At 71.3% G+C, this 114,116-nt stretch carries 99 protein-coding genes and 1 pseudogene (2 of these 100 cut by a window edge); 56 read left to right on the top strand and 44 right to left on the bottom strand.

Going from position 1 to position 114,116, the window contains the following annotated elements; translation table 11 throughout:
• Positions 1-20 carry the 3' end of a hypothetical protein gene (locus ACWD5F_RS16145; RefSeq protein ID WP_401715937.1) on the top strand. The gene continues 172 nt to the left of window position 1, outside the view, so the window shows 20 of its 192 coding nt (coding positions 173-192); the start codon falls outside the window, past its left edge; it ends in the stop codon at positions 18-20.
• 27 nt (positions 21-47) lie between these two features.
• Here the strand turns inward: ACWD5F_RS16145 and ACWD5F_RS16140 are convergent, their stop codons facing one another.
• On the bottom strand, positions 48-1,694 hold the full coding sequence (locus tag ACWD5F_RS16140; RefSeq protein ID WP_401716966.1) for a DNA repair helicase XPB: 1,647 nt from the start codon (positions 1,692-1,694) through the stop codon (positions 48-50).
• Between the two features lie 172 nt (positions 1,695-1,866).
• Between ACWD5F_RS16140 and ACWD5F_RS16135 the strand changes: the two genes are divergently transcribed.
• A complete protein-coding gene (locus ACWD5F_RS16135) occupies positions 1,867-2,394 on the top strand; it encodes a hypothetical protein (protein WP_451254781.1) in 528 nt (175 codons plus the stop codon).
• A gap of 19 nt (positions 2,395-2,413) precedes the next feature.
• On the opposite strand, the gene ACWD5F_RS16130 is transcribed toward ACWD5F_RS16135, so the two are convergent.
• Entirely contained in the window at positions 2,414-4,951 is a 2,538-nt protein-coding gene (locus tag ACWD5F_RS16130) for a helicase-associated domain-containing protein (RefSeq protein WP_451254779.1), read from the bottom strand.
• Positions 4,952-5,070: 119 nt separating this feature from the next.
• Between ACWD5F_RS16130 and ACWD5F_RS16125 the strand changes: the two genes are divergently transcribed.
• Both ACWD5F_RS16125 and ACWD5F_RS16120 read left to right on the top strand, forming a co-directional pair.
• The gene (locus tag ACWD5F_RS16125; RefSeq protein WP_451254777.1) at positions 5,071-6,042 is read left to right on the top strand and encodes a hypothetical protein; all 972 of its coding nucleotides are present in this window, start codon (positions 5,071-5,073) and stop codon (positions 6,040-6,042) included.
• A gap of 216 nt (positions 6,043-6,258) precedes the next feature.
• Positions 6,259-6,915 carry an HAD family hydrolase gene (locus tag ACWD5F_RS16120; protein ID WP_451254776.1) on the top strand — a complete coding sequence of 219 codons (657 nt, stop codon included), beginning with the start codon at positions 6,259-6,261 and terminating at the stop codon, positions 6,913-6,915.
• Here ACWD5F_RS16120 and ACWD5F_RS16115 read toward each other — a convergent pair.
• Entirely contained in the window at positions 6,894-7,142 is a 249-nt protein-coding gene (locus tag ACWD5F_RS16115; RefSeq protein ID WP_451254774.1) for a hypothetical protein, read from the bottom strand. The genes ACWD5F_RS16120 and ACWD5F_RS16115 overlap by 22 nt on opposite strands.
• A gap of 163 nt (positions 7,143-7,305) precedes the next feature.
• Here ACWD5F_RS16115 and ACWD5F_RS16110 point away from each other — a divergent pair, with 163 nt between their 5' ends.
• Positions 7,306-7,689: a cold-shock protein gene (locus ACWD5F_RS16110; RefSeq protein WP_124004059.1), complete on the top strand. Its 384-nt coding sequence runs from the start codon at positions 7,306-7,308 to the stop codon at positions 7,687-7,689.
• Between the two features lie 28 nt (positions 7,690-7,717).
• On the opposite strand, the gene ACWD5F_RS16105 is transcribed toward ACWD5F_RS16110, so the two are convergent.
• The 4 genes from ACWD5F_RS16105 to ACWD5F_RS16090 form a co-directional block, all read right to left on the bottom strand.
• Positions 7,718-8,581, bottom strand: a complete 864-nt coding sequence (locus ACWD5F_RS16105) for a 1,4-dihydroxy-6-naphthoate synthase (RefSeq protein WP_451254772.1) — start codon at positions 8,579-8,581, stop codon at positions 7,718-7,720.
• A complete protein-coding gene (locus ACWD5F_RS16100) occupies positions 8,559-9,308 on the bottom strand; it encodes a futalosine hydrolase (protein WP_451254770.1) in 750 nt (249 codons plus the stop codon). Before ACWD5F_RS16100 ends, ACWD5F_RS16105 begins: the two co-directional genes overlap by 23 nt.
• The gene (locus tag ACWD5F_RS16095; RefSeq protein WP_124004056.1) at positions 9,278-9,790 is read right to left on the bottom strand and encodes a DUF2771 domain-containing protein; all 513 of its coding nucleotides are present in this window, start codon (positions 9,788-9,790) and stop codon (positions 9,278-9,280) included. The genes ACWD5F_RS16100 and ACWD5F_RS16095 overlap by 31 nt, the downstream gene beginning before the upstream one ends.
• A 62-nt stretch (positions 9,791-9,852) precedes the next feature.
• The gene (locus ACWD5F_RS16090; RefSeq protein WP_451254768.1) at positions 9,853-11,277 is read right to left on the bottom strand and encodes an MFS transporter; all 1,425 of its coding nucleotides are present in this window, start codon (positions 11,275-11,277) and stop codon (positions 9,853-9,855) included.
• Positions 11,278-11,577: 300 nt separating this feature from the next.
• On the opposite strand from ACWD5F_RS16090, the gene ACWD5F_RS16085 reads away from it, so the two are divergent.
• The 3 genes from ACWD5F_RS16085 (at position 11,578) to ACWD5F_RS16075 (ending at position 16,836) form a co-directional block, all read left to right on the top strand.
• Positions 11,578-12,504, top strand: coding sequence for a DUF3027 domain-containing protein (locus ACWD5F_RS16085; RefSeq protein ID WP_451254766.1), 927 nt, complete (start codon positions 11,578-11,580; stop codon positions 12,502-12,504).
• 224 nt (positions 12,505-12,728) lie between these two features.
• Positions 12,729-13,580 carry an alpha/beta fold hydrolase gene (locus ACWD5F_RS16080; protein WP_451254764.1) on the top strand — a complete coding sequence of 284 codons (852 nt, stop codon included), beginning with the start codon at positions 12,729-12,731 and terminating at the stop codon, positions 13,578-13,580.
• A gap of 130 nt (positions 13,581-13,710) precedes the next feature.
• The gene (locus ACWD5F_RS16075; protein WP_451254763.1) at positions 13,711-16,836 is read left to right on the top strand and encodes a sacsin N-terminal ATP-binding-like domain-containing protein; all 3,126 of its coding nucleotides are present in this window, start codon (positions 13,711-13,713) and stop codon (positions 16,834-16,836) included.
• A gap of 64 nt (positions 16,837-16,900) precedes the next feature.
• Here the strand turns inward: ACWD5F_RS16075 and ACWD5F_RS16070 are convergent, their stop codons facing one another.
• The 3 genes from ACWD5F_RS16070 to ACWD5F_RS16060 are packed head-to-tail and all read right to left on the bottom strand — an operon-like array spanning position 16,901 to position 20,932.
• Complete coding sequence (locus ACWD5F_RS16070) at positions 16,901-17,290, bottom strand: hypothetical protein (RefSeq protein WP_451254761.1); 390 nt, start codon at positions 17,288-17,290, stop codon at positions 16,901-16,903.
• Positions 17,291-17,297: 7 nt separating this feature from the next.
• Positions 17,298-20,486 carry an ALF repeat-containing protein gene (locus ACWD5F_RS16065; protein WP_451254759.1) on the bottom strand — a complete coding sequence of 1,063 codons (3,189 nt, stop codon included), beginning with the start codon at positions 20,484-20,486 and terminating at the stop codon, positions 17,298-17,300.
• Complete coding sequence (locus tag ACWD5F_RS16060) at positions 20,402-20,932, bottom strand: ALF repeat-containing protein (RefSeq protein ID WP_451254757.1); 531 nt, start codon at positions 20,930-20,932, stop codon at positions 20,402-20,404. Before ACWD5F_RS16060 ends, ACWD5F_RS16065 begins: the two co-directional genes overlap by 85 nt.
• A 338-nt stretch (positions 20,933-21,270) precedes the next feature.
• Here ACWD5F_RS16060 and ACWD5F_RS16055 point away from each other — a divergent pair, with 338 nt between their 5' ends.
• The 3 genes from ACWD5F_RS16055 to ACWD5F_RS16045 all read left to right on the top strand — a co-directional run bounded on the left by ACWD5F_RS16055 (position 21,271) and on the right by ACWD5F_RS16045 (position 24,467).
• Positions 21,271-21,777, top strand: coding sequence for a hypothetical protein (locus ACWD5F_RS16055; RefSeq protein WP_451254755.1), 507 nt, complete (start codon positions 21,271-21,273; stop codon positions 21,775-21,777).
• A gap of 68 nt (positions 21,778-21,845) precedes the next feature.
• Positions 21,846-23,432 (top strand): FG-GAP-like repeat-containing protein, encoded by a 1,587-nt coding sequence (locus tag ACWD5F_RS16050; protein WP_451254753.1) that lies wholly within the window; start codon positions 21,846-21,848, stop codon positions 23,430-23,432.
• Between the two features lie 156 nt (positions 23,433-23,588).
• On the top strand, positions 23,589-24,467 hold the full coding sequence (locus tag ACWD5F_RS16045) for a hypothetical protein (protein ID WP_451254751.1): 879 nt from the start codon (positions 23,589-23,591) through the stop codon (positions 24,465-24,467).
• Between the two features lie 40 nt (positions 24,468-24,507).
• Here the strand turns inward: ACWD5F_RS16045 and ACWD5F_RS16040 are convergent, their stop codons facing one another.
• Positions 24,508-26,901 (bottom strand): HAD-IC family P-type ATPase, encoded by a 2,394-nt coding sequence (locus ACWD5F_RS16040; protein WP_451254750.1) that lies wholly within the window; start codon positions 26,899-26,901, stop codon positions 24,508-24,510.
• Between the two features lie 95 nt (positions 26,902-26,996).
• Positions 26,997-27,302, bottom strand: coding sequence for a DUF2530 domain-containing protein (locus tag ACWD5F_RS16035; RefSeq protein WP_451254748.1), 306 nt, complete (start codon positions 27,300-27,302; stop codon positions 26,997-26,999).
• Between the two features lie 112 nt (positions 27,303-27,414).
• Here ACWD5F_RS16035 and ACWD5F_RS16030 point away from each other — a divergent pair, with 112 nt between their 5' ends.
• On the top strand, positions 27,415-28,821 hold the full coding sequence (locus ACWD5F_RS16030; protein WP_451254746.1) for an NCS2 family permease: 1,407 nt from the start codon (positions 27,415-27,417) through the stop codon (positions 28,819-28,821).
• A 22-nt stretch (positions 28,822-28,843) separates the two neighbouring features.
• Here the strand turns inward: ACWD5F_RS16030 and ACWD5F_RS16025 are convergent, their stop codons facing one another.
• Complete coding sequence (locus ACWD5F_RS16025; protein ID WP_124004047.1) at positions 28,844-29,026, bottom strand: ribbon-helix-helix protein, CopG family; 183 nt, start codon at positions 29,024-29,026, stop codon at positions 28,844-28,846.
• Between the two features lie 153 nt (positions 29,027-29,179).
• Between ACWD5F_RS16025 and ACWD5F_RS16020 the strand changes: the two genes are divergently transcribed.
• Both ACWD5F_RS16020 and ACWD5F_RS16015 read left to right on the top strand, forming a co-directional pair.
• A complete protein-coding gene (locus ACWD5F_RS16020) occupies positions 29,180-29,617 on the top strand; it encodes a MarR family winged helix-turn-helix transcriptional regulator (protein WP_401715989.1) in 438 nt (145 codons plus the stop codon).
• 26 nt (positions 29,618-29,643) lie between these two features.
• Complete coding sequence (locus tag ACWD5F_RS16015; protein ID WP_451254743.1) at positions 29,644-31,044, top strand: MFS transporter; 1,401 nt, start codon at positions 29,644-29,646, stop codon at positions 31,042-31,044.
• A 27-nt stretch (positions 31,045-31,071) separates the two neighbouring features.
• On the opposite strand, the gene ACWD5F_RS16010 is transcribed toward ACWD5F_RS16015, so the two are convergent.
• Positions 31,072-31,590, bottom strand: a complete 519-nt coding sequence (locus tag ACWD5F_RS16010; RefSeq protein WP_451254741.1) for a GNAT family N-acetyltransferase — start codon at positions 31,588-31,590, stop codon at positions 31,072-31,074.
• A 68-nt stretch (positions 31,591-31,658) separates the two neighbouring features.
• On the opposite strand from ACWD5F_RS16010, the gene thpR reads away from it, so the two are divergent.
• Positions 31,659-32,228 (top strand): RNA 2',3'-cyclic phosphodiesterase, encoded by a 570-nt coding sequence (thpR, locus tag ACWD5F_RS16005; protein WP_451254739.1) that lies wholly within the window; start codon positions 31,659-31,661, stop codon positions 32,226-32,228.
• 230 nt (positions 32,229-32,458) lie between these two features.
• On the opposite strand, the gene ACWD5F_RS16000 is transcribed toward thpR, so the two are convergent.
• Entirely contained in the window at positions 32,459-33,451 is a 993-nt protein-coding gene (locus tag ACWD5F_RS16000) for an aldo/keto reductase (protein WP_401715999.1), read from the bottom strand.
• A gap of 288 nt (positions 33,452-33,739) precedes the next feature.
• Positions 33,740-34,483: an SGNH/GDSL hydrolase family protein gene (locus ACWD5F_RS15995; RefSeq protein ID WP_451254737.1), complete on the bottom strand. Its 744-nt coding sequence runs from the start codon at positions 34,481-34,483 to the stop codon at positions 33,740-33,742.
• 132 nt (positions 34,484-34,615) lie between these two features.
• Between ACWD5F_RS15995 and ACWD5F_RS15990 the strand changes: the two genes are divergently transcribed.
• On the top strand, positions 34,616-35,590 hold the full coding sequence (locus tag ACWD5F_RS15990) for a WD40 repeat domain-containing protein (RefSeq protein ID WP_451254735.1): 975 nt from the start codon (positions 34,616-34,618) through the stop codon (positions 35,588-35,590).
• Here the strand turns inward: ACWD5F_RS15990 and ACWD5F_RS15985 are convergent.
• Both ACWD5F_RS15985 and serC read right to left on the bottom strand, forming a co-directional pair.
• Positions 35,564-36,250, bottom strand: a complete 687-nt coding sequence (locus tag ACWD5F_RS15985) for a transmembrane-type terpene cyclase (RefSeq protein ID WP_451254733.1) — start codon at positions 36,248-36,250, stop codon at positions 35,564-35,566. The genes ACWD5F_RS15990 and ACWD5F_RS15985 overlap by 27 nt on opposite strands.
• A gap of 121 nt (positions 36,251-36,371) precedes the next feature.
• A complete protein-coding gene (gene serC / locus ACWD5F_RS15980; RefSeq protein WP_451254731.1) occupies positions 36,372-37,490 on the bottom strand; it encodes a phosphoserine transaminase in 1,119 nt (372 codons plus the stop codon).
• A 103-nt stretch (positions 37,491-37,593) separates the two neighbouring features.
• Here serC and ACWD5F_RS15975 point away from each other — a divergent pair, with 103 nt between their 5' ends.
• The gene (locus ACWD5F_RS15975) at positions 37,594-40,530 is read left to right on the top strand and encodes an FAD-binding and (Fe-S)-binding domain-containing protein (protein ID WP_451254729.1); all 2,937 of its coding nucleotides are present in this window, start codon (positions 37,594-37,596) and stop codon (positions 40,528-40,530) included.
• 65 nt (positions 40,531-40,595) lie between these two features.
• On the opposite strand, the gene ACWD5F_RS15970 is transcribed toward ACWD5F_RS15975, so the two are convergent.
• Positions 40,596-41,822, bottom strand: a complete 1,227-nt coding sequence (locus tag ACWD5F_RS15970) for a sensor histidine kinase (protein WP_451254727.1) — start codon at positions 41,820-41,822, stop codon at positions 40,596-40,598.
• Between the two features lie 328 nt (positions 41,823-42,150).
• Here ACWD5F_RS15970 and ACWD5F_RS15965 point away from each other — a divergent pair, with 328 nt between their 5' ends.
• The 5 genes from ACWD5F_RS15965 to ACWD5F_RS15945 all read left to right on the top strand — a co-directional run bounded on the left by ACWD5F_RS15965 (position 42,151) and on the right by ACWD5F_RS15945 (position 49,240).
• Positions 42,151-44,400, top strand: coding sequence for an MMPL family transporter (locus ACWD5F_RS15965; RefSeq protein ID WP_451254725.1), 2,250 nt, complete (start codon positions 42,151-42,153; stop codon positions 44,398-44,400).
• A gap of 183 nt (positions 44,401-44,583) precedes the next feature.
• The gene (locus ACWD5F_RS15960; protein WP_451254723.1) at positions 44,584-45,717 is read left to right on the top strand and encodes a lipid II:glycine glycyltransferase FemX; all 1,134 of its coding nucleotides are present in this window, start codon (positions 44,584-44,586) and stop codon (positions 45,715-45,717) included.
• 211 nt (positions 45,718-45,928) lie between these two features.
• A complete protein-coding gene (locus ACWD5F_RS15955) occupies positions 45,929-46,060 on the top strand; it encodes a hypothetical protein (protein WP_019057298.1) in 132 nt (43 codons plus the stop codon).
• A gap of 120 nt (positions 46,061-46,180) precedes the next feature.
• The gene (locus ACWD5F_RS15950) at positions 46,181-48,169 is read left to right on the top strand and encodes an ABC transporter ATP-binding protein (RefSeq protein WP_451254721.1); all 1,989 of its coding nucleotides are present in this window, start codon (positions 46,181-46,183) and stop codon (positions 48,167-48,169) included.
• A 135-nt stretch (positions 48,170-48,304) separates the two neighbouring features.
• The gene (locus ACWD5F_RS15945; RefSeq protein WP_451254718.1) at positions 48,305-49,240 is read left to right on the top strand and encodes an EamA family transporter; all 936 of its coding nucleotides are present in this window, start codon (positions 48,305-48,307) and stop codon (positions 49,238-49,240) included.
• A gap of 27 nt (positions 49,241-49,267) precedes the next feature.
• Here ACWD5F_RS15945 and ACWD5F_RS15940 read toward each other — a convergent pair whose 3' ends face one another.
• The 3 genes from ACWD5F_RS15940 to ACWD5F_RS15930 all read right to left on the bottom strand — a co-directional run bounded on the left by ACWD5F_RS15940 (position 49,268) and on the right by ACWD5F_RS15930 (position 51,197).
• Positions 49,268-50,011, bottom strand: a complete 744-nt coding sequence (locus ACWD5F_RS15940) for a class I SAM-dependent DNA methyltransferase (RefSeq protein WP_451254716.1) — start codon at positions 50,009-50,011, stop codon at positions 49,268-49,270.
• Between the two features lie 171 nt (positions 50,012-50,182).
• Entirely contained in the window at positions 50,183-50,389 is a 207-nt protein-coding gene (locus ACWD5F_RS15935; protein WP_451254715.1) for a DUF397 domain-containing protein, read from the bottom strand.
• On the bottom strand, positions 50,349-51,197 hold the full coding sequence (locus ACWD5F_RS15930; protein WP_451255113.1) for a helix-turn-helix domain-containing protein: 849 nt from the start codon (positions 51,195-51,197) through the stop codon (positions 50,349-50,351). Before ACWD5F_RS15930 ends, ACWD5F_RS15935 begins: the two co-directional genes overlap by 41 nt.
• 123 nt (positions 51,198-51,320) lie before the next feature.
• Between ACWD5F_RS15930 and ACWD5F_RS15925 the strand changes: the two genes are divergently transcribed.
• From ACWD5F_RS15925 to ACWD5F_RS15890, 8 genes are all read left to right on the top strand, one after another.
• The gene (locus ACWD5F_RS15925) at positions 51,321-52,115 is read left to right on the top strand and encodes a TIGR03084 family metal-binding protein (protein WP_451254713.1); all 795 of its coding nucleotides are present in this window, start codon (positions 51,321-51,323) and stop codon (positions 52,113-52,115) included.
• Entirely contained in the window at positions 52,112-53,815 is a 1,704-nt protein-coding gene (locus tag ACWD5F_RS15920) for an acyclic terpene utilization AtuA family protein (RefSeq protein ID WP_451254711.1), read from the top strand. The genes ACWD5F_RS15925 and ACWD5F_RS15920 overlap by 4 nt, the downstream gene beginning before the upstream one ends.
• On the top strand, positions 53,812-55,410 hold the full coding sequence (locus tag ACWD5F_RS15915) for an acyl-CoA carboxylase subunit beta (protein WP_451254709.1): 1,599 nt from the start codon (positions 53,812-53,814) through the stop codon (positions 55,408-55,410). The genes ACWD5F_RS15920 and ACWD5F_RS15915 overlap by 4 nt, the downstream gene beginning before the upstream one ends.
• A gap of 7 nt (positions 55,411-55,417) precedes the next feature.
• Entirely contained in the window at positions 55,418-57,274 is a 1,857-nt protein-coding gene (locus ACWD5F_RS15910) for an ATP-binding protein (protein WP_451254707.1), read from the top strand.
• 81 nt (positions 57,275-57,355) lie between these two features.
• Complete coding sequence (locus ACWD5F_RS15905; RefSeq protein ID WP_451254705.1) at positions 57,356-58,519, top strand: acyl-CoA dehydrogenase family protein; 1,164 nt, start codon at positions 57,356-57,358, stop codon at positions 58,517-58,519.
• Positions 58,520-58,548: 29 nt separating this feature from the next.
• A complete protein-coding gene (locus tag ACWD5F_RS15900) occupies positions 58,549-60,117 on the top strand; it encodes a 4-coumarate--CoA ligase family protein (protein WP_451254703.1) in 1,569 nt (522 codons plus the stop codon).
• Complete coding sequence (locus ACWD5F_RS15895) at positions 60,114-60,878, top strand: enoyl-CoA hydratase family protein (protein ID WP_451254701.1); 765 nt, start codon at positions 60,114-60,116, stop codon at positions 60,876-60,878. The genes ACWD5F_RS15900 and ACWD5F_RS15895 overlap by 4 nt, the downstream gene beginning before the upstream one ends.
• 7 nt (positions 60,879-60,885) lie before the next feature.
• Positions 60,886-61,491 carry a TetR/AcrR family transcriptional regulator gene (locus ACWD5F_RS15890; RefSeq protein ID WP_451254699.1) on the top strand — a complete coding sequence of 202 codons (606 nt, stop codon included), beginning with the start codon at positions 60,886-60,888 and terminating at the stop codon, positions 61,489-61,491.
• A gap of 57 nt (positions 61,492-61,548) precedes the next feature.
• Here ACWD5F_RS15890 and pdxH read toward each other — a convergent pair whose 3' ends face one another.
• A complete protein-coding gene (gene pdxH / locus ACWD5F_RS15885; RefSeq protein ID WP_451254697.1) occupies positions 61,549-62,217 on the bottom strand; it encodes a pyridoxamine 5'-phosphate oxidase in 669 nt (222 codons plus the stop codon).
• A gap of 297 nt (positions 62,218-62,514) precedes the next feature.
• Between pdxH and ACWD5F_RS15880 the strand changes: the two genes are divergently transcribed.
• Positions 62,515-63,627 carry a citrate synthase 2 gene (locus tag ACWD5F_RS15880; RefSeq protein ID WP_401716056.1) on the top strand — a complete coding sequence of 371 codons (1,113 nt, stop codon included), beginning with the start codon at positions 62,515-62,517 and terminating at the stop codon, positions 63,625-63,627.
• Positions 63,628-63,645: 18 nt separating this feature from the next.
• On the opposite strand, the gene ACWD5F_RS15875 is transcribed toward ACWD5F_RS15880, so the two are convergent.
• Positions 63,646-64,587 carry an isopenicillin N synthase family dioxygenase gene (locus ACWD5F_RS15875; RefSeq protein WP_451254695.1) on the bottom strand — a complete coding sequence of 314 codons (942 nt, stop codon included), beginning with the start codon at positions 64,585-64,587 and terminating at the stop codon, positions 63,646-63,648.
• Between the two features lie 490 nt (positions 64,588-65,077).
• On the opposite strand from ACWD5F_RS15875, the gene ACWD5F_RS15870 reads away from it, so the two are divergent.
• The 3 genes from ACWD5F_RS15870 (at position 65,078) to ACWD5F_RS15860 (ending at position 67,824) form a co-directional block, all read left to right on the top strand.
• Positions 65,078-65,845 carry a GNAT family N-acetyltransferase gene (locus tag ACWD5F_RS15870; protein ID WP_451254693.1) on the top strand — a complete coding sequence of 256 codons (768 nt, stop codon included), beginning with the start codon at positions 65,078-65,080 and terminating at the stop codon, positions 65,843-65,845.
• On the top strand, positions 65,838-66,278 hold the full coding sequence (locus ACWD5F_RS15865) for a GNAT family N-acetyltransferase (protein ID WP_451254691.1): 441 nt from the start codon (positions 65,838-65,840) through the stop codon (positions 66,276-66,278). The genes ACWD5F_RS15870 and ACWD5F_RS15865 overlap by 8 nt, the downstream gene beginning before the upstream one ends.
• A 139-nt stretch (positions 66,279-66,417) precedes the next feature.
• The gene (locus ACWD5F_RS15860; protein WP_451254689.1) at positions 66,418-67,824 is read left to right on the top strand and encodes a PAS domain-containing protein; all 1,407 of its coding nucleotides are present in this window, start codon (positions 66,418-66,420) and stop codon (positions 67,822-67,824) included.
• Positions 67,825-67,873: 49 nt separating this feature from the next.
• Here ACWD5F_RS15860 and ACWD5F_RS15855 read toward each other — a convergent pair whose 3' ends face one another.
• A complete protein-coding gene (locus ACWD5F_RS15855) occupies positions 67,874-68,626 on the bottom strand; it encodes an SIS domain-containing protein (protein WP_401716068.1) in 753 nt (250 codons plus the stop codon).
• A 294-nt stretch (positions 68,627-68,920) separates the two neighbouring features.
• Here ACWD5F_RS15855 and ACWD5F_RS15850 point away from each other — a divergent pair, with 294 nt between their 5' ends.
• The 4 genes from ACWD5F_RS15850 (at position 68,921) to ACWD5F_RS15835 (ending at position 72,652) form a co-directional block, all read left to right on the top strand.
• The gene (locus ACWD5F_RS15850; protein ID WP_124004016.1) at positions 68,921-69,613 is read left to right on the top strand and encodes a metal-dependent transcriptional regulator; all 693 of its coding nucleotides are present in this window, start codon (positions 68,921-68,923) and stop codon (positions 69,611-69,613) included.
• Positions 69,614-70,176: 563 nt separating this feature from the next.
• Positions 70,177-71,112 (top strand): alpha/beta fold hydrolase, encoded by a 936-nt coding sequence (locus ACWD5F_RS15845; protein WP_451254686.1) that lies wholly within the window; start codon positions 70,177-70,179, stop codon positions 71,110-71,112.
• A gap of 218 nt (positions 71,113-71,330) precedes the next feature.
• On the top strand, positions 71,331-71,891 hold the full coding sequence (locus tag ACWD5F_RS15840; RefSeq protein WP_451255111.1) for a VanZ family protein: 561 nt from the start codon (positions 71,331-71,333) through the stop codon (positions 71,889-71,891).
• A 62-nt stretch (positions 71,892-71,953) separates the two neighbouring features.
• Entirely contained in the window at positions 71,954-72,652 is a 699-nt protein-coding gene (locus ACWD5F_RS15835; protein WP_401716074.1) for a response regulator transcription factor, read from the top strand.
• A 24-nt stretch (positions 72,653-72,676) separates the two neighbouring features.
• On the opposite strand, the gene ACWD5F_RS15830 is transcribed toward ACWD5F_RS15835, so the two are convergent.
• The 3 genes from ACWD5F_RS15830 to ACWD5F_RS15820 all read right to left on the bottom strand — a co-directional run bounded on the left by ACWD5F_RS15830 (position 72,677) and on the right by ACWD5F_RS15820 (position 75,852).
• On the bottom strand, positions 72,677-74,314 hold the full coding sequence (locus tag ACWD5F_RS15830; RefSeq protein WP_451254684.1) for a transporter: 1,638 nt from the start codon (positions 74,312-74,314) through the stop codon (positions 72,677-72,679).
• Positions 74,311-75,081 (bottom strand): ABC transporter ATP-binding protein, encoded by a 771-nt coding sequence (locus ACWD5F_RS15825; protein WP_451254682.1) that lies wholly within the window; start codon positions 75,079-75,081, stop codon positions 74,311-74,313. Before ACWD5F_RS15825 ends, ACWD5F_RS15830 begins: the two co-directional genes overlap by 4 nt.
• A 108-nt stretch (positions 75,082-75,189) precedes the next feature.
• Entirely contained in the window at positions 75,190-75,852 is a 663-nt protein-coding gene (locus ACWD5F_RS15820; protein WP_451254680.1) for a bifunctional DNA primase/polymerase, read from the bottom strand.
• Positions 75,853-76,108: 256 nt separating this feature from the next.
• Between ACWD5F_RS15820 and ACWD5F_RS15815 the strand changes: the two genes are divergently transcribed.
• On the top strand, positions 76,109-77,494 hold the full coding sequence (locus ACWD5F_RS15815; protein ID WP_451254678.1) for a transcriptional regulator: 1,386 nt from the start codon (positions 76,109-76,111) through the stop codon (positions 77,492-77,494).
• Positions 77,495-77,715: 221 nt separating this feature from the next.
• Entirely contained in the window at positions 77,716-79,719 is a 2,004-nt protein-coding gene (locus tag ACWD5F_RS15810; protein WP_451254676.1) for a hypothetical protein, read from the top strand.
• A 20-nt stretch (positions 79,720-79,739) separates the two neighbouring features.
• Here the strand turns inward: ACWD5F_RS15810 and ACWD5F_RS15805 are convergent, their stop codons facing one another.
• Entirely contained in the window at positions 79,740-81,044 is a 1,305-nt protein-coding gene (locus ACWD5F_RS15805) for an ABC transporter substrate-binding protein (RefSeq protein WP_451254674.1), read from the bottom strand.
• A gap of 117 nt (positions 81,045-81,161) precedes the next feature.
• Here ACWD5F_RS15805 and ACWD5F_RS15800 point away from each other — a divergent pair, with 117 nt between their 5' ends.
• Positions 81,162-81,662 (top strand): SCO4402 family protein, encoded by a 501-nt coding sequence (locus tag ACWD5F_RS15800; RefSeq protein ID WP_124004006.1) that lies wholly within the window; start codon positions 81,162-81,164, stop codon positions 81,660-81,662.
• Between the two features lie 47 nt (positions 81,663-81,709).
• Positions 81,710-82,591, top strand: a complete 882-nt coding sequence (gene purU / locus ACWD5F_RS15795; RefSeq protein WP_451254672.1) for a formyltetrahydrofolate deformylase — start codon at positions 81,710-81,712, stop codon at positions 82,589-82,591.
• A 132-nt stretch (positions 82,592-82,723) separates the two neighbouring features.
• Here purU and ACWD5F_RS15790 read toward each other — a convergent pair whose 3' ends face one another.
• The gene (locus tag ACWD5F_RS15790) at positions 82,724-84,064 is read right to left on the bottom strand and encodes a zf-HC2 domain-containing protein (protein WP_451254670.1); all 1,341 of its coding nucleotides are present in this window, start codon (positions 84,062-84,064) and stop codon (positions 82,724-82,726) included.
• Positions 84,061-84,642, bottom strand: a complete 582-nt coding sequence (locus ACWD5F_RS15785; RefSeq protein ID WP_451254668.1) for a sigma-70 family RNA polymerase sigma factor — start codon at positions 84,640-84,642, stop codon at positions 84,061-84,063. Before ACWD5F_RS15785 ends, ACWD5F_RS15790 begins: the two co-directional genes overlap by 4 nt.
• A gap of 306 nt (positions 84,643-84,948) precedes the next feature.
• Here ACWD5F_RS15785 and ACWD5F_RS15780 point away from each other — a divergent pair, with 306 nt between their 5' ends.
• Both ACWD5F_RS15780 and ACWD5F_RS15775 read left to right on the top strand, forming a co-directional pair.
• Positions 84,949-85,329, top strand: a complete 381-nt coding sequence (locus ACWD5F_RS15780) for an STAS domain-containing protein (protein WP_451254666.1) — start codon at positions 84,949-84,951, stop codon at positions 85,327-85,329.
• Positions 85,330-85,484: 155 nt separating this feature from the next.
• Entirely contained in the window at positions 85,485-85,997 is a 513-nt protein-coding gene (locus tag ACWD5F_RS15775) for an EF-hand domain-containing protein (RefSeq protein WP_451254664.1), read from the top strand.
• Here the strand turns inward: ACWD5F_RS15775 and ACWD5F_RS15770 are convergent.
• Entirely contained in the window at positions 85,976-87,487 is a 1,512-nt protein-coding gene (locus tag ACWD5F_RS15770; RefSeq protein ID WP_451254662.1) for a class I adenylate-forming enzyme family protein, read from the bottom strand. The genes ACWD5F_RS15775 and ACWD5F_RS15770 overlap by 22 nt on opposite strands.
• Before the next feature lie 87 nt (positions 87,488-87,574).
• Here ACWD5F_RS15770 and ACWD5F_RS15765 point away from each other — a divergent pair, with 87 nt between their 5' ends.
• From ACWD5F_RS15765 to ACWD5F_RS15750, 4 genes are all read left to right on the top strand, one after another.
• On the top strand, positions 87,575-88,771 hold the full coding sequence (locus ACWD5F_RS15765) for an amidohydrolase family protein (protein WP_451254660.1): 1,197 nt from the start codon (positions 87,575-87,577) through the stop codon (positions 88,769-88,771).
• The gene (locus ACWD5F_RS15760) at positions 88,771-89,904 is read left to right on the top strand and encodes an acyl-CoA dehydrogenase family protein (protein ID WP_451254658.1); all 1,134 of its coding nucleotides are present in this window, start codon (positions 88,771-88,773) and stop codon (positions 89,902-89,904) included. The genes ACWD5F_RS15765 and ACWD5F_RS15760 overlap by 1 nt, the downstream gene beginning before the upstream one ends.
• A gap of 3 nt (positions 89,905-89,907) precedes the next feature.
• On the top strand, positions 89,908-90,813 hold the full coding sequence (locus ACWD5F_RS15755) for an acyl-CoA dehydrogenase family protein (protein ID WP_451255109.1): 906 nt from the start codon (positions 89,908-89,910) through the stop codon (positions 90,811-90,813).
• A 544-nt stretch (positions 90,814-91,357) separates the two neighbouring features.
• A complete protein-coding gene (locus tag ACWD5F_RS15750) occupies positions 91,358-91,819 on the top strand; it encodes an ATP-binding protein (protein ID WP_451255107.1) in 462 nt (153 codons plus the stop codon).
• 294 nt (positions 91,820-92,113) lie between these two features.
• Here the strand turns inward: ACWD5F_RS15750 and ACWD5F_RS15745 are convergent, their stop codons facing one another.
• Entirely contained in the window at positions 92,114-93,040 is a 927-nt protein-coding gene (locus ACWD5F_RS15745) for a cyclase family protein (protein ID WP_451254656.1), read from the bottom strand.
• 85 nt (positions 93,041-93,125) lie between these two features.
• Between ACWD5F_RS15745 and ACWD5F_RS15740 the strand changes: the two genes are divergently transcribed.
• From ACWD5F_RS15740 to ACWD5F_RS15725, 4 genes are all read left to right on the top strand, one after another.
• Entirely contained in the window at positions 93,126-94,034 is a 909-nt protein-coding gene (locus ACWD5F_RS15740; RefSeq protein WP_451254654.1) for an SDR family oxidoreductase, read from the top strand.
• A 110-nt stretch (positions 94,035-94,144) separates the two neighbouring features.
• Positions 94,145-95,296 carry an acyl-CoA dehydrogenase family protein gene (locus ACWD5F_RS15735; RefSeq protein WP_451254652.1) on the top strand — a complete coding sequence of 384 codons (1,152 nt, stop codon included), beginning with the start codon at positions 94,145-94,147 and terminating at the stop codon, positions 95,294-95,296.
• Entirely contained in the window at positions 95,296-96,345 is a 1,050-nt protein-coding gene (locus tag ACWD5F_RS15730) for a Zn-dependent alcohol dehydrogenase (RefSeq protein ID WP_451254650.1), read from the top strand. The genes ACWD5F_RS15735 and ACWD5F_RS15730 overlap by 1 nt, the downstream gene beginning before the upstream one ends.
• 230 nt (positions 96,346-96,575) lie before the next feature.
• Positions 96,576-97,718, top strand: coding sequence for a lactonase family protein (locus tag ACWD5F_RS15725; RefSeq protein ID WP_451254648.1), 1,143 nt, complete (start codon positions 96,576-96,578; stop codon positions 97,716-97,718).
• A gap of 57 nt (positions 97,719-97,775) precedes the next feature.
• On the opposite strand, the gene ACWD5F_RS15720 is transcribed toward ACWD5F_RS15725, so the two are convergent.
• On the bottom strand, positions 97,776-98,858 hold the full coding sequence (locus ACWD5F_RS15720; protein WP_451254646.1) for a GlxA family transcriptional regulator: 1,083 nt from the start codon (positions 98,856-98,858) through the stop codon (positions 97,776-97,778).
• 71 nt (positions 98,859-98,929) lie between these two features.
• Here ACWD5F_RS15720 and ACWD5F_RS15715 point away from each other — a divergent pair, with 71 nt between their 5' ends.
• On the top strand, positions 98,930-100,246 hold the full coding sequence (locus ACWD5F_RS15715; RefSeq protein WP_451254644.1) for an MFS transporter: 1,317 nt from the start codon (positions 98,930-98,932) through the stop codon (positions 100,244-100,246).
• A 10-nt stretch (positions 100,247-100,256) separates the two neighbouring features.
• On the opposite strand, the gene ACWD5F_RS15710 is transcribed toward ACWD5F_RS15715, so the two are convergent.
• From ACWD5F_RS15710 to ACWD5F_RS15700, 3 genes are read right to left on the bottom strand one after another with little or no spacing between them, the layout of a single operon-like run.
• A complete protein-coding gene (locus ACWD5F_RS15710; RefSeq protein ID WP_451254642.1) occupies positions 100,257-100,850 on the bottom strand; it encodes a flavin reductase family protein in 594 nt (197 codons plus the stop codon).
• Between the two features lie 53 nt (positions 100,851-100,903).
• Complete coding sequence (locus ACWD5F_RS15705) at positions 100,904-101,716, bottom strand: enoyl-CoA hydratase/isomerase family protein (protein ID WP_451254640.1); 813 nt, start codon at positions 101,714-101,716, stop codon at positions 100,904-100,906.
• Entirely contained in the window at positions 101,713-103,938 is a 2,226-nt protein-coding gene (locus ACWD5F_RS15700) for an acetate--CoA ligase family protein (protein ID WP_451254638.1), read from the bottom strand. Before ACWD5F_RS15700 ends, ACWD5F_RS15705 begins: the two co-directional genes overlap by 4 nt.
• Positions 103,939-104,065: 127 nt before the next feature.
• Between ACWD5F_RS15700 and ACWD5F_RS15695 the strand changes: the two are divergent.
• Positions 104,066-104,215: pseudogene (locus ACWD5F_RS15695) on the top strand (IS5/IS1182 family transposase); the annotation flags it as partial.
• 52 nt (positions 104,216-104,267) lie between these two features.
• Here the strand turns inward: ACWD5F_RS15695 and ACWD5F_RS15690 are convergent.
• Positions 104,268-105,440: a helix-turn-helix domain-containing protein gene (locus ACWD5F_RS15690; protein ID WP_451254636.1), complete on the bottom strand. Its 1,173-nt coding sequence runs from the start codon at positions 105,438-105,440 to the stop codon at positions 104,268-104,270.
• A gap of 167 nt (positions 105,441-105,607) precedes the next feature.
• Here ACWD5F_RS15690 and ACWD5F_RS15685 point away from each other — a divergent pair, with 167 nt between their 5' ends.
• The gene (locus ACWD5F_RS15685; protein WP_451254634.1) at positions 105,608-106,213 is read left to right on the top strand and encodes a hypothetical protein; all 606 of its coding nucleotides are present in this window, start codon (positions 105,608-105,610) and stop codon (positions 106,211-106,213) included.
• A gap of 235 nt (positions 106,214-106,448) precedes the next feature.
• Here ACWD5F_RS15685 and ACWD5F_RS15680 read toward each other — a convergent pair whose 3' ends face one another.
• From ACWD5F_RS15680 to ACWD5F_RS15660, 5 genes are all read right to left on the bottom strand, one after another.
• Positions 106,449-107,942, bottom strand: a complete 1,494-nt coding sequence (locus tag ACWD5F_RS15680; protein WP_451254632.1) for a flavin monoamine oxidase family protein — start codon at positions 107,940-107,942, stop codon at positions 106,449-106,451.
• 207 nt (positions 107,943-108,149) lie between these two features.
• On the bottom strand, positions 108,150-109,340 hold the full coding sequence (locus ACWD5F_RS15675; RefSeq protein ID WP_451254630.1) for a flavin-containing monooxygenase: 1,191 nt from the start codon (positions 109,338-109,340) through the stop codon (positions 108,150-108,152).
• Between the two features lie 123 nt (positions 109,341-109,463).
• The gene (locus ACWD5F_RS15670; protein WP_451254628.1) at positions 109,464-111,194 is read right to left on the bottom strand and encodes a caspase family protein; all 1,731 of its coding nucleotides are present in this window, start codon (positions 111,192-111,194) and stop codon (positions 109,464-109,466) included.
• A 14-nt stretch (positions 111,195-111,208) separates the two neighbouring features.
• A complete protein-coding gene (locus ACWD5F_RS15665) occupies positions 111,209-111,652 on the bottom strand; it encodes an effector-associated constant component EACC1 (RefSeq protein ID WP_451254626.1) in 444 nt (147 codons plus the stop codon).
• Positions 111,653-111,702: 50 nt separating this feature from the next.
• Entirely contained in the window at positions 111,703-112,281 is a 579-nt protein-coding gene (locus tag ACWD5F_RS15660; RefSeq protein ID WP_451254624.1) for a TetR/AcrR family transcriptional regulator, read from the bottom strand.
• Between the two features lie 112 nt (positions 112,282-112,393).
• Between ACWD5F_RS15660 and ACWD5F_RS15655 the strand changes: the two genes are divergently transcribed.
• Positions 112,394-112,840: an anthrone oxygenase family protein gene (locus ACWD5F_RS15655; RefSeq protein WP_451254622.1), complete on the top strand. Its 447-nt coding sequence runs from the start codon at positions 112,394-112,396 to the stop codon at positions 112,838-112,840.
• A gap of 10 nt (positions 112,841-112,850) precedes the next feature.
• Here the strand turns inward: ACWD5F_RS15655 and ACWD5F_RS15650 are convergent, their stop codons facing one another.
• Positions 112,851-114,116: the 3' portion of a subtype B tannase gene (locus ACWD5F_RS15650; RefSeq protein WP_451255105.1), read on the bottom strand. It continues 339 nt past the right edge of the window; 1,266 of the gene's 1,605 nt are visible here — the last part of the coding sequence; the start codon falls outside the window, past its right edge — the gene reads right to left on this strand; its stop codon occupies positions 112,851-112,853.

The following is a 114,116-nucleotide window of genomic DNA, read 5'->3' as shown; positions in this document are numbered from 1 at the left end:
CCGGCATCCGCCGCAAGTGACCCGGCGGCCCCTCCCGGACTGCTCCCTCAGCTCTCCTCCGCCAGCAGCTCGTCCGCGTCCATGATCCGGTACGCGTACCCCTGCTCCGCCAGGAACCGCTGCCGGTGGGCCGCGAAGTCCTGGTCGAGGGTGTCGCGGGCGACCACGGAGTAGAAGTGCGCCTGGTGGCCGTCGGCCTTGGGCCGGAGCACCCGGCCGAGCCGCTGCGCCTCCTCCTGCCGCGACCCGAAGGTCCCCGACACCTGGACGGCGACGGTCGCCTCCGGCAGGTCGATGGAGAAGTTGGCGACCTTCGAGACGACGAGCACGCTGATCTCGCCCTCACGGAAGGCGCCGAAGAGCTTCTCGCGCTGCGCGTTGGAGGTCTCGCCCTTGATGACGGGGGCGTTCAAGTGCTCGCCCAGTTCGTCGAGTTGGTCGATGTACTGGCCGATGACGAGGATCTGCTGACCCGCGAAGCGCCGCACGATCGCCTCGGTGACCTTGCGCTTGGTCTCCGTCGTCGCACAGAACCGGTACTTCTCCTCGGCCTCGGCCGTGGCGTAGGCGAGCCGTTCGGAGTCGGTGAGGTTGACCCGGACCTCGACGCAGTCGGCGGGCGCGATGTACCCCTGCGCCTCGATCTCCTTCCACGGTGCGTCGAACCGCTTCGGACCGATCAGCGAGAACACGTCCGACTCACGCCCGTCCTCACGGACCAGGGTCGCCGTCAGGCCGAGCCGGCGCCGCGCCTGGAGATCCGCCGTGAACTTGAAGACCGGCGCGGGCAGCAGGTGCACCTCGTCGTAGAGGATCAGACCCCAGTCACGGGAATCGAAGAGCTCGAGGTGCGGGTAGACGCCCTTCCGCTTCGTCGTCAGCACCTGGTACGTGGCGATGGTGACCGGGCGGATCTCCTTGCGGGTACCGCTGTACTCCCCGATCTCCTCCTCGGTCAGCGAGGTCCGCTTGATCAGCTCGTGCTTCCACTGCCGGGCGGAGACGGTGTTGGTGACGAGGATGAGGGTGGTCGACTTGGCCTGGGCCATCGCGCCCGCGCCGACGAGGGTCTTGCCCGCCCCACAGGGCAGGACGACGACACCGGACCCGCCGTGCCAGAAGTTCTCCACGGCCTGCTTCTGGTACGGCCGCAGCGCCCACCCGTTCTCGTCCAGCTCGATCGGGTGCGCCTCGCCGTCCACGTACCCGGCGAGGTCCTCGGCGGGCCAGCCCAGCTTCAGCAGCGCCTGCTTGATCTGGCCGCGCTCGGAGGGGTGCACGGCGACGGTGTCGGGGTCGATCCGGATGCCGACCAGCGGGGCGATCCGCTTGGAGCGCAGGATCTCCTCAAGCACCGGCCGGTCGGTGGTGGTGAGCACGAGCCCGTGGGCCGGGTCCTTGCTGAGGGTCAGCCGCCCGTAGCGGTCCATGGTCTCGGCGACGTCGACGAGCAGCGCGTGCGGCACGGGGTAGCGGCTGTACTGCACGAGGGCGTCCACGACCTGCTCGGCGTCGTGCCCGGCCGCCCGCGCGTTCCACAGCCCGAGCGGGGTGACGCGGTAGGTGTGGATGTGCTCGGGCGCCCGCTCCAGTTCCGCGAACGCCGCGATGGCCCGACGGCACTCGTCGGCCTGCTCGTGGTCGACCTCGAGGAGCAGCGTCTTGTCGGACTGGACGATCAGCGGACCGTTCACGTACGTACATCCCTTCGGCACGGGCCAAACGTCCAGTGTGCCTTACCGCCCCCTGTTCGGGGTGGGGCGCGGCTCACACCCGACATGCCCCCCGTGCAACCCCGAGCCCCCGCCAGCTGTCTTGACCGGCGGGACCCGCGTGCACGCGCGGGTCGGGGAGGAGCGTGGGGTGATGTCGGTACGCAGGTGGGGGACCGGCCTGGGAGCCACGGGTGTGCTGGTGGCGACGGGCGCGTGGGTGGTGCTGCCGGCGGACGTCGACGCGCGGTTGTGGGACGAGGTGCGGCCGGCGATCGAGGCCCGCCTGGTGGCCGACTCGGCGGGCACGGGGTACCCGTACCGGGGCGCGCGCTGGTTCTGCCGCGCCGAGCCCCTCGACCTCGCCGAGCACGACGGCGTCGTCCGGGCCGGGGTGAACACCCTGTGCCTCGAGTACGGCACCCGCGCGGGCGCCCTCCTGGAGTGCGCCGGCGCCGCAATCCCGCAGGTCGTCCGCCTGAAACGCGATTCCGACGGCACGTACCAGGTCACCTCCCGCGAGGAACCCCCGGACGGCGAGGGCTACGGCGACTGGCTGGCCGCCCACTTCAGCCTCGCGTCAGAGCCGACCACGACCGACTCCGTGCAGCACGCCCCCTTGGCAGCCGCAGCCCGCACCCACTTCAACCTCCCGACGAACGCCCCGATCAGGGACTGCTGAGCGCCCCGCCGGGCCCGGGCTACTCCCCGTCGTCCGCCAGTTCCGCCACTCCCGTCACCCGGTGCAGCGGGTACGTGCGTACCTCGTCGGCCGTGTGGTCGTAGGCCGTGACGAAGCCGCCCTCGACGCGGATGGGGGCGATGACGCGTTGGCTGGCGGCGCCCTCCGCGTTGACGTAGCCGATCCAGAGGGTCTCGCCGGTGAGGACGGCGGCCTGCATGGTGGCGAGGGTCTCGGCGGCGGTGGTGCGGGGGAGGGCGCCGCCGGAGACGGGGGCCGCGGACGGCTTGCGCGGGGTCGTGGAGGCCAGGTCGCCCGCGCGGATGGCGCGGATCGCCGCCGACAGGAGCGTGGCGTCCGGGGTGGGCGGACCGTCGGGGACCGGCTCGGGGGCCGTGCGCGGCGGGGTGCGGTGGGCGTCGGCGCGGGTGATCAGGACGTCGCCGTCGGCCGACTCGGCGGCCGGCGCGAAGCCCATCGCGCGCAGCCCGTCGAGCAGCGCCGCCGGATCGGCCTGGGTGGCCAGCACGGTCGGCGCGAGGCGGCGCAGCCGCAGTCCGGCGGCCCGCTTGTCGGCGAGGATCTCGTTCAGCACGGCGTCGTCGTCGCAGCGCACGTACGCCGAGGCCGCCCCCACCCGCAACCGGCCGTGTCTGCGGGCCACGTCGTCGATCAGATACGTCAGCGGCTGCGGCACCGGCGTCCGCGAGTGCGCGGCCAGGAACGCGTGCAGGTCGCCGGCCGCGCGCCCGGCGTCCAGGGCCCGTCGTACCGAACCCGGTGTGAAGCGGTACACCGTCGCCCCGCCCTTGGACTCCACGTCCGCGAGCACGTCCAGCATGTCCGCCAGCGGACGTTCCAGCGGTCCCGGCGCCACCGCGGTCAGGTCGGCCTGGAGCAGGACGTGGTCCAGCGGCTCGGGGAGGAGGGGGGCGAGGAGACGGATGGCGGCGGCCGAGGCGGTGGCCTGTTCGGCGGGGGTGAGGGGTTCCAGGGGAGGGCGCGAGGTCGGGGCCGCGGTGTGGTGGACGGGGAGTTTGTCGCCCGGGACCTCCGGCAGGGTCTGCGACGGCGAAGGAGCCGGCGCGCCGAGCAGCGCCCGGCCGTGTGCCGACAGCGCGCCCCTGCCCGTCACGCCCAGCATCTCCGCCTCCGACAGGGTCCACCCGGCGAGCCGGGCACGCAGGTCGTCGCCGGGCTGGGGGCCGCGCGGCGGGCGTTCCCAGCGCAGTCGGGCCAGCACGGAGTCGGCGGCCGGCGCGGCGCCCTCCGGCAACCCCGCGAGCAGGCTCAGCACCCGGTGCCGTACCTCCGGCGCGGCCGAGCGGTCGAGGCCGGGCCCGAGGGCCGCCAGTGAACGGTCCTTCGCGTCCCGCCCCCCGACCAGGCCGGACGTCCGCGTCGCCGTCAGCCACGCCTCCGCGAGCCGGGCCCACCGTTCGGCGGCCGGCCGCTCCAGCCACTCGTCGTAGGCCGGGGTCGCCGCGTACCGCTCGTCGGCCTCGCCGTCGGACGCCAACAGCCCGGCCGCGTAGGCGAGTTCGACCCAGAACGCGGCCACGGGCTCGGGCAGGTCGAGGGCGACGGCGGTCCGCTTGAGATCGCGCACGCTCAGTCCGCCCGCCCGCAGCACGGCGGGCCCGCCCTCGTGCCAGTCCTTCAGCAGCTCCGCCACGGTCGCGAGCGCGGTGTACGCCTGCCCGGCCGCCGCCGCGTCCACAACCTGTGGACGGTGCACGGCGGTCGGCTCCACCGCCGGCGGCACCGGCTCGGTGGTGCGATGCGCATGACCGCCACGCAGGTGGAGGGCCACCTCGCGGGGGAGTACGACCGTGCCGGGCGCCGTCGGCAGCAGCAGCCCGCGGTCGAGCAGCCACCGCAGCCGGGGCGCCGGATCCGCCGTGACCTGCCCGTACGGCGGCCCCCACACCAGTCGCGCCAGCACCTCCAGCGACTCCGCCGGCGCCTGCTCCAGCAGCGCCGCCATCCGCTTGCGGTCGCCGTACAGCCCGGTGAGCGCGGCCACCGCCGAGACCGCGTCGTGCGTCGAGGGCAGCCCGGCCGCGCCCACGATCTCCTGGATCCGCCCCGGCGACATCCCCGCCGTCGCCTCCGCGACCGTCGGCCCGAGCCCCGTCGGCGACGGATGCTGCGGCGAGGGCGCCAGCAGCTCACGGGCCGTGCGCACCAGCCGCAGCCGGTCGTCGCCGCCCCACACCAGGGCCTGTTCGCGCAGCGTGCCGAGGGCGCGGGGCAACGCTTCCACGACGGCCGCGTCCCGCTCGTCCCCGGCCATCAGCCCGAGCAACTCCGCGTACGACGCCGGTTCCGCCGCCACCGCCAGCGCCTCCGCGGTCTGGAGCGCGAACCGGTCGAGACGCTCCAGCGCGCGCACCACCGAGGCCCGCGTGCCGGCCCGGGTCGCGAGCTGCGTGAGGTCCGTGGGGACGGGCGTGATGAGATCGGGCCGGGCGCGCAGGAGCGCGCCGAGGGAGGCGTCGTCCCTGTGTCGGAGCGCCTCCGCGAGAGAACGGGGCGGTGTTGCCGGATCGCTCATCCGACCTACGGTAGGGCAATCCCGGTCGGTACGGCTCTTGCGGGCGAGGCGTGAACCCGTCCCCACGAGGTACCTTCGTCCAACGGGGATTCAACGGCGCCCATCCCGGAGGGACTTCGTTGGGCATCGAGAGCGACCAGGTCGTCTACGAGTATCTGAGCCGCGTCGGCGACGTCGCGCACCAGCGCCAGTTGCCGTCCGGCACGCGCATGCGGCTCGTCTCCGAGCTGCGCAACGAGATCGACCGCAGCCGGGCCAAGGTCACCGTCGACAGCCCCGCCGCCGTCCGCAAGATCATCGACCGGCTCGGCAGCCCCGACGAGGTCGTCACGGCCGCCGGCGGCACCGGCTCCACGGCACCCCAGGTGCCGAGCGCCCACGTGCCCGTGCAGCGCGACGACGAACCCGAGCAGCGCCCCAAGGGCCTGCGCCGCGTCGTACCGCGCCCCCGCCCCACCGAACCCGCCCCGCCCGAGCCCTCCGACGCCCCCGCCCCGCCCCACCTCGCCAGCGCGCAGGAACTCGGCGACAGCGCGCTGCGGCCCGACTGGTGGCGGGTGGGCAGCACGCCCCTCGACGACAGCGTGCCGGGGTTCGTCGGCGGCGTGGAGATCCCGGAACTGCTCAAGCCCCCGCCGCCGAAGGAGGAGGAGAAGCCGAAGGAACCGGTCCTGGAGAAGGCACCGGTCGTCGAGCAGGTCGTGGCGGAGCCCGCGCCGAAGGTTCGGCGCCGGCTGATCCCCCGCCCCGCGGTCGGCTGGAGCAACCCGCTGCTCCTGCTCGCCGCCGCCCTGCTCGTGGCCGGCGCGATCCTCGGCAACCTCTTCGCCCTGCTCCTCGGCTGGGTCATCGCCTACGCCTCCCGCCGCCTCACCCCGAACGAGTCCAAGTGGGCGGTCATCGGCATGCCCTCCCTCGCCCTCACCGCCGGCATCGTCTGGCTCTGGGGCCGCAACGAGGGCCGCTGGGGCGAGCCCATCGCCCAGGACCACATGAACGACGCGATCTCCGAGACCTGGCCGTGGGTGATCCGCGGCGCGGCGGTCCTGTCGGCCCTGTTCCTGGTCTGGCGCTCGCAGCGGAACCGGTAGCCGTCCGGCGGCGGAACGGTGGCGGGTACGCCCCGCCGGCATCGGTGGCTCCGTCACGCACGGCCCCGGTGGCCGGCGCGCATCCGCCGATGCGGCCGTCCCCGCGACGTGGCGCCCGCCGCTCCTCGACCGGCAGGCGCCGCCCGCGCGCCAACCAGATGTAGGTCACACCGGCCGGAGGTCTCCCCGCCCCCCTGCCTGGGCACAATGGCCGATATGGCCTCCACTAGCCCCACCCCCGAGCGCACCGCCGACTCCGCCCCCCTCACCGTCGGCTTCGACCTCGACATGACCCTCATCGACTCCCGGCCCGGCATCCGCGCGTGCTTCCTCGCGCTGGCCGAGCGGACGGGGACGTACATCGACGCCGACCTGACGATCACCCGGCTGGGACCGCCGCTCGCCCAGGAGTTGATCCACTGGTTCCCGGCGGAGCAGGTCGAGGCCATGGGGGATCTCTACCGTTCGATGTACCCGTCGTTCGCCATCGAGGCGACCCCCGCGATGCCCGGCGCCCGCGAGGCGATCGACGCCGTGCAGGCGGCCGGCGGGCGGGCGATCGTCGTCACCGCCAAGTACGAGCCCAACGCGAAGCTGCACCTGGAGCACCTCGGCCTGGCCCCCGACGAGGTCGTCGGAGACCTGTGGGCCGAGCAGAAGGCCCAGGCGCTGCGGGAGCACGACGCGGGCGTCTACGTCGGTGACCACGTCGGGGACGTCCGCGGGGCGCGCACGGCCGGTGCCCTGTCCGTGGCCGTGGCGACCGGGCCGTGCGACGCCGGGGAGTTGACGGCGGCCGGGGCGGACGTCGTCCTCACGGATCTGACGGAGTTCCCCGCGTGGCTGGCCAACTACCGTCCGGCGCCCGCCTGACGGCGGCCCGCCGCAATCGACTGGAGCACTCCGGCACCGGCGACGAGGAAGCCGACGCCCATGAGCATGCTCAGTCCGAACATGTACGTCGGAAATGGTTTCGCATGGAGGAAGAGCGGAGCCACTGTGACGAGTGTGGCCACCGCACCGATGAAGAACACGATGGCACCGGCACGGATCAGTCGGTCACCGGGCCCGGCGGAATTCGTTTGGGTTTTGTCACGCACCGGACCAGGGTAGTTCCCAGCCCGAAGGAACAACCCGGCGACGTCTTGTCACCGGCCTGAAGACCATTAGCCTTGGTACCGGCGGGTCCCGACGACCCGCCCCAGTGCTATCAAGAGCCGTTTCAGAAGCAGTTTTCCGACGAGTACGAGGACGAGGACAGACGTGCCCACCGGCAAAGTCAAGTGGTTCAACAGCGAGAAGGGCTTCGGCTTTCTCTCCCGCGACGACGGCGGTGACGTCTTCGTCCATTCCTCGGTCCTCCCCGCCGGAGTCGAGACGCTCAAGCCCGGTCAGCGGGTGGAGTTCGGAGTGGTCGCAGGCCAACGCGGCGACCAGGCCCTTTCGGTGACCGTTCTCGACCCGACCCCCTCCGTCGCGGCGGCGACCCGCAAGAAGCCCGACGAACTGGCCTCCATCGTGCAGGACTTGACGACGCTCCTGGAGAACATCACGCCGATGCTGGAGCGCGGTCGCTATCCGGACAAGCCGGCCGGCAAGAAGATCGCCGGTCTGCTGCGCGCGGTCGCCGACCAACTCGACGTATAAGCCACGTAAGTCACGGACAAGTCGTCCGTCACGGAAAATTCAGCGCGTCCGGGCCGAGGGGCGGAACCAGTCCCTCGGCCGCCGCACGCGTCAACAGGCCACGGATTGCCGCATAGCCGGCCTCGCCGAGGTCCGCGGTGAATTCGTTGACGTACAGACCGATGTGCTGGTCGGCGACGGACGGGTCCATTTCCTGGGCGTGTTCCATGACGTACGGGCGGGAGACCTCGGGGTCGGCCCACGCGGCCCGCACCGAGACGCGGATCGACTCGGCGAGCGTTTCCAGCCTTTCCGCGCCCAGTGAGCGCTTCGCGATGATCGCGCCCAACGGGATCGGCAGCCCCGTCGTGTTCTCCCAGTGCTCGCCCATGTCCGCGAGCTTGTGCAGCCCGTAGTTCTGGAACGTGAAGCGTGCCTCGTGGATGACGAGACCCGCGTCGACCTTCCCGTCCCGCACGGCCGGCATGATCTCGTGGAACGGCATGACGACGATCTCGCCGACCCCGCCCGGGATCGTGTCCGCGGCCCAGAGCCGGAACAGCAGATACGCCGTCGACCGCTCGCTGGGCACCGCGACCGTCCGGCCGGTGAGGTCGACGCCCGTCTCACGGGTGAGCACCAGCGGGCCGCAGCCCCGGCCCAGCGCGCCCCCGCACGGCAGCAGCGCGTACTCGTCCAGGACGTACGGCAGGACGGCGTACGACACTTTCAGGACATCCAACTCGCCGCGTTCGGCCATGCCGTTGGTGATGTCGATGTCCGCGAAGGTCACGTCGAGCGCGGGCGCGTCCGGCACGCGGCCGTGCGCGAGGGCGTCGAAGACGAAGGTGTCGTTGGGGCAGGGGGAGTACGCGATCTGCAGCCGCTGCTCACCGGTCGTGTGGGTCGTCATACGGGTTCCAACTCTCCAGGACGGGCGCGAACTTCCCGAAGCCCTCGGTCAGGGCCGCGAGGGCGTCGCCGATGCGCCAGGCGGCGCGGTCGCGCGGGCCCACGGGGTTGGAGACCGCGCGTACTTCCAGGACGGGCACGCCGTGCGAGGCGGCGGCCTCCGCGACCCCGAAGCCCTCCATCGCCTCGGCCAGCGCGCGGGGGTGGCGGGCGCGCAGTTCGGCGGCGCGCTCTGCGGTGCCGGTCACCGTGGAGACGGTCAGTACGGCTCCGGTGCGCGCGCCGGTCGCGGCCGTGAGATCTCGTACGAGTGATTCCGGGGGGCGGTGGGTGACGGTGCCGAAGCCGAGGTCGGTGACCGGGACGAAGCCGTCGGCGGTCTCGGCGCCCAGGTCGGCGGCGGTGATTTCGTCGGCGACGACGAGGGAGCCGACGGGCGCCTCGGGCTGGAAACCGCCGGCGATGCCCGCGGAGACGACCAGGGTGTAGGGGGCGCCTTCGAGGGCGGCGGTGGTGAGGGCCGTGGCCGTGGAGGCGGCGGCGAGGGCCGGGCCGACCCCGGCGGCGATGACGTCGACGCTCACGCCGGCCGTGCTGTCAGCCGTGGTGTGGGTCGTGAACGCCCGTGCCACCGCGTCCCGTTCGGCGGGGACGGCGGTGGCCACGAGGACGCGGAACGCGCGTGCGGCGGACGTGATCAGTCGTCCTTCTTCAGCTTGAACGACCACAGCCCGGTGACCGTGTCGCTGTTCTTCTTGCCGTCGGCGGCCTTGATGGAGACCAGGGTGGAGTTGCCCTGGGCGCCGTACTGGGCGTTGAAGAAGACGCTGCCCGGGATCGTGCGGTACGTCTTGTCGCTGTCCTCGGTGAGCGGCTGGCCGTTCATCAGGATCGTCCAGCGCTTGTCGGCGACGTCGGGGTCGACGCCGAAGCGGACCGTCTCGTCGGGGTCGACGCTGATGGACTTGATGTCGTCGTCCTTGAGGCACGCGGCGAGGTCCGCGGACTTCAGGGCCTTGCCCTCGCCGCCACAGGTGGCCTCTTCGCTGACCGAGGAGCGGCCGACCGTGATCGTCGACAGCGGCGTGGGCTTGTCGCAGGCCGAGAGGACGAGCAGTCCGGCGGATACCGCGCCGGCGGCGGCGACGGCGCGACGGCGTCGCACAGCGCGGAGCATGTCGGCGGCTTCGCCGCGAGGCATCGAGGTCATGGGGCGAAGGTTATCGGGCCGGTCCGGGCCGTCTCCCAAGTGGGGTGCGGCGTGCCCGTGCGTTACGCCACGCGGGGCTTGGAGGAGCCTCCGTGGCGGGCCGAGCCGAGGAGGCCGCGGGTCGTGGTCAGCCAGCCGAGGGCGAGGACGGCGGCGGCCACGCACAGGCCGAGGGTGCCGTTCAGGGGCATCACGATGCCGATCGCGCCGCCCAGGACCCAGGCCATCTGGAGCATGGTCTCGGAGCGGGCGAACGCCGAGGTGCGCACCGTCTCGGGCACGTCTCGCTGGATCAGCGCGTCCAGGGACAGCTTGGACAGCGCCTGCGAGAACCCGGCGACCGCGGCCAGACAGGCCACCAGGAACGCGCCGAAGAAGATCGCGGCGACCACCGCCGCGCCCAGCACGAACGCCAGCATCACCACGATGATGATCTCCGGTGCCCGGGATCTGAGCCAGGCCCCGAACGCCGTACCGAGCGCGTTGCCCACGCCCGCCGAGACGGCCACTATGCCCAGCGACACGGCCGCGCTGGACCCGGTCAGCGGATGCTCGCGCAGCAGGAACGCGAGGAAGAAGGTCAGGAAGCCCGACAGCCAGCGCAGGGCCGCGTTGGCGCCGAGCGCGTGGGTGACCGCGCGGCCGACCGTCCGCAGCCCCGGGCGCTTGACCGGCCGCAGGTGCGGTCCGTGCAGGTGCTCCTCGTCCGAGGCGAGCAGCGCCACGTCCTCGTCCTTCGCCGAGTCGACCTTGGGCGGCAGGGTGAAGGACAGGAACGTACCGGCGACGTAGATCACGAAGGCGCCGTACAGCGGCCAGCGCGGCCCGATCGCCTGCAACCCGGCCCCGATGGGCGCGGCCACACCGGTGGCGAGGAGCCCGCCCAGGGTCACCCGGGAATTGGCCTTCACCAGCGAGATGCGGGGTGGCAGCAGCCGGGGCACCACGGCGCTTCTGATCACGCCGTACGCCTTCGACGCGACCAGCACGCCGAGCGCGGCCGGATACAGCTCCAGACTGCCGGTGGCGACCGCGCCGGAGATGATCAGCGCGAGCAGGGCGCGGGCCAGCATGGAACCGGCCATCGCGGCCCGGCGGCCGTGCGGAAGGCGGTCAAGGAGCGGGCCGATCACGGGGGCGAGGACGGTGAAGGGCGCCATCGTGATGGCGAGGTAGAGGGCGACCCGGCCGCGGGCCTCGTCCGTCGGCACGGAGAAGAAGACCGTGGAGGCGAGGGCGACCGTGATCATCACATCGCCCGCGCCGTTCACACCGTGCAGTTCGATCAGTTTGCCGAGGCCCGATTCGCCGGCGCCGTGCGCGTGGGTCGCCTTCCTGATCCCCCGGGCCGTGCCGGTCACCGGGAAGTGCAGGGCACGACCGACCGCGCGGAAGGGTCCGCCGAACCGGCCCGATCCGCCACCTTGGCTCTTCCCCTTGACCCCACCGACACCGGTGGCTCCGTGGGGCGTCCTTGCTACTGCCACCCCGTCATAGTGCCCCGAGAAAGCTGTGGGTAGTGCGGTTACCGCGCGTATGAACGCTTATGAAGCGATGAACCATCACGTCGGTGTAGGCCGAGCGGTCGCGAGAAGGTAGCGTGCGTAGCGCGTCGTGGCGAACGTTCTCGGCCGCGCGCCTCTCTGTCATCCCGCAGAATGGACGATGAGGTGCGCCCGAGTGCGATCGGGCGTGGACGTCGACGCGGTCCTTCGGTCCGCTCCGTCCGCATCCGCCGCCTTCAGGCCGGCGCACCCGAGTGACGGCGTAGGAGAGAAGCGATACCTGTGAGCGCAGCGACCACGCGAAGCCGGACCACCGACCGCCTGTGCGCCGAGGCCGTCGACCTCGCCCGCGCCGCCGCCGAGGAGGCCGCCGCGCCCGGCGTGGTCGGCGAGCACTCGGGACTCCAGGCCGACGGCGACCGGGTCGTCACGCACTTCTTCGAGTGCAAGGAGCTCGGCTACCGGGGCTGGCGCTGGGCCGTGACGGTCGCCCGCGCCTCCCGCGCCAAGCTGGTCACGCTGGACGAGGTCGTCCTGCTCCCCGGCCCCGACGCACTGCTCGCCCCCGAGTGGGTGCCGTGGAGCGAGCGCCTGCGCCCCGGCGACATGGGCCCCGGCGACCTGCTGCCCACCGACGCCGAGGACCTGCGCCTGGAGCCCGGCTACACGGGCGTGGAGGACCCCGCGCCCGACTCCGCCGTCTCCGAGGAGATGGCCGAATTGGTCGACGCGGAGGACATCGAACTCACCGAGGGCGTCCCGGCCGACCTGCCCGTCGCGCCGACCCGCGGCTCGATCGCCGCCGTCGCCGAGGAACTCGGCATGCGCCGCGCCCGCGTCCTGTCGCGCTACGGACTGCACGTCGCCGCCGACCGCTGGGAGGAGTCGTTCGGCTCCGAGACCCCCATGGCCCAAGCCGCCCCCGCCGCCTGTGTCAGCTGCGGCTTCCTCCAGCCCATCGGCGGCTCCCTCGGCCAGGCCTTCGGCGTCTGCGCCAACGAGTTCTCCCCGGCGGACGGCCGCGTGGTGTCCTTCTCGTACGGCTGCGGCGGCCACTCCGAGGCCGCGGTCATGCCCAAACCGCCCCAGCCGGCCCTCCCGGTGATCGACGAGACCCAGGTGGACCCGTTCCCGCTGCGACCGGCGGCGGATTCGGGATCGGTGCCGGTCGTCTCCGACGAGGACGGCGCGGAGTTGGGTCACTCCTGACCGGGTGGGGGCACTCCTGACCGGGTGGGGTGCTCCTGGCGGGTCGGGGGCACTCCCGGCGGAGCCGGGCATTCCTGCTTCGGCTAGGTCATATAGCGGATGCCAGCGCGAAAGCGCTCCTCATAGGGTCCGTCTCAGGTCGCGCCGAGCGGGTCGTACCGAGCAGGTCACGGCGAGCGCGTCGCCCGTGTGCGGTCGAGCCCACCCCATGCCTGAGGAGTCCCATGAGTACCGAGGTTTCCCGCCGTCATGTACTGGCCGCCGGCGCGGCGCTGGCCGGCTCCGCGGCGCTGATCGCCGGTTCGGAAGGCACGGCCGGCGCCGCGACGGCCCCCGCCGGCACCGGTGCGGAGAAGTCCAAGGTGAAGCCCACGATCGTGCTGGTGCACGGCGGTTACGCCGACTCGTCCTGCTGGAACGCCACCATCGCGAAGCTTCAGGACAAGGGCTACACCACGATCTCCGCGGCCAACCCGCTGCGGGGCATCCCGACCGACGCCCCCTACGTCGCGAGCCTGCTGGACTCCATCAGCGGACCGGTCGTGCTGGTCGCGCACTCCATGGGCGGCACGGTCATCACGAACGCCGCCGCCGGGAAGGCGAACGTCAAGGCGCTGGTCTACATCGCGGCCTTCGTGCCCGACGTGGGCGAGACGCAGGGCGAGCTCATCACCAAGTTCCCCGGCAGCGAGGTCGAGCCGGTCAGCGTGCCGGTCCCGTACACGAAGGCCGACGGCACGACCGGAATCGATCTCTACCTCGGCAAGGACGGCCAGGCGGCCTTCGCGGCCGACATCTCCACCGCCGACTTCCGCGTCCTGCAGGCCACCCAGCGGCCGTTCGACGCCGACTCCTTTACCTTCCCGACCACGGCCGCCGCGTGGAAGACCATCCCGTCGTGGGGCCTGGTCGCCGGCCGGGACAAGGCGATCCCGCCGGCCTGCGAGCGCTGGATGTACAGCCGCGCGAACGCGCGCAAGATCGTCGAAGTACCCCGCTCGTCCCACGTCGTGATGCTCAGTCACCCCAAGGCCGTCGCCGACCTCATCACGGAGGCCGCACGGTCGGTCGGCTGACGCCCGTGCGGAGCGCCCCGGTCCCGGACCACGGACCGGGGCGCTCCGCACGCCCGGGGCCGACCACCGCTTTCCGTCGCCGTGCCGCACGGGCTGTACCTTCATCCTCACGTCGATGAGGAGAGTGAACGTGAGCAAGTTCGTGCGGCCGGCCCCCGAGGGAGCGGACCCCTTCGGCACCGCGCGCCTGCGGCGGGGCGTGCTCGACGCCTGGGCCACCAGCCCCGCCCGCTTCCGTGAGGACGCGAACGCCGAGGAGGACCTGGTCCTCGGCGGCTACCGCGACCGCCTCGTCGTCGAACTCGCCCAGAACGCCGCCGACGCGGCCGCCAGGGCAGGCGTTCCCGGCCGGCTCCGGCTCACCCTGCGCGACGGCGTTCTCGTCGCCGCCAACACCGGCGCCCACCTCGACGCGGCCGGCGTCGAATCGCTGTCCACGCTCCGCGCGAGCGCCAAGCGGGACACGCCCTCCGTCGGCCGCTTCGGCGTCGGATTCGCCTCCGTCCTCGCCGTCACCGACGAGCCCGCCGTCGTCGGGCGGCACGGCGGGGTGCGCTGGTCGCTCGCCGAGGCCCGCGAGCAGGCCGCCGAGACCGCCCGGCACAGTCCGGGGCTCGGGGACGAGGTCCGGCGCCGCGACGGCCATGTGCCGCTGCTGAGGCTCCCGTTCGCCGCCGAGGGCACCGCCCCCGACCCGTACGACACCGCCGTCATCCTGCCCCTGCGGGACGCGGCCGCCGCCGACCTCACCGAGCGGCTCCTGGCCGCCGTGGACGACGCCCTGCTCCTCGCCCTGCCGGGGCTCGCGGAGGTCGTCATCGAGACCGACACCGTCCGCACGCTGCGCCGCGGCAGCGACGAAGCCCTCACCGTCGTAGAGGATTCTCTTCACGGCACCACCCGTTGGCGGACCGCCGCCGCGAACGGGCCGCTCACACCCGATCTGCTCGCCGACCGGCCGGTGGAGGAGCGGTTGCGGCCGTTCTGGTCGGTGACGTGGGCGGTGCCGGTGGACGCCGAGGGCGCGCCCGAGCGGCCCCGGACCAGTCCGTACGTCCATGCCCCGACCCCCAGCGACGAGCCGCTCGGCGTGCCCGCGCTGCTCATCGCCTCCCTCCCGCTGGACACCACCCGCCGGCATGCCGCGCCCGGTCCGCTGACCGACTTCGTCGTGCAGCGGGCGGCGGACGCGTACGTCGAACTCCTCGCCGGCTGGCGGCCGGTGGGGGAGGGGATCATCGGCCTGGTACCCGGGCCGCTCGGGAAGGGGGAGCTGGACGGGACCCTGCGTGCGGCGATCCTGGAGCGGCTGCCGCGGACCGCGTTCCTGCCGCGCGCGCAACCGGCCGTTCTCCCTGTGCTCGACGAGCAGGACTCCGAGCTGCCGGAGGCGCTGCGCCCGCGGGACGCGGAGATCGTCGAGGGCGCCGGCGACGACACCGTGCGGGTCCTCGCCGAGGTCCTGCCGACCCTTCTCCCTGCCGGGCTCGAACGGCGCGTGGAACTGCGGACGTTGGGCGTGGCCCGGGTGCCGCTGACCGACGCGGTGGACCGGCTGGCCGGCCTGGAGAAGGAGCCCAGCTGGTGGCAGCGGCTGTACGACAGCCTCGCCGGGGTCGACCCCGACCGGCTCACCGGGCTGCCGGTACCGCTTGCCGACGGGCGTACGACCATCGGGCCCCGGCAGGTGCTGCTGCCCACGTCGGACGCGCTGACCGACCCCGAGGTGCTCGCGCGGCTCGGGCTCAAGGTCGCGCACCCGGACGCCGCCCACCCGCTGCTGGAGAAGCTGGGCGCGCTGCCCGCGACGCCCCGGGCCGTGCTCACCACGCCCCAGGTGCGGGCCGCCGTCGCCGCGTCCCTCGACGACGAGGGCGCCCTTGACTGGGAGCAGGAGGCGCCCGACGCCGAGGAGTTGGCCGACACGGTCCTCGCGCTGGTGCGGGACGCGGGTCTGGAGCCCGGTGACGAACCGTGGCTCGGCGCGCTCGCACTCCCCGACGAGGAGGGCGAGTTGGCGCCCGCCGGTGAACTCGTCTTCCCCGGCAGCCCCTTCGCGCAGGTCATCCGCGAGGACGAACTCGCCGCCGTCGACACCGAGTTGGCCGAGAAGTGGGGCCGGCAGCCGCTGGCCGCCTGCGGTGTCCTCGCCGACTTCGCGCTCGTGCGCGCCACGGACGTCGTCCTCGACCCCGATGAACTGGAGCCCCGGGACGGCGACTTCGCCGAGCCCGACGACGCCGGGCTGTTGGACGCGGTGGACGTATGGAGCGAGGACGTCCTGGACCGCTTCCCGGACTCGCCGGTCCCGCCCGTCGCCACGGAACTGATCGCCGTACGGGACCTGGACCTGGTGGACGACGACAAGTGGCCCCAGGCGCTGGCCATGCTGTCCCGCCCCCCGCTGCGCGACGCCCTGGTCCAGCCGGTCCGCATCCTCCTCCACGACGGCACCCACGAGCTGGTACGCCCGTACACGGCGTGGTGGCTGCGCGGAAACCCGGTCCTGGACGGCCGCCGCCCCGCGGGCCTGCTGGCGGCGGGCGGCGACCCGTTGCTCCGCGGGTTGTACGACGAGGCGGACGCGACGGGCTTCGACGACGAACAGGTACTGCGCGCGCTGGGTGTCCGCACGTCGGTGGCGGCGCTGCTGGACGAGCCGGGCGGCGCGGCGGAACTCCTGGACCGCCTAGCCGACCCCGACCGCCAGGTCACGGGCGCCCAACTGCACGCGCTCTACGGAGCGTTGGCGGACCTGGACCCGGACCAGGTCACGTTGCCGGACGAGCTACGGGCCGTAGTGGACGGCGAGGTGACCGTCGTCGACGCGACCGACGCGATGGTCGTCGACTCCCCGGACCTGCTCCCCTTCACGGAGGGCGTCCCCCTGCTGCCGGTCCGCCCGGCCCGCGCGGCCGAGCTGGCGGAACTGTTCCAGGTACGCCGCCTGAGCGAGTCCGTCACGGGCTCGGTGGACTCCGAGGGCACGGAACACGACGTACCGGAGTCGGTGCAGGTATTGCTGGGGGACCGCACCCCGACGACGTACGTCGAGCACGAGGAACTGGTCGTCGACGGCGTGGAGTTGGATTGGCGCCTCACGGCGGACGGGGTGCTGCACGCGTCCACGGTCGAGGGCGTGGCCGCGGGCCTGGCGTGGGCGTCCCGCCAGTGGCCCCGCCGCTTCGAGGTGGCGGCCCTGCTGGAGGACCCGTCCCGGACGGAGGAACTGGGGCGGGACCGCTGGTTCGACTGAGCTGCCTGAGTAGACAGGATGGCTCCCCACCCGTTCCAGTGGGGAGCCTCCGGCCGTTCCTGTTTCAGCCGATCGTGCGCGCGTACAGAGCTTCGTACTGCGTATACATCTGGGCGAGCTGCCGTGGGTCGTCTCGTACGTCCAGGAATTCGAGGACGAGGGAGAGCAGACTCTCGGTGGCCTCTCGATCCTGATCCGGGTGCAGAGGGCCCAAGTGTTTCCAGCCCCGGAACTCGAATTCGGGAAGGGCTCGTTGGAGGACGAGCACATGCCAGTGGAGACTGCTGCATTCGCCTCCGCGCACAACGAGCCACTCCGTGAAACCCCGCAGCAGCCCACCGGAGCTGGCCATGTCGAACCCCTCGAGGAACATGGCGGTCGGGTAGTAGCAGCCGTTCAGGCCGAACAAGCCCGGTCTGTCACGGATCCCCTCGACGAACTCCTTGTCGTTCACTTGCCTCCTAGAACCCAAAGTGGATCGCGTCGTGCCAAAGCCACTTGGATTTGAACTCCGAGACGGTCTCCCCGCCTCGCCCTGTCCAGGCGTCGTAGACCCGGTCGTTGTATACAACCACTACATGGTTGCGCCACCCCGACTCCTGGCCTCGGTAGGGGGGAAGATAGGCCGACATCGTCGGCAGGATGGTGAAGATCTCGCCGCCTCCGAGGCTGTCTCGAATCTCCCGAGCACAGACCTCACAACCAGAAGAACCGGGAATGTCCGACACGCTCCTGGGAAGCCCGGGAACGTTGTGGTCCGCGCAGGAAAGCCCTCCTTGTCCCGCGGCTTGGGTCACACTCGCGTGGGCCAACGAGGATCGTAGCGGCGCCTTGCCCGCGATCTTGCAGCCGCGCTTCAGCAGCTTCAGTTCGTCGTACACCCGTTCCAGGGACTTGAGCTTGGCGCTGAGGAGTGCGTCGATCGCTACGCCCTTGCAGTTGTCGAAGTCCTTTTTCTGGAGGCACTTCTCGAACTGGCTGAGGCCCAGCAACTCCTTCTCGGCGTTCCACAGTTGCTCCATGGCATCGCCGAACTCCTTGCCGTTCGCGACGATCTCGCAGGCGATCTCCGACTGCTGGCACCAACGGGCGAAGTCCTGCGGATCGCACGGGACCATGCCCTGCTGGCAGCGGTAGATCTCGGCGGCACGCTGGCCGTTGTCGTTCTTGGCCTTCTCCTTGGCCTCGACAGCCGCCTTGCGCCGGGCCTCCTCTTCCTCCCGGTACTTCTTGACCGTGACGATGAACGCGTCGGTCGCCGCCTTGAGCGCCGCATCCGCGTCCTTGCCCGCCGCGACCGCCGACTTGCGCGCGTCCTCGGCGTAGTACGCGGCGTTCGACGCGGCGGCCTGGGCGGTCTCCGAGGAGAGCGTGGCGTCGGCCGCGGACCGGGCCGCGTCGTGGGCCGAGACATCGGCACGGTTCGCGGCGTCCCGGGCCGTCTTCGCCGACGCGGCGGCCTGGGTGGCCGACGCCTCCGCGTCCTTGGCGTACTGGTCGGCCTGCGTGGCGTACTCGTTGGCCTTGGTCGCCGCGGCGTCGGCCTTCTTGGCCCATGCGGTGGCCTCGGCCGACGCCTTGCGGGCGGTGGCGGCGACCTTCTGGGCGGTCGCGGCGTTCTTCTGGGCGGTGGCCGCGACCTTCGCCGCGTCGGCTATCAGCTTCTGGACCTGCGCCACATGAGTGGCGGCCAGATAGTCCTTGCGCTGAGCCTTGTACTGGCCGGAGACGACGAACGCGTGCAACGCCTCCGGCGAGCCCTCCAGGGCGACCCGGGCCGCCGACTTCACCTCGGGGCTGCCGCTGTCGACGAGCTGCGCGGCCCTGACCCGCTCGTCCTGGGTCCGCGCGGTCCCCTGCGTGGTGACCAGGAACTCGCTGTACTTCTTCGGGTCGCCCGTGGCCAGCGCCTTGCGGCCGGCCTCGGTGACGATGGGCCCGGCGCCGGAGAGGGCCTGGGCGATGGCGACGCGCATACCCTCGGCAGCGGCCTGGTACTGCCCGTTGTCGACGAACGCGGTGATCGCGGCGGCGTCACCGTCGAGGGCGGTCTCGGCCGCGTCGCGGACGGCCTTGTCCTCGCTCTCCTCGGCGAGACGTTCCACGTAGGAGCGTTCGTCCTGCTGCTCCGCGGTCCTCCAGCCGTTGCGCAGGTAGTCGACGACCACCTCGTCGGGGCCCGACAGCGCGGCCTCGGCTGCGCCGCGACCCCAGGCCGTACCGCCCTTCATCGCCCGCACGGCCAGATCGCGGCCCTGCTGGGCGACGGACGCGAGGTCCGCGCCGGGTTCGGCGGCCTTGGCGACCAGCCGGTCCCGTTCGGTCCTGCGGTCCTTGACCTCCTTCTCCGACGAGGCCTGTGCGGTGGTGCGGGCGTCGTAGGCGGCCTTGTCGTCCTTGGCCAGTTCGATGCCCGCGTTGGTACGGCCCAGCAGTTCCTCGCCCTCGACCTCGCGGGCGAGCTTGTAGACACCCTGGGCGGTGATCACGGCGTCGGCGGCGACGTTCGCGGCCGTGGTGGCGGCGTTCGCGTGCTCGGTCGACTTGGCGGCTGCCTGCGCGGCGTCGCCGGCGTGGTCGGCCGCTTCCAAGGCTGCCTTGGCGGCGTTCTTGGCGTGCGTGGCCGCCGATCTGGCGGCGTCCCGGGCCTCGCGGGCCGCGGTGGCCGCCTTGCGGGCCAGGGCTTCGGCGGCGGCCGCGGCGCGGTTGGCCTCGGCCGCGTGACGCTTGGCGGTGGCCGCGGCGGCGCGGGCCTCGGCGGCGGCGGAGCTCGACGCGCCCGCGTAGTTGCCGGCCTCGATCGCCGCGTTGGCGGCGGCGGTGGCGTTGGTGCCGGCACTGGCCGCCGAGTGCGCGGCGTCGCCGGCCGCGTCGGCCGCCTTCGCGGCCTGGTCGGCGGCGTCGGCTGCCAGGTTGGCGCCTTCGGCGGCCTTCTCGGCGTCCTGGGCCGCGGTACGCGCGGCGCTCGCGTTCTTGGCGTCCACCGCGGCATCGGCGGCGGCGTTGCGGGCGCGGGAGGCGGCCTGGGAGGCACCGGCGGCGGCCGCGGCTGCCTGCGAGGCCGCGTTGGCGGCCACCCGGGCCGAGTTGTTCGCCGCGTTGGCCGCGTCGATCGCCCGCTGTGCGGAGGCCGCGGCCTGGGCCGCCGCGGTGGCGGCCCGCTTGGCGGCCCGGGCGGCCTTGGCGGTGTCGTCCTTGGCCGCCTTGGCCTCGGCCTCCGCCTCCTGAGCGGCTTCCTTGGCCAGCTGAGAGGCCTTGACCGCGTTGGCGGACTCGGTCTTGGCCGCGGCCGTCTGCTCGGCGGCCTGGCGTCCCGCTTCCTTCGCCTGCGCGGCGAGTTCGGCGATGGTGGCGTGTTCCTGGTCCTTCGCGCGGGCGACGAACTGGCCGATCTCCAGGAACTCCCGGATGTCCTCGGCGCTGCCGCTCAGCGCGATGCGTCCGGCCGCCCGGACGTTGGTGCCGCCCACGCTGACGATCTGGACGAGCTGCACCCGCTCGTCCTGCTCACGCTGGACGTACTGGCCCTTGGCCAGGAACTCGCGGATGTCGTCGGACGAGCCGTTCAGCGCGGCGCGTCCGGCGTCCTGCACGTTGGCGCCGGCGGTGTCGACGATCTGGGCGACCCGGACGCGGTTGTCCTGCTGCATCGGGCTTCCCAGCCCCAGCTCAGGAACGTCTCCAGCTCCTCGCGGGTGCCGGTCAGCGCGGTGCGTGCCGCGGTCAGCAGCTCCGATCCGCCGAGGGAGGCGAACTGCGCGGCGGTCACCCGCTCGTCCTGGAACGCCACGCCGTCGGCCGCGGCGAGGAAGGTCTGTACGTCGGTGTCGCTGCCGGTCAGGGCTGCCTCGGCGGCAGCCTTCACACCAGGACCGCCCGCTTTCCAGTAGTCCACGACCAGGCCGCGGTCCGCGGGGTCGACGGCGGACACGGCGGCGGGTATGCCGTCCGTCGGACCCGCGGCGGCCGTGGCGGGCGGTGCGCTCAGCAGGCCGACGGCGAGGGCGAGCGGCAGCAGACCCAGTGCGGCTCTACGGAGGACGCGTGGTCGTGTTCTTTTCCCGGCGCTATCGAACTGGTCGGTTCTTCGATTCACTGGGTACCCGTCTCGGTAATCGGCGACGACCCCCGATATGTGAGTCGCCGAATGGTCGGCGGGTAAGCATATCCCTGGCATGTTCCAAGGGTTTGATCCGGCTGACGAAAAATAACTGTTGACGTTGATCGTGACTATGCCTAAGGTATACCTCGACTTTGCTGTGGACATGACCGGCCTGACCAGCCGGAATCTCGTCCTGGCCTGAGGACTTCAGGGGGTTGAGGGGGACCGGCTGCGCTCGGCGCAGGCCGGATGATCAGGGCTTTTTTACTTTTTGACCGCATCCTGGCGCGACTCCGCGCGCTGCGAGGAGCCGCGCCGGAGGGGACTTTTTCGTGCCTTTCCGCGCCCGAAATCTTTTTATCTCCGGAACTGCTCTGGCGTTTGCCACGCTCGCCGGAATTTCTGTGGCTGCTGCCGACGATCCGCCGAAATCACCGTCGGCGGAAAATCCGCCTGCCTTGGTGGAGGACTATGTCTATCCCGGTGCCGATCGAATTTTGGCGGAAAAGGGAATCAAGCTGAAGAAGGGCGACGGCCGTATTCTGCTGGCCGACTGCGATGAGGCCGCCCAGCAGATCCGCGTGCTGGCCGTCGCGGACTCCTCCGCGAACCGCGCGGGTACGTACTGCTTCAAGGCCGTCGGGAAGGCCGGCTGGCTCACGCTCGAGCTCTCCAGGGTCTTCGCCGTGGAAGCCGCGGACCACCCGATCGTCGCCGACCTCACCGCGAACGGCACGACCACGTCGGTCCCCGTCGAGCAGGGCGGATGGGCCTCCGTCGGAGAGGGGACCGTCGGCGGCGCCAGGTCGGTCCTGGTCGAGCTGCGCGTCACCGGCTGATCCCCACCTTTCCGCACGCTTCGCGGGACCGCCGTCCCGTCGAGCCGAATTCCCCATGCGAGGCACACGTGAATGACGCCCGTCCGCGCAGAACGCGCACGGTGTGGGCCACCGGACTCGTGGCCGCGAGCCTGACGACAGGTCTGCTCGCCACCGCCCCACCCGCCCGGTCCGTCGTCGGCGACCAGGTCGCGGAGGGAGCCGACCAGTACGTGGTCAAGCTCCACATCGGGGGCAGCGTCGCCGGCCACCCCGACGACGAACGCAGTTGCTCCGGCACGCTGGTCGACCCGCAGTGGGTCCTCACCTCGGCGAGCTGCTTCGCCGCGAACCCGCAGCAGCCGACCGCACTCACCCGGGGCGCGCCGCCCCTGCCCACCGTGGTGACCGCCGACGGCAACAAGCCCACGGCGAGTGCCGAGCTGAAGCAGAAGGTGCGCGAGATCGTGCCGTACCAGGGCCGCGACCTGGTCATGGCCCGGCTGGACGACCCGACGACCGCCGCCGACAAACTGGACGGCCCGTTCCCCGACATCGGCATCGCTCAGCTCTCCGGCGCCGCACCGGTCCAGGGCGGTCAGCTGCGAGCCGTCGGCTACGGCCGTACCAGAGTCGAATGGACCCCCGAGCGCGCCCACACCGGTTCCTACGGTGTGGACCTCGTCAATCCGACGACCCTCGCGATCTCACCCGCCGCGAGCGGCGGTGCCCTGTGCAAGGGAGACGCCGGCGCTCCCGTGCTCAACTCCGGCGGCAGGGTCGTGGGAGTGGTCAGCGCGGCTTGGGAGGGCGGGTGCTTCAACTCGGAGGAGACCCGCAACGGAGCCGTCGCCACCCGGGTCGACGACATGGCGGACTGGGTCCAGCAGGTGCGGCTCTCCGGTCAGCAGCAGGAGATCACCGACGTCATGACGGCGGCCGACTTCGACGGTGACGGCCGTACGGACATCGTCTCGCTGATGAAGCCCGGCAGGGCGCACATGTTCCAGGGCCGGTCGGACGGGACGTTGCAGTTCGGGGGCTACCTGACTCCCGTCGGGCGCGTCACCCAGAAGCGGCTCGTCGCGGGAGACTTCGACGACACGCACGGAATCGAACTGATTTCGGCCGACAGCGACGGAGAGCTCGTTCTGCACAGCCAGCGTGCCTGGCCGTTGTCGCGGTACGACAGAACCCCGCTGTGGACCGATGCCACGTGGAAGGACGGTCTGCCCGCCGCCGCCCTGCGGATCGGGAAGGAAGCCCGGCAGACCCTGCTCTTCCAGTGGCCCGACGGCTCCCTGTACACCTACAAGCGGGACACCGCGGGCAACCTGGTCAACCAGAAGAAGTCGATGTGGCCGGACAAGACGTGGAAGAAGAAGCTCATCGCCACCGCCGACTTCACCGGTGACGGCTGGGAAGACATCGCCGCCGTCGCCACCGACGGATCGCTGAGCCTCTACCCGGGCGCGGCGGACGGAACATTCGGAAAGGCCCGTTCGATGTCGCCCGACAAGACCTGGAGCGCACTGCGCACCCTGGTCGGCGGTGACTTCGACGGTGACGGCAAGGCGGACCTGGCCGCACTGGCGTCCAACGGCGACCTGCGCTGGTACGCGGGCGACGGCCAGGGCGGACTCGCGGCCGGCAGGAGCATGTGGCCGACGCTCTGAGCACCTTCGTGGCGGCCGCGTTCGCCAGTGCGTGCAAGGCCTTCGCAATGCTCGAACAAAAATCCGTCGGACCGTACAACCATTCACAAGCGCCACAGATCTGAACTCGTGAGCCAACAGGCTCCACGATCACTTTCTCCCCCCAGAGGGAAACACATGCGTATACGTGCCACTGTGGCCGCCGTCTCCGGCGCCCTGGCCCTCTCTGCCCTCGCCGTCCCGGCCTCGCACGCCGCCGACTCGGCTTGGGCCGCCCAGGCGCAGGCCGCGAAGAGCGCCGCGGCCTCGGGCCAGAGCGTGAGCTCCGCCAAGTCCGCGCGTGCCGCCGCCGCGGCCGACCTGGGCGTCACCTTCTCCAACCTCAAGGTCGCCAAGGCGATCAAGGTCGGTGCCACCGGCCACTACTCCACCACGGTCACCTACAAGCTGACCCACGGTGCGAACTACGACCTCACGTCGGACGACTTCGCCAACGGCCCGTACCTGTACAAGGGCGATTTCGAGACCCCCGACACCGTGCTGTTCGGCTACGACGCGGCGAGCTGCACCGCGACCTCGACCACCACCGCCAACTGCTCCGGCAAGGTCGACATCACCCCCGGCGAGGACGACCTGCTCAACGTCGACGCGGGCAAGTGGTCGGCGGCGGCGCTCGCCCTCCAGTACAGCACCGGCAACATCTCCGACCAGGGCGACCTCGGCACCACCCTCGTCCAGCGCACCTCGAAGCTGACGGTCAACGCCGCGCCCGAGCCGGTGAAGAAGGGCAAGACCGTCACCGTCACGGGCAAGCTCAGCCGCGCCAACTGGGAGACCGGCAAGTACGCCGGCTACGCCACCCAGAAGGTCGTGCTGCAGTTCCGCAAGAAGACCTCCAGCACCTACACCAACGTCAAGGGCATCACCTCGTCCTCGACGGGCACCCTGAAGACCACCACCAAGGCCACGGTCGACGGGTACTACCGCTTCACCTTCGCCGGCACCACCACGACCCCCGCGGTCAGCGCGGCGGGCGACTACGTCGACGTGAAGTAAACGGGCATGCAGTGAAGGGGCCTACGTCACGTAAGCCCGGCTAGACGGAAGCGCGGCGGTCGACCACCCTCCACACCACCTCCAGGGCGACCGCCGCGACCGCCGAGATGCCGACCGCGATCCACGGCATCGTCACGCCCACCAGCTTCAGCGCGAAGAAGTGCTGGAGCCAGGGCACGACGAGGACGAGGACGAAGGCCGCGGCCATCGAGGCGACCAGGGTCACCCGCCACCAGGTGTAGGGGCGGGCGATGATCGCCAGGACCCACATCGAGATCAGGAACAGCGTGAGCGTCGCCGCACTGGTCTCCGCGTCCAACGCCCCCTCGCCCGTGTAGTGGTGACGGGCGATCATGTACGTCACGAAGGTCGCCACCCCGGCCACCACCCCGCCGGGGATCGAGTACCGCATCACCCGCCGCACGAAGTGCGGTTTCGCCCGCTCCTTGTTGGGAGCCAGGGCGAGGAAGAAGGCCGGGATGCCGATGGTGAGGGTGGACAGCAGGGTCAAGTGCCGTGGCAGGAACGGGTATTCGACCTGGAAGCAGACCACCAGGATCGCCAGCAGCACCGAGTAGACCGTCTTCACCAGGAACAGCGTCGCCACCCGCGTGATGTTGCCGATGACCCGGCGCCCCTCCGCGACCACCGAAGGCAGCGTCGCGAAGCTGTTGTTGAGCAGCACGATCTGCGCGACCGCCCGGGTGGCCTCCGAGCCCGACCCCATGGCGACGCCGATGTCGGCGTCCTTGAGGGCGAGTACGTCGTTCACGCCGTCCCCGGTCATCGCGACCGTATGGCCGCGTGACTGCAACGCGCCCACCATGTCCCGCTTCTGCTGCGGGGTGACCCGCCCGAACACCGTGCCCTCGTCGAGGGACTTCGCCATCTCCTCCTGCGCGGAAGGGAGTTGGCGGGCGTCGAGCGTCGTACCCGTCAGGCCCAGCTTCGCCGCCACCGCGCCCACCGAGACCGCGTTGTCGCCGGAGATGACCTTGGCGTGCACGTCCTGCTCGGCGAAGTAGCGCAGGGTGTCGGCCGCGTCGGGGCGCAGCCGCTGCTCCAGGACGACCAGGGCGGCCGGCTCGGCGCCCCGGGCCACCTCGGGGTCGTCGAGGTCGCCGGTGGCGCGGGCCAACAGCAGGACGCGCAGGCCCTGTTCGTTCAGGCGCACGGTCTCGGCGAGGGCGGGGTCGGCGGCGGCCAGCAGCACGTCCGGCGCGCCCAGCAGCCACGTACTGGTCTCGCCGTCGCCCTCGCTGAAGCGGGCGCCGCTGTACTTGCGGGCGGAGGAGAAGGGCAGGGACTGCGTGCAGCGCCAGTCCTCGGCGTCCGGGTAGGCGTCGATGATGGCCTGGAGGGAGGCGTTGGGGCGCGGGTCGGACTCGCCGAGGGCGCCGAGCACTGTGCGTATGTAGGCCTCGTCCGTGCCCTTCAGGGGCCGGAGTTCGGTGACGTCCATGCCGCCCTCGGTGAGGGTGCCGGTCTTGTCGAGGCAGACGGTGTCGACGCGGGCGAGGCCCTCGATGGCGGGCAACTCCTGGACCAGGCACTGTTTTCGGCCAAGGCGGATGACGCCTATCGCGAACGCGACGGAGGTGAGCAGGACCAGGCCCTCGGGGACCATCGGCACGATGCCGCCGACCGTGCGCGCGATCGAGTCCTTGAGGTCGTTGTCCTTCACGAACAGCTGGCTGATGACCAGGCCGATCGCGGTCGGGATCATCATCCACGTCACGTACTTGAGGATCGTGGAGATGCCGGAGCGCAGTTCGGAGTGGACGAGCGTGAACCGGGAGGCCTCCTCGGCGAGTTGGGCGGCGTAGGCCTCGCGGCCCACCTTGGTCGCCCGGAACGCGCCGCCGCCGGCCACCACGAAACTGCCCGACATCACCTCGTCGCCGGGCCGCTTCACCACCGGGTCCGCCTCACCGGTGAGCAGCGACTCGTCGATCTCCAGGCCGTCGGCCTCCACGCACACGCCGTCGACGACCGCCTTGTCGCCGGGCCCGATCTCGATCAGGTCGTCCAGCACGATCTCCGAGGTGCTGACCTCGGCGGCGGTCCCGTCCCGCCGTACCGTCGGCTTGGCCTCCCCGATCACCGCCAGCGAGTCGAGGGTCTTCTTCGCCCGCCACTCCTGCACGATCCCGATGCCTGTGTTGGCGAGGATCACGTACCCGAACAGGCTGTCCTGGAGGGGTGCGACGGCCAGCATGATCAGCCAGAGCACGCCGATGATGGCGTTGAACCGGGTGAACACGTTGGCCCGGACGATCTCGCCCATCGACCGACTGCTGCGGACGGGTACGTCGTTGACCTGCCCGCGCGCCACCCGCTCGGCGACCTCGGCGGCGCTCAGCCCACGCGCCGTCTCCGGCAGGGGTACGGGGTGCACAGGGTCGAGCTCGGCGCCGGCGTCGATGTGCGTCATGCCTTCGACGGTACGTGCGGATTTGCGGCTTCACCCGCCGAGTGCGCGGAAGATCCGACCTGGGGAGGAGTCGGGTCGTGCCGTGGTTGTAGGGCCTACGCCGTCGACCCTGATCCCGGGTCCGACGCGGCCCCGGTTCCGGTCCCCGCCGCCGCTGCCGCCGCCGCCCGCTTGAGCGCCGCGTCGCGCCCGCGGACGTACCAGATGCCGATGAACCCCAGACCGCCGCCGGCCAGGCACGTCCACAGCCACCACAGGTGCCCGTGGTCGTCGAACCAGCCGTAGAAGGGGAGCTGCACCAGGAAGAGGACGAACCAGACGGCCGTGAGGCCGGTGATGGTGGCGACCACGGGGCCCTCCAGGGGCTCCGGCGCCTCGTGCGTTGGTGTCCACTTCGCCATGCGCACAGCTTACGAGGCGTTTCCGTCTACGCGCGGAGATGGCGCTGACGACCTCATATGTTCATACTGAAACCGTTTTCCGTTTGTCCACTTCTGCTCGTAGGAACCTCCAATGGCCACCGGCACCACCGGCGCACTCGACCGCTACTTCAAGATCTCCGAGCGCGGCTCCACGCTGCCCCGTGAGATCCGTGGCGGCTTCGCCACCTTCTTCGCGATGGCCTACATCATCGTGCTGAACCCGATCATCCTGGGCAGCGCGAAGGACATGTACGGGCACCAGCTGGACAACGGTCAGCTCGTCACCGCGACGGCTCTGACCGCCGCCTTCACCACCCTGCTCATGGGCGTCATCGGCAACGTACCGATCGCGCTCGCCGCCGGTCTCGGCGTGAACTCGGTCGTCGCGCTCCAGCTCGCGCCCCGGATGTCCTGGCCGGACGCCATGGGCATGGTCGTGCTGGCCGGCCTCGTCGTGATGCTGCTGGTCGCCACGGGTCTGCGCGAGCGCGTGATGAACGCCGTGCCGTTCGGCCTGCGCAAGGCCATCGCCATCGGCATCGGCCTGTTCATCATGCTGATCGGCCTGGTCGACTCGGGCTTCGTCTCCCGCATCCCGGACGCCGCCCAGACCACCGTCCCGCTCCAGCTCGGCGGCGACGGGCACCTCAACGGCTGGCCGGTGCTGGTCTTCGTCCTCGGCGCGCTGCTCACCCTCGCGCTGATCGTCCGCAAGGTCCCCGGCGCGATCCTGATCTCGATCGTCGCGATGACGGTCCTCGCGGTGATCCTCAACGCCGTCGCGACGATCCCGTCCTGGGGCCTGACGACCCCGAAGTGGCCCGGCAACCCGGTCGCCACCCCGGACTTCGGCCTGATCGGGAAGTTCAGCCTGTTCGGCGGCTTCGACAAGGTCGGGGTGCTGACCGGCGTCCTGTTCGTCTTCACCGTGCTGCTGTCGTGCTTCTTCGACGCGATGGGCACGATCATGGGCGTCTCCGACGAGGCGAAGCTGACCGACGCCGAGGGTCAGATGCCCGGCATCAACAAGGTCCTCTTCGTCGACGGCATCGCGGTCGCGGCGGGCGGCGCCAGCTCCTCCTCGGCGACCACCTGCTTCGTGGAGTCCACGGCGGGCGTCGGCGAGGGCGCGCGCACCGGCTTCGCGAACATCGTCACCGGGGCGCTCTTCGCCGTCGCGCTGTTCCTGACGCCGGTGGCCACGATGGTCCCGTCCCAGGCGGCCACCCCGGCGCTGCTCGCGGTGGGCTTCCTGATCCTGGCCGGCTCGGTCAAGGAGATCGACTGGGCCGACCACACGATCGCGATCCCGGCCTTCGTCACGATGGTGATGATGCCCTTCACCTACTCGATCACCAACGGCATCGGGATGGGCTTCATCACCTTCGTGGTCCTGCGGCTGGTCGCCGGGCGCGGGCGCGAGATCCCGGTGGCCATGTACGTCGTGGCGGCGGTCTTCGGCTTCTACTACCTGATGCCGGCGCTGGGTCTGACGTGACCGGCGAGTGCGCCAGTTCCGCTCACGGAACCCCGTAGAACTTCTCTGTCTCCTCGACAGCGGTCTGGAACCGCTCGTCGAAGTCGTCGCGGATGAGCGTCTGGACCACGTAGTCCTGGACGCTCATTCCCCTTTTGGCCGCATGATCCCGGAGCCGGTCGAGCAGCTCCCCGTCTATCCGCAGGCTGAGCACACTGGTCCCCATGGAGACGAGGGTCGCGGGAGCGGTGCGGGGCGTGCGTCGCTTTTCCGTTCTGGCTCACTCATATGGGTGACGGAAAGGTTCGGTGACCGGGGTCATGGGCACCTTGCGTGTCCCAGGTGGTCTTTAGAGAGGGTAATGAGTTACGCTAAGGACATGCCGGACCTCACCCATGGCGACGACGCAGCCGCCGTGAACTCGCTTCGATCAGCTGTCATGCGGCTGTCACGCCGACTCAAGCACCAACGGGTCGACGAGTCGCTGAGCCCCACCGAGATGTCGGTGCTGGGCACCCTGTCGAACTGCGGCAGTGCCACGCCGGGCGAACTCGCCCGCAAGGAGCACGTCCAGCCGCCGTCGATGACCCGCATCGTCGCGCTGCTGGAGGCCAAGGGACTGGTCCGGCTGGAGCCGCACCCCGAGGACCGGCGCCAGAAGGTCGTCACCAAGACCGAGCAGGCCGAGGCCATGCTCGAGGAGAGCCGCGCCAAGCGCAACGCCTTCCTGGCCACCCTGGTCGACGACCTCGACGAGGACGAGTGGGCGAAACTCCGTGCCGCCGCCCCCGTGCTGGAGAAGCTCGCACACCTGTAAGCAGTGCCACCAAGGAGGCGACCCTTTTGAGTTCGGGACCCGGAGCAGACTCCGCCCCCGCACCGTCCACCCACGAATCCCCGCCCACCCCCGACGCGGCCCCGGCCAAGTCCCTCAAGTCCTCGAAGACCTCGAAGCCCTCCAAGTCCTCGATGTTCTCCTCGCTGCGGGTCAGGAACTACCGCCTGTTCTTCGCCGGCCAGGTCGTCTCCAACATCGGCACCTGGATGCAGCGCATCGCCCAGGACTGGCTGGTCCTCAGCCTCACCGGCTCCGCGACCGCCGTCGGCGTCACGACGGCCCTGCAGTTCCTGCCGATGCTGCTCTTCGGTCTCTACGGCGGTGTCCTGGTCGACCGGTTGCCCAAGCGCCGCACGCTGCTGTTCACGCAGTCCTCGATGGGCCTCATCGGCCTCGCGCTCGCCGCCCTCACCCTCTCCGGCCACGTCCAGGTCTGGCACGTCTACCTCGCCGCCTTCGCCGCGGGCCTTGCCACGGTCATGGACAACCCGGCCCGCCAGTCCTTCGTCTCCGAGATGGTCGGCCCGGACCAGCTGCAGAACGCGGTCAGCCTGAACTCCGCCAACTTCCAGTCCGCCCGCCTGGTCGGCCCCGCCGTCGCGGGCGTGATGATCACCGGCGTCGGCACCGGCTGGGCGTTCCTCTTCAACGGCCTGTCCTTCATCGCGCCCCTCACCGGACTGCTCCTGATGAAGGCCCGCGAACTGCACGTCGTCGAGCGCGCCCCGCGCGCCAAGGGCCAGCTGCGCGAGGGACTCCAGTACGTCGCCGGACGGCCCGACCTGATGTGGACCATCGTCCTGGTCGGCTTCATCGGCACCTTCGGCTTCAACTTCCCGGTGTACCTCTCGGCCTTCGCGGACGACGTCTTCCATGCGGGCGCGGGCTCCTACAGCCTCTTCAACACGCTGATGGCGGTCGGCTCCCTGGGCGGCGCGCTGCTCGCGGCCCGGCGCGGCACGGCCAAGATGCGGGTGATGATCGCGGCGGCGGTCGCCTTCGGCGCGATGGAGCTCGCCGCGGCGGCAGCGCCCAGCCTCTGGCTCTTCGCCCTGCTCATGGCCCCGATCGGCATGTTCGGCATGACGGTCAACGTCACCGCGAACACCAGCATCCAGATGAGCACCGACCCGGCCATGCGCGGCCGGGTGCTCGCCCTCTACATGATGGTCTTCCTGGGCGGTTCCCCGGTGGGCGCGCCGATCGCCGGCTGGGTCACCGACGCGTACGGCGTCCGCGCGGGCCTCGCGGTGGGCGGCGCGATCTCGGCCGTCGCGGCCGTGACGATCGGCCTGGTGCTGGCCCGGGTGGGCAACCTGCGCCTGTCGGTCGGCTGGAACCGCGGCCACCCGCACGTCCGCTTCGAACCACGCGAGCAGCAGGAGAAGCTGGCCGCGGTGGCCTGAGGGCCGTCCCTGGCCCGGGGGTCGGACCTAGACCCTCCGGGCCAGGATCTGTCCCGGCCAGTCGTCCGTGCCCGTGAAGGCCTCGGTGCGGGTGAAGCCGTTGCTCTCGTAGTAGCGGACGAGCTTGCCGTCGCCGCCCGCGTAACAGTCCACCCGCAGCAGCGAGACGCCGGCCCGCCGCGTCTCCTCGACGGCGTGCGCGAGCAGCGCGGCCCCGACGCCCCGGCCCTTGAAGCGGCGGTCGGAGGCGAGGAGATGGACGTACCGCTCGGGTTCGTCGGCGGGCGGCAGATACGTCCCGGGACCGTCGGTGAGGCTCAAAGTCCCCGCCGGTACGCCGTCCAGTTCGGCGACGAAGGCCGCGCCCCGGGTGACGTAACCGGTCACCAGCTCCACGGTCGAGGGCCGCTCCGACCAGGGCCTGCTGCCCCACTGCCCGGTCCGCCCCTGCGCGACGAGCCACTCCATGGCGCTGTCGAACATGCCGAGGATCGCGGGGATGTCGCCGGACCCGCCGGCTCTGATGCTGATCTCCGGGTGCGTCATGGGGGCAGGCTAGGCGACGGGCGTCAGGGACGGTGGCCCGGTGATCCATTCCCTGGAAGGGTGACGCCATGAGACTCTTCGCGGCGCTGTTGCCACCGGAGCGGGTGCTGGCCGAACTCGGGGCCGTGGTGGACGAGTTGACGCGGTTGCCGGGGGCGGACGCGCTCCGCTGGACCGGCCGCCCCGGCTGGCACTTCACGCTCGCCTTCTACGGCGAGGTCGACGACGACGTCGTACCGGAACTGTCCGCCCGGCTGGCGCGGGTGGCGCGGGAGAGCGAGCCGTTCGGTCTCGCGGTGCGCGGGGGCGGCCAGTTCGGGGACGGGCGGGCGCTGTGGGCAGGGGTGGAGGGGGAGTTGACGGCGCTGCGGCTGCTGGCCGAGCGCTGTGAAGACGCCGCCCGGGAGGCCGGGGTGGAGATGCGGGAGCACCGGCGCTACCGCGCCCACCTGACCGTGGCCCGGAGCCGGGAGGCGGTGGACGCACGCCCGTACCTGGAGCGGCTCGACGGTTTCGCGGGCGGCGCGTGGACGGCGGCGGAGCTGGTCCTGGTACGCAGCAACCTGCCCAGGGCGGGGGCGGGGGCGGAACCCCGGTACGAGGCGGTCGCCCGCTGGGGGCTCGGGACGGACGGTTAGGCTCGACGCGTGGACCCCAAAACCCGGAACCGGATCATGGCCGGTGTGCTTGTGCTGTTGTTCGTCGTTGTCGGGCTTGCCGCTGCGCTCGGTAAGTGAGGGCGGAGGCGTGGGGGATTGCGCCTCGCCGTGCGACTCCGCCGGGCGGGACCTGGTCGCGCCCACGCGGCGGAGCCGCACATGTCACAGCCCCGCGCCCCTGAAAGACGGGGCGTTCGCCCTCACGGCGTTTACCAGGCGAAGGCCTCCGGAGACGGCCCCGGGCCCGGGAAGATCTCGTCCAGCGAGGCGAGGATCTCCTCGCTCAGCTCCAGCTCCACGGCCCGCAGCGCGGACTCCAGCTGCTCGGCGGTGCGCGGGCCGACGATCGGGCCGGTCACGCCGGGACGGGTGAGCAGCCAGGCCAGGGCGGCCTCGCCGGGCTCGATCCCGTGCTTGTCGAGCAGATCCTCGTACGCCTGGATCTGGGCGCGTGAGGTGGGGTTGGCGAGGGCGTCGGCGGCCCGGCCGGAGGCGCGGCGGCCACCCTGGACCTCCTTCTTGATGACCCCGCCCAGCAGCCCGCCGTGCAGCGGCGACCAGGGGATGACCCCGAGGCCGTACTCCTGCGCGGCCGGGATGACCTCCATCTCGGCGCGGCGCTCGGCGAGGTTGTAGAGGCACTGCTCGCTGACGAGGCCGATGGTGCCGCCGCGGCGGGCGGCGATCTCGTTGGCCTGGGCGATCTTGTAGCCGGGGAAGTTGGAGGAGCCGACGTAGAGGATCTTGCCCTGCTGGATGAGGGTGTCGATCGCCTGCCAGATCTCCTCGAAGGGCGTCGCCCGGTCGATGTGGTGGAACTGGTAGATGTCGATGTAGTCGGTCTGGAGCCGCTTGAGGCTGGCGTCGACCGCGCGCCGGATGTTCACGGCGGAGAGCTTGTCGTGGTTGGGCCAGGCGTCGCCGTCCGCGGCCATGTTGCCGTAGACCTTGGTGGCGATGACCGTCTTGTCGCGGTGGTCGGGGCTCTTGGCGAACCAGCTGCCGACGATCTCCTCGGTGCGGCCCTTGTTCTCGCCCCAGCCGTAGACGTTGGCGGTGTCGAAGTAGTTGATGCCCGCGTCCAGCGCCGCGTCCATGATCGCGTGGCTGTCCGCCTCGTTCGTCTGCGGTCCGAAGTTCATCGTGCCGAGGACCAGTCGGCTGACCTTGAGGCCTGTGCGTCCGAGCTGCGTGTACTTCATGAGTACTTAGCCAACGACTTCGAGTGCGCTCTATGCAAGGGGGGTCAGTCGCGGGGGAACTCGGCGGTGGAGAGGGTGAGGCCGACCACGGTGCCGGTGAGATCCATGTCGTCCCCGAACGCCACCTTCGTCTCGGTCGCGTAGTCGTCACGAGGACCTCTCCGCCGACCCGCACGCCGTCACGCACGGTGTTCTCGACTTCCTCGGGCTCGCCCTGCCGACCGGACGGCGGATCACTCCCAGTCACCGGCGCCAGGCCGACCGGCTCAATCAGGAGTGGGCCGAGCGCTATCGCCTGCCGGCCGAGGTCACCGCGTCGAAGTCAAAGGTGCCGTCGTCGCCGCCCTCCTCGCCGTCGTCCTCGTAGTACTCCTCGCCCCACCCCCACGCCTGATGCATCGCCCCCGCGAACGCCGCCGCGATCTTGTGCTCGCCGGACGCGTTCGGGTGGGTGCCGTCGTACGTGTCGTGGTTGACGTCGTACGACTCGGGGAGGGAGGCCAGGAGGAGGGGGGAGCGTGGGTCGTCGAGGTCGGCGACGGCCTTCGCCTGGAGTTCGTTGAAGAGGGCGACCTCGGCGGCGAAGGGGGCGTCCTGCTGGGCGCGGATGTTCGGGATCACCGGCAGGAAGACCATGCGGACGGACGGCTTCGCGGCGCGGGCCTCGGCCACGAAGGCCCGTACGTTGTCGGTGGTCTGCCGTGCGTTCGTGTAGAAGCCCAGGTCGATCAGGCCCAGGGCGACGAGCAGGACGTCGGCCCGGCAGCCGCGTACCGCCTCGCCGATCAGCGGGGCCATGTGCAGCCAGCCCTCGCCCCAGCCGGCCAGGTGGGCGCGGGGGAAGTCCGGGTCGGCGTACTCGTACGAGGTCGGCGTGTCCGTCGCCTTGTCGTACAGCGTCTCGCGCGGGCCGACCAGCGTGAACGGGCCGCCGTATGTGTCGCGCAGGTGCTGCCACATCCGGTAACGCCATGTGTGTTCGCCGGCGCTTCCGATCGTCTGGGAGTCGCCGACGGGCATGAACCTGAGCATCCGCTCATGATGGACGATCGACGGCGGCCGGAGGGCCGGGTGGGGTGTGAGGCCTGCCACCTCGCCGGGGACGGAGACCCGCTGGGCCCGGCACCTCGCCGGAACGCGGGCGCGGGATGGCAGGCTTGGGGCATGCGCCGACCGTTCGCCCTCATCGCCGGGGTCCTGCTCGTGGGTGCCTTCGCGCTCCCCGCTTCCGCCGCCGACGGTGACAAGGGATTCACCATCAAGGACTCACGCATCACGGAGTCCAGCGGTCTCGCCGCCTCCCGCCTGCATCCCGGCATCTACTGGACCCACAACGACAGCGACGACGGGCCCTACCTGTACGCCGTCGACAGCGCCACCGGCGAGACCGTCGCCCGGCTCACGCTCACCGGGATCGGCTCGCCGCGTGACGTCGAGGCGATCTCCATCGGGCCCGACAACCAGATCTACGTCGGCGACATCGGCGACAACCTCGGCGGCACCTGGCCGTACGTGTGGATCTATCAGCTGCCCGAGCCGAAGGTGCTGAAGGACCAGACCCTGCGGGCCACGCAGTACGTCGTGAAGTACTCGGACGGGGCCCGCAACGCCGAGTCGCTCGTCGTCGACCCGAAGACCGGGCGCGCGTACATCATCGACAAGAACGAGGACGGCGGGCACCTGTACGAGGGCCCGGCGAAGCTCTCCGCGTCCGGCACCAACATCTTCAGGCCCGTCGCCACGGTCGACCTCTGGGCGACCGACGCGGCCATCTCCCCGAACGGCAAGCAGCTCGCCGTGCGCGGCTACTTCGGCGGCATCTACTACGACTGGAACGGCGGGAAGATCAAGCGCGCGGGCCGCCTCAACGTGCCCCTCCAGGGTCAGGGCGAGTCCGTCACCTACACCGACGACGGCACCAAGCTGATGTACGGCAGCGAGGGATCCGACAGCTCGGTGCAGGCGGAGGACGCGCCCGGCGGGTCCTCGTCCGGCTCGTCCAAGTCGCCGTCCGGGGGCGGGAGTTCGGCGAGCGGTGACAACGGCTCCGGCACGGACGGCACGCTCAAGGTCGGCGTGGTGGCCGTGGCCGTGGTGGCGGCCGTCTTCGGACTACGACGGCTGTTCCGCCGTAACTGACGGGCGGGGGCGGGCGGTTGACTCCGAAGCCGCCGGGTCGGTGAACGCCTCGCCGTCCCGCTTCGCGCGTACGCACAGCCAGATGTAGGCGAGGTCGAGCACGCTGCACATGATGCCGAGGCCGAGCAGGAACCCGCTGTCCTTCAGGGCGCCGAAGAGGATCGTGGGCGCGAGCGTGCCGAGCCACTTGGCCACGGCGATCGTCACCGACTGCCCGCGCGGTCCGCGCCGGGCGACGAACATCGCGATGAACAGGCCCGACATCAGCAGGTTCTGGAGGAACGCCGCGTACCCGGCCCCGTCGTCCGCGCCGAACCTCGCCAGGAACAGCCACTGCACGGCGAACGACATGGCGAAGAGCACCACGCCCCAGCCGACGAACATCCACCGCGTGACGAAGGCCGGGAACTCGGCCCGTCCGTACCGGAAGAACGTGTAGACGATCACGACGTCGGCGAGGCCCCACACCAGGTTGACGCCGGCCTGCGCCGACGGGTCGACGGCAAGCCCGCGCACCGCGTACGTCCACTCCCAGGCGAAGTTCAGCCCCAGCGCCACGGCCGGAATGGCATAGGTGCGGTCCCGCAGTCCGAGTCGGCTCGCCTCGATGTACACGATCGTCCAGGCGATGCCGCTCACGAGCGTGAGGAACATGTGCATCGGGTTCGTCTCCTGTCGTGGGCGCGTCCCGAGCATTCACCCACAGGCGACCGGAGGACAGAAGAGGCGCCCCGCGGCTGAACCAGCCGCGGGGCGCCTCTTGTTGACCTGTTCGAGGTGGCTACAGCTTCTCGATGACGTAGTCGACGCACTTCGTCAGTGCCTCGACGTCCGCCGGGTCGATCGCCGGGAACATCGCCACGCGCAGCTGGTTGCGGCCCAGCTTCCGGTAGGGCTCGGTGTCGACGACGCCGTTCGCGCGCAGCACCTTGGCGACCGCGGCCGCGTCGATCTCGTCGGCGAAGTCGATGGTGCCGATGACCTGGGAGCGCTTGGTGGCGTCCGTGACGAACGGGGTCGCGTACTTGGACTCCTCCGCCCAGCTGTACAGGCGGGTCGAGGAGTCCTTCGTGCGGGACGTCGACCAGGCCAGACCGCCCTGGCCGTTGATCCACTTCAGCTGCTCGTTGAGGAGGAACAGCGTGGCGAGGGCGGGGGTGTTGTACGTCTGGTTCTTGCGGGAGTTGTCGATCGCCGTCGGGAGGCTGAAGAACTCCGGGACGTGGCGGCCGGACGCGTGGATCCGCTCCGCGCGCTCGATCGCGGCCGGGGAGAAGACGCCGATCCACAGACCGCCGTCGGAGGCGAAGGACTTCTGCGGGGCGAAGTAGTAGACGTCGGTCTCGCTCACGTCCACCGGCAGACCGCCCGCGCCGGACGTGGCGTCCACGAGAACCAGTGCGCCCTCGTCGGCTCCCGCGACCCGCTTGATGGGTGCTGCCACACCCGTCGACGTCTCGTTGTGCGTGAAGGCGTAGACGTCCACGCCCGCTTCGGCGGCCGGCTCGGGGTGCGTGCCGGGGTCGCTCGCGACGACGGTCGGCTCGGCCAGCCACGGCGCCAGCTTGGCCGCCTTGGCGAACTTCGAGCTGAACTCGCCGAAGGTCAGGTGCTGCGACTTGTTCTCGATCAGACCGTGCGTCGCCACGTCCCAGAAGGCCGTGGAGCCGCCGTTGCCGAGGACGACCTCGTAGCCCTCGGGGAGGGAGAACAGGTCGGAGACGCCCGCGCGCACCTCGCCGACGAGGTTCTTCACCGGAGCCTGCCGGTGGGAGGTGCCGAGGAGTGACGTACCGGTGGCGGCCAGGGCGTCCAGCGCCTCCGTCCGCACCTTGGAGGGACCCGCGCCGAAACGTCCGTCCGCGGGCTTGATGTCAGAGGGGATCTCGATCTCAGCCACGAGAGGGAGGTTAGCCGCTGGAGGAAACCTGGGTGAAACGTCGTCCGTCGGGTGAGACGGCGTCCACGGTCGGGTCGGGCGGCGACTTTGATTTGCTGGAGTCATGACGGAACTCCAGGCAGCGCTCCGCAAGGCCGTCCGCGGCGAAGTGCGCTTCGACGTCACCGCCCGGGCGCTGACCACCATGGACGCGTCCAACTACCGCCGGGTGCCGGTCGGGGTGGTCGCCCCGCGGGACGCCGACGACGTGGCCGCCGTGCTGGAGGTGTGCCGGGAGCGTGGGGTGCCCGTTGTCGCCCGGGGCGGAGGGACCTCCATCGCCGGGCAGGCCACCGGGACCGGAGTCGTGCTGGATTTCACCCGGTACATGAACCGGATGTTGACGCTCGACCCCGAGGCACGGACCGCCGTCGTGCAGCCCGGGCTCGTTCTTGACCGGCTTCAGGAGGCCGCCGCCCCGCACGGGCTGCGGTTCGGGCCCGATCCGTCCACGCACAGCCGGTGCACGCTCGGCGGGATGATCGGCAACAACTCCTGCGGCTCGCACAGCGTGGCGTGGGGGACGACCGCCGACAGCGTGCGCGAGCTGGACGTCGTCACCGTGGGTGGGGAGCGGTTGCGGCTCGGGCAGGAGTGGGCCGGAGCGCCCGAGGGACTGCGGGCGCTGGTGGAGGGGGAGTTGGCGCGGTTGCGGACCGGGTTTCCGGAGCTGCCCCGCCGTATCTCCGGGTACGCGCTGGACGCGTTGCTGCCGGAGAAGGGCGCCGATGTCGCCCGTTCCTTCTGTGGGAGCGAGGGCACGCTCGGGATCCTCACGGAGGCGGTCGTAGGGCTCGTCGAGGCGCCACGCGCGCGTGCGCTGGCGGTGCTGGGATACGTCGATGAGGGCGCCGCCGCCGAGGCCGCGGCGGGGTTGTTGCCCCACCACCCCCTGACGGTCGAGGGGATGGCCGCCGATCTGGTGCCCCCGGGGGCGAGTGGACTGCCGCGCGGCGGGGCCTGGCTGTTCGTGGAGACAGGCGGGGAGTCGGACGGGGAGGCACGCGCGCGTGCGGAGGCGATCGTGCGGGCCGCCGACGTCGTCGACGCGCTCGTCGTCACCGACCCCGGCGGACAGCGGGCGCTGTGGCGGATCCGGGAGGACGCCAGCGGTACGGCGACGCGGATGCCGGACGGCAGCGAGGCGTGGCCGGGATGGGAGGACTGCGCGGTGCCGCCGGCGCGGCTGGGCGCGTATCTGCGGGACTTCCGGGGGCTGTTGACCTCGCACGGGCTGCGCGGGACGCCGTACGGACACTTCGGGGACGGCTGCATCCACGTCCGGATCGACTTCGACCTGCTCACGGAGGCGGGCATCGCCCGCTTCCGGCGCTTCTCGGAGGAGCTCGCCGAAGTCGTCGTCGCGCACGGCGGATCGCTCTCCGGAGAGCACGGGGACGGCCAGGCCCGGGCCGAGTTGCTCCCGACGATGTACGGCGAGGAGATGGTCGATCTCTTCTCGCGCGTGAAGGGCGTCTGGGACCCCGACGACCTCCTCAACCCCGGCATGCTGGTCCGCCCCGCCCCCCTCGACGCCAACCTCCGCTTCGCCGTCCTGCCCCGCGAACCCGTCGACGTCGCCTTCGGCTACCCCGCCGACGGCGGCGACTTCTCCGCGGCGGTCCGCCGCTGCGTCGGGGTCGCGAAATGCCGTACGACATCGGTGACCGGCTCCGCCGTCATGTGCCCGTCCTTCCGGGCCACCGGCGACGAGACGCACTCCACGCGCGGCCGGGCCCGGCTGCTGCACGAGATGCTCGCCGGTGAGGTGGTGACGGACGGCTGGCGGTCCGAGGAGGTGCGGGACGCGCTCGACCTGTGCCTGTCCTGCAAGGGGTGCCGCTCCGACTGCCCGGTCGAGGTCGACATGGCCACGTACAAGGCGGAGTTCCTGCACCACCACTACGCCGGCCGGCGTCGCCCGGCCGCCCACTACAGCATGGGCCGGCTGCCGGTCTGGCTGCGCTGGGTGGACCGTACGCGCACCGCGCCGATCGTCAACGCCCTTGCCCCCGTACGGCCGTTGGCGTGGGTGGCGAAACGGCTGGGCGGGATCGCGCCGGAGCGGGGCATCCCGCGGGTGGCGACGCAGACGTACAGCCGGTGGCTGCGGCGGCGGTTCAGGAAACAGGTGCGGACCTGGCGGGACGAGCTGCGCGCGGGCGGTCGGCCCGGCGTCCCGGAGACGGCCGCGTTCCTGTGGCCGGACACCTTCACCGAGCACCTCGCGCCGGAGGTCGGGCGGGCGGCCGTACGGGTGTTGGAGGCGGCGGGAGTCCGGGTCATGGAGCCGCCGACGCGACCGTGGCGCGTGCACCGGTTCGCCGAGGGCGGGCTGGAGGGCATCAGCGTGCCCTCGCCGCTCGGGCGCCGCCGGAGCCGGGTCTGCTGCGGACTGACGTACATCTCGACGGGTCAACTCGACCGCGCCCGCGAGGTGTTGCGGCACACCTTGGACCTGATGGACCCCTTCCTCCTCCCGGAACTGGACGAGACCGACCCGTCGCCGATCGTCGTCCTGGAACCCAGCTGCGCCGCCGCCCTCCGCACCGACCTCCCCGAACTGCTCCACGACGACCCCCGCGCCGCCCGCCTCGCCGCCCGCGTCCTCACCTTCGCCGAGGCCCTCGAACGTCTCGCCCCCGACTGGACCCCGCCCCGCCTGGACCGCCCGGTCACCGGCCAGACCCACTGCCACCAGCACGCGGTCCTGGGCGACGCGGCCGACCGCCGCGTGCGCGCCGCCGCGGGCCTGACCGGTGAACTGACCGGCGGCTGCTGCGGGTTGGCGGGCAACTTCGGCTTCGAGCGCGGCCACTACGAGGTGTCCGTGGCCTGCGCGGAGGACCAACTCCTGCCCGCGGTACGGGAGTCCCCGACGGACGCGGTGGTCCTGGCGGACGGCTTCTCGTGCCGGACACAGTTGGAGCAGGTGGGCGGGGTGCGGGGGCGGCATCTGGCGGAGGTGCTGGCGGAGGGGCTGGAAGGGGAGGGGGCGTGAGATGACCTCGGCGTGCGAAACCGGGCGGCCGGGCGTCCTCGCCGACAGTCGCGGGGTACGCCCCGTCACATCGTGGGACCGGCGTCCATGACAGCGCGGGGCAGGCTCGCCCGTACCTCCCACTGACCGGAGCCCGCGCCACCGGCCCAGAACGTGCCGTCGAGGGCCTCGACGCGTTCGCGCAGGCCGATCAGGCCGAAACCGCCGCGGCCGCCGGCCGGATGGTCCGCCGAGTGGTTCGCCGGGTGGCCCGCCGGGTGGAGTCTCGCGCTGTTGGTCACCGTCACCCGCAACCACTCCGGATCGGCGTCCAGGCGTACGGTGACCCGCTCGCTGGGGGCATGCCGCATCACATTGGTGAGGGCCTCCCCGACCACCCGCAGCACGGTCGCCTCGACCTCCGGGCTGAACCGGCTCGTGCGGGCCGCGGCGCTCGCCTCCAGCCGGGCCGCCGGGGCGTCGGGCCGGTGCCGGCAGAACTCGGCGACCAGATCCCCCAGTTCGGCGAGGAGGTCGCCGGGGCGCAGCGCCTGATGGCCTTCCTCGCGCAGCACCCGTACCAGGCGCCGCATCGACTCCAGGGTCTCCGTGCCGGACCGGGCGATGGCGTCCAGGGCCGGCTCGACCTTCTCGGGCGCGGACGCGTGGACGGCCCTGGCCGCGTTGGCCTGCACGATGATGGCCGTCATGTGGTGGGCGATCAGGTCGTGCAGATCCCGGGCCAGAGCCAGCCGCTCGGCCTGCCGCACATCCCGCACCGCACGCTGCCGGCGGGCCTCGGTCGCGCGGACCAGACAGCCCATGGCGATGCCCAGCGAGAGCATGATCGTGGCCATGTAGCTGCCGCCGACGAAGCCGTCCAGTGTGCGGGTGCGCGCTGTCTGCATCAGCAGGCAGACGGCGAGCGCGGCGACGGTCCACACCATGGGCCGTACGGGATGGATCTGGGCGATCGCCCGGATGATCAGGAACAGCAGCGCGAAAGCCTCCAGGTAGCCGACGTCCGTCCCGCTCACCGGCACGAACAGGCACAGGACGCTGACCGTGAGGGACACGGCCGCCACTGCCAGGGCCCGGGCCGGGAGGGACAGCGGGTAGCGGGCGTTGGGCACCGCGAGCGCGGCCAGCGGACCGGTGACGAACACCGGCAGCCACGTGGTGGGCGCGATCGGCGGCTCGGTCACGAACACCAGCACCAGGATGTCGGCCGCCCACAGCAGGCCCAGGGAGACCACCGCGGCGGCGGAGATGACGCGCCGGATACCGGTCGAAAACGGAAACTTCCAGTCCACGCGGCCAGCCTAGGGAGCCGGACCGCTCCCGCGTTGTCGGCCGGATGGCCGACACGGCCCGCCGCAGTACGTCCCCAGGTCTGACGCCGGGCCGCAGGGGCCGGCCACAGCATGGTTGACGGGCACGGGCGTTCCCCCGGCGCCGGTGCCCCACCCCGACCGTCGACGACGACGGACCGCGTCCGGACCCCTTCGACGGGCCGGGTGGCCCGGGCCCCGCCCCCCTTCCCGTCCTCGTCCCGCTTTCCCTACCTCCCTCTGTTCTCCCGTCCTCCTCTTCTGTTCTCCCGTCCTCCTCTCGTTCCTGACGTACGGAGTTGTCTTTCTCATGGCTACATTTCTGCACCGGCTCGGGCGCGGCGCGTTCCGGCGCCGCTGGCTGACCCTGCTGCTCTGGGCGGTCGTACTGGGCATCGCCGGCGCCGCGGCGGCGGGCAGCAGTGGCGGCGGCGACTCGAACGTCACCCTGCCCGGCATCGAGGCGCAGAAGGCGTACGACGTACTCGAGAAGAAGTTCCCCGCGGCCAACGCCGACGGGGCGAGCGCCCGAGTCGTCGTGCGGGCGCCCGAGGGGCGGAAGCTGGCCGACAGAGGTCCGCGGGCCGAGGTCGAGGCGCTGCTCGGCGACCTGAAGGACTCCTCGCCGCGCGTCGCCTCGGTCGCCGACCCGTTCGCGGCGAAGACCGTCAGCGCCGACGGCACCACCGGCTACGCCCAGGTCACCTACAAGGCCAAGGCCGCCGACCTGACCGACGCCGACCACGACCGCCTCGACGACGCCCTCGACACCGCGCGCGAGCAGGGCCTGACCGTCGAGGCGTCCGGCAGCGCGCTGGCGCCCGACGCGGAGGCCGCTTCCTCCGAGGCGATCGGGTTCGTGCTCGCCGCGCTGATCCTGGTCATCACCTTCGGCTCGTTCATCGCGGCCGGCCTGCCGCTGCTGACCGCGGTGGTCGGCGTCGGCGCCACCATGGGCGCCATCACCGCGCTCACCGCCGCCCTCGACCTGAACAGCAGCACCTCGGCCCTGGCGACCATGCTGGGTATCGCGGTGGGCATCGACTACGCCCTGTTCATCGTCTCCCGCTACCGCTCCGAACGCGCCGCGGGGCACGGGGCGCGCGAGGCCGCCGCCCGGGCGAACGGCACCGCCGGTTCCGCGGTGGTCTTCGCCGGTGTGACCGTCGTGATCGCGCTGGCCGGCCTGGCCGTGGTGAACCTGCCCATCCTCACGGCCATGGGCATGGCGGGCGCGGGTGCCGTCGTCGTCGCCGTCCTGGTCGCCATCACCCTGGTCCCGGCGCTGCTCGCCTTCGCCCCCGAACGCGTCCTCGGCCGAACCTCCCAGAAGAAGTCCAACAAGGAGTCCAACGACCAGTCCAACAAGCAGTCCCGTCCCAAGACCGCCGCCTCGAAGGCGCCGGTCGCCGAGCGCTGGGCGGCCTTCGTCCTGCGCCGGCCCTGGAAGGTCCTGCTCTTCTCGGTCCTCGGCCTCGGTGTGATCGCGCTGCCCGCGACCCGGCTCGAACTGGGCCTGCCCGACGACAGTTCCAAGCCCACCTCGACCACGGAGCGCAAGGCCTACGACCTGCTCGCCGAGTCGTTCGGCCCCGGCTTCAACGGCCCGCTGACACTCGTCGTCAGTGGTGGCGACCCGGCGGTCACGAAGACCGCGGTCGGTGAACTCGACGGCAGGGTAAAGGACTTGAAGGATGTCGCCGCCGTCACCCCGGCGACCTACAACCCCGCCGGTGACACCGCGATGGTCACCGTCGTCCCCAAGAGCTCCCCGTCGAGCGAGCAGACCAAGGACCTCGTCCACACCATCCGCGAACAGGCCCAGGGCGTCGAGACCGCCACCGGCGCGCAGGCCCTGGTCAGTGGCACCACCGCGATGAACATCGACGTCGCCGCGAAGTTCTCCGCCGCGATCGTCCCCTATCTGGCGCTCGTCGTCGGCCTGGCCTTCCTGGTCCTGATCCTCGTCTTCCGGTCGGTCCTGGTGCCGCTCAAGGCGGCGCTCGGCTTCCTGCTGTCCGTCCTGGCCTCGCTCGGCGTGGTGGTCGCGGTCTTCCAATGGGGCTGGTTCAAGGACCTGTTCGGCCTTGAGACCACCGGCCCGATCATGAGCCTGATGCCGATCCTGCTGGTCGGCATCGTCTTCGGCCTGGCCATGGACTACCAGGTCTTCCTCGTCACCCGGATCCGGGAGGCGTACGTCCACGGCGCCGATTCGCGCACCGCGATCACCGAGGGCTTCCGGCACAGCGGCAAGGTCGTCGCCGCGGCCGCGCTGATCATGACGGGTGTCTTCGGCGGCTTCGTCGGCGGCGCCGACGCCATGATCAAGTCGCTCGGCCTCGGTCTGGCCGCGGCGGTCGTCTTCGACGCGTTCGTGGTCCGCATGACCATCGTGCCCGCCGTCCTGGCCCTGCTCGGCCAACGGGCCTGGTCGCTGCCCGGCTGGCTGGACCGGCGCCTGCCGCACGTCGACATCGAGGGCGAGAAGCTCGACACCGCGATCCCGGCCTCCTCCGAACCCGGCCACAGGGACGCCGACTTCACCCCGACCCACTGAGCCGGCACGTCAGGAGTGAGCCATGCGGAGAGGCACCGCGGTCCTCGCCGACACCTGGGTGTCCCTGAGAGCGGCGAACCGTGTACGTGAGAGCGGCGATCCGTGTGCTGGAGAGCGGCGAACCGTGTCCCTGGGACGGCCCTCGTAGGCTGACGGACTCCGTCACCGTAAGGAGTTCCGCCCGTGACCGCCCTCCGCCTCCGGCCCATCACCCCCGAAGAGCATCTCGCCTTCGTCGCGACCCTCCCCGCCGCCAGTCACATGCAGGTCCCCTCCTGGGGCGAGGTGAAGCCGGACTGGCGGGCGGAGGGTCTGGGGTGGTTCGAGGAGGACGGGCGGCTGGTGGGGGCGGGGCTGGTGCTGTACCGGCCGTTGCCGAGGGTGAAGAGGTACCTCGCGTATCTGCCCGAGGGGCCGTTGATCGACTGGGCCGCGCCCGATCTCGTCGAGCGGTGGCTGGTGCCGATGCTCGCGTATCTGAAGGGGCAGGGCGCCTTCTCGGTGAAGATGGGCCCGCCCGTCGTCGTACGCCGCTGGAGCGCGGACGCGGTGAAGGCCGCGATCGCCGACGCGGACGCCCACCGGCTGCGGGACGCCGAGCCGACCTCGTACGAACCGGGGGCCGCCGAGATCGGTGACCGGCTGCGCGGCGCGGGGTGGCGGCAGGCCGAACCGGGCGGTGAGGACGGCGGGTTCGCGGCCGGGCAGCCGCGGTACGTCTTCCAAGTGCCGTTCGCCGGACGGTCGTTGGCGGAGATCCACCGGGGCCTCAACCAGCAGTGGCGGCGCAACATCAAGAAGGCCGAGAAGGCGGGCGTGACGGTCGTCAGGGGCGGTTACGAGGACCTGCTCGCCTTCTACGAGTTGTACGCCGAGACCGCCGAACGCGACCGGTTCATCCCGCGCCCGCTGCCGTACTTCCAGCGCATGTGGACCGCCCTCACCACCGAGGACCCCGACCGGATGCGCCTGTACCTCGCCCGGCACGACGGCGACGTCCTCGCTGCGGCCACGATGCTGACCGTCGGCGACCACGTCTGGTACTCCTACGGCGCCTCCACCGCACGCAGGCGCGAGGTCCAGCCCAACAACGCCATGCAGTGGCGCATGATGACCGACGCCCACGAACTGGGCGCCTCCGTATACGACTTCCGGGGCATCACCGACACCCTGGAGGAGTCCAACCACCTGCTGGGGCTGCTGCGCTTCAAGGCGGGCGCCGGCGGCGAGGCGATCGAGTACCTCGGGGAGTGGGACTTCCCGCTGAGCCGGGTGCTGCACAAGGCGCTGGAGCTCTACATGGCCCGCCGACCATAAGGCTCCTCTCAGGTTCATAAGGGAACTCTCAGGTTTGGCGCCCGCTCTCAGGGAATGCCAAGGTTTTCACAGGGGTTGTTTGCCTTTCGGTCGCCGACTTTGCCGCTCCTTGGGTTCTGATCCGTGTAGGTTCCTGGGTGTCGGGAATTCCCCGGGCGGTAACACGCTCGACTTTGACGCAATAACCACTGCACAACCCTAGGAGTCCGGAATGAGCCTCAAGAAGCTCGCCCCGCTGCCCCCGAAGCCCAAGTCGAAGCAGCTCCCGCCCCCGCCCCCGAAGCCGCGGAAGAAGCACCAGCCGAAGCCGCTGCCGAAGCCGCTGCCCGGCCAGGACAGCTGATCCGGCGGTAGGAGGAGGGCCGACCCACGCAGTCGGCCCTCTTTTCTTTCCTGAATTCGAACCGGAACGCACGACTTAATTCCGGTGATGTGGAGCGACGGAAAGCGGAGGGAATGCGAAATGGGCACGGAAGCGGCTGACCTCGAATACGAGGACGATGAAAGCGACGAAACTCCCACCATTCCCGCCCGCACGGCCTTCCGCCGCTTCTGGCCGCTGACCCGCGGCCTGCGACGCTGGCTGATCCTCGTCTGGGTCTGCACGGTGCTCGCCGCACTCGCCGAGACCGAGGCGATCCTGCTCTTCGGCGACCTCACCGACCGCGCCCTGGCGAAGGGATCGCTGAGCGCGTTCTGGAGCCCGGCGATCAAATGGCTGGGCGTGGCGATCGTCGGCGCGGTCGTCGCGTACGCCGGAAACTCCCTTGCCGCGTGGGCGACCGAGCGCTTCGTGATGCGGCTGCGCGAGCATGTCTTCGACCACGTACAGCAGTTGCCGCCGCACTTCTTCCAACGGCACCGCCAGGGCGACCTGTTGTCCCGCCTGACCAGTGACGTCGAGGCGATCGAGACACTCGTGGTCTCCGGCGTGGTCGGCACCGCCTCCGCCCTCTTCTCCGCGATCTTCTACGCGGCCGCCGCGTTCTGGCTGCGCTGGGACCTGGCCGCCGCCACCTTCGTGCTCGCGCCGCTGTTCTGGCTGGCGGCCCGCCGTTTCTCCGGCTCCATCAAGGACGTCTCGCGCGAGGGCCGGGTCGCGGACGGCGCGATCACGTCGGTGGTCGAGGAGTCGCTCGGCAACATCGTGCTGACCCAGGCCTACGACCGCCGGGACGCGGAACGCCGGCGGCTGCACGAGGAGGCGACCGCCTGGTTCCGCGCCTCGGTCCGCTCGACGCGGCTGAACGAGGCGTACGAGCAACTCGTCGCCGTCATCGAGACGGTGTGCGTGCTCGCGGTGATCGGCATCGGCGCCTGGGAGATCTCCACCGGCCGCATGACGCTGGGCCAACTCCTCGCCTTCTCCGCCTTCTTGGGCTACCTCTACCCGCCCGTGCGCGGTCTGGCCCAGCTCGGCCTGACGATCACCGCGGCGACGGCGGGCGCGGAACGGCTCATCGAGATCCTCGACGTACGCCCCTCCGTCGCCGACCCCCGACGCGGCGCGGACGTCGGCCGCCCCGACGGCACGGTCGAGGTGACGGGCGTCTCCTTCACCTACCCCGGCGCCGACGCCATGGCCCTCTCGGACCTCTCCTTCACCGTCGGCCAGGGCGAGTTGGTCATCGTCACGGGCCCGAGCGGCGCGGGAAAGTCGACGGTGTCCAAGCTCCTGCTCCGCTTCTACGACCCCGACGCGGGCGACATCCGCCTGGACGGCGTGCCCCTGCGCGAGTTCCCGCTCGCCCGCCTCCGTGAGTACGTCACCCTGCTCCCGCAGGAGACGCTCGTCCTGCACGACACGGTCCGCGCGAACATCGCCTGCGGCCGGCCCGGCGCCAGCGAGCAGGCGATCGAGGACGCTGCGCGGGCGGCCGACGCGCACGACTTCATCGTCAAGCTCCCCGCCGGCTACGACACGAGGATCGACCCGGGCACCGCCCGCCTCTCCGGCGGCCAGCTCCAGCGCCTCGCCATCGCCCGCGCGATCCTGCGCGACGCCCCGGTCCTGGTCCTCGACGAACCGACCACCGGCCTCGACGCGATCGCCGCCCGCCGGGTCGTGAAACCCCTGCGCCGCCTGATGGCCGGCCGCACCACGATCATGATCACCCACGACCTCAACCTCGCCCCCGACGCCGACCGCATCCTGGTCGTCGACGGCGGCCGCATCGTGGAGACCGGCCGCCACGAGGAGCTGCTCGCGTGGGGCGGGGCGTACTCCCGCCTGCACCGTTCGCAGAACAACGCGGCGATGGACACGGGTGAGCTGCGCCTGCCGCTGTTCACGGAGGAGCCGGTGCCCATGCCGGCCGCGTACGCCGCCTACGGGTACGACGGGTACGCCGGTTATGGAGTACCCGCGGGATACGAGTACGGGACGGTCCCGACCACCCTCCCCGACGGCCGCCCCCTGTTCCGGGACGAGGTGCCCTGGCCCGGCATCTGATCATGACGGCCGAGTCCAGCATTCAGGACAGTTCCATAATGGGTTTTCACGCCTGACGAGGTCCACTACCCTGGACTCGACAGTGCATCATGATGGACGTACCCGGAATTGCCGACCCGAGCCCCAGGACAGCCCGTGACCACCCCCAGCACAGCCACCACTTCTTCCGCGCCCGCATCAGTGTCCGGCGAAGCGACCGCGCACCGCCGTGGCTCCCTCGGTCCCGTGGGCCTGGTGCTGGCGGGCGGTGTCTCGGTCCAGTTCGGTGCGGCGCTCGCGGTAGGTCTGATGCCGAGGGCGGGCGCGCTCGGAGTGGTGACCCTGCGCCTGCTCGCGGCGGCCGTGGTCCTCCTGGTGATCTGCCGCCCCCGCCTGCGCGGCCACTCGCGCACCGACTGGGGCACGGTGATCGTCTTCGGCGTCACCATGGGCGCGATGAACGGCCTCTTCTACCAGGCGGCGGCCCGCATCCCACTCGGCGCGGCGGTCACCCTGGAGGTCCTGGGCCCCCTGGCCCTGTCAGTCTTGGCCTCCCGCCGAGCGATCAACTTCGTCTGGGCGGGGCTGGCCCTGGCGGGCGTCTTCCTGCTGGGCGGCGGGGGCTTCGGCGACCTGGACCTGGCCGGAGTCGCCTTCGCACTGGGCGCGGGCGCGATGTGGGCGACGTACATCATCTTCAGCGCACGGACGGGCCGACGTTTCCCACAGGCGGACGGATTGGCTCTGGCCATGGGAGTGGCGGCACTGCTGATGCTGCCGCTGGGGGTCGTGGAGTCGGGCACGAAGCTCCTGGACCCGGTGACGATCGCGCTCGGCTCGGCGGTGGCGATCATGTCCTCGGTCCTCCCGTACACCCTGGAACTCCTGGCCCTCCGCCGTCTCCCCTCCTCCACCTTCGCCATCCTCATGAGCCTCGAACCGGCCCTCGCGGCAACGGCCGGCTTCCTGATCCTGAACCAGGCGCTGTCGGCGGTGCAGGCTGCGGCGATCGCGCTGGTGGTGGTGGCGAGCATGGGGGCGGTGCGGACGCAGGTGGGGCGGCGGGGGAAGGTGCGGTTGCCGGTGGAGTAGGCCGCACTCGGCGGGAGCCCGCCGGAATCAATCGGCGCTCTTCTCCCACACCGACACATGCCGCCGACTCTCACTCGTGAACGGCGTCCGCGCCCAGTCCTCCCACCGGTCCCGCAACCGCATCCCGGCCAGCCGGGCCATCAGGTCCAACTCAGCGGGCCACACGTACCGGAACGGGATGGACGAGTACGAGGCGCTCCCGTCCGGGTCGATCCTGACGTGGTGCGAACTCATCGCCTGGGTGGCGACGTCGTACGTGTCGAACCCGAGCCGGCGCTCGCCCACGTGGAACGGCACCGCGTCCTGTCCGGGCGGCAGCCGCCGCAGATCGGGAACCATCACCTCTACGACGAAGCACCCGCCCGGCACCAGATGCGCGGCGGCGTTGCGGAAGCAGTCGACTTGGGCGTCCTGGGTGGTCAGATTCATGAGCGTGTTGAACACGAGGTAGGCGACCGCGAATTCGCCGTCCACCGTGGTGGTCGCGAAGTCCCCGATCGTCACGTCGACGTCCTGGCCGCCGGGCTTCTCCCGCAACCGGGCCACCATCGCCCGGGACAGATCGATCCCGCACACCTCGACACCCCGCCGCGCCAACGGCAACGCGATCCGCCCGGTCCCGACCCCGAACTCCAGCGCCCGCCCGCCCCCGACCAGCCCCGCCAACACATCCACGGCCGGCTCCACCGCGTCCGCCTCGAACATCTCCGCCGACGACTCGTCGTACGCCGCCGCCACGGACTCCCCGAAGTAACCGTCGTCATCGACCATCGGGGGACGGTACTGCGGGGTGGAGCGGGGGTGCGCGCGAATTTCGCAGTACGGCCGGGATTTAGGGCCCTGACGTCGGGTCCATGAACGTGCTCCAGGCGCACAGCGCGCTGCCTGCGCGGTCGTGACTCCGCACTTTCTGGCGGCCTACGACCGGGACACCGTGAACATCTAGTCCGGCAGATCCTCGGCCGCACCGCGGACGAAAGCGGTGAAGGCGGCAGGGGTGAGGGTGAGGGCCCCGGCCGAGGGGTTCTTGGAGTCGCGGACGGCTATGTGGGGGGTGAGGTCGGCGACCTCGACGCACTGACCTCCGGTGTCTCCGCTGTAGGACGACTTACGCCAGGTCGCGCCCGTCAGGTTCCGGTTGGTTGCCATACCGCTCCTCCATCACGCGGGCGATCAGAGCCGCCGAGTCGTCAACGGAGAGCGCGGCGGCCTGCAGATGATCGTAACGGACCGAACCCTCCTTGACGGCTTCCGGATTGGCCGTCATGTGCCCCTGCACGAAGTCCTCGGTGTAGACGATGTCGGGGTCATTGGCGAAGCGCAGAAGGTTGAAGGAACCCATCAGGCCCGTGTGCGCTCCCGCGCTGAACGGGAGGATCTGGATCTCCAGCCAACGCCGCTTCTGCATCGCCAGGATGTGGGCCAACTGCTCGCGCATGACCTCCCGGCCTCCCACCTCCTGATGAAGTACTGCCTCGCTCAACACCACCCACATCACCGGTGGTTCGTCCCGGTCCAGGATCCGCTGGCGGTCCAGCCGAGCAGCGACCTTGCCGTCGATGTTGCCTTCGTCCCGCGCACCAAGCACCGCGCGAGCGTAAGCGGGTGTCTGAAGCAGCCCATCCACCAACTGGGCCTGGAAGCTGGAGATGTACGCCGCCTTCGCCTCCATCTCCGCATACGGCTGAAACCAGTTCGGCAACTGACTCCGCAGCACCAGCCCAACCAGCCTGGAAAACGTCCCGTCCGTCCCCAACCCCGCGTCAACCCGTTCGGAGAACTCCCGCGTCGGCACCTTCAACGTCGTCTCGATCTGTCCGATCAGTGATCCCGAACAGAAGACGATCGAGCCCAGCTGCGCCAGCGTCAGCCCCGCTGCCTCCCGATGCCGCCGCAGCTCGTATCCGTAGTAGTCCAACGGCGACGCACTGGGATCGAGCTCCCGCATGTTGGCCACAGTCACCACCACCTCCCATCACTGAGCGTAGCCAAATGGTCGCGTACCGGCACTCAACTTGTGGAAACCCAAATCAATACAAGCACGCTTGATTGTTTCTGGCGTCGCTGCCATGCTCCTCCCATGGCCGACCCCACGCCCGTCATCGACGACCTGCGCGCGGAGAGCGAGGAACTCGACGCGCTCGTGGCCGAGTTGCCCGCGGACCGCTGGGCGCTCGCGACCCCCGCCGCCGGTTGGACCGTCGCTCATCAGATCGCGCATCTCGCCTGGACCGATCACCACTCCGTGCTGGCCGTGACCGACCGGGAGGCCTTCTCCCGTGAGGTCGAGAAGGCGCTGGCCGAACCCGGTGAGTTCGTGGACAACGGGGCGGAGGCGGGGGCGGAGAAGGCGCCGGCGCAGTTGCTCGCGGACTGGCGGGCCGGGCGGGAAGCGCTCGACCACGCCCTGCGCGCCGCCCCCGACGGTGCTCGTTTCCCCTGGTACGGGCCGCCCATGGCCACCGCCTCCATGGCCACCGCCCGGCTCATGGAGACCTGGGCCCATGGCGGGGATGTGGCCGAGGCGCTCGGTGTCGACCGCACCCCCACCGACCGGCTCCGGCACATCGTCCGGCTCGGGGTTCGTACGCGTGACTACGCGTTCGGCGTGAACGGGGCGCAGCCGCCGTTCGAGGAGTTCCGGATCGAACTCACCGCGCCCTCCGGGGACTTGTGGGTCTACGGTCCCGAGGACGCCACCGACCGCGTCACCGGCCCCGCCCTCGACTTCTGCCTCCTCGTCACCCAGCGTGCCCACCGCGCCGACCTCGCCCTGCACGCCGACGGCTCCGACGCCGACCGCTGGCTCGACCTCGCCCAGGCCTTCGCAGGGCCGCCGGGACCCGGCCGCGCCCCGAAGGGAACCGGTCAGTGACTGCACCCGAGGTCCACCCTCTCCGCATAGGCAACGCCTCCGGCTTCTACGGCGACCGTTTCGACGCCCTGCGCGAGATGCTCACCGGCGGCGAACTGGACGTCCTCACCGGCGACTACCTCGCCGAACTGACCATGCTGATCCTGGGACGGGACCGGCTGAAGGATCCGTCCGGCGGCTACGCCCGTACCTTCCTGCGGCAGTTGGAGGAGTCCCTCGGTCTCGTCCACGAGCGCGGGGTGAAGATCGTCAGCAATGCCGGTGGGCTCAATCCGGCCGGACTGGCAGGGCGCGTAAGGGAGTTGGCCGACCGGCTCGGCATCCCCGTCCGCGTCGCCCACGTCGAGGGCGACGACCTCACCGCCGCCCACCCCGGCAGCCTCGCCGCCCACGCCTACCTCGGCGGCTTCGGCATCGCCGAGTGCCTGCGGCGGGGCGCGGACATCGTCGTCACCGGGAGAGTGACGGACGCGGCCCTGGTCACCGGTCCCGCCGCCGCCCACTTCGGCTGGCAGCCGGGGGAGTACGACCGCCTCGCGGGCGCCGTCGTCGCCGGCCACGTGCTGGAGTGCGGCACCCAGGCCACCGGCGGCAACTACGCCTTCTTCGCCGAGACGTTCGCCAAGGCCCCCGGAGACCTCCGCCGCCCCGGCTTCCCCCTCGCCGAGATCCACGAGGACGGCACCTGCGTCATCACCAAGCACCCCGGCACCGGCGGCCTCGTCGACGTCGGCACGGTCACCGCCCAGTTGCTCTACGAGACTCAGGGCGCCCGGTACGCCGGACCCGACGTCACCGCCCGCCTCGACACGATCAGGCTCAGCCCGGACGGGCCGGACCGGGTCCGTATCGACGGCGTGCGCGGCGAGGCCCCGCCGCCCACCCTCAAGGTCGGCCTCAACCGCCTCGGCGGCTTCCGCAACGAGGTCGCCTTCGTCCTCACCGGCCTCGACATCGAGGCCAAGGCCGCCCTCGTGCGCGAGCAGATGGAGCCCGCGCTCGCCAAAGTCGCCGACGCACGCTGGGAGTTGGCCCGCACCGACCGCCCCGACGCCGACACCGAGGAGACCGCGAGCGCACTGCTGCGGCTCGTCGTACGGGATCCGGAGGAGCGGGCCGTCGGACGTGCGCTGAGCGGGGCGGCGGTGGAGCTGGCCCTCGCGAGCTACCCCGGCTTCCACGTGCTCGTCCCGCCCGGGAAGGGCTCGCCCTACGGGGTCTTCGAGGATGCGTATGTGCCTCAGGGAGACGTGGCCCACGTGGCGGTGCTCCCCGACGGGCGACGGATCCCGGTGGCACCGGCCCCCGAAACCGTCGTACTGGAAGAGCCGCCGCAGCCCCCGCTGCCCGCATCCCTGCCCTCAACCCCCACCCGCCGCGCCCCCCTTGGACTCGTCGCCGGGGCCCGGTCCGGGGACAAGGGCGGGAACGCCAACGTCGGTGTATGGGTGCGGAACGACGAGGCCTGGCGGTGGCTCGCGCACACCCTCACCGTCGAGCGGTTCCGTGAACTCCTGCCGGAGACCGCCGACTTGACCGTCGTACGGCACCCGCTCCCCAACCTCCGCGCCCTGAACTTCGTCGTCGAGGGAATCCTCGGCGCGGGCGTCGCCGCCCAGCACCGCTTCGATCCGCAGGCCAAGGCCCTCGGCGAGTGGCTGCGCTCCCGCCACCTGGACATTCCGGAGGCCCTCCTGTGACGGTCATCGACTCCGCCCTGGACATCAACAGTCCCGACTACCGCGCCAATCGCGAGGCCCTCCTCGCCAAGCTCGCCGATCTCGACACCGAGCACGCGAAGGCATTGGCCGGCGGCGGACCCAAGTACGTCGAACGGCACCGCAAGCGCGGCAAGTTGCTCGCGCGGGAGCGCATCGAGCTGCTGCTGGACCCGGACACGCCCTTCCTGGAGTTGTCGCCGCTCGCGGCCTGGGGCAGTGACTACGCCGTCGGCGCCTCGCTCGTCACCGGGATCGGGGTCGTCGAGGGCGTGGAGTGCCTCATCACCGCCAACGACCCGACCGTGCGCGGCGGGGCCAGCAATCCCTGGTCGCTGAAGAAGGCGCTGCGCGCCAACGACATCGCGCTCGCCAACCGGCTGCCCTGCATCAGCCTGGTGGAGTCCGGCGGGGCCGATCTGCCGTCCCAGAAGGAGATCTTCATCCCCGGGGGCGCCATCTTCCGTGATCTGACCCGGCTTTCGGCCGCCGGTATCCCGACCGTCGCCGTCGTCTTCGGGAACTCCACCGCCGGCGGCGCCTACATCCCCGGCATGTCCGACCACGTCATCATGGTCAAGGAGCGCGCCAAGGTCTTCCTCGGCGGACCGCCCCTGGTCAAGATGGCCACCGGCGAGGAGAGCGACGACGAGTCGCTGGGCGGCGCCGGGATGCACGCACGCGTGTCGGGGCTCGCGGACTACTTCGCCGTCGACGAGCAGGACGCGCTGCGCCAGGCCCGGCGGGTGGTGGCCCGGCTCAACCACCGCAAGGCGTACGAGGATCCGGGCCCTGCCGCGCCGCCCAAGTACGACGAGGAAGAGCTGCTCGGCGTCGTCCCGGGGGACCTGCGCGTCCCCTTCGACCCGCGCGAGGTCGTCGCCAGGATCGTCGACGGCTCCGACTTCGACGAGTTCAAGCCGCTGTACGGGACGAGCCTGGTGACCGGCTGGGCGACCCTGCACGGCTATCCCGTCGGCATCCTCGCCAACGCGCAGGGCGTGCTGTTCAGCCAGGAGTCCCAAAAGGCCGCCCAGTTCATCCAGTTGGCCAACCAGCGCGACATCCCGCTCCTCTTCCTGCACAACACCACCGGCTACATGGTCGGCAAGGAGTACGAGCAGGGCGGCATCATCAAGCACGGCGCGATGATGATCAACGCGGTCAGCAACAGCCGCGTACCGCATCTCTCCGTGCTGATGGGCGCCTCGTACGGGGCCGGGCACTACGGCATGTGCGGGCGGGCGTACGACCCGCGCTTCCTCTTCGCCTGGCCCAGCGCCAAGTCCGCCGTCATGGGCCCGCAGCAGCTCGCCGGCGTCCTGTCGATCGTCGCCCGCCAGTCGGCGGTCGCGAAGGGCCAGCCCTACGACGACGACGCGGACGCCGCTCTGCGCGCCATGGTCGAGCAGCAGATCGAGTCCGAGTCGCTGCCGATGTTCCTGTCCGGGCGGCTGTACGACGACGGCGTCATCGACCCGCGCGACACCCGAACCGTCCTCGGCCTGTGCCTGTCCGCCGTCCACACCGCGCCCTACGAGGGCGCGCGCGGTGGCTTCGGCGTCTTCCGGATGTGAGGTCCCAGTGAGTGATTCCATCGCTTCCGTCCTGGTGGCGAACCGGGGCGAGATCGCCTGCCGGATCTTCCGCACCTGCCGTGAACTCGGCATCCGCACGGTCGCCGTGCACTCCGACGCGGACGAGAACGCGCTCCACGCGCGCGTGGCCGACGCGGCCGTACGGCTGCCGGGATCCACGCCCACGGACACCTACCTGCGCGGCGAGCTGATCGTGAAGGCGGCCGTCGCGGCCGGCGCGGACGCCGTGCACCCCGGCTACGGCTTCCTCTCCGAGAACGCCGACTTCGCACGCGCGGTCCTGGACGCGGGACTTGTGTGGATCGGGCCGCCCCCGGAGGCGATCGAGGCGATGGCCTCCAAGACCCGCGCCAAGCACCTCATGGGCCTGGAGCCGCTCAAGGAGGTCACCGAGGCCGACCTGCCCGTCCTGGTCAAGGCGGCCGCGGGCGGTGGCGGACGCGGCATGCGGATCGTCCGCGAACTGGCCGCCCTGGACGACGAGTTGGCCGCCGCCCGCGCGGAGGCCCTGAGCGCCTTCGGCGACGGCGAGGTCTTCGTCGAGCCCTACGTGGAGGACGGCCGCCACGTCGAGGTGCAGATCCTCGCCGATACCCACGGCACGGTGTGGGCCCTCGGCACCCGGGACTGCTCCCTCCAGCGCCGCCACCAGAAGGTGATCGAGGAGGCCCCGGCGCCGGGCCTCTCCGAGGAACAGACGCGGGAACTGCACGAGTTGGCGGTACGTGCCGCCCGCGCGGTCGCCTACGAGGGCGCCGGAACCGTCGAGTTCCTGGTCGCTCCCGACGGCAAGGCCCACTTCCTGGAGATGAACACCCGCCTCCAGGTCGAACACCCGGTGACGGAGGCCGTGTTCGGCGTGGACCTGGTGGCCCTGCAACTGCGGATCGCCGAGGGCGAGCCCCTCGACACCGACCCACCCCCCGCCCGAGGCCACGCCATCGAGGCCCGCCTCTACGCCGAGGACCCGGCCCACGACTGGACCCCGCAGACCGGCACCCTGCACCGCCTGGCCGTACCGGACTCCGTCCGCCTCGACACCGGCTACACCGACGGCGACGACATCGGCGTCCACTACGACCCGATGCTCGCCAAGGTCGTCGCCCACGCACCCACGCGCGCGGAGGCCGTCCGCCGACTCTCCGGCGCCCTGGAGAACGCGGTCGTCCACGGCCCCGTCACCAACCGCGACCTCCTCGTACGCTCCCTGCGCCACAAGGAGTTCACGACGGCCCGGATGGACACGGGCTTCTACGACCGCCACCTCACGACACTGACCGAGCCCACCCCCGACCCGCACGCCCCCTTGGCCGCGGCCCTCGCCGACGCCCACGGCCGCTCCCGCTTCGGCGGCGGCTGGCGCAACCTCGCGTCCCAGCCACAGCTCAAGCGGTACGCGGTGAACGGCACCGAGCACGAGGTCCAGTACCGGCACACCAGGGAGGGCCTGGCCGCGGACGGAGTGCGCGTGGTGCACGCCGACGCGAGTCTGGTCGTACTCGAAGTGGACGGCGTACGAAGGAAGTTCGAGGTCGCGAGGTACGGCGACCAGGTGTACGTGAACACAACGGCGCTCACCGCGCTACCCCGCTTCCCCCTCCCGACCGCCCAACTGGCCCCCGGCTCCTTGGTGGCCCCCATGCCGGGCACGGTCGTCAAGGTGGCGGAGGGGTTGAAGGTAGGGGCAACGGTCCAGGCGGGCGAGCCGATCCTGTGGCTGGAGGCGATGAAGATGCAGCACAAGATCGCAGCCCCGGTCACAGGAACTCTGACGGCTCTGCACGCCGTGACGGGACATCAGGTAGAGGTCAACGCATTGCTGGCAGTGGTCGAGCCCACCTAGGGGCGCGGGACTGTATCAATTTGCGGCTCCGCCGCGTGAGCGCGACCAGCCACACACAACCCGCACCCCGAAGGAAACCGCATGACCCACATCGAATCCGAAGAACACAAGGCCCTCCGATCCGCCGTCGCGGCCTTCGGCAAACGCTACGGCCGCGACTACATGACGGACATCGTCGACTCGGGCGGCTACCCCAAGGAACTCTGGCTAGAGGCAGCCAAGTTGGGCTACCTGGGCGTCAACCTCCCCGAGGAGTACGGAGGCGGCGGCGGAGGCATAGCCGAACTCTCCATCGTCCTGGAGGAACTCGGCACCGCAGGCGCCCCCCTCCTCATGATGATCGTCTCCCCGGCGATCTGCGGAACGGTCATCGCCCGGTTCGGCACAGACGAGCAGAAACAAGAGTGGCTCCCCGCCCTCGCCGACGGCACCCGCACCATGGCCTTCGGCATCACCGAACCCGACGCCGGCTCCAACAGCCACCGCATCACCACCACCGCCCGCCGCGACCCCGAGACCGGCGACTGGCTCCTGACCGGCCGCAAGGTCTTCGTCTCCGGCGTCGACATCGCGGACGCGACCCTGATCGTCGGCCGGACCGAGGACGCCCGCACGGGCAACCTCAAGCCCTGCCTGTTCATCGTCCCGCGGGACGCGCCGGGCTTCACGCGCCGGAAGATCGACATGGAACTGCACGGCGCGGAGAAGCAGTTCGAGCTGGCCCTGGACGACGTACGGCTGCCCGCCGAGGCGCTCGTCGGGGACGAGGACGCGGGCCTGCTGCAACTGTTCGCGGGGCTCAACCCCGAGCGGATCATGACGGCCGCGTTCGCGATCGGCATGGGCCGTTACGCCCTCGCGCGGGCCGTCGAGTACGCGCGCGAGCGTGCCGTCTGGAAGACCCCGATCGGCGCCCACCAGGCCATCGCGCACCCTCTCGCGCAGGCGCACATCGACCTCGAACTCGCCCGCCTGATGATGCAGAAGGCCGCCCATCTCTACGACGCCGGGGACGACGTCGGCGCCGGTGAGGCCGCCAACATGGCGAAGTACGCGGCCGGAGAGGCCTGTGTGCGGGCCGTCGACCAGGCCGTGCACACCCTGGGCGGCAACGGGCTCACCCGTGAATTCGGGCTCGCCACCTTGATAACCGCCTCCCGCGTGGCTCGTATTGCTCCGGTGAGCCGGGAGATGATTCTCAACTACGTCTCCCACCAGACCCTTGGCCTGCCCAAGTCGTACTGATCCAGCACAGCGTTGTGCGAGGAGGAACCGTGTTCCGCAGCGAGTACGCAGACGTTTCGCCCGTAGAACTCCCCATCCACGAGGCGGTGTTGGGGAGGGCCGCCGAGTTCGGTGACGCGCCTGCCCTGATCGACGGCACGAACGGCACCACGCTCTCGTACGAGCAACTGGACAGGTTCCACCGGCGGATCGCCGCCGCGCTGGCCGAGACGGGCGTGCGCAAGGGCGATGTCGTCGCCCTGCACAGCCCGAACACGGTGGCCTTCCCGACCGCGTTCTACGGGGCCACGCGGGCGGGGGCGTCGGTGACCACCGTGCATCCGCTCGCCACGGCGGAGGAGTTCGCCAAGCAGCTGAAGGACTCGGCGGCCCGCTGGATCATCACCGTGTCACCGCTCCTGGAGACCGCGCGCCGGGCCGCCGAACTGGCCGGCGGGGTCGAGGAGATCCTGGTCTGCGACAGCGCGCCGGGACACCGTTCGCTGATCGACATGCTGGCCTCCGACGCGCCCGAGCCGGTGGTCGACATCGACCCCGCCCAGGACGTGGCCGCGCTGCCGTACTCCTCGGGGACGACCGGCATACCCAAGGGCGTGATGCTCACCCATCGGCAGATCGCCACCAACCTCGCCCAGCTCGAACCGATGATGACGGCCGGCCCGGGCGACCGCATCCTCGCCGTGCTCCCCTTCTTCCACATCTACGGCCTGACCGCGCTGATGAACGCGCCGCTGCGCCAGGGCGCCACGGTCGTCGTGCTGACCCGCTTCGAGCTGGACACCTTCCTCGCGGCCATCCAGGAGCACCGCATCACCGGCCTGTACGTGGCGCCACCGATCGTCCTGGCGCTGGCCAAGCATCCGCTGGTCGAGCAGTACGACCTGTCGTCCCTGAAGTACATCCTCAGTTCCGCCGCCCCGCTGGACGCACAGCTCGCGGCGGCCTGCGCGCGGCGGCTCGGGCTGCCGCCGATCGGCCAGGCCTATGGCATGACCGAACTGTCGCCGGGGACGCACGTCGTGCCCCTGGACGCCGTCCGCGAGGCCCCGGCCGGCACGGTCGGCAAGCTCATCGCGGGCACCGAGATGCGGATCGTCTCGCTCGACGACCCCGACAAGGACCTCGACATCGGCGAGCCCGGCGAGATCCTCATCCGCGGCCCGCAGGTCATGAAGGGGTACCTGGGCCACCCCGACGACACCGCCGCGATGATCGACAAGGACGGCTGGCTGCGCACCGGTGACGTCGGTCATGTGGACGCCGACGGCTGGCTGTTCGTCGTCGACCGGGTCAAGGAGCTCATCAAGTACAAGGGCTTCCAGGTGGCCCCCGCCGAGCTGGAGGCCCTGCTGCTCACCCACCCGGGCATCGCCGACGCGGCCGTCATCGGCGCGTACAACGACCAGGGCAACGAGATCCCGCACGCCTTCGTCGTCCGCCAGCAGGCCGCGCCCGACCTCTCCGAGGGCGAGGTGATGATGCACGTCGCCGAACGTGTCGCCCCCTACAAGCGGGTCCGCCAGGTCACCTTCATCGACACCGTCCCGCGGGCCGCCTCCGGCAAGATCCTGCGCCGCGAACTCAGGGAGCGCCTGTGACACCGATCGGACGGACACGCGCGCGTGGCGTCGAGACCCTCGTCCTCGACTCCCCGGCCAACCGCAACGCCCTCTCGGCCGCCCTGGTGGGCGAGTTGGCGGACGCGCTGACGGACTGCGCCAAGGACACCGACGTCCGCGCGATCGTCCTCACCCACACCGGCAACACCTTCAGCGCGGGCGCCGACCTCAAGGACCCGCCGCACCCGGACGCCCTGGTGGGCCTGCTCCGGCAGATCGTGGAACTGCCCAAGCCGGTGGTGGCCCGGGTGACGGGACACGTGCGCGCGGGCGGCCTCGGCCTCCTGGGCGCCTGTGACATCGCGGCGGCCTCGGCCGCGTCGACGTTCGCGTTCACCGAGGTGCGGATCGGGGTGGCTCCGGCCGTCATCTCCCTGCCGCTGCTGCCCCGCACCGACCCCCGCGCACTCGCCCGCTACTACCTGACCGGCGAGCGCTTCGACGCCCCCGAGGCGGCCCGCATCGGCCTGCTGACGGCGGCGGGCGAGGACGTGGACATCGTACTGGAACCGGTCCTGGACGGTCTGCGGCGCTCCTCGCCGCAGGGCCTGGCCGAGACGAAACGGCTGCTCACGGCTAGGGTGCTGGAGGCATTCGACCGGGACGCGGCCGATCTCACCGCGCTCTCGGCCCGGCTGTTCGCCTCCCCGCAGGCCCGCGAGGGGATGACGGCCTTCCTGGAACGACGGGATCCCGCCTGGGTGGATCCCGCGTGGGCGCGATCCACGGGGACGGTGTGAGCACGCGATGGGTGTGAGTACGGCGGAACGCGACCGCGCTCCCAAGCAGGACCGCAGCCGGGCCACCCGGCAGCGGCTCCTGGAGGCCGCCGTGGCCTGTCTCGCCGAGTACGGCTGGGCGGGCTCCACGGTCTCCGTGGTCGCCGAACGCGCCGGCGTCTCCCGCGGCGCCGCCCAGCACCACTTCCCGACCCGCGAGGACCTCTTCACCGCGGCCGTCGAGTACGTCGCCGAGGAACGCTCCACGGCCCTGCGCGCCCTCTTCCCGGAGGGCGCGGGCGAGGACCGCCGGGTGGTCGTGTCCGCCTTGGTCGACCTCTACACGGGCCCGCTCTTCCGGGCCGCCCTGCACCTGTGGGTCGCCGCCTCCGACGAGGAGCAGCTGCGCCCGCGCGTGACGGAACTGGAGTCCCGCGTCGGCCGCGAGACCCACCGCATCGCGGTCGAGCTGCTGAATGCCGACGAGTCCAGGCCGGGCGTCCGCGAGACCGTCCAGGGTCTCCTCGACATGGCGCGCGGTCTGGGCCTGGCCAACCTGCTCACGGACGACGGCCCGCGCCGCGACCGCGTGGTGGCCCAGTGGGCGGCCCTGCTGGAGGGGGCGCTGGGCTGAGCGGCCCTGGCGCCCGGTCCCGTTGTCAGTGCCGGGAGCTACGTTTCGGACATGTCGTCACGGACTGAGCCGCTCCACCCGCCAGCCGCCGTCCGACTCGGTCGTGTAGCGCAGGCGGTCGTGCAGCCGGTTCTCGCGGCCCTGCCAGAACTCCACCGACCGCGGGGCCACCCGGAAACCGCCCCAGTCCGGCGGGACGGGCACCTGCTCGCCCTCGGGGTAGCGGGCGGCGAGCTCCGCGTAGGAGGCGTCGAGCTCGGCGCGGGAGGCGATGACGCTGGACTGCGCGCTGGCCCAGGCACCGAGCTGGGAGCCGTGCGGGCGGGTGCGGAAGTACGCGGCGGTCTCGTCACGGCCGGTGCGCCGGGCCACGCCCGAGACGATGACCTGGCGGGCCATCGGATGCCACGGGAAGAGCAACGAGACGTACGGATTCTCGGCGAGGTCGGTCGCCTTGCGGGAGCCGTAGTTCGTGTAGAAGACGAAGCCCTGCTCGTCGAAGTGCTTGAGCAGCACCGTGCGGGAGCTGAGCCGGCCCTCGGCGTTCGCCGTGGAGACGACCATGGCGTTCGGCTCGAAGAGCTGCGCCTCGGTCGCGGCCTGCTCGAACCAGCGGGCGAACTGCTCGACCGGGGTGGCGGCCAGGTCGGTCTCGGCGATGCCCTCGGCCCGGTACTGCTTGCGCATCGTGGAGGGATCGAGGGGGACGGCGTCTGGGTCGGTCACCTTGTCATCCTGCCGTATCGCGGGTGCCGTCCGACGCGGAGTCCACGACAGCCGAGTGGCACTCAGTGCCGCAGGGCTCCCCAAAGGTGGCACTCCGGGATATCGTGCTGATGCCGTTCCGGTTGGATGACCGCCAGCCGCACGGGGCATCACCAGGACGGCCACACGGGCCGCGAGTCGGGACCGACCGCGGATCCACCGGCCGAGTCGCAGTTTCCGCCGTATGACACGCCGTATGACACATGGTCTTCCCACCCCATAGCGCCATCTGTCGCACACATCACGAGGAGCCGCCTGATGTCCGACTTCGACCCCTCCTTCGTACCTGGCCTCGAGGGAGTCGTCGCGTTCGAGACGGAGATCGCCGAACCGGACAAGGAGGGCGGCGCTCTGCGGTACCGGGGCGTCGACATCGAGGATCTGGTCGGCCACGTCTCGTTCGGCAACGTCTGGGGCCTGCTCGTCGACGGCGCCTTCAACCCCGGCCTGCCGCCCGCCGAGCCCTTCCCGATCCCCGTGCACTCCGGCGACATCCGGGTGGACGTCCAGTCCGCGCTTGCCATGCTCGCGCCCGTGTGGGGCCTGAAGCCGCTGCTCGACATCGACGAGGAGCAGGCCCGCGACGACCTGGCCCGCGCCGCCGTCATGGCCCTGTCCTACGTCGCCCAGTCGGCCCGCGGGCAGGGCCGGGCCATGGTGCCGCAGAGCGAGATCGACAAGGCGCAGTCCGTCGTGGAGCGGTTCATGATCCGCTGGCGGGGCGAGCCGGACCCCAAGCACGTGGCCGCCGTCGACGCCTACTGGACCTCCGCCGCCGAGCACGGCATGAACGCGTCCACCTTCACCGCGCGCGTGATCGCCTCCACCGGCGCCGACGTCGCCGCGGCCCTCTCCGGCGCCGTGGGGGCCATGTCGGGACCGCTGCACGGCGGCGCCCCCTCCCGCGTCCTCGGCATGATCGAGGAGATCGAGCGGACCGGCGACGCCGAGGCCTACGTCAAGCAGGCCCTCGACAAGGGCGAGCGCCTGATGGGCTTCGGGCACCGCGTCTACCGCGCCGAGGACCCCCGCGCGCGCGTGCTGCGCCGAACCGCCCGCGAACTGGGCGCCCCGCGCTTCGAGATCGCCGAGGCACTGGAGAAGGCGGCCCTGGCGGAGCTGCACGCCCGCCGCCCGGACCGCGTCCTGGCCACCAACGTCGAGTTCTGGGCGGCCATCGTCCTGGACTTCGCGGAGGTCCCGGCGCACATGTTCACGTCGATGTTCACCTGCGCCCGCACCGCGGGCTGGTCGGCGCACATCCTGGAGCAGAAGCGCACCGGCCGGCTCGTGCGGCCGTCCGCGCGGTACATCGGCCCCGGCACCCGCAACCCGCAGGAGATCGAGGGGTACGGGGACATCGCGAACTGACGGACACCGCAACGGAGTTCACGCGGGAGTCAGGAGCCCCGCGTGATGCCGTTCCGCCACCAGCGGGTGCGCCCGCAACTTGCCCTTCAGTTCGTGGTGGCCGTACTCGGCGAAGAGCGGGTTCGCCGGGTCGTCGGTCACGCCGGGGGCGGCCGAGGCGTACGGGAACGGGAGCGGTTCGATGCGGGCGTCCAGGCGCGGGTTGTAGAAGAAGGGCACGGAGAACCGCTCGGTGGCGCCGGGCGGGGACACCACCCGGTGGTCGGTGGCGATCAGGTACCCGCCGGTCGCCACCTCCAGCAGCTCACCCAGGTTGACCACGAACGCCCGCTCCAGCGGCGGCACATCGTGGTGCTGCGTCAGCAGGGTCAGAAAGCCGTGGTCCTTGCCGGCCCCCGCACGACGACCGACTCCGCCGCTGCCCGGGTCCCGCACGAGCTTGAGATGCGGATGCGCGTGCTCGCCGAGGACCGGGTCGTAGAAGTCGGCGGGCGCCCCGATCGCCGTGAGCAGTTCGTGCAGCAGCCGCCGGGCGACCCCGCTCAGCCGGTCGATCCAGGTCAGCGTGGCGGTACGGAGTTCGGGAAGAGTGGCGGGCCACTGGTTCGGCCCCTCCAGCCACCAGTAGGCGGGCTCGCCCGGCACCGGCACGCGGACGGGCCGCTCGGCGCCCAGGTCCAACTGGTCCCGCGTATAGCCGCGGAAATGGGGCGAGTTGACGTTGTCGAGGGCCAGCCGGTCGGCCTCGGGCAGCCGGAAGAAGGCACGCGTGGCCCGGATGAGCGCGTCGGCCTCGGCGGTCGGGACCCCGTGCCCGACGAGCTGGAAGAAGCCCACGTCATGGGCTGCGCTGTGCAGTTGGGCGTGGAGCAGCGCCCGGGCCTGGGGACCGCGGCCGGCGGCGGAGAGGTCGATGATCGGGAGCTGGTCGTAGGACGGGACCGTCGCGGGATGCGTCATGAGATGCGTCCGAAAGAAGAAGAATTGGGCATACGGGGGCTGGGTCAGGCGGAGCGCCGACAGCCCATGCTCGTGACGCGCACGTAGTCCACGTGCCGGCGTCGAACAAGCATCGGAAGCATTGGCCCAGACTACTGCGCGCGCAAGGATCCGTACCCCGCGCGGCTCAAGGTGGCCGGGGACTCCGTCATGAACGCAGACGACCCGCGAACTCGGGTCCCCCGCCTGGTGGCGGAGGAGCCGGCCGGACGTACCGGCGAGCTCGCGGGTCGGGTGACTGCACTGGATTGGGCCGGCTGCGTGCGACGCGCGCACGCCGGTCCGGCACCGCACAGGGTGGGGTGCTGGGCCTCAGCCCGCAGCCACCTCGCGCGTCCGGGTTTCACTCATGTACCCGATCACCTCCTCTCATGCGTGAGCCACACACTAGGAACCGATCGGCGACCGTTCAACCGATTTACCGGAAGAGGCTTCCGCCTACGATCACCGCATGAATCGACGTGATCCATCGGGGCCGGTCGTAGCCGCGTACGCCGCCGTGTTCGAGAAGCTGTCCGCCGCCACCACGGGCCGCACCCGCCGCGGCCCCGACGGGACGGTCCTGGCGATCTCCGGCGCGCGGATCGCCTCGCTGAACGCGATCATCAGCCCGTCCCCGGACCCGAGCGCGGACGAGATAGCCGCCCTGGCGGCCTTCGAGAGCCCCTGGGAGCTGCCCTGGAGCATCCACGTCCGCGGAGTGCCGACCCCGCCCGTCACCGCGCTGGCGGCCCGCCACGGCCTGACCCGCCTCACCCGCGAACCCCTCATGGTGCGCCACCCCGACCAGGGCCCGCCGCCGGAGCCGGAGATCGACTCCCTGGTCGTGCGGCCCGTGTCGGGCGACGAACTCGATCTCTACGCCGCCACCCTCGCGGACGGCTTCGGAGCACCGCGCGACCTCTTCGGACTGCTCACCGATCCGTCCCTGGCGAAGATCGACGGCATGACGTTCTACCTGGCGGAACTGGACGGCGTACCGGTCGGCACGGGCATGGCGGCCGTCTCCGGCGAGCTGACGGGCCTCTTCAACATCACCACCCTCCCGGCCCACCGCAGGCGCGGCTACGGCCGGGCGATCACCCTGGAAATGGTCCGCGCGGGCTTCACCGCCGGCGCCACCACCACCTACCTCTACGCGAGCGAGATGGGCGAGCCCGTGTACGCGGCGGCCGGCTTCCGCACCGAGGAGTACCTGACGGTGATCGCCGGTGAGTGAGCTGCGGATCGAGACCGTACGGGGCGACGCCATGCTGGAGCAGTGGCGGCACGTCCACAACGTGATCGTGCCGCCGGCCGCCATGGACCTGGCAGAGGCGCGCGAGCGGTCGGAGCGGTACCTGCTGGCGAACGCCTACCTGGGGGACGTCCTCGTCGGGTGCTCCACCGTGCGGCCGCCGGAGCGGGCGGGCGGCGCGGCGACGGTCATCGCGCGCGTGCTGCCCGAGCACCGGCGACGCGGCCACGGGACGGTCCTGTACGAGCACGGTCTGGCCCACGCGCGCGTGCTGGGCGCAGGGGCGGTCGAGACGTGTGTGCTCGCCGTGAACGAGGACGGGCTGCGGTTCGCCGAGGCGCGTGGTTTCGTCGAGTTGGAACAGTACGTACTCGACGGGAAATCGGATGTGTGGATCGACCTGAGGTCGGGGTAGGCGCAGCCGGACGGCGGCGTACAACGATTCTCTCAATCTTGGGGAACTCGGTGTGGGCTGCGTCACGTTGAAGTTAGATGATTGTGAGTGAGCGAACCGACGCGCCGTACGTGCGGACGCAGCTTGGCAGGGGGTCCAGGTGAGTGCTTCCCGGCGTAGTGGGGCCACCGACGAACTCGGGCCCGATGAGCCCGAGCGGGCCGGCCCCGTGGGCCCAGACGGCTCGGATCTGCTCGCGGCGCTGCTGGACGGGATGGACGCGGCACTCTGCGCCTTCGACGCGGACGGGGTCGTCACCCACTGGAACCGCGAGGCGGAGCGGATCCTGGGCTGGACCGCGGCCGAGGCCGTCGGGCGGCACGGGTTCGCCGGCTGGGCCGTGCGCAGCGCCGACGCCGAGGAGGTCGAGGCGCGGCTGATGTCCGCCATGGAGGCCCCGGGGCGCCAGGTGCACGAGTTCGCGCTGCTGACCAAGGACGGCGGGCGCGTGCTGGTGCGCACCCAGTCCGCCGCGGTGCGCGGCCCCGACGGGAAGCCCGCCGGGGTGTACTGCGCCTTCAGCGAGGTGCACACCCAGATCGACCTGGAGCGGTCCATCGCGCTCAGCGAGGCCCTCTTCGAGGACGCCTCCTGGGGTGTCGTGCTCGTCGACGCCGACCTGCGCCCCGCCGTGCTCAACGCGCACGCGGCCCGCTCGCTGGGCATCGGCCGCACCGCCGCGCTCGGCCGCCCCCTCGGTGAACTGCTCGCCCAGGGCGTCGAGGAACTGGAGAGCGCGCTCACCCATGTGCTCGCGGAGGGCGCGCCGCCCGCGCCGGCCGAGATCTGGGTCGGCGTGCGCACCCCGGAGGGCGAGCAGCGCCGCTGCTGGCGCTGCGGCTTCGTCCGGCTGGCCTCGCCGCTCGCCGAGGAGCCGGTGCCGCTCGGTGTCGCCTGGCTCTTCCAGGACGTGACCGAGTCCAAGCAGGGCGAGCAGGAGGCGGCCCAACTGCGCTTCCGCACCAACCAGTTGCACCGCGCCGCCCGGGCCGCCGCCGAGTGCGAGGACCCCGCGGAGGCGGCCACCGTCCATCTCGACTTCGCGCTCGCCGGCTTCGCCGACCACGCCCTGATCGACCGGGTGGCGGGCGGTTCGCTCGCCGACGGCGAGGCCACAGCGGCCCTGCGACTGGTGCGGGTCGCGGCCACGCCCTCCGGGGCGCCCGGACCGAGCCTGCTGACCGGCCGGGCCGGGCTGCCCGTCCGGTACGCGCAGGGCCACCCCGCGCTCCAGTGCGTGGAGCGGACCGGGTCGGTGCGGGCCAGCGTGGGCGCGGTGCCGCCCGAGCAGGCCCGCGAGTGGGCGGCGGCCCGCCAGTGGCCCACGGACGCGGTGCACTCCCTGTGCACGGTCCTGCGCAGCCGGGGCCGCACCCTGGGCGTCGTGACGTTCCTGCGAGGCGGCGCCCGCAGCCAGTTCGAGCGCGCGGACGCCGTGTACGCGGAGGACGTGGCGGTCCGGATCGCGGCGGCGCTGGACCTGGCGGGGGCGACGGAAAAGACGTAGCGCGCGGGCCCGTACCCCCAGACCCCGTACCCCCGGCCGCGTACCGCCCCTACCGCTGGTAGAAGATCCGGTCCGCGTACTCCTTGAAGACGCGTCCGTTCCACTCGTGCCCGCCGTCGACGTTCCCGGACCGCAGCAGCGGGGGTTCGATGCCGCGGTCGGCCAGGGTCGCGGCGGTGGTGGCCATGACGGACTGGAGGATCGCCGAGGTGACGACCGTGGAGGCGGGGGCGAAGGGCGCCGGGATGGTGTCGAGGGTGAGTTCCGCGTCGCCGATCGAGATCTTCGAGTCGAGGACGACGTCGCAGTGGTCGCGCATGTACGTGCCCGAGGTGTGCCGGGACCGGGTCTCGGACGCGTACGCCACCGAGGTCAGGCCGATGACCTTCACGCCCAGCGCGCGGGCGTTCATGGCCATCTCGACCGGGAGGGCGTTGCGCCCCGACAGGGAGATGATCACCAGCGCGTCGCCCGCGCGGATCGGCGAGGTGTCCAGGACCGCGCTCGCGAGCCCGTCCACCCGCTCCAGCGCGGAGCCCAGCGTGGCCGGGATCTCCACGCCGACGGCACCCGGCACGGCGAGCAGGTTCATCAGGGCGAGTCCACCGGCCCGGTAGACGACGTCCTGCGCCGCGAGCGAGGAGTGCCCTGCGCCGAAAGCGAACAGGCGACCGCCCGCGGCCACGGTGTCGGCGAGCAGCGTGCCGGCCGCGGCGATGCTCTCCGCCTCCTCTTCCCGCACCCGTTGCAACAGGCCGATCGCGGCGTCGAGGAACTGGTCGGCCGGTGTGCCGTCGCTCATGCGGGTCCTTCCGAGGCGGCGTGGGGCGGTCTGTGTCGCGGATCACGGTGCGGTCTGGACCAGCGCCCTGTCAATACGGCGGTGAGGCGCCGGCGGGACGGCGGTGAAGCGCTCGTCGCCGCACAGGCGACGTACCTGTGCGAATGTCGACGCAGACACCGCGGTGCCCCGCGTAACGCCTTGGTTTCAACGGCGCGGCACGGTTGTCAGTGCTATGCGTCAGAATTGAATCCAGGGCCAGCGCACGCGCCGGGAAGCCGTGGCGCTTCCGGCAGATCTCATCGAGGGGCACGTATGTCCGGACTGATCGACACCACGGAGATGTATCTCCGCACCATCCTCGAGCTGGAGGAGGAAGGTGTGGTCCCCATGCGCGCCCGGATCGCCGAGCGGCTGGACCAGAGCGGACCGACCGTCAGCCAGACGGTGGCGCGGATGGAGCGGGACGGACTGGTGTCCGTCGCCACCGACCGCCACCTGGAGCTGACGGACGAGGGCCGCAGGCTGGCCACGCGCGTGATGCGCAAGCACCGGCTGGCGGAGTGTCTGCTGGTCGACGTGATCGGCCTGGAGTGGGAGCAGGTGCACGCCGAGGCCTGTCGCTGGGAGCACGTGATGAGCGAGGCGGTGGAGCGCCGCGTGCTCGAGCTGCTGCGCCACCCCACCGAGTCGCCGTACGGCAACCCGATCCCGGGCCTGGAGGAGCTGGGCGAGAAGGACGGCGCGGACCCGTTCCTGGACGAGGGCATGGTCTCGCTGGCGGACCTCGACCCGGGTCTGGACGGCAAGACGGTCGTGGTGCGCCGGATCGGCGAGCCGATCCAGACCGACGCCCAGCTGATGTACACGCTGCGTCGCGCGGGCGTGCAGCCCGGCTCGGTGGTCAGCGTGACGGAGTCGGCGGGCGGAGTGCTGGTGGGCAGCGGCGGCGAGGCCGCCGAACTGGAGGCGGACGTCGCCTCGCACGTGTTCGTCGCCAAGCGCTGAGCGAGCACGGAGCGAGCACGCGGCAAGCACCGAGCCGGCGACGAGTAAGCGCCGAGAGCGTTTCCTCGCGTCAACTGCCGTGATACGGGTGGCAGTTGCGAGGCTCCAAGATTCAGTCCGTCGAATCGCAGCGCTCGGACGCTTCGCGTGCAAGGCTGTCGCGTGAGGCATATGACCTGAGGGGGCGGGAAGATGTGCCGGAGACGTGCGGAGGGCCCCGGCGCCTTACGGCGCCGGGGCCTGTCCTCCCCTGTGCTGACCCGGAGCCCCGAGCTCCCAGGGTCAATCCCCTCGGACCGTTTTCCCCGAGTGGTCCGCCTCCCGCTCAAGATCTCCCCTCGGCAGCGGCGATCATTCCTTGAGGTGGGTCACTCAAACGAGGGGTGTTGCTCACGGAGAGAGTAACTTCGAATGCCCATTCGATAGCCTGCGAGTGACGCGAAACGCGGAATGTGCGCTTCAGGAGTGAGCGCGGAAAGGCAGCTGCACGGCAACGGCAGGACACGGTGCACAGGGCCGACGGCTCGTTCGGTCCGAGCGGAGCTAGGGGGGTGCCAGGACCAATGGCGCGGCGTATCGACGTGACCGGAGCGGGCGGCGTACGCCTCGCGGCCTGGGAGTTCGGAGATCCTCCCAAGAGCGACCCGGCCAAGCTCGTACCGGACCAGCCGGGACCCCTGGACCGACCCGGCCTCCCCGAGCGGACCGGCGGGGCGACCGGCGCCGAGGACACACCCGGCGTGCTCTTACTGCACGGCCTGATGGGCCGCGCCTCGCACTGGGCGTCCACCGCCCGCTGGCTCTCCGGACGCCATCGCGCCGTCGCACTCGACCAGCGCGGCCACGGCCAGAGCGACAAGCCCCCACAGGCCTCCTTCACCCGCGAGGCCTACGTCGAGGACGCGGAAGCCGCCCTCGAACAGCTCGGTCTCACCCCGGTCGTCCTGGTCGGCCACGCGATGGGCGCCCTGACCGCCTGGCAGCTCGCCGCCAAACGGCCCGACCTGGTCCGGGGCGTGGTCATCTGCGACATGCGGGCCTCCGCCCTCGGCGCGGCCTCGCAGCGGGAGTGGGCGGACTGGTTCAGGGCCTGGCCGATGCCCTTCGCCACGCTGGCCGACGTACGCAAGTGGTTCGGCGAGGACGACCCCTGGGTGGAGCGGCCCAATCCGGCGCGGGGGGAGTTCTACGCCGAGGTGATGCACGAGTGCGCCGACGGCTGGCGGCCCGTCTTCGACCCCGACCAGATGCTCAAGACCCGGGAGACCTGGGTGTACGACGCGCACTGGGAGGAGCTGGCGCAGGTGCGGTGCCCCGCGCTGGTCGTACGGGGGCTGGACGGGGAGCTGGGCCGCGCGGAGGCGCAGGAGATGGTGCGGGTGCTGCCGCGCGGGGAGTACGCGGAGGTGGCCGACGCCGGGCACCTGGTCCACTACGACCAGCCCGAGGCGTGGCGCGCGGCCATCGAGCCGTTCCTGGACGCGGTGCTCACCGTCTGAGTCGGGGCGCCCGGAGGAGGCGTCGGGAAACGGATACGCCCGCGATACGGGCGCCCGTCTTCAATGAGGGCATGGACAACAGCACCTCCCTGCCGACCCGGGCCCCGCTCCCGGCCCCGGTCCCGCCCCGTCGTACGCGCGGGACGGTGATCGTCGCTCTCGCGATCCTCGGCGTGGCGGCGCTCGCCGTGTTCGGCCCGCTGCGCGTGGTGCTGCGGATGCTGTCCATGCCGCTGCACTCACGGGAGTCGTTCGTCTGGTTCGGCACGTTCAACGGCATCGCCCTCATCACGGTGATCGCCCTGCCGCTCGCCGCGCTGACGGCATGGGCGCTGGCCCGCCGTCGTGCTGCCGCTGGCGACCCGTCGCCGTGGCGGACGTCGTCGGCCGAGGTCGGCATCGTCTACGGGACCGTGCCGTGGGTCTGGATGATCCTGCTGCCGGGCGACGAGGACGGCGCTGTCCTGAGCCTCGTACCGCTGCGGGACCTGGCCACGATGGACGCGGGCCAGATCGTCGGCAACCTGCTGGTCTTCGCGGCCCTGGGCTTCCTCGTCCCGCTGCGGTTCAGGGCGCTGGCGTCGGTCTGGCGGGTCCTGGCGCTCGGGGCGGCCTGTTCGGTGCTGGTCGAGACCGCGCAGTACGTCCTGCGCCTGGACCGGGTGTCCTCCGTGGACGACGTGCTGCTCAATGCGGCCGGCGCCGGGCTGGCCGCGCTGGCGTCACGACCGTGGTGGCGTGCACGGCCGGGGTGGCGTGCGACGGCCGAACCCTCGTAGAACTCGAGGACGTGTCGGGTTCGCATACGTCGGCGATATCCCGTCCTGCCTAGGCTGCGGGTATGCGTGTGCTAGTCGTGGAGGACGAGCCCTACCTGGCCGAGGCCGTCCGTGACGGTCTCCGGCTGGAAGCGATCGCCGCGGACATCGCCGGTGACGGAGACCTGGCCCTGGAGCTGCTGAGCATCAACTCATACGATCTCGCGGTCCTCGACCGGGACATCCCCGGGCCCTCCGGCGACGAGATCGCCCGCCGTATCGTCGCGTCCGGCAGCGGCATCCCGATCCTCATGCTGACCGCCGCCGACCGGATCGACGACAAGGCCTCCGGGTTCGAGCTGGGCGCCGACGACTACCTCACCAAACCGTTCGAGCTGCGCGAACTCGTCATGCGGTTGCGGGCGTTGGACCGTCGGCGCGCGTACGCCCGGCCCCCGGTCAGCGAGATCGCGGGCCTGCGCCTCGACCCCTTCCGCCGGGAGGTCTCCCGCGACGGACGCCATGTCGCGCTCACCCGCAAGCAGTTCGCCGTGCTCGAAGTCCTCGTCGCCGCCGAGGGCGGTGTCATCAGCGCCGAGGAACTGCTGACCCGGGCCTGGGACGAGAACGCCAACCCGTTCACCAACGCCGTCCGCATCACCGTCTCCGCCCTGCGCAAACGACTCGGCGAACCCTGGCTCATCGCCACCGTGCCCGGCGTCGGCTACCGCATCGACACCGGCACGGACACACCCGAACACCCCGACGGCACCGACGAGTAGCCGCCGGGCAGCGTCAGCCCCCGTTCACCCCTTGCTCACCGCCGACAGGATCTCCGGCAGCCGGGCCGCCGTCCGCGGAGCCGCAAGGCGCAGCCCCGACCACGTGAGACCGGCTCCGTAGACCGCGCCCAGGGGCAGCAGGACCCAGCTCCACCGGTCACCGCCCTCGATCACGTTCAGGGTGATGGTCGCGACGATGACGGGGGCGCACAGCAGAGCCGAGGCGATCATGCCGCCGAAGATGGAGATCCAGGCGATGCTGGACTGGCCGGGGGCCACGTTCTTGTAGCCGTCCTGCGGGATGGAGTACGGGAACCGGGCCGAGGTCCACGCGCCGGTCGCCAGCATCGCGCCGAGCAGCGCGAAGGACAGGCCCAGCACCTCGGGCAGCCGCGCCCAGTCGCCGAGCATCGCGGTCGTCACGACGGTCACGAGCGTGGCGTACGGCAGAGTGATCACCAGCAACGCCAGCGCCCGGGCGCGCAGTTCCTCGTACGCGTCGCGCGCGGAGGAGATGGTCGTCGCGACCATCCAGAACGCGGACGTGTCCTGCCCGAACTGGTTGTACATCTGGATGCCGAGCATCCCCGCCGCGAAGCAGGCGAAGTAGATCGAGCCGGTGCCCTGGAGCGCGTTGAACACCGGCACGATCAGCCCGATCGCCAGCGAAGTCACCCACGCTGCCTTGGTCTTGGGGTCCCGCCACACGTACCGCAGACTGCGCTCCATGACCGTCCCGGTGCGCCCGGCCGGCAGCAGCCGGGCGAGGCCGCCGGAGGCGGTGCGGTCGCGGGCGACGGGCTCGGCGGTCTGGAGGGTGGAGCCGTCGGGTGCGGTCATCAGCCGGGTCAGATGCCGCGACCAGACCCCGAGCAGCAGCACCAACGCGGCCACGCTGAGCGAGAGTTGGGCGACCGCGATCCCGTACGAACCCTCGCTCACCGAGTCCACCGCGCCGATCGCCGACGCCGGCGGCACCCATCGCAGCACGTCGGCCACCGGGTCGAGCTGCGCGAGCCCGGACGAACCGAGGCGCTGCGCACCGAAGTTGACCAACTGCGCCCCGACCGCGATGACCAGCCCGCTCAGCACCGCCAGATCCCGGCCCTTGCGGCTGGTCAGCAGCCGGATGTTGGCGACGGCCACGGTCCGCGCGAGGGCCACGCACACCAGCAGCGCGAGGCAGAGGGCGAACACCCCGACGACGTAGGCCGCCGCGCCGTGCGCGACCGCGATCACCGAACCGGCCAGCAGACAGAGTGTGAACAGCGGTCCGATGCCGACCAGGGAGGCCGCGAGCAGCGCCCGCACCAACGGCCGGGGCCGCAGCGGCAGCATCACGAGCCGGGTCGGGTCGAGGGTCTCGTCGCCGCCGGGGAAGAACAGCGGCATCACCGCCCAGCCCAGCGCCAGTACGGCGATCAGCAGCACGACCAGCGACTCGGCGTGCGCGTGCCCGCGCAGCGCGATCAGCCCGAGCAGTTGCAGCGCCCCGAAGAGCAGCACGACGACGGCGGACGCGATGTACGCGGCCCGCCGCCCACCGGACTGCCGCAGCCCGTTGCGCAGCAGGGACAGCTTCAGCCGGACGAAGACGGGCGTGATGTCGGCCGGTACGAAAGGGTCCTGTGTCCGCGGGGCCGGTGCGAGTGGCGCCGTCATCGCGCCCCGCCCCCCAGCCAGTCGAGGTCGGATCCCGTGTCCCGGCCGCCCGCGCCGACGAGTTCGAGGAACGCCTCCTGCAACGAGGGGGCGTCGCCGCGGACCTCGGCGAGGGTGCCGTGGGCCCGGATGCGGCCGGCGGCCATCACGGCCACCCAGTCGCACAGGGACTCGACCAGCTCCATGACGTGGGAGGAGAAGACCACGGTGGCGCCGGAGCCGGTGTACCGCTCCAGGACCCGGCGGATGGTCTGCGCGGAGACCGGGTCGACGCCCTCGAACGGCTCGTCGAGAAAGAGCACTTCGGGGTTGTGGAGGAGCGCGGCGGCCAGCCCGATCTTCTTGCGCATACCGGTCGAGTAGTCGACGACGAGCTTGTGCTGGGCCCCGGCCAGGTCGAGCACGTCGAGGAGTTGCGTGGCCCGCTTGTCCACCTCGCCACCGGGCAGCCCCCGCAACCGCCCGCTGTACGCCAGCAGTTCCCGCCCCGACAGCCGCTCGAACAGCCGCAACCCCTCGGGCAACACCCCGATCCGGGCTTTGACGGCCACGGGGTCACGCCATACGTCGTGCCCGCCGACCTCGACGACCCCATGATCGGGCCTGAGCAGCCCGGTCACCATGGAGAGCGTGGTGGTCTTCCCGGCTCCATTGGGCCCGACCAGCCCGATGAACTTCCCGGCAGGCAACTCGAGATCGATCCCGGCGACGGCAATTTGCTGCCCGAACCGCTTCCAGAGCCCTTCAACGCGTACAGCAGACGTCATGGCAGAACCCTACGGCCGGGCGTCCGACCCAAAGGGGCGCGGGGCTGTGTCGATATGCGGCTCCGCCGCGTGGGCGCGACCAGCCCCCACCGACCGAAGGCCGCGAGACTACCGATCCCGCCCACACGCATAGGCGAGCGGCGACGCCAGTTCCTCAGCATCCGGCAGCCACCGATTGGCCGCAGTAGGCCGGCAGGCCCACTGCACGGCCCCCCGCGACCCGAACCGCGTAGGCGGCGCAGCCACATACGCCCCTTCCCCGAGCACGGTCAGATCAAGAGACGAGGGAGACCACCCGAGCTTGCGCAACAGATCCGGGATCTTCGCCGACGCACCCGGCAACACGAAGAACCGCATCCGACGATCGGGCGTCAACGTGACAGGACCCAGCGTCAACTCCATGCGCTCCATGCGGGCCAGCGCGAGGAACCCCGCCGTCTCCGGGACGGACACCGCGTCGAAGGTCCGCCCCGTCGGCAGCAGGATCGAAGCCGTCGGCTGCTTCTGCCACATCCGCCGGGCGACGGTCGCGCTGCCCGTCGCCTGCGTCGCCCAGTCCTCACGCGCCGGATGCGCGCCGGGGGCGGCGCACGCGGCGTCGCCGCAGGAGCAGCGCTGCACCCCGTCGACGGCTTCCAGCCAGGTGCCGGGGAAGACGTCCCAGTGGCGCTCCTCGGCGTAGCGTACGGCGGTCTCCAGCAGCGATTCCCCGCGCTGCTTCGGAATCTGAGCGGCTTCGGTGCCCGCGATCGTCTCTTCCACGGTGAACACAACTCCCGCACCCACCTGGAGTTACGGGCGTAGCGCGCGCGGGGGAGGGGCATCGATTCCGCAACTGGGGCGCATGGATGCACGTGAGGGGGCGCGCGGGAGGAACCGCGGCGTGGGCTGGGTAGCCAGGAGTGGGGGGTCGGCTGATGCCTTTACCCCGGCAATCCTCGCATGTCTCGCATTGTCGGTATGTCCGCGGGGCATTGATCTTCACGGCCGGATCTTTTCGCTCCAGAGGTTCGCAGGGGGTTACGCCATGGCCGCAAGGCCTCTCGTCGCGCGACAGCCGAACGAACGGTTGCAGGCGCTCATCCAGGAGGCGGGGTGCTCGAACGCCGGGCTCGCCCGCCGGGTCAACATGTGCGGTGCGGAGCACGGGCTCGACCTGCGCTACGACAAGACGTCCGTCGCCCGCTGGCTGCGCGGACAACAGCCGCGGGGCCGCGCGCCGGCGATCATCGCGGAGGCGCTGGGCCGCAAGCTCGGCCGTACGGTCACGATCGACGAGATCGGCATGGCCAACGGCAAGAACCTCGCCTCCGGCGTCGGGCTCCAGTTCTCCCCGACGGTCCTGGGCGCCATCGAGCAGGTCTGCGAGCTGTGGCGCAGTGACGTGGGGCGCCGGGACTTCCTGTCCGGCTCCTCGGTCGCCGCGTCCGCGCTGGTCGAGCCCAGCCGCGACTGGCTGATCTCCTCGCCGGACTCGCAGGTGGCCCGCTCGGCCGGACCGCGCGTGGGCCAGTCCGACGTGGCGGCCGTGCGCGCGATGACCCAGGCGCTGGTCGACCTCGACCACCAGTACGGCAGCGGGCATGTGCGCCCGGTCGTCGTGCACTACCTCAACAGCGTCGTCTCCGGACTGCTGGCCGGGTCGTACCGGGAGGCGGTCGGCCGCGATCTGTTCGCCGCGGTGGCCCGACTGACCGAACTGGCCGGGTACATGGCGATCGACACCGGTCAACCGGGCCTGGCCCAGCGGTACTACATCCAGGCGCTGCGGCTCGCCCAGGCGGCGGGCGACCGCGGCTACGGCGGGTACGTCCTCGCCGCGTCCATGAGCCACCTCGCCGCGCAGCTCGGAAACCCGCGGGAGATCGCGCAGTTGGCGCGGGCGGCGCAGGAGGGGGCGCGTGGTCGGGTGACCCCGCGCGCGGAGGCGATGTTCCACGCGGCGGAGGCCCGCGGGCACGCGCTGATGGGCGACGCGCGGGCGGCGCAGGCGGCGTCCGGGCGGGCGGTCTCGGCGCTGGAGTCGGCGGATGCCGCGTCCGGCGACGACCCGGCGTGGATCACGCACTTCGACGAGGCGTACCTGGCCGACGAGTTGGCGCACTGTCACCGCGACCTCGGCCAGGCCGAGGCGGCGGCCCGGTGCGCGGAGGAGGCGCTGGCCGGGCTTCCCGAGTCGAAGGCACGCCGACGGGCCATCGGATACGTGTTGTTGGCCACCGCGCAGGTGCAGCAGCGGGAGATCGAACAGGCCTGCAACACCGGCCTGAAGGCCGTCGAACTGCTCGAATCCGTCCGCTCCAACCGGGGCGCGGAGTACCTGGAGGACTTCCAGCAGCGCCTGGAGCCGTACCAGGAAGAGCCGGTGGTACGGGAGTTCGGGGCCCGGATGGAGCTGCAGGCGGCGGCGTGAAGGAGGTTGACGCGGGACCGGCCGCTGCGTGAATACGCGGGGAACGGCCGGTTGACGCGCAGGAGCGAGCAGCGGGTGGACAGACGCCACGGCCTGTACAGGTCCGCTGTTAGTGCTGTCACAGGTAAGGAGGTTGAGGCCTGAGCTGCGTGGCACCCGGCTCGGGGGACCCGGTAGCGTGAGCCGATGATTCCGAAGGTCCCCCATTCGTAGGAGTCCCGGTGACGCAGAGTGGACAGGGCGAGGAGCCCTCGGCGCGGCAGCCGCGCGAAGGCATCGTGCTGCCCTCCGACGGCGGAGAGCCCTTGCTCCCGGGCATGGCGGGCAGGGCGACCCCTGTCCCACCGGGCCCACGCGCCGGCTCCTACGGCGGCCGACAGGACGGGACCTACGGCACCCAGCAGGAGGGGCCGGCCTACGGCGCCGCCCAGCAGGACGGCTCCTACGGCGCTCAGCCGGGCGGTTCCTACGGAGCCGAGCCCGGCACGTCGTACGGCGCCCAGTCCGGCGGTTCCTACGGCGGTGACCAGCAGCCCGGCCCGTACGGCGGCCACCAGGGCGGCTCGTACGCCGGTCAGCAGCCCACCGGCCAGTACGGCGACCGCCAGACCGGGGCCTACGGCTCTGAACCGGGCGGTTCCTACGGCGAGCAGCAGGCCGGGACCTACGGCGAGCAGCAGAGCGGCCCCTACCCGGGGCAGCAGCCCGGCCCGTACGGCGGTCAGCAGAACGGCTCCTACGGCGGTGGCCAGCAGTCGAACGGGCCGATACCGGCCTCGGCCCCGCCCAGCGGGCAGGCCTGGGGCACGCCCTGGGGCCCCGACCAGCCCCAGCCCCCGGCGCAGGACCAGAGCTGGCCGGCCCCGCCGGACCAGACCTGGGACACTCCCGCCCCGGACGCCTACGGCACCGACGGCTACGGAGCCTCGACCCCGAGCGCGCCCCTGCCGCCGATCGTGAACGGCCCGTACGGCACTCCGGAGCCCGGCTCCGCCGTGGTCCCGTCGGCTCCCGGTGCCTTCGCTTCCCCGCTCCCGCCCGCCGTCGACGAGGGAGCCACCCAGCTCATCCCGCCCGTGCCCGCCGCGGGCGCACCCGGTGGGGACGAGGGCGCCACGCAGTTCATCCCGCCGGTACCCGCCGCGCCCCTGAACAACGAAGGGGCGACGCAGCTCCTGCCCCCGGTGGGGCCCGGCGCGCTGCCGCCCGAGGTGGGCGGGCCCGCGCAGGGTGAGCAGACGCACTTCCTGGGACGGTCGCCGCAGGCGGCGGCGCAGGCCGGGCCCGGTCCGTTGCCGCCCGCCGCGGGCCCCGACGCCGAGGCCACGCAGTACATCCCGCCGGTGACCGACCAGCACCCCGGCGCGGCGTACGGCGAGCGGCAGCCGCCCGCCGAGTTCGACAACCTCTTCCGCAGCGGACCCGGCGGCGCGCAGCCCGCGCCGGCCACCCAGCACCTCCCGCGCTTCGCGCAGCCCCAGGCGCAGCCGTACCCGCAGGCCGGCGGTCCGGGCTACGGCCAGCAGCCGCCTCAGAACGGGTACGGGCAGAACAACGGCCACGAGCCGCAGGACTCGGGCCGTGGCGGCGGGCGTTCGCGCTCCCGTGTGCCGCTCATCGCCGCCGTGGGCATCGGCATCGTCGTGCTCGGCGTCGGGGCGGGCGCGCTGCTCGGGGGTGGCGGGAGCGACGACTCCAAGGACAACAACCAGACCGTCTCGGCGACGGCACCCGTGACCGACGACGGCTCCGGCTCACCGGCCGCCGACCCGGCGAAGGCGCAGGCGGTGGCCCTGGACAAGCTGCTGTCCGACAGCGGTGACAGCCGGGCCTCGGTGATCAAGGCCGTCGCCGACGTGAAGAGCTGCGACAACCTGGGCCAGGCCGCCTCGAACCTGCGCGACGCGGCCAAGCAGCGCACCCAGCTGGTCACCCGGCTCTCCGGTCTGTCCGTCGACAAGCTGGCGGACCACAGCGCGCTGACCACCGCCCTCACCCAGGCCTGGCAGGCGTCCGCGTCGGCCGACAACCACTACGCGGCCTGGGCCGACCAGACCGCCGGCAAGAAGGGCTGCCGCAAGGGCCAGGCCCGCGCCACCGGCCAGACGGCGGCGGGCAACCGGGACAGCGGCACCGCCAGCGCCCAGAAGGCCAAGGCCGCGCAGCTGTGGAACGCGATCGCGAAGACGTACGGCCTGACCCAGCGCCAGCCGACCCAGCTGTAGCAACGGGCCGCCCGGGAGGGTCAGTTCACCTCGGCGGTCTGGAGGGTCTTCGTGACGTCGAGGAAACCCTTGCGGGCCGCGACGAGTTGACCCTTGCGGACCACCTGGAGGGTCACGTCGGCGTTGACCATGCGGGAGAAGCCGATCGTGGCGAGCTTCCCCTGGAAGCCCCACTTCAGCGTCGGCGTGAGTCCGCCCGTCTCCACCTCAAGCCCGTTGTTCAGGGCCCGGCGGATGGTCTCGGCGGTCACCTCGCCGCCGTCCAGCGACTCGATGACCGTCTTGAGGACGGTGTACGCGATCCAGGTCGTCTGCACCCCGGCGTCCGCCGCGTCGATGCGGTTGTCACCGAAGGCCTCTTCGCTGATGACCTTCTTCATCGGGTCCCAGAGCTTGTCGGTGGCCGCCGGGTACCAGCCGGTGATGTACGACCCTTCGTACGGACTCGACGCCCCGCCCGACTCGTTGATCACCGTCTGGTCCACGTTGCCGAGCGTGGCCGCGGTGCTCACGGCGGGGTACTGGTCGCGGGCGCGCCGGAAGGAGTCCATGAAGGTGCCGGTCCGGTCCCCGAGCGTGGGTATCACGCACCCCTTCTTGTCGGGGTCGTCGCTCGCCGCTTCCAGGGCCCGCTCGGCCGGCGTCGAGTACTCGGTGGTGTCGTCCGCCGCGCGTAGGTCGATCGCGACCGCGTGCTTGTTCCACGTCAGACCCGAGTCGAGCATGGGGGCCAGTTCGTCGCCCGCGATGGTGTCGGGCCGCATCAGCACCACGGGACCGCAGCCGGCGGCCAGTTCCTTGCCGAGACCGGCCAGCAGGGCCGGCTGGCCACCGTTGACCGGGTAGGACAGCGGGCTGGTGAACTCCGAGTTGGTGATGCCGTAGCCGCCTATGTAGGGGATGCCGGCACCCTCGAGAGTGGGCAGGTAGGAGTCGCCGTACTGGCTGTAGGAGCCGACGACCGCGACGACGTTCCGCTTGACGGCGATCCGGGCGCACTTCGCGGCGGCCACGCTGTCGTTGTGCTCGTTGCAGGTGAGGACCTTGAGCTTGCGGCCGTTGATCCCGCCCTTGGAGTTGATCCAGCGGGCGTAGGCCTGCGCGAAGGCGGGCATGCCGGGCTTGTTGGTCGCCTTCGTGTCCGAGGGCGCCCAGGTCATGACGGTGATCGAGTCGTCACCGGCCGCCGCGGTGCCGGGGATGACCCCGCAGCCGACGGCGAGCGACGCACACGCGACGAGGGCCCCCGCCGCGCGGGCGGTTCTCGTGCCGGCCCCGGTGAACCTGGGGAGGAAGGTGCTGCGGGTGCGTCGACTGCCGGTCATGTACGCACACGCTTCCGGGACCCCGCCAATGCCCGGGTGACCCAGGGTTAGCGATCGGTGACCTGGAGGTGAATTACGGGGGGCGGCGAGGGGCCGTGCGGTAAGAACGTACGATCGGTGACCGTGCAAGGTTCGGAGAACTCTTCCCGTCGCGGCCGTCGCTCATCCACCATGGGCGACATGCCACAGAACGACATGCCGTGGTGGCGCTGGCGCAGCAATGTGCGCTCCGCGCTGCACATGCTCTCCGACCCGGCCTTCCAGCAGAACGTCTGGCTCGCCGGTGTCGACGGATACGGTGACGTCACCGACGCCGTGTACCGCCTGGTCGAGGACACCTGGCTCGACAACTGGTCCGCCGAGAAGTACGTCGGCACGATCTTCCGGGACTCCCAGGAAGCGGCCCTCGTCGACACCGCCGTGCTCCGGGTGCTGCGGATCATGCACCAGGTCGGACCGGACGCCCATGTCTCGGCGTACGTCGAGCACCAGGCCTGGCCGGACGCGGTACGGGCGGCGCGGGACGCGCACGTACGGCTGGCGGTCGCCGACGGCGACGACCCGGACGTACCACCGCGCACGCTGGAGGTACTGCGGATCATGACGAGGTCCGCGTAGCGGACGGCTCGGCCGAGGGTTCGGCCAGGTGTGGGACCCTGTCCTGCATGAATGAGCAGTCCAGCCGAGCGACGGTCGCGTCCGAGCAGTACGTCCTCACCCTCTCGTGCCCCGACAAGCAGGGCATCGTGCACGCCGTGTCGAGCTATCTCTTCATGACCGGCTGCAACATCGAGGACAGCCAGCAGTTCGGCGACCACGACACGGGTCTGTTCTTCATGCGCGTCCACTTCTCGGCCGAGGCTCCGGTGACGGTGGACAAACTGCGGGCCAGCTTCGCCGCGATCGGCGACTCCTTCCACATGGACTGGCAGCTCAACCGCGCCGACGAGAAGATGCGCATCGTCCTCATGGTCAGCAAGTTCGGGCACTGCCTGAACGACCTGCTGTTCCGCGCCCGCACGGGAGCCCTGCCCGTCGAGATCGCGGCGGTCGTCTCCAACCACACGGACTTCGCGGAGCTGGTGGGGTCGTACAACATCCCCTTCCACCACATCCCCGTCACCAAGGACACCAAGGCGGACGCGGAGGCGCGGCTGCTGGCTCTGGTGCGTGAGCAGAACGTCGAACTGGTGGTGCTGGCCCGCTACATGCAGGTCCTGTCGGACGACCTCTGCAAGCAGCTCAACGGGCAGATCATCAACATCCACCACTCCTTCCTGCCGAGCTTCAAGGGCGCGAAGCCGTATCACCAGGCGCATGCGCGGGGCGTGAAGCTGATCGGGGCGACGGCGCACTACGTGACCGCGGATCTTGACGAGGGCCCGATCATCGAGCAGGAAGTCGAACGGGTCGGGCACGAGGTGACGCCGGATCAGTTGGTGGCAGTGGGGCGCGATGTGGAGTGCGGTGCGCTGGCGCGGGCCGTCAAGTGGCATGCGGAACGCCGGATTCTGCTCAACGGGCGTCGGACGGTGGTCTTCGCCTAGTGGGGTGGGGGCTGCTGTTTCCCGGCGACTGCGGACAGTTCGTGGCTGGTCGCGCAGTTCCCCGCGCTCCTAAAAACAGGGACGTGCAGTGAACCTGCCTGACCAGCCCCCACACACCCGCAGCCGCCCCCCCTACATCCGGCTCAACGACGCAGCCGCGAACAGCACGTCCCTGATCGCCTCACGGTCCCCCAACTGCCCAGCCGCCGCCTCCGCCGGAGGCACATGCCCCGCCGCGAGGTGGCAGAACTCCACCCCGTCCAACGCGATATGAGCCACTTCCTCCCCGGCGGAGCCAACCGCGGAGCCGAGCGGGCCATCGAGCGGGATCAACCACTCCCCACCCCCCGACCCCTCGATCTCCAACCTCAGCGTCCGACCGACCTTCCCCGCGCCACCCGAGGGACGCCTCGCCGCGAGGGCAACCGGAAGCATCCGCGCCGCAAGGTCGATCATCCGGTTCAGGTGCCGCCCGGACGGCGGCCCGTAGGGATAGTCCACCGCCTCGGCGATGTCCTCCGCGTGGACCCAGCACTCAAACGCCCGGTCGAGCATCGCGTCATGCAGCGGCAGCGAGAAGTCCCCGTAGGAGACGGCGAGTTTGGCCGAGCCGGAGTCGGAGCCGCCGGCGAAGGACACCGTGCGGACCAGGTCGTGGCTCTGCTCCCGCCAGGGTGTCCGGACGGACCGCGTGGGCGGGAAGTGCGAGGTCTGCCAGTACGTCTCCGTACGGACCGCCGGCGCCCGCGTGGGCGCCTTCACGTCGGCCAGCGGATCGTCGAGGCCGAGCGCGAGCGCGACCAGACCGTCGACGGACAGCAGGTGGGCGATGACCCCCGCGACGGTCGTACGACGGCTCGTGGGGTGTTCGCCGTCGAACCAGCGGAGTCGTACGGGCGCGTGCCACTCGGCGTCCCCTATGTCCTGGAGCAGGGCGTCCAGGCGGGCCGTCTCGGCGTCGTACGGGGCCGCCCACTCGGGCACCGGGATGCGCGGCGGGCGCCGGTCCAGGCAGCTCTCCAGGACGCGGGTGCGCAGGGCCGGGTCCAGGTCGAGGCTCTCCGGCGGATGCAGCAGCCCGACCGCCTCGCGCAGCCGCAGCGCCTCCTCCGCGCAGCTTCCGCAGTCGCCGAGGTGTTCCTCGACGGCCACGGCCTCCGCCGCCGAGCACGCGGCCAGCGCCCACGCCCCGAGCAGCGACTTCAGCACGGGGTGCGCCAGTACGAGGGTCGCCGGGACGGGCGGGTTCTCCTCGGCGGACAGGGTCGGCAGGGGCCGCTCGCCGTCCTCGACCGAGGCGCGGGGCGTGGGTATGCGGGGCGCGCGGTCGGGCGAGGGGGACCGGTCGGCGCCGGTGCCGTCGGTCGGGCCGCCGGGGCCGTTCCCCCTGGTCGGGCCGCCGGGGCCGGGCTGTCGATCATCCTCCGGCCGCTCCTCCTCGCTCCCGTCGTCGGAACGGAACGCGTCGCTCACACCGCACCCCCGTACCCGGGCGGAGCCGCGGCCGTGCCGGCGTCGTGGGCGGTGGACAGGAGCTGGAGGCCCAGGCGGAGCCGGCGGCGGGCCTCGTCCTCGGTGACGCCGAGGTCGACGGCGGTCTGGCGGTAGTCCCGGCGCTGGAAATAGGCGAGGTCCAGGGCGGCCCGCAGCGGGGCGGGCATCGACGTGACGATGTAGTCGGCACGGGCGGCGACGGCGGCACGGCGCACCTTGCGCTCCAGTTCCTCGGTGGAGCCGCCGCCGTCCTCGGCCAGCGCGGCGGTCTCGGTGGCGCGCAGCCGCTGCACGGCGAGACGGTGGGTGAGGGCGGCGACCCAGGAGCGCAGGGGGCCCTGCTTGGGGTCGTAGCTGTCGGGGTGTTCCCAGACGTGGGCGAAGACCTCGCGGGTGATGCCGTCGGCCGCGACCTCGTCGCCGAGGACGCGGTGCGCGAGGCCGTGCACGAGGGAGGCGAACCGGTCGTAGAGCTCGCCGAGGGCGGCCGCCTCACCGCGTGCGAGCCGCTGCTGCATCTTGCGGTCCCAGCGGGGCGGTGCGTCCTTCTTCGTCATGCGGCCCCCTCACCTGACCGTGTGTGTGCCCAGCCTGCGTCCACTGTCACCTCGAATGTAGTCGGCACGTCCGAGAGCGCACGCCCCTTTGTTGCAATGCGCGCCCCCTGAGGGGCCGCAGGTGGTAGTGGACCTTCACCTTCCGTTCCACACCTGATCGAACAGGATCGAAGTCGACTAAAACAAGCCTCTTTCGTTCGCTTCCCGTTTCTCCTGTCGTGTTTCAGGGAACGGCCGGTGGGCAGCCGCGCTGCATGGAAGCGAAGGTGAGGCTTCCGTTTGCGGGGGTGACGGCGAGCGAAAGGCGTGGTGGTGGCGTTCTACGTGATCGACGACGAGCAGGGCGACTGGACCGTGCTCCAGGTCTCCGGCGAACTGGACCTGGTGACCTCGCCCGCGCTGCGCCAGCGGGTGCACGACGCGGTGGCCGAGGGCCGGCACAGCCTGGTCCTGGACCTCTCCGAGGTGTTCTTCTGCGACTCCAGCGGCGTCGGCGTACTGATCGCCGCCCGCCGTCTCATCCGCTCCTGCCAGGGCCGGCTGCGCCTGATACTGCCGGCCCGCGGCGCGGCCGACGGCTCGCACGTCAACCGGGTCCTGGGCGCCCTCGGCGTCCGCCGGCTCTTCGACGTGTACGTCGACGTGGACTCGGCCGTCACGGCGGAGGCGGACCCGCTGTCGGCGTGATCCGGCTCACCCCCACGGGCGGTTCTTTGCCACATCGTTGTCCCAAAATTCCCCCGGTCTTGGCACAAGCGCCGCTTTCCCGCTCCCGGGGACACCTTGCCGTCGTACGCTCCGTACCGATGCACCCGACGTGACGTGAGGCGGCACGAAAAGACATGGTCAGCAGCGAGTACGAGCGCAGGATCGCCGCCCGGTTCGCCGTCTTCGACCAGGACGGCAACGGCTACATCGACCGGGCGGACTTCAGTACGGCGGCCAAGGCGCTGCTCGCCGAGTTCGGCACGGCGGCCCGGTCCGACAAGGGCCAGGAGCTGTACGCCGGCGCGGAGGCGTTCTGGCAGGGCATGGCCGGCATAGCGGACCGGGACGGCGACCAGCGCATCACGCGCGACGAGTTCGTGAACGGCGCGGTCAAGCGCCTGCGCGACACCCCCGACCGCTTCGCCGAGATCGCCCGCCCCTTCCTGCACGCGGCCCTCGCGGTCGCCGACACGGACGGCGACGGCGAGGTCACGGTCGACGACACGGCGCGCGTACTGCGAGCCCTCGGGGCGAGCGAGGACATCGCACGGGTCGCCGCCGCCAGCCTCGACACCGACGGCGACGGCAGGATCGGCGAGGCCGAGATCGTGCCCGCCTTCGCCCGCTACTTCACGGTCCCTGAATAGCGCTCCCGCAGCTTGTACTTGAGCACCTTGCGCAGCGCCTCGTTGCGCGGAAGGGCGTCCACGATCTCCAGCTGCTCCGGCAGCTTGTGCACGGACAGCCCTTCCGCGCGCAGGTAGGCCGTCACGGCGGACAAGGTCAACTCGCCCGCCCCGGGCGGCTGTTCGACCACCGCGCACACCCGCTCCCCGCGCTCCGCGTCCGGCAGTCCCACGACGGCCACGTCCCCGACGTCCGGATGCGCGGCCAGCAGATCCTCGATCTCCTTCGCGGAGATGTTCTCGCCCTTGCGGATGATCACGTCCTTGAGCCGCCCGGTGAGGATCAGATGCCCGCTGTCGGTCACCCGCCCCAGGTCCCCGGTGCGCAGAAACCCGTCCGCGTCGAAGGCTTCGGCCGTCTGCGCCGGGTCCACGTACCCCTGGCACACGGCTTCCCCGCGCAGCCGCACCTCCCCGCCCTCGGCGATCCGTATCTCCATCCCCTCCGGCGGCCGTCCCTCGGTCGTCGCGAGGTTCTCGGTCGTGTCCTGCGGGTCGCCCATGGTGATCATCGGGACCTCGGTCATGCCGTACCCGTGGGTGAGTTGGACGCCCATCTCCCGTACGACGGAGTGGTAGACCTCCGGCGGCTTGGGAGCGCCGCCGCCCGCGAGCAGCCGTAGCGAAGGAATGACCTTCGTCCCCGGCTGTTTGCGCTGCTCGGCGAGGAACATGGAGTAGAAGGCGGTCGACCCGCCGGCCACCGTCACCCCGTGCTTGCGGTAGCCCTCCAGCGCGTCCGGCAGCGCGAACTGCTCGAACATCACCGCCGGGAAGCCGTACAACAGCAGCATCACCGTGTAGTCGGGCCCCGCTATGTGCGCGAACGGGAAGGCCATCGAGCCCACGTCGTCCGCTGTCAGGCGCAGCGCGTGCGCGAGGCACGAGCCGCCCGCGAGCAGTGAACGGTCCGTGTGCAGCACGCCCTTGGGGTCGGAGGTGGTGCCGGAGGTCCAGTAGATCCAGCGCACGGAGGTGCCGTCGGCGGGCGGCGCGGGGAGCACGTCCGGGTCGCCGTCCGGGAGGGTCTCGTACGCCTCGAAGATCCCCTTGGCGCCGAGCCGGCGGGCCAGCGCCGTGTGGTCGAAGCCGCGCCAGGTGCCCGGTACGGCGAAGAACTCCGCCTTCGACTCCCTTAGCGCGAAGGCGACTTCGCGGTCCCGGTAGAACGGGATGATCGGCGTCTGCACGGCGCCCAGGCGGGCCAGCGCGAAGGACAGCAGAGCTGTCTCGATCCGGGTGGGCAGCTGCCAGGCGACCACCGTGCCGGGGCGTACGCCCATGTCGTACAGGCCGGCCGCGACCCGCTCGGAGCGGTCGCGCAGCTCACCGAAGCTCAGGGCGCGGTCGTCCTGGAGGAAGACCGGCCGGTCGGGGGTCAACTCGGCCCGGCGGATGACCAGTTCCCACAGGGTGCGGGAGGAACTCAGGGAGTGCGGCGTCTCGTTCATGGGTCCCCCTCCTTGGCTGACGACTCGTCAGGTGACATGCTATCTGACGGGTCATCAGATAAGTACCGTCCCGGCGGAGGGGAACCCATGGCCACCGAACTGCCCCGCATCATCAGCGTCGACGATCACGTGATCGAACCCGCGCACCTCTTCGAGACCTGGCTGCCGAAGAAGTACCGGGACCGCGGCCCCCAGCCGCTCACCGCGGGCATCGGCGAACTCGCCTACGTGGCAGGCAAGTACCAGATCACGATGGACCCGGACGGCCCGCCCACCGACTGGTGGATCTACGAGGACCTCAAGTTCCCGTACAAGCGCAACATCGCCGCCGTCGGCTTCGACCGCGACGAGATGACCTTGGAGGGCATCACTCGCGAGGAGATGCGGCGCGGCTGCTGGGATCCCAAGGCGCGGCTCGCGGACATGGATCTCAACCACGTCGAGGGCTCCCTCTGCTTCCCGACCTTCCCCCGCTTCTGCGGCCAGACCTTCGCCGAGGCGCACGACAAGGAGGTCGCCCTCGCCTGCGTCCGCGCCTACAACGACTGGATGGTCGAGGAGTGGTGCGGCGACAGCGGTGGCCGGCTCATCCCGCTCTGCCTGATCCCGTTGTGGGACGTCGAGTTGGCGGTCGAGGAGATCCGGCGCAACGCGGCGCGTGGGGTCCGCGCGGTGACCTTCAGCGAGATTCCGACGTATCTGGGGCTGCCGTCCATCCACTCCGGCCACTGGGACCCGTTCTTCGCGGTCTGCCAGGAGACCGGCACGGTCGTCAACATGCACATCGGCAGCAGTTCCCAGATGCCCGCCGCCTCCCCGGACGCGCCCCCCGCCGTCCAGGCCTCGCTCTCCTTCAACAACGCGATGGCCTCGATGATGGACTTCCTCTTCAGCGGGGTCCTGGTGAAGTTCCCGACCCTCAAACTCGCCTACTCCGAAGGCCAGATGGGCTGGATCCCGTACGCCCTGGAGCGCGCCGACGACGTGTGGGAGGAGCACCGCGCGTGGGGCGGGGTAAGGGATCTCATCCCCGACCCGCCCTCCACGTACTACTACCGCCAGATGTTCTGCTGCTTTTTCCGCGACAAGCACGGGGTCGCTTCGCTGGACGTGGTGGGGCGGGACAACGCGACCTTCGAGACCGACTACCCGCACGTCGACTCGACCTTCCCGCACACCAAGGAGGTCGCCCTCGACCATGTGAAGGGCCTAGACGACGAGACGGTCTACAAGCTGATGCGGGGCAACGCGATCCGCATGCTGGGCCTGGACCTCGACCGCTGATGGACCTCTCGTACACGCCCGAGGAGGAGGACTTCCGCGCGCGGCTGCGGGAGTGGCTGGCGAAGGTGCTGCCGACGCTCGGGCCCAAGCCGTCCCCGGACGACTGGCCCGGCCGCCGTGCCCACGACCTGGGCTGGCAGCGGATGTTGTACGACGCCGGGTACGCGGACGTCCACTGGGACGCGTCCCCGACCACCCGCCTGATCTTCCTGGAGGAGACCGAGCAGGCGGGCGCGCCCTACGTCGGCGCCAACTTCGTCGGGCTGCTGCACGCCGGGCCGACCATCGCCGCCGAGGGGACGGCCGGGCAGCGGGACCGCTGGCTGCCGCCGATCCTGCGCGGCGAGGAGGTCTGGTGCCAGGGCTTCAGCGAACCGGGCGCCGGCTCCGACCTCGCCGCCCTGCGCACGCGTGCGGTGCGGGACGGCGACGACTACGTGGTCACCGGCTCCAAGATCTGGACCTCGCACGCGGAAGTCGCCGACTGGTGCGAGCTGTTGGTGCGGACGGATGCGGATGCCCCGAAGCATCGGGGGATCAGTTGGCTCGCGATGCCGATGGACGCGGCGGGGATCACGGTACGGCCGTTGCGGACGCTTGCCGGGTCGGCGGAGTTCGCGGAGGTGTTCCTCGACGAGGTGCGGGTGCCTGTCGGCAACCGGGTGGGGGACGAGAACGACGGGTGGCGCGTGACGATGGTGACGCTGTCGTTCGAGCGCGGGACGGCGTTCGTGGGTGAGGTCGTCGCCTGTCGGCGGGTGTTGGGCGAGTTGGCCCATGAGGCGCGGCGGAACGGGCGGTGGGACGATCCCGTGCTGCGGCGGCAACTGGGGCGGCTGAACGCGGAGTTCCGGGCGTTGTGGCGGCTCACGCAGTGGAACGTGAGTGAGTCGGAGGCGAGTGGGGGAGTGCCGGGGGTCGGGGGCTCGGTCTTCAAGTTGCGGTACTCGCATGCGCGGCAGGAGTTGTACGACGTGGCGGCGGAGGTTCTGGGGGCGGAGTCGCTGGATCTTGAGCGGGCTTGGGTGCTTGATCGGTTGTCGTCGCTCTCGTACACCATCGCGGCCGGTACCTCGCAGATTCAGCGGAACATCGTGGCCGAGCGGATTCTTGGGTTGCCGAAGGGGCGGTGAGTGGTGCGGTTTCAACTGACCGTCGAGCAGAAGGATTTGCGGGATGCGGTGCGAGCCGTGGTTGGTAGTCGGTCGGCTGCGGGTGCGTCGGGGCTGGTCGCGCCCCGCGGCGGAGCCGCTGATGTACACAGCCCCGCGCCCCTGAAGGCTCCTCGGCTGGACCGGGGAATGTGGAGGGCCCTCGGCGACCTTGGGCTGTTTTCCCTGCGGTTGGCCGAAAGCGATGGAGGCGCCGGACTCGGGCTGCCCGAAGCCGTGTTGGTGTTTGAGGAGGTCGGGGCGGCGCTGGTTCCTGGGCCGTTGGTCGCCACGCACCTTGCTGCTGGGGTGGTGCCGGGGGCCGCCACCGGGGAGACCGTGGTCGCCGCTGCCGATGGGCGGCTCGTGGAGTGGTTGGACGAGGCCGATGTCGTGTTGCCGGGGGCCGAGGGGGCCGTGCCGCTGCGGTCGGTGGATCCGTCGACGCCGTTGCACCGGGTGCCGGCCCCGGCGCGTACCGACCCCGTCGCCGTGCTCCTCACCGCCGCCGAGCAGCTCGGCACCGCCACGCGCGTGTGCGAGCTGGCGGTGCAACACGCCCGGACCCGCGAGCAGTTCGGGCAGCCCATCGGAGCCTTCCAGGCCGTCAAGCACCTGTGCGCGGGGCTGCTGGTGCGGGCCGAGGTGGCCCGGGCCGCCGTCTACGCGGCCGCCGTGACCGCCGACCGGACCGACATCGCCGCGGCCCGGCTGCTCGCCGACGAGGCCGCCGTGCGGGGCGCCCGGGACTGCCTCCAGGTGCACGGCGGCATGGGCTTCACCTGGGAGTCCGAGGTGCACCTGCATCTGAAGCGGGCGTGGGTGCGGGAACAGCGTGGTGGCGGGAGCGCGGAGTGCGAGGAACTGCTCGCGGCGGAGCTGGTGGCCTGAGGCGCGGGGGCCGGGTTGTCCGCGGGACCGCTCCCACTTCATGTCGCGGATCGTGGCATGCACGAATCACAGGCCATATCACAGAGCGTTGATATCGGGTTGTGTCCTATGTGTGACTCGTCACGGCCCGGAGTCGGGTGTCAGCTCCGGTACCTTGTGTGAGATGCGAGTGGTTCCGAGCATGAGCCATGCCGGTGTTGCCTCTGGGGCGACTCCGGACCGGGCGGTGCGCGCCGCTGCTCGCGAGGCGGGAGAGGTCGACACCCCCGCCTGTTCGACTCCTTATGGCGAGCGTCGCACAGTATGCCGCACGGGTACTCCTTCGCGCTGGAATATGCCCGAAGCGCTTGTTGGGGTGACGGAACGTCAACCATGCTGTCTCGCAAGGGATTCACGTTCCGTGACCCTTGCTCTGGCCACTGTTCTGGCCATTGTTCTGGCCATGCAGAAAATGGCTACGATCGTGGCCCTCGTCGCGGCGCGTGCGTGGCGTGGGGTCATGTGTCCGCCGGTTCGGATGGTGTGAGCGGTGCAGGTGCTTCAAGTGCAGCTGGAGATCCGGCCCGACCCCGCCGAGGTGGGGCGCGCCCGGCGCTGGGCACGTTCTCGCCTGGCGGGGTCCGGCATAGCGGCCGACGAGTCGCTCGCCGAGACGTTGGTCCTGCTCGTCTCCGAGCTGGTCACCAACGCCGTGGTGCACACCGGCTGTCCGGCCGTCCTGCGGCTGTCGCTGCCCCTGGCCGCCGCCGACTCGGCCACCGTCCGCCTGGAGGTGGCCGACACCAGCGACCGGGCCCCGGTGCCCCGCTGCGTGGACGGCGACGCGACCGGCGGCCGGGGCCTGGCCCTCGTCGACGGACTGGCCGACCGCTGGGGCTGGAGCCCTGAGGGCGGCGGCAAGCGCATCTGGTGCGAGCTCGACCGATGTACCGAGCCCCGGCAGACCGCGACGGCGTACGGCGGTGGCGTGTCGACGTACGAGGTGCTGGCTTTCGACGTCGTGTGACCCCCGGGGTGAGGCGATGCGCCGGGACGTGCTTCCGTGCGCGCCCATGGCAAAGAGGGCGTAACTGACATATCCCCGTAGTGCTGTTGACGCGTCGTGACCACCTGATCACGCTGGTGGTCAGCGATTCGCCGCGAGGGGACGGCGAGGGTTTCGTGACGGGGAGCCCTCGGCGAGTGTGGGTCGTGGTTCGGCGTCGGGCGGGAACGCCGGAGTCGGGCCGGCGGCGCGATCGAGGGGTGGGGGGTAGGCGCGCCGCCGGCCGATGGCTCTCCCGTCGGTCTCGCGAGTCGTTCACAGGACGGCGACCGGTGCGACCGGAGTGCCCGTCGCGCCGACGAAGGGCTCCGGCATCGCGGACAGCAGGAACGCGTACCGGCCCGCTTCTCCACAGGCTGTGGACAACTCTTCGAGATTCCAGTTCTGGCCCTGCAACATGCCCATCTCCACCAGGTCCAGCGCGTGCACGGGCAGCCACAGATCCTCGATCTCGGGCGGAAAGATCTCGAACGTCAGCGTGTCATTGGCGACGGCGGCGACATCACGCGCATGGAACCACTCCGGCGTCCGGACCGACAGACCGGGCGAGGGATAGCCGTACGCCTCCTTGTTCCCGGCGAGATAGACCTGCACCTGCCCGGTCCGTACGAGGACGATGTCGCCGGCGCGCACGCGTGTGCCGGCGAGTTCCTCGGCGGCCTCCAGATCCTCCGGCGTGACCGCGTGCCCGCCCTCCAGTCGGCGGACCCCGCGTGCGCGGGCCACATCGAGGAGCACGCCCCGCGAGACGATGTGCCGTGCCTTGTCGATGCCGCTGAACTCGGCGCCGCCGTGCGGGGTGATGGTGGCGGCCGGGCGGCCGTTGTAGAGCCGGCCCGAGTGCGAGACGTGGGTCAGCGCGTCCCAGTGGGTGCCCGCCTGCAGGCCCATCGTCACGGCGTCGTCGCTGCACGCGATCGTGCCGGGGCCGAACAGCTCCTGGTTGATCTGCACCATCGCGTGCAGCGGATTGACGCGGCCGGGGATCATGCCGGTCTGCACGCCGTCCTGCTTGAGGGGGAGGGCGAGGGGGATGCGGCGGCCGGTGCGGACGCTCGCGGCGGCCTCCCGTACGACCTCGTCGGTGATCAGGTTGAGGGTGCCGATCTCGTCGTCCGGTCCCCAACGGCCCCAGTTGTTCACGCGCTTGGCTATGTCGTGGAACTCGGCAGGCAGTGACATCCGGTTCCTCCCCGGGGCTTGTGTCCGTGCGTCGGACGCGACATAAAATCTAACGGTCCGTCAGAAACCGCGGGAAGGGGCCGGCGTGGGGAACTTCTTGGCAGGCAAGGTCGTCGCCGTGACCGGTGCCGGGCGGGGCATCGGACGGGCGGTCGCGCTGGCCGCGGCGGCCGAGGGGGCGAAGGTCGTCGTCAACGACTACGGCGTCTCCGTGGACGGCGCGTCCCCCGCGAGCGAGATCGCCTCCGCGGTGGTGAAGGAGATCGAGGCGGCGGGCGGCGAGGCCGTCGCGGTCGCCGACGACATCTCCACGATGGCGGGCGGGCAGCGGGTCGTGGACGTCGCCCTCGCGTCGTACGGGCGGCTCGACGGGGTCGTATGCGTCGCCGGGATTCTGCGCGAGCGGATGTTGTTCAACATGTCCGAGGGCGAGTGGGATCCGGTGATCGCCACGCACCTGAAGGGCACGTTCACCGTTTTCCGGGCGGCTTCCGCGGTGATGCGGCAGCAGCGGGCGGGGGTTCTGATCGGGTTCACCAGCGGGAATCATCAGGGGTCCGTTTCGCAGGCGAATTACAGCGCGGCGAAAGGGGGGATTATCTCGCTGGTCCGTAGCGCCGCGCTCGGGCTGCACAAATATGGGGTGCGGGCCAATGCGGTGGCCCCCGTGGCGCGTACGCGGATGACCGCCAACGTTCCCATGGAGTTGGCGGAGATGGGGGAGCCGGAGGATGTGGCGGCGCTTGTCGTTTATCTGCTGTCCGAGCGGGCTGCGGAAGTGACTGGGCAGGTTTATACGGTGGCGGGGGCGAAGATTGCGGTGTGGGCACAGCCGCGGGAGCTTCGCGCTGCGTATGCCGAGGGTGGGTCCTGGACGCCGGAGAAGATTGCGGAGTTTCTGCCGGGGTCTGTTGGGGTGGATCCGATGCCGATGCTTTTGCGGCTGGAGGAGATGGAGAAGGCTGCGCGGGATGGGGCTCGGCCCAATGCCTAATAGCTCGGGGGGTGTTGTGGGTCTTGCGGGTGCGGGTGGAGTGTGGCTGGTCGCGCAGTTCCCCGCGCCCCTGGGTGGGTTGGATGAGCGTGGCTCGAGAGGAGACCGGCGTGGAGTTCGGGTTCACCGCTGAGGATGAGGCGTTCAGGGCGGAAGCGCGGGCCTGGCTCTCGGAGCACGTCGAGCCGGGGCGGGATCGTCGTGCGTGGGAATTGGAGCTGGGGAAAGGCGGATGGATCGGGCTCGGTTGGTCCGAGGCCGGATATGGGAATCGGGTTGCCGGGCTGACTCAGCAGGTTGCCTGGGCCGAGGAGTATGCGCGGTCGGGGGCGGCGCCTCGGTCCGGGCATATTGGGGAGAATTTGTTGGGGCCGACTCTTCTTGCTCATGGCAGTGAGGAGCAGAAGGGGCGGTTTCTGCCGGCGGTTGCCGCCGGGGACGAGTTGTGGTGTCAGGGTTACAGCGAGCCGGGGGCCGGGTCGGATCTGGCGGGGGTGCGGACCCGGGCTGAGCGGGATGGGGACGGCGGTTTTCGCGTCACCGGGCAGAAGATCTGGACCTCGCTCGCGCATGAGGCCGACTGGTGTTTTGTGCTCGCGCGGACCGAGGCGGGGTCTGTGCGGCATCACGGGCTGACTTTCTTGCTCGTGTCCATGGATCAGCCCGGGCGGATCGAGGTGCGGCCCATTCGGCAGATGACCGGGACGAGCGAATTCAACGAGGTGTTCTTTGATGGGGCGGTGGCTCGGGCCGAGCATGTCGTGGGGGGTGAAGGGGGTGGCTGGAAGGTCGCCATGAGTCTGCTCGGGTTCGAGCGGGGGGTGTCCACGCTTGCCCAACAGGTCGGGTTCGCCGAGGAGTTGGGGCGGGTGGTGCGGGAGGCCGTGGAGAGCGGGGCGGTGCGGGATGCCGTCGTGCGGGAGCGGTTGCTGCGGCTGTGGGGCGAGTTGCGGGTGATGCGGTGGAACGCCCTGCGGACGCTGGGGAGTTCGGGGGACGCCGGGGCGCCCAGCGTGGCCAAGCTGTTGTGGGCGGGGTGGCACCAGCGGCTGGGGGAGGTCGCGATGCTCGTACGGGGAGCCGGGGCGACCGTCGGGCCGGGGGACTGGTCGGCGTCGGCGCCGTACGAACTCGACGTCTCGCAGCGGCAGTTCCTGTTCTCGCGGGCCGACACGATCTACGGCGGCTCGGATCAGATCCAGCGCACCATCATCGCCGAGCGGGTGCTCGGTCTGCCGAGAGAGCCCAAGGGGGTCGTGTGATGCGCGGTGTGGTGTTCGACGGCAAGCAGGTGGAGGTCGTGGACGACCTCGTCGTACGGGATCCGGGGCCCGGCGAGGTGCTGGTCGCGATCTCGGCGGCGGGGTTGTGCCACAGCGATCTGTCCGTGATCGACGGGACGATTCCCTTTCCCGTGCCGGTGGTGCTCGGGCACGAGGGGGCCGGCGTGGTGGAGGCCGTGGGCGCGGGGGTCACGCATGTGGCGGCCGGCGATCATGTGTCGCTGTCCACGCTCGCCAACTGCGGTACCTGCGCCGAGTGTGACCGGGGGCGGCCGACCATGTGCCGGCAGGCGATCGGGCGGCCGGGGAAGCCGTTCACGCAGGGCGGGCGGTCGGTGTACCAGTTCGCGTCCAACTCGGCCTTCGCGGAACGGACCGTGGTGAAGGCCGTACAGGTGGTCCGTATCCCCAAGGACATTCCGCTGCCGTCCGCCGCGTTGATCGGGTGCGGTGTGCTGACCGGCGTGGGGGCCGTGCTCAATCGGGCCAAGGTGGACCGGGGCGAGTCGGTGCTCGTCATCGGCACCGGTGGCATCGGGCTCAACGTCATCCAAGGCGCCCGGATCGCGGGGGCGTTGCGGATCGTCGCCGTGGACGCGAACCCGGCGAAGGAGGCGGTGGCCCGGCAGTTCGGGGCGACGGACTTCCTGACGTCGACGGAGGGTGTGAAGGACCTGCTGCCGACCGGGGCCGACCATGCCTTCGAGTGTGTCGGGCGGGTCGAGTTGATCCGGCAGGCGATCGACCTGCTGGACCGGCACGGGCAGGCGGTGCTGCTGGGGGTGCCGCCGGCGAGCGCCGAGGCGTCCTTCCTCGTCTCGTCGATGTACCTGGACAAGTCGATCCTCGGGTGCCGGTACGGGTCCTCGCGGCCGCAGCGGGACATCGCGCTGTACGCCGAGCTGTACCGGGCCGGGCGGTTGCTGCTGGACGAGCTGGTGACGGAGACGTATCCGGTCGAGGACTTCGAGAAGGCACGGGCCGACGCGGAGGCGGGGCGGGTGGCTCGGGGGGTGCTTACGTTCTAGCGAAGGCGTGGCGCTCCGGTGAAGTGGTGTGCGGCGATGAAGTGGTGCGCTGCGGTGAAGTGGTGTGCGGCGGTGCGGAGTTGGCGGTGATTCTTACGAAGCCCGGACGTCGGGCTTCTTGAGAGTCATTTGCCCGCTTATGTGCCTCGAGTGCGGCCTAGCGTTGCAGTCGTCCGGTGATGAGCGTGCCGGCTTCTGCTTTCGCATTTCGCACCGAGGAGTACTCACTCATGACTCTCGCCAAGGCTCGTGCCGCCCGCATCGTCCGCACGACAGGTGTGGGCGCTGTCGCCCTCGCCGCCGCCGCTCTCTTCGCCGCTCCCTCCGCCAGTGCCGCCGGTGCCGCCGGAGGTTCCACCGTGTTCGTGCAGACCGACGACACGACCGCGAACACCGTCGTCGCCTACGAGCGCGCCGCCGACGGCACCTTGCACCAGAAGGGCGTCCACCGCACCGGGGGCAAGGGCGGTGTGCTGGCCGGCACCGTCGTGGACCACCTGGCCTCGCAGGGGTCGCTCGCCTACGACCGGCGCCACCACCTGCTCTACGCCGTCAACGCGGGCAGCGACACCGTGACCGTCTTCGCCGTGCGCGGCACCGACCTGCGGCGGGTCCAGGAGATCTCCAGCGGCGGGAAGTTCCCGGTCAGCGTCACCTTCCACGGCAACCAGGTCTACGTCGCCAACGCGCTGGGCGGCGGTTCCGTGCAGGGCTTCGTGCGGACCGGCGAGCGGCTGGTGAAGGTCCCCGCCTGGCACCGCGAGCTCGGTCTGGACGCGGCCGCCTCGGCCGTCGGGCAGATCGCCTTCACGCCCGACGGTTCGAAGCTCGTGGTCACCACCAAGGCCTCGGGGCAGAGCATCGACGTCTTCCCTGTCGGCGGGTACGGCAGCCACGGCGGACCGTCCGCCAAGCCGGTGGTGACCTCGCTCCCGGGGGCCGTGCCGTTCGGTTTCGACTTCGACTCCGCCGGGCGGATCCACGTGACGGAGGCCGGGACGAACTCGGTCGGCACCTTCGTCGTCGGCCGCGACGGGAAGCTGACGGCGAAGGGCACGGTGCCGACGGGCCAGACCGCCACCTGCTGGGCGGTGACCGCCGGAGGCTACTTGTACGCGTCCAACGCGGCCAGCGGCACGCTGTCCGGCTACCGGGTGGGCCCCCAGGGCAAGTTGACCGCGCTGGGCAACACGGCCACCGACGCAGGCACGGTGGACGCGGCGGCCTCCTCGGACGGCCGGTACCTCTACGTCCAGACCGGTGCCAAGGGGATCGTGGACGAGTTCCGGGTCAACAAGAACGGGTCGCTCACCGCGATCGGGTCGGTCGTGGTGCCGGGTGCTATCGGCGGCGAGGGGATCGTCGCGGGCTGAGCGATGGGGTGCGGTGCCCGAAGACGCGGGTCCGGGGCGCAGGTCGAGGGGGCGGGTTCAGGAAGCGGCGTCCAAACCGCCGTAACCCTCGGGCCTGCTGCCCCGGATTCCGCTCACGATCCCGGTGCGGAACGTGCGGCGGTAGGTCGTCGGCGTGACGCCGAGTGCCGCCTGGAGGTGCTGCCGCATGGACTGGGCCGTGCCGAAGCCCGCGTCGGTGGCGACCTGGTCGATGGACAGGTCGCTGGATTCCAGCAGGTGGCGGGCGCGTTCGACGCGCTGCTGGGTGAGCCACTGGCCGGGGCTGACGCCGACCTCCTCGCGGAAGCGGCGGGTGAAGGTGCGCACCGACATCGCCTCCTGCTCCGCCATGTCGCGCAGTTGGATCGGCTCGTGCAGGCGGCCCAGCGCCCAGGCCCGGGCGGCCGTCGTGGTCGCCAACTGCGGGTCGGGGACCGGGCGGTGGATGTACTGCGCCTGACCGCCGTCGCGGTGCGGCGGTACGACGGTGCGGCGGGCCACGTCGTTGGCGACCGCCGTGCCGAAGTCCCGGCGGACCATGTGCAGGCACAGGTCGATGCCGGCCGCGACGCCCGCCGAGGTCAGCACGTCGCCGTCGTCGATGAAGAGCACGTCCGCGTCGACCTCGATCTGCGGGAAGAGCCGCTGGAAGCGTTCGGCGTCCGCCCAGTGCGTGGTGGCGGGGCGGCCGTCGAGGCGGCCGGCGGCGGCGAGGACGTAGACGCCGGTGCAGATCGAGGCGAGACGGGTGCCGGGGCGGATGTGGGCGAACGCGGCGGCCAGCTCCGGGGTGAGCACGCCCTCCTCGAAGACCGGGCCGAGCTCGTACGACGCCGGGACGATCACCGTGTCGGCGGTGGCCAGGGCCTCCGGGCCGTTCGGGACGTGCAGGGCGAAGTCGGCGTCGGTGTCGACCGGGCCCGGCGGCCGGATCGAGCAGGTGGCGACCTCGTACAGCAGCCGTCCCTCGGCGTCTCTGGGGCGGCCGAAGATGCGGTGCGGGATGCCCAGCTCGAAGGGGAGCAGGCCGTCGAGGGCGAGCACGACGACGCGGTGCGGGCGGAACTCCGGTTCCTGGCGATATTCCGGTTCGGAGCGGGTCTCCGGCTGCTGGCTCATGGCCCGATCCTAGCGAATACTGTCCTTCGGGCCAGTCGTCCGGAGCGGGCGGAGGCCGGAAGCTGTATGTCGTGACCCAGACAACCGAGGCGGGCGCCGCCACCGAGGACACCCGGCCGGGCAAGCCGATCAAGAAGCACCGCATCCATCGTGCGTGGTTCGTGGCCGCCGTCACCTTCGTGACGATCATCGGTGCCGCCGCATTCCGTTCCCTCCCCGGCCTGCTCATCGATCCGCTGCACCAGGAGTTCGGCTGGTCGCGCGGCACGATCGGCGCGGCGGTCTCCGTGAACCTCGCGCTGTACGGACTCACCGCGCCGTTCGCGGCGGCGCTGATGGACCGCTTCGGCATCCGGCGGGTCGTCGCGGTGGCCCTGAGCGTGATCGCGCTCGGCGCCGGGCTGACCGTGTGGATGACGGCCGCCTGGCAACTCATGCTGTGCTGGGGGCTGTTGGTGGGCCTCGGCTCGGGCTCGATGGCACTCGCCTTCGCGGCCACGGTCACCAACCGCTGGTTCACCGAGCGCCGGGGCCTGGTCACCGGTATCCTCACCGCCGCGTCCGCCTCCGGCCAGCTGATCTTCCTGCCGGTGCTGTCCTGGATCGTCGAGAAGCACAGCTGGCGCCCGGCGGCGGTCACGGTCTCCCTCGCGGCCCTCGCGGTCGTCCCCTTCGTCTGGCTGCTGCTGCGCGACCACCCGGCCGACGTGGGCCAGAAGCCGTACGGCGCAACGGAGTTCGTGCCGAAGCCGGCGCCGGTGCAGGGCGCCGCCCGGCGCACGATCAAGGTCCTGCTCTCGGCCTCCCGCACCGGTACCTTCTGGCTGCTGGCCGGCACGTTCGCGATCTGCGGCGCCTCCACCAACGGTCTGATCCAGACCCACTTCGTGCCGGCCGCCCACGACCACGGCATGCCCGTCACGGCGGCGGCCTCGCTGCTCGCGGTGATCGGCGTCTTCGACGTGGTCGGCACGATCGCCTCCGGCTGGTTCACCGACCGCTTCGAGCCGCGCCGCCTGCTCGCCGTCTACTACGCCCTGCGCGGCGTCTCGCTCCTCTTCCTCCCCATGCTCCTGGCCCCCTCGGTCCACCCGCCGATGCTCTTCTTCATCGTCTTCTACGGCCTCGACTGGGTCGCCACCGTCCCGCCCACCGTCGCCCTGTGCCGCGAGCAGTACGGCGAGGACAGCGCGATCGTCTTCGGCTGGGTCCTCGCCTCCCACCAGGTCGGCGCCGCCCTGGTCGCCTTCCTGGGCGGAGTCGCCCGCGACGCCTTCGGCTCCTACGACATGGTCTGGTACGCCTCCGGGGCGCTGTGCGCGGTGGCGGCGCTGATGGCGTTGGTGATCCGGCGGAGGCCGGTGCAGCTGGCGGTGGCCGTCGCCTAGGGCCGGCCCCTCAGAGGAAGCGCCCCTTGTGGAACAACAGCGGCTCTGCGTCGGTGTCGTCGCCCGTGCCCAGCGCCTCCACCCGCCCCACCACGATCAGGTGGTCGCCGCCGGTGTGCACCGCGTGGATCGCGCAGTCGATCCATGCGACGGTGCCCGCGAGGCGGGGTGAGCCGGAGATCGGGGACGCGTCGTACGCCACGCCCGCGAACTTGTCCGCGCCGCGTACCGCGAAGCCGCGGCACAACTCGCCCTGGCCGGCGCCCAGTACGTTGACGCAGAAGGCGCCGGCGCGGGCGATGCGGGGCCAGGTGGTCGACGTACGGCCGACCATGAAGGCGATCAGGGGCGGGTCCAGGGAGAGGGACGAGAAGGACTGGCAGGCGAAGCCGGCGGGGCCGGTCTCGCTGTCAGTGGCGGTGATGACCGTGACGCCCGTCGCGAAGTGGCCCAGGACTCGGCGGAACTCGGTCGCGTCGAGCGGCGCTCGCTCGTCCTCGCCGACGCACCGCAACTCCGGTCGGGGCAGCGCCTCCACGCCGGCCGGGGTTCCGGCCGACCTGAGGTAGCGGACGGCTGCCGCTGCTGCCCCTGCGTGTCCCATCACGATTCCATCACCGTTCCCATTAGAGCTGACGGTTCGTCAGAGTGAAAGGGCTAGCGACCCTTGTAGTCCGGAGTCCTGCGCTCCACGAAACTCCGCACTCCTTCCTGCGCGTCCCGCGTCGTCATGTTGATCTCCTGGGCCGCTGCTTCTGCGGCGAACGCCGTAGCCCGGTCGCTGTCCAGGGAGGCGTTGACCAGCTGTTTGGTGAGGGCGAGGGCGCGGGTGGGGCCGGTGGCCAGGCGGGTGGCCCACTCGCGGGTCGTTTTCTCCAACTCCTCGTCCGGGACGACCCGGTTGACCAGGCCGAGGCGTTCCGCGTCCGCCGCGCCCAGCGCGTCGCCGAAGAACATCAGCTCCTTCGCCCGTTGCGGACCGATCAGCCTCGGCAGTAGGTACGCGCCGCCGCCGTCGGGCACCAGGCCCCTGCGTACGAACACCTCGATGAACCTCGCCGACTCCGCGGCCAGGACCAGGTCGCAGGCGAGGGCGAGGTGCGCGCCCAGGCCCGCCGCCGTGCCGTTGACCGCCGCGATCACCGGTTTCTCGCAGTCCAGAACGGCCGCGATCAGGCGTTGGGCACCGAGGCGGATCGTGCGGGCCACGTCTCCGGACACCCGTTCGCCGGTCGCCGTCCCGCCTGCCCGCAGATCCGCGCCCGCGCAGAAGCCGCGCCCGGTGCCGGTGAGGACCACCGCCCGTACGGACGGGTCGGCCGACGCCTCCGCCAACAGGCCTATCAGCCGGTCCCGTTGGTCCGGGGTGAGGGCGTTCAGGGCCTCGGGGCGGTTGAGGGTGAGGTACGTGACCTGGTCCGCGACCGTGTGGACGAGGTCGGCCGCAGGCTCGGCCGTCGGCTCGGTCATCGGCACACCGCCAGCGCGTCCAGCGCCACCGCGCCCTGTCCCCGGGGCAGCACCATCAGCGGGTTGATGTCCAACTCCGCCAGGTCGTCGCCGAGTTCGAGTGCCATCCGCTGCACCCGCAGGATCACCTCGACGAGGGCGTCGAGGTCGGCCGGCGGCCGCCCCCGCACCCCGTCGAGGAGGGCCCGCCCGCGCAACTCCGCGAGCATGTCCCGGGTCTGTTCCTCGCCGAAGGGCGGTACGCGTACGGCCGCGTCGTGCAGGACCTCGACCAGCACCCCGCCGAGCCCGGCCGTGACCGTCGGTCCGAACAGCTCGTCGTGCGTGACGCCGACGAACATCTCGACGCCCCGCTCGACCATCTGGCAGACCAGGACACCGTCCAGCGTGACCCCTTCGTAGCGGGCGATGTCGGTCAACTCGCGGTAGGCGTCCCGGACCTGGCTGGCCGAGGTGAGGCCGATCTTCACCAGGCCCAGCTCGGTTTTGTGGGCGATCTGCGCGCCGGAGGCCTTCATCACCACCGGGTAGCCGACCAGGCCTGCCGCGCGGACGGCCGCCGCCGCGCTGGTCACCAGTTGCTCGCGCGGCACGCGGATGCCGTAGGCGCGCAGCAGTTGTTTGGCCGCGTGTTCGCTCAGCTGCTGGCCCGGGCGCATCAGGGCTTGTGCCTTGCGGAAGGACGGGGAGTGGGTGCGGGGGGCCTCGTCGAAGGGAGAGCGGTAGCGGGCGGTGAAGCGGTGGTGGTCGAGGTAGGCGCGGACGGCGGTGACGCAGTTGCCGACCGTGCGGAAGGTGGCGACCCGGGAGGAGCCCAACAGCACCTCGCGGTAGGCCGGTTCGGTGCCGACGGGGGAGCCCCAGACCACACAGACCAGCTTGTCGGTCTGCTCGGCCGCGTCCACCAGGTCCCGTACGAGCCGGTCGCTCAGCGGCGGGAACGGGCCGGTGATCGGGCAGATCAGCACCCCGACCGACGGGTCGTCGAGGATCGCGTCGATGATTTTGCGGCCGCGGTGGTCGCCGACCGGGTGGCCGCCGTTGTCGACGGGGTTGGCCACGCTTAGGAACTCCGGTATCCACTGGTGCAGTTCGGCCTGCTTGGACTCGGACAGCACCGGCAGGGACAGCCCCGCCCCGGTGGCCAGGTCGGCGAAGTGGGCTCCCGTGCCGCCGGAGATGGAGTAGACGACCACGCCGTCGGCCTGGGGTGGACGGGCGCGGGCCAACAAGGCCGCGGTGTCCTGGAGTTCGTCGAGACCGTCGACCCGGATCACGCCGAACTGCCGCATCGCCGCGTCCACCACGGTGTCCGCGCCGGTCAGCTTGCCGGTGTGGGAGGCGGCCGTACGGGCGCCGGTCTCGGTGCGGCCGACCTTGACGGCGACCACCGGCACCCCGCGCCGGGCGGCCCGGTCGGCGGCGAGCAGGAAGGAGCGCCCGTCCTTGAGGCCCTCGACGTAGCAGGCGATGGCGCCGACCTCGGGCAACTCCGCGAAGTAGGAGAGGAAGTCGGCGGTCTCCAGGTCTGCCTCGTTGCCGGTGGGCGCCCAGTGGGAGAGGCGGATGCCGAGTTCCTGGAGCGCGAAGACGGGCCGCCCCTGGTGCCCGGACTGGGTGATCAGCGCGATCGCGGGACCGTCGAGGTCGTCCCGGAACCGCTCGAAGGCGTTGAGGTTGGTGTTGGGCCCCAGCAGCCGCATCCCCGACCGCCGTACGGCGGCCGCGAGTCGGGCCTGCGCCGCCGCCCCCTCGGCGCCGGTCTCCGCGAACCCGGAGGCGAAGACGACCGCGAACTTCACCTTGGCCTCGGCGAGTTCCTCGATCACGGGCAGTGGCTCGGCGACCAACAGGACGGCGAGGTCGACCTGTTCGGGCAGATCGGCGACGGTCGCGACGCACGGCAGCCCGAAGACGGACGTACGCGTGGGATGCACGGGGTGCAGGCGCGCCCCGACCCGCTCCGCCCAGGCCACCAACTGCCCGGTGACACCGGTGTTCGGTCGCCCCTCCGCGTCGGAGGCGCCGATCACGGCGACGGACTCGGGCCGGAAGAACCGGTCCAGATCGGGTACGCCGGCATACAGCGGCCGGCCTCCGACATCGAGGTCGTCCACCTCGGCGGGCCTGCCGTGGACGGCAGGCGCGGGTTGCTCGCCGCAGGCGATGACCCGGGCCCGGCGGGAGTCGGTGGTGAGAGTGCCGTGGGTTGATCCAAGCATCGTCCGCCCGCTCCTGTGAGACAGCCAAATAACTGACGCACTGTCAGATTACTGAACTGACGCGGTGTCAGGAACGGGCGTGCGTGCAAAGTTGAACTAAGAGACCATCTCGTTTGGTTGCACCGGTATTCGCTGGGTCACGGTGGGGATCGTTGAGCGGCTGGTGCCGGACGCGCTGCGGGAGTTGTTCCAGCGGGTGGTGCCGGAGGCGCCGTCGCGGCCGCAAGGTGGTGGCCGGCGGCGGCACGGTGACCGGGAGGTGCCGGCCGCGATCGTGAGATGATCTCTAAGCGCTTGCTCAGCCTATGTCGGTCGAAGTTGCTCATCGGTCACCCGGTCTGTCCAGAGGCCGAGTCTGTGATCCAGCGCCCTTCGGCGGAGTCGTGCACGTACGCCGGCCTCCCCCTGGTCCCGCTCGTGCGGAACGGCTTCCCGCCGTCCGTGATCCGCACCGTCCCCGTACGGCCCCCGGCGCTCCACTCCAGCTCCAGGTACCAGCGGCAGTCGCAGGCCGCCGTCCGCACGGAGACCAGCAGCTCCTCGGGGTCGGAGGAGGTGACCTTGTACGGGAAGGAGACGGCCGGGATCTTCCGGACCTCGGCGCCGGAGGCGTCAAGGCCGTCGACGGGCCTCGCGAGCGGGCGCGGCCGGTCGAGGTCCACGGCGAAGTGGCGCGGGGTCACGGCGCCGCCACAGCCGTTGTCCATCCGGTACGCGTTCCACGGCAGCGGCGCGGCGCGGTCGACCACGCGCACGTGCAGGGCATGGAGAACGACGGCGTCGGACGGCGACCGGCCCTGGACCGTGATCCGCACCAGCGCCTCCCCGCCGTGCACCGCACCGTGCGTCCCGGCCCACGCCCCGGAGTCGGCCGCGACCGGCGGCGGGGCGACCGCGCGGGGGGCCCGGTCCACGAGGTAGGTGTGCCCGCAGCCGCCCTCCCAGAGCTGGGAACCGATGCTCCAGGTGAAGGGGAGGGGGGCCGCGGTCCGCCCCGGAGCGGTGGAAGCGGGAGCGGGGGCGGAAGCCGTACGGGTGGGGTGGCCGAGCAGGGCGGCGGCGAGGGCGAGCACGGCGGCGGCGACGAGGAGGGGAGCGGGGGCGCCACGACGGAGGCGGGCGCGGGGCGCCTTCGGGGCGGGCGGGTCCGGGGCGGGGCCGGGGCCCGGTTCCGGCGCGGACGGTTCCGGGCTCGATTCCGGCGCGGCCGACACGGTCGGCACAGGCGTGGGCGCGGGCGAGGCCGCTCGGCGGCGGGCGCGGTCCGCCTCCGTCCAGGCCGCCTCCAGGGCCCGCCGTTCCTCCTCGTCCGACCCGCACAGCAGGGCGAGGCGGTCGACCACGGCGAACTCCTCCGGGACGGTCGCGCCCGAGCAGTAGCGGTGGAGGGTGGACGCGCTGACGCTCAGCCGTCGGCCCAGCGCCTCGTAACTCCTCCCGTCCCGCGCCTTCAGCGCGCGCACGAGCCCCGCGAACTCCTCGACGGCGGCGTCCTTCGGCATTCCATCCCCCTCGACCCTGCGTCCCATCCTTCACGTCCTTGCACGTCAGCGGGGGTGGAATGGTTCCGGGACGGCTGGTGGGCGCGTGATCGTTGCAGCCGGCGGGCGCCGGCCCCACGCTGGTTGAGCACTGACCGAACGAACGACCTGACGGGGGATCCACCACCATGAACAAGCTCCGCACCGCACTCGCCACCGCAGCCACTGCCGCACTTGGCCTCGCGGCCCTCGCCACAGCCCCGGCGCAGGCCGCTGCCCAGCCCGCCTTCCTCGCGGCCTCCCAGATGCCGCCGTCGTCGACGCCGTGGACCGCCACCCAGGTCTTCACCGGCGTCCCGGAGAACGGCGGCGTCCTCTGCGCCCCGTACAAGATCCCGGCGCAGAACACCCGCTACCGCGAGTTCAGCACCGAGCTCGACACCAACGGCGTCCAGGTCACCACCGTCGCCCGTACCGAGGCCGACGCCGTGAAGCTGGTCGACACCCTCCGCGGGGCCCTCGCCGGCTGCGGCCCCCTGCTGGAGCAGCAGAACCCGGGCCTGCAGGCCGTCAGCGCCTCCCACGGCAAGCTCGCCGTCGAGGAGGGCGCCTGGGTCTACAGCCTGGACACCGCCGACCCGCAGATCGGCATCTCCGACATCCACCTGTTCTCCGTCGGCCGCGACGGCCGCACCGTCACCCTCGTCCGCTGGGGCCAGATGGGCGACCTCAAGGACGCCCCGCTGACCGCCTTCCGCACCACGACGAAGACTGCAGTCAACAAGCTCCACTGACCCGGGGGCTCCCCCGAGGGCTGACCACAGCGCGACAGCGGCGCGGCCGGAACCCGGGCGCGCCGCTGTCGAACCCACCTGCTCCGCCGGCGGTGACCACTTCCTGGCCTTCACCAGCATCGCCTGCACCCTCATCTGCCACCGCAGACTCGCCAAATGAAATGGTCTCCACGTGGTGCGGGTCAGTACCCCCGGAGGCTCACGCACCGGCTCCCGCCGAGGCGGGCGGGCCGGCTCACAGCGCCGCCAGCACCTCCTTCGCCGCCCGCTCGCCGGAACGCACCGCCCCGTCCATGAACCCGTTCCAGTACGTCGACGTCTCCGTGCCGGCCCAGTGGATGCCGTCGACCGGGGTGCGCAGGGCGGTGCCGTACTCGGTGAGGACGCCCGGTGGGGCGTAGGCGACCGGGCCGCCGCGGGTGAAGCCCTCGTTGTCCCAGCGCTGGAGGACGAAGGAGGTCGGGGTCCTGGCCTTGTCGCCGAAGTAGGTGGCGTAGTCCTTGAGGACGGCCGCCTTCACGTCGGCGACCGACGCGGCGTCGTACTCGCGCATCTCGTCGGCCTCGATGAAGCCCATCAGGGCGCCGTAGGAGGCGTCCGGCGGGGAGTTGTCGAAGGTGGAGCGGACGGCGCCGGTGTCGCTGACGACCTGGCCGTTGAGGCCGTCGGCGCGCCAGAACGGGGTGTCGTAGACGGCGATGGCCTTGCCGATGGAGCCCATCGGGAGGCGCTGGCCCAACTGGTCGCGGGCGGCCGGGAGGAGAGGGTCGAAGGTGATGCGGCCGGCCAGCGGGGGCGGTACGGCGACCACGACCTTCTTCGCGGTCACCGTCACACCGTCCGCCGTCACCACGTACTTGGCGCCGGACTTCGTGATCGAGCGCACCGGCGCGCTCAGCACCACGCGGTCGCCGAGGGTGGCCGCGAGCTTGATCGGCACCTGCTGGGAACCGCCGACGAAACGGGACTCCTGGGCGCCGTTGGCGGTGTCGGTGAGGCGTTCCAGGGTGCCGGGGGTGGACTCGTTGCCGGCGGCGGCGATGTAGAACAGCACGAAGAGCAGGGAGAGTTCGCGGGGTTGGGCCGAGAAGATGGACGTGGTCGCCACGTCCAGCAGGAACTTCGCCGACGGCACGATCGCGTTGGCGTTCAGCCAGCTCTCGAAGGTCTGCTTGTCCCACTCGGCGGCCTTCGCCGCGGTCCAGGGCGCGTTCACCGGCACCTTGGTCGCCATGTCGTCGAGCGCGGCCTGCACGATCGCGGCGTTGGCCAGGCCCGCCACGTCGATCGGCGGGACCGAACCGAGGAGTCCGTCGGTGGCGTACGGGGTCTTCTTGCCGTCCTTGTAGAGCAGGTTCTTGCCGGTGTTGTACGTCGTGAAGGTCGCGACGCCGAGCGAGTCGGCCAGCGCCTTGATGCGGTCCTGGGTGGGGCCGATGAACTCGCCGCCGCCCTCGGTGACCCCGCCATTGGCGAGCGCCAGGTTCACCACCCGGCCGCCGACGCGGTCCCGGGCCTCCAGGACGGCCACGGTCTTGCCGGCGGCGACCAGGTCGCGGGCCGTCGTCAGTCCCGCGAGCCCGCCGCCGACGATGGCGACGTCCACGTCACGGGTGGCGGCGGCGGCCGTTCCCGCGGCGGTGCCGGTGAGGGCGACGGCTCCGGCGGTGGCGGCCGCGCCGCCGATCAGGGAGCGTCGGGAGAGCGATAGCTGTCTTTCACGTGCCACGTGCGTCCTCCGTCGATGAGCGAGAGGTGGGCGGAGCTGAAAGATGCGCACCGGGTGGGGGAACGGGCGCGAAAAGCTGAGCAGCGCTCACATTCTGGACCCATGGCGGGGCGCGGTACAGCTCCTTGGCCACATCCGTCTCGGACGTAACAGGAGTCGCAGGTCGGGAAGTTGACGGAACTTACTTCTCGGTACGGGACCGGTTTCTCACGACCGCGTGCGCCGGCGGTCCTTCACGACGGCCTTCGCGATCTTCTCCGCGTCGATGGCCATCTCGCGGAGCATGCCGCTGATGGGGTTGGTGAAACCGGTGAAGTACAGGCCGGGTGCCTGGCTCGGGGTGCGCGAGCCGTGCACGACGGGCTTGCCGCGCTCGTCGAGTACGTCGAGATGGCCGACGAGTTCTTCCAGTCCGCGCGCGTAACCGGTGGCCGCGACGACCGCGTCCGGCGACAGAAGGCTCCCGTCGGCGAGCGCGACCTTCCCGTCCTCGAAACCGGCGACGGCGGCCACGACCTCGACCCGGCCCTTGCGTACGGCGTTGATCAGACCGACGTCCAGGATCGGCACGGAGCCCTCCTTGACCCGGCTGTAGAGCCCGGTGTCCGGTCTGGGCAGCCCGTGCGCCGACAGGTCCGGGATGCTGAGCTTCGCCATCGGCCGGGCCAGCCGGTCGACCAGACGGACCGGCAGCCGTCGTACCAGCACGCTCGTGTACTGGGCGGCCCAGCCGGCCGTCGAGCGGCGCACCATGTGCGGGGTGGTGCGCACGGCGAGCCGCACGCGCGAGGCCCCGCCCTCGACCAGATCCACGGCGATCTCGGCACCGGTGTTGCCGACGCCCACGACCAGCACGTCACGGCCCGCGTACGGCTCGGCGTTGCGGTACGCGCCCGCATGCAGGAAATCGCCCTTGTACGTGTCGAGGCCGGGCCAGTCCGGGACGTTCGGGGTGTGGTTGTAGCCGGTGGCGACGACCACGGCGGCGCCGGTCAGTTCGCGACCGCCGGTGGCGTGCAGCAGCCAGCCGTCGCCGTCCGCGGAACGCTCGACGCGGGACACCTCCACGCCGGTGACGATCTCCAGCTCGTGGTGCTCGGCGTACTTCTCCAGGTACCGCACGACGTCGTCCCGCGACACCCACCGCCCGAACCGGCGCGGCATCGTCAGCCCCGGCAGGGACGACAGGCGCCGGGTGGTGTGCAGGTGCAGCCGGTCGTAGTGCCGCCGCCAGGACGCGCCGACGTGGTCGGACTTCTCCAGGACGACCGCGCGCATACCGCGGGCGCGCAGCGCGTACGCGACGGCCAGGCCGCCTGGACCGCCCCCGATGACGTATACGGGGCGGTTCGTGTGCGTGGGTGCGGCGGCTGGTGCGGACGCTGTGGAGTCGGCCATGAGCGCGAGCGTAATCACGCGCCCCGTTGATGGGTCTCGGTCAAGAGGGGAATTGGTTGCGGATTGATCACGGGTGTAGGAGGAGTGGGTGGGATGTGTGGCGTAGAGCACTAGGGCCCTCGGCTAGGGGCGGCCGGTCACCGCGGCGAGGGCCGGCGCGGAGACGGGTCTGGCCCGGCCGCTCGGCCAGAGGAGGCCGTCGGGGGTGCGGACGACCACCCATTGGCCGGGGGCGGGGAGGCCGATGACCTCGACGGGTACGGGGTCTTCCGTGCCGAAGGGTGGGTCGCCCCCGTTGACGCGGGTGGCGTAGAAGCTGTGGGGCAGCGTCAGACTGAACTCCTCGGACCACAGCACGACGCGTGGGTGCGGGGCTTCAGTGATCGATTCGATGTCGTACTCGTCGTACTTGGAAGGCTCGATGTAGGCCTTCAGCAGCATGCGGGTGATCGGCAACGCCGGGAGTTGGAGGAACCGGCGCAGGCGGAAGAAGATCCAGGCGACGTTCACGGAAGCGATCAGGATCGACAGGCTGATGACGGCGAGGAGAAGAACGACGACCAGCGCGATCTTGCGCCAGTAACTGTGCCCGTCCCAGGCCAGCAACTGCACGAACAGGCTCACGGACGCCGCGCAGCCGAGCAGCGACGCCAGCGCGAACCACGCCTCGCGCGTAAGCCTGCGGTACACCCGGTCGCGAGACTTCAGGACGGTGTGGGTGCCCTCGGTCTGGGTCGGCCGCACCGCGGTGGGCCAGTTCCCGGCGGTCCGTGCCCGCTCGAAGCCGGCCAGTTGCTTCGCCGACCAGGTCACTGTTCCCGTGCCGCCGGGAAGGGCGAACTGTACGTCCCCGGTCGGTGCCACCGAGGCGACCGGTCGGACCTGCTTCCGACGGAACCTGAACCGTTCCTCGGTGAACCACCAGCCCTGAACCTGACGCCTGCCTCCGGCCACGACCAGCTCGTCCCGGTGCACGGTCAGCGTCCCCGCCGGTTCGGTCAGCAGGACGTGCAGCACTCCGCTGAAGTGGCTCTCGACCAACGGGCGTTCGCTCACGCCGTGGGCGTTGGTGAACAAGGGCCGCAGGTCCGGCGAGCCGGCGACGGCGGCCGTCTCCGGTACCCCCTCGTCCACCCCCGCCCGCCGCGCCAGCGGTACGTTCCCCGCCCGCCCCTCCGTCTTCATCTCCGGATGCTGACCCGACCCCCGCATACGGTCGTCGACGTACCGATAGACGTCCTCGACCGTCACGTACCCGTCCGCACCCACCGCCCCGTGCCGCAGCCCCGCCACCAACGCGGCGGTGAACGGGCTCGGTTCACCCTCGCCGGCCGCATCCGCCGCCGTCTCCAGCAGCCCGCACCCGGTCATCACGAACCGCCCCCGGCCGGCGAACCGGGCCGCCGCCTCGTCTCCCTTGGCCGTGGCCGCCCGTCCGCTGAAGCAGCAGTCCAGGACGACGACGATCGCGCGGGCCGCGCAGTCGTCCATCAGCTCGTTGACGTACGACTGCCGGACCGCGCGGGTGCGCAGCCAGTCGACGGTGGTGTCACGGGTGCACAGGTGCAGCCGGTTGTGCAGGTCGAGTCGGCCGTGGCCGCTGTAGTAGAGGAGCAACTGCTCGCGTGCGGTGGCCCGGTGGAAGAAGGTGAACAGCGCTTCCTGGACCTGCTGGGCCGTCCCGTCCAGGACCGAGGTCACCTCCCAGGGCAGCCCGGCCTCGGGGTCGGTGAGCGCGGCGCGCAGTTCCGAGAGGTCGTTCGCCGGGCCGCGCAGCCGCTCCAGCGCCGGTTCGTCGGGGAACTCGGCGTTGCCGATCAGCAGGGCGCGGTACGCAACGGGGGCCTCAGTCACCGGAGTTGCCCGCCTCAGCCAACGGAGTCGCCGTCAGGCTCCGGCTCCGCCTCCGGCTCGTCCGCCGCGCCCTGCCCGGCGGAGCCCGTGGCCGCCCGCAACCCGTGCTCCAGCGCTGCCTGCAACGTGGCGTTGTCCGCCGTGGACGCCGTGGCAGTGAACTCGCCCTTCTCGCCGTTCACTTCCCAGGCGAGGTGGACCGTGCGGTCGCGGTCCCGTACGAGCCAGGCCTTCACCACCGCCACCACGCCGGCGACCACGGCCGGGCTGAGCAGCAGGGCCACATCCGGCAGCCAGCCACCCTTCGTGCCGGGCCGGACAGCGGTCGTCCGCCCGGTCACCAACGGCGTCTGCTGCCCCAAGTCCTCGTGCAGCAGCCGTACTTGGGACAGCCATCTGTCGTCATCGCCGTCGAAGCGATCGCTGGTCGCCGCGACCGACACCCGTAGTTCCTCCACTTGTACACCACCCCCAGCGGGAGCGTACTAGGGCGCGGTCGTACGACGCGTCAGATCACAGCGAGCCGGTCCACCAGCAGTTCCGCCCTCCGCTCCGCGTCCCCCGGCGGCAGCCGTCCCGCCCGGGTCAGGGTCGCCAGTCCGTGCAGGGCCGCCCAGAACAGCTCGGTGAACAGTCCCGGGTGGACGCCTTCCCCGGCGACCTCGGCGAGCGTCTCCAGCAGGGCGGCGAAGGCGTCCTTCAACGGCGCCGGGGTTTCCTCGGCCGCGAACGCCAGGCCGCCGTCGAGCTGGAACATCGCGTCGTAGACCGCCGGATTGCGCTCGGCGAAGTCGAGGTAGGCGCGGGCGAGGGCGGTGACCCGGGCGCGCGGGCCGTCGGCGGCGGAGGCCGCGGCCCGCAGCGCCGCGGCCATCTCGGACGCGCCCTCCAGGGCGACCGCGCCGATGATCTCGCGTTTGCCTCGGAAGTGGCTGTAGAGGACGGGCTGGCTGTACTCGATGCGCTCGGCGAGCCGGCGGGTGGTGACCGCGTCCCAGCCCTGCCGCTCGGCGAGTTCGCGGGCCGTCGCCACGATGAGGCGCTCGCGGACGGCCCGTTCGCGCTCCTTGCGTTCCTGTACCGACATGACTCGATCCTAGCATCGCTAGACAATCAAGCGGCAGTAGGTCTAGCGTTGCACCATCGGCTAGCAACGCTAGATTCGAAGCCGGCAACACTGGATTCCTGAAGGGGCAGTCATGCTGAACGCGCTTGAGATCGGCACCACCGTGATCGTCGGCCTGATGGTGGGCGTGGAGTTCTCCGTCGCCTTCGTCATCAACCGGATCCTCAACGCCCTCCCAGACGACAGCAACCAACTCGGCCGCGCCCACGGGGGCCGGATGCTCGGCGCCGTCATGCCGTTCTGGTACATCGGCTCGCTCGTCCTCGTCGCGGTCTGGGCCGTCGCGGGACGCGACCACGACGGCGTCGGACTCGTCGTCACCGCCGGCGCGCTGCTGATCGTCAGCGTGGTCATGTCGGTCCTGCTGCTCGTCCCGATCAACAACCGGGGCAAGACCTGGACCCCCGAGAACCGGCCCGCGGACTGGAAGGAGCAGATGAACCGCTGGGACCGCTTCCACTACGTCCGCGTGGCCGTCATCGTCGGCGCCTTCGCCCTGCTGGCCGCCGCCCTCGCCTGACCGGACGGTGCTACTTCCGCGCACCCCGATGCCCGGTCACCTGGGCGATCCACTTGATGAAGTCGCCCGGGTCGGTGTTCGCGCCGTGACCCTCGTCCCAGTAGTAGAGGTGGTTCACGTCGTCGCCGAGGTTGTCCAGGCGGGCCGCCAGATTCGCCGACACCGTCAGCGAGGTGTCCGAGTCCTTGGTGCCGAGGCGGATCCACCAGTGCTTGGAGCGCTTGGAGTTGACCTTCTCCACCAGGTGGTACATCGGGTTCATGAGGTGCAGCAGCTCGGGGATGTCGCTCGCGACCCGCTTGCCGCTCAGGCCCGTCGAGTCGTTCTTCGCGCCGTACGCCGTGAAGTGCCGGGCCAGGGTCGTGCCCGCGCCGAACTCGTTGTTCTCGCCGGCCGACAGGTCGAAGGCGTCGAAGGCGGGGGCGTCCTTCTTGCGGGCGCCGACATGGGTGAGGAAGTCGGCCCAGGTGAAGGTGGCCTTGCCGCCGGACCAGGTGATGAAGGTGTTGGCGGCGAGATAGGTCTCGCGGGCGGAGTCCGAGAGCGCTGCGAGGTACGTCGTCGCCGACGGCTCCAGGTACTGCTCGACCAGGTACGCGTCGAGGTTGCGGGCGTTCAGCGGCCCGAAGCCGCCGAGGCCACGCAGCTTCAACGAGGCCTGGTACTCGGCGAATTGAGCCCGCAGTGCCTTCGACACCGTCTGGTCGACCTGCTTGCCGGTGTTGAGGTCGTTGCCGCCCCAGTTCCACTCGTAGGAGCCATCGGCGTGCTCCAGGTCGGTGATCGGGCACCAGGCGCCGGTCGCGAAGATCGCGTCGGAGGCGTCGGCCGCGCCGATCTCCTTGAGGTACTTGTCGTAGATCGGGCTGTCACCGGACGCGCCGAGCAGCGAGGACAGGGCGCCACCGGCGCTCGTACCGGCGGAGACGATCCGCTCGACATTGCCGGGGATACGGCCCTTGTTGGCCTTCACATACCGGACCGCGGCCTTGAGGTCGACGATCGCGGCGGGGGCGGTGCCGTAGTACTCGCCGCTGGAGCTCTTGAGGGTACGACCACGGGCGCCGGGCTCGATGACGACGTAACCGGCGGCCAGGGCGAGGAGTTGGTTGCCGGCGGTCGCGCCGCCGGTGGCGTTGGTGTTGCCGTTGGCACCGGGCGCCGAGGCGCTCGCGGAGGCCGAGGAGCTGGGCGCACCGCTGGGTGCCGCGCCGCCCCCGCCCATCGCCGAACCCCCGCCGCCGACCTCGGTCGCGTCCGCCACGGAGGCGGGCAG

The organism is Streptomyces sp. NPDC002499, assembly GCF_053595415.1.
The sequence above is the reverse complement of the archived record's forward strand: the minus strand, read 5'-3'. Positions and strand labels throughout refer to the sequence as shown.

Coding starts and splice junctions, on each gene's coding strand:
- ACWD5F_RS16135 (WP_451254781.1), top strand. CDS start 1,867: ATGTCGGTACGCAGGTGGGGGACCGGCCTGGGAGCCACGGGTGTGCTG.
- ACWD5F_RS16130 (WP_451254779.1), bottom strand. CDS start 4,951: ATGAGCGATCCGGCAACACCGCCCCGTTCTCTCGCGGAGGCGCTCCGA.
- ACWD5F_RS16120 (WP_451254776.1), top strand. CDS start 6,259: ATGGCCTCCACTAGCCCCACCCCCGAGCGCACCGCCGACTCCGCCCCC.
- ACWD5F_RS16105 (WP_451254772.1), bottom strand. CDS start 8,581: ATGACGACCCACACGACCGGTGAGCAGCGGCTGCAGATCGCGTACTCC.
- ACWD5F_RS16095 (WP_124004056.1), bottom strand. CDS start 9,790: ATGACCTCGATGCCTCGCGGCGAAGCCGCCGACATGCTCCGCGCTGTG.
- ACWD5F_RS16080 (WP_451254764.1), top strand. CDS start 12,729: ATGAGTACCGAGGTTTCCCGCCGTCATGTACTGGCCGCCGGCGCGGCG.
- ACWD5F_RS16065 (WP_451254759.1), bottom strand. CDS start 20,486: ATGCAGCAGGACAACCGCGTCCGGGTCGCCCAGATCGTCGACACCGCC.
- ACWD5F_RS16045 (WP_451254751.1), top strand. CDS start 23,589: ATGCGTATACGTGCCACTGTGGCCGCCGTCTCCGGCGCCCTGGCCCTC.
- ACWD5F_RS16040 (WP_451254750.1), bottom strand. CDS start 26,901: ATGACGCACATCGACGCCGGCGCCGAGCTCGACCCTGTGCACCCCGTA.
- ACWD5F_RS16035 (WP_451254748.1), bottom strand. CDS start 27,302: ATGGCGAAGTGGACACCAACGCACGAGGCGCCGGAGCCCCTGGAGGGC.
- ACWD5F_RS16030 (WP_451254746.1), top strand. CDS start 27,415: ATGGCCACCGGCACCACCGGCGCACTCGACCGCTACTTCAAGATCTCC.
- ACWD5F_RS16025 (WP_124004047.1), bottom strand. CDS start 29,026: ATGGGGACCAGTGTGCTCAGCCTGCGGATAGACGGGGAGCTGCTCGAC.
- ACWD5F_RS16020 (WP_401715989.1), top strand. CDS start 29,180: ATGCCGGACCTCACCCATGGCGACGACGCAGCCGCCGTGAACTCGCTT.
- ACWD5F_RS16010 (WP_451254741.1), bottom strand. CDS start 31,590: ATGACGCACCCGGAGATCAGCATCAGAGCCGGCGGGTCCGGCGACATC.
- thpR (WP_451254739.1), top strand. CDS start 31,659: ATGAGACTCTTCGCGGCGCTGTTGCCACCGGAGCGGGTGCTGGCCGAA.
- ACWD5F_RS16000 (WP_401715999.1), bottom strand. CDS start 33,451: ATGAAGTACACGCAGCTCGGACGCACAGGCCTCAAGGTCAGCCGACTG.
- ACWD5F_RS15995 (WP_451254737.1), bottom strand. CDS start 34,483: ATGCTCAGGTTCATGCCCGTCGGCGACTCCCAGACGATCGGAAGCGCC.
- ACWD5F_RS15990 (WP_451254735.1), top strand. CDS start 34,616: ATGCGCCGACCGTTCGCCCTCATCGCCGGGGTCCTGCTCGTGGGTGCC.
- ACWD5F_RS15985 (WP_451254733.1), bottom strand. CDS start 36,250: ATGCACATGTTCCTCACGCTCGTGAGCGGCATCGCCTGGACGATCGTG.
- ACWD5F_RS15975 (WP_451254729.1), top strand. CDS start 37,594: ATGACGGAACTCCAGGCAGCGCTCCGCAAGGCCGTCCGCGGCGAAGTG.
- ACWD5F_RS15965 (WP_451254725.1), top strand. CDS start 42,151: ATGGCTACATTTCTGCACCGGCTCGGGCGCGGCGCGTTCCGGCGCCGC.
- ACWD5F_RS15955 (WP_019057298.1), top strand. CDS start 45,929: ATGAGCCTCAAGAAGCTCGCCCCGCTGCCCCCGAAGCCCAAGTCGAAG.
- ACWD5F_RS15950 (WP_451254721.1), top strand. CDS start 46,181: ATGGGCACGGAAGCGGCTGACCTCGAATACGAGGACGATGAAAGCGAC.
- ACWD5F_RS15940 (WP_451254716.1), bottom strand. CDS start 50,011: ATGGTCGATGACGACGGTTACTTCGGGGAGTCCGTGGCGGCGGCGTAC.
- ACWD5F_RS15935 (WP_451254715.1), bottom strand. CDS start 50,389: ATGGCAACCAACCGGAACCTGACGGGCGCGACCTGGCGTAAGTCGTCC.
- ACWD5F_RS15925 (WP_451254713.1), top strand. CDS start 51,321: ATGGCCGACCCCACGCCCGTCATCGACGACCTGCGCGCGGAGAGCGAG.
- ACWD5F_RS15905 (WP_451254705.1), top strand. CDS start 57,356: ATGACCCACATCGAATCCGAAGAACACAAGGCCCTCCGATCCGCCGTC.
- ACWD5F_RS15890 (WP_451254699.1), top strand. CDS start 60,886: ATGGGTGTGAGTACGGCGGAACGCGACCGCGCTCCCAAGCAGGACCGC.
- ACWD5F_RS15880 (WP_401716056.1), top strand. CDS start 62,515: ATGTCCGACTTCGACCCCTCCTTCGTACCTGGCCTCGAGGGAGTCGTC.
- ACWD5F_RS15875 (WP_451254695.1), bottom strand. CDS start 64,587: ATGACGCATCCCGCGACGGTCCCGTCCTACGACCAGCTCCCGATCATC.
- ACWD5F_RS15870 (WP_451254693.1), top strand. CDS start 65,078: ATGAATCGACGTGATCCATCGGGGCCGGTCGTAGCCGCGTACGCCGCC.
- ACWD5F_RS15855 (WP_401716068.1), bottom strand. CDS start 68,626: ATGAGCGACGGCACACCGGCCGACCAGTTCCTCGACGCCGCGATCGGC.
- ACWD5F_RS15850 (WP_124004016.1), top strand. CDS start 68,921: ATGTCCGGACTGATCGACACCACGGAGATGTATCTCCGCACCATCCTC.
- ACWD5F_RS15845 (WP_451254686.1), top strand. CDS start 70,177: ATGGCGCGGCGTATCGACGTGACCGGAGCGGGCGGCGTACGCCTCGCG.
- ACWD5F_RS15840 (WP_451255111.1), top strand. CDS start 71,331: ATGCTGTCCATGCCGCTGCACTCACGGGAGTCGTTCGTCTGGTTCGGC.
- ACWD5F_RS15835 (WP_401716074.1), top strand. CDS start 71,954: ATGCGTGTGCTAGTCGTGGAGGACGAGCCCTACCTGGCCGAGGCCGTC.
- ACWD5F_RS15830 (WP_451254684.1), bottom strand. CDS start 74,314: ATGACGGCGCCACTCGCACCGGCCCCGCGGACACAGGACCCTTTCGTA.
- ACWD5F_RS15825 (WP_451254682.1), bottom strand. CDS start 75,081: ATGACGTCTGCTGTACGCGTTGAAGGGCTCTGGAAGCGGTTCGGGCAG.
- ACWD5F_RS15815 (WP_451254678.1), top strand. CDS start 76,109: ATGGCCGCAAGGCCTCTCGTCGCGCGACAGCCGAACGAACGGTTGCAG.
- ACWD5F_RS15805 (WP_451254674.1), bottom strand. CDS start 81,044: ATGACCGGCAGTCGACGCACCCGCAGCACCTTCCTCCCCAGGTTCACC.
- purU (WP_451254672.1), top strand. CDS start 81,710: ATGAATGAGCAGTCCAGCCGAGCGACGGTCGCGTCCGAGCAGTACGTC.
- ACWD5F_RS15785 (WP_451254668.1), bottom strand. CDS start 84,642: ATGACGAAGAAGGACGCACCGCCCCGCTGGGACCGCAAGATGCAGCAG.
- ACWD5F_RS15775 (WP_451254664.1), top strand. CDS start 85,485: ATGGTCAGCAGCGAGTACGAGCGCAGGATCGCCGCCCGGTTCGCCGTC.
- ACWD5F_RS15770 (WP_451254662.1), bottom strand. CDS start 87,487: ATGAACGAGACGCCGCACTCCCTGAGTTCCTCCCGCACCCTGTGGGAA.
- ACWD5F_RS15765 (WP_451254660.1), top strand. CDS start 87,575: ATGGCCACCGAACTGCCCCGCATCATCAGCGTCGACGATCACGTGATC.
- ACWD5F_RS15760 (WP_451254658.1), top strand. CDS start 88,771: ATGGACCTCTCGTACACGCCCGAGGAGGAGGACTTCCGCGCGCGGCTG.
- ACWD5F_RS15745 (WP_451254656.1), bottom strand. CDS start 93,040: ATGTCACTGCCTGCCGAGTTCCACGACATAGCCAAGCGCGTGAACAAC.
- ACWD5F_RS15730 (WP_451254650.1), top strand. CDS start 95,296: ATGCGCGGTGTGGTGTTCGACGGCAAGCAGGTGGAGGTCGTGGACGAC.
- ACWD5F_RS15725 (WP_451254648.1), top strand. CDS start 96,576: ATGACTCTCGCCAAGGCTCGTGCCGCCCGCATCGTCCGCACGACAGGT.
- ACWD5F_RS15720 (WP_451254646.1), bottom strand. CDS start 98,858: ATGAGCCAGCAGCCGGAGACCCGCTCCGAACCGGAATATCGCCAGGAA.
- ACWD5F_RS15710 (WP_451254642.1), bottom strand. CDS start 100,850: ATGGGACACGCAGGGGCAGCAGCGGCAGCCGTCCGCTACCTCAGGTCG.
- ACWD5F_RS15705 (WP_451254640.1), bottom strand. CDS start 101,716: ATGACCGAGCCGACGGCCGAGCCTGCGGCCGACCTCGTCCACACGGTC.
- ACWD5F_RS15700 (WP_451254638.1), bottom strand. CDS start 103,938: ATGCTTGGATCAACCCACGGCACTCTCACCACCGACTCCCGCCGGGCC.
- ACWD5F_RS15690 (WP_451254636.1), bottom strand. CDS start 105,440: ATGCCGAAGGACGCCGCCGTCGAGGAGTTCGCGGGGCTCGTGCGCGCG.
- ACWD5F_RS15685 (WP_451254634.1), top strand. CDS start 105,608: ATGAACAAGCTCCGCACCGCACTCGCCACCGCAGCCACTGCCGCACTT.
- ACWD5F_RS15675 (WP_451254630.1), bottom strand. CDS start 109,340: ATGGCCGACTCCACAGCGTCCGCACCAGCCGCCGCACCCACGCACACG.
- ACWD5F_RS15660 (WP_451254624.1), bottom strand. CDS start 112,281: ATGTCGGTACAGGAACGCAAGGAGCGCGAACGGGCCGTCCGCGAGCGC.
- ACWD5F_RS15655 (WP_451254622.1), top strand. CDS start 112,394: ATGCTGAACGCGCTTGAGATCGGCACCACCGTGATCGTCGGCCTGATG.